The 97,882-nt window shown below is 72.0% G+C and carries 94 protein-coding genes; 54 read left to right on the plus strand and 40 right to left on the minus strand.

Annotation, left to right across the window (positions count from 1 at the left end):
- The 3 genes from AC0IW9_RS17850 to AC0IW9_RS17860 form a co-directional block, all read right to left on the minus strand.
- Positions 1-1,046 (minus strand): carbohydrate-binding domain-containing protein (locus AC0IW9_RS17850; RefSeq protein ID WP_471649634.1); only part of this gene is annotated, 1,046 nt, incomplete at its 3' end.
- A 187-nt stretch (positions 1,047-1,233) separates the two neighbouring features.
- Positions 1,234-1,854, minus strand: a complete 621-nt coding sequence (locus AC0IW9_RS17855) for a pyridoxamine 5'-phosphate oxidase family protein (protein WP_471649635.1) — start codon at positions 1,852-1,854, stop codon at positions 1,234-1,236.
- The gene (locus AC0IW9_RS17860; protein ID WP_471649725.1) at positions 1,851-3,464 is read right to left on the minus strand and encodes a thiamine pyrophosphate-binding protein; all 1,614 of its coding nucleotides are present in this window, start codon (positions 3,462-3,464) and stop codon (positions 1,851-1,853) included. Before AC0IW9_RS17860 ends, AC0IW9_RS17855 begins: the two co-directional genes overlap by 4 nt.
- A gap of 223 nt (positions 3,465-3,687) precedes the next feature.
- On the opposite strand from AC0IW9_RS17860, the gene AC0IW9_RS17865 reads away from it, so the two are divergent.
- Genes AC0IW9_RS17865 through AC0IW9_RS17905 form a run of 9 tightly spaced genes read left to right on the plus strand, consistent with a single transcriptional unit; the run spans position 3,688 to position 12,203 of the window.
- Entirely contained in the window at positions 3,688-5,238 is a 1,551-nt protein-coding gene (locus AC0IW9_RS17865) for a circularly permuted type 2 ATP-grasp protein (RefSeq protein ID WP_471649636.1), read from the plus strand.
- Complete coding sequence (locus AC0IW9_RS17870) at positions 5,238-6,179, plus strand: alpha-E domain-containing protein (RefSeq protein ID WP_471649637.1); 942 nt, start codon at positions 5,238-5,240, stop codon at positions 6,177-6,179. The genes AC0IW9_RS17865 and AC0IW9_RS17870 overlap by 1 nt, the downstream gene beginning before the upstream one ends.
- The gene (locus AC0IW9_RS17875) at positions 6,176-6,937 is read left to right on the plus strand and encodes a proteasome-type protease (protein ID WP_471649638.1); all 762 of its coding nucleotides are present in this window, start codon (positions 6,176-6,178) and stop codon (positions 6,935-6,937) included. The genes AC0IW9_RS17870 and AC0IW9_RS17875 overlap by 4 nt, the downstream gene beginning before the upstream one ends.
- 59 nt (positions 6,938-6,996) lie before the next feature.
- Entirely contained in the window at positions 6,997-7,965 is a 969-nt protein-coding gene (locus AC0IW9_RS17880) for a tripartite tricarboxylate transporter substrate binding protein (RefSeq protein ID WP_471649639.1), read from the plus strand.
- The gene (locus AC0IW9_RS17885; RefSeq protein WP_471649640.1) at positions 7,965-8,432 is read left to right on the plus strand and encodes a tripartite tricarboxylate transporter substrate-binding protein; all 468 of its coding nucleotides are present in this window, start codon (positions 7,965-7,967) and stop codon (positions 8,430-8,432) included. Before AC0IW9_RS17880 ends, AC0IW9_RS17885 begins: the two co-directional genes overlap by 1 nt.
- Entirely contained in the window at positions 8,393-8,641 is a 249-nt protein-coding gene (locus AC0IW9_RS17890) for a tripartite tricarboxylate transporter substrate-binding protein (RefSeq protein WP_471649641.1), read from the plus strand. Before AC0IW9_RS17885 ends, AC0IW9_RS17890 begins: the two co-directional genes overlap by 40 nt.
- A gap of 12 nt (positions 8,642-8,653) precedes the next feature.
- Positions 8,654-9,103, plus strand: coding sequence for a (2Fe-2S)-binding protein (locus AC0IW9_RS17895; protein ID WP_471649642.1), 450 nt, complete (start codon positions 8,654-8,656; stop codon positions 9,101-9,103).
- Positions 9,100-11,244 (plus strand): xanthine dehydrogenase family protein molybdopterin-binding subunit, encoded by a 2,145-nt coding sequence (locus AC0IW9_RS17900; RefSeq protein ID WP_471649643.1) that lies wholly within the window; start codon positions 9,100-9,102, stop codon positions 11,242-11,244. The genes AC0IW9_RS17895 and AC0IW9_RS17900 overlap by 4 nt, the downstream gene beginning before the upstream one ends.
- Positions 11,241-12,203 (plus strand): substrate-binding domain-containing protein, encoded by a 963-nt coding sequence (locus tag AC0IW9_RS17905; protein ID WP_471649644.1) that lies wholly within the window; start codon positions 11,241-11,243, stop codon positions 12,201-12,203. Before AC0IW9_RS17900 ends, AC0IW9_RS17905 begins: the two co-directional genes overlap by 4 nt.
- A 9-nt stretch (positions 12,204-12,212) precedes the next feature.
- Here AC0IW9_RS17905 and AC0IW9_RS17910 read toward each other — a convergent pair whose 3' ends face one another.
- From AC0IW9_RS17910 to AC0IW9_RS17955, 10 genes are all read right to left on the minus strand, one after another.
- Complete coding sequence (locus AC0IW9_RS17910) at positions 12,213-12,338, minus strand: hypothetical protein (protein WP_471649645.1); 126 nt, start codon at positions 12,336-12,338, stop codon at positions 12,213-12,215.
- Positions 12,339-12,405: 67 nt separating this feature from the next.
- Positions 12,406-13,575 carry an MFS transporter gene (locus AC0IW9_RS17915; protein WP_471649646.1) on the minus strand — a complete coding sequence of 390 codons (1,170 nt, stop codon included), beginning with the start codon at positions 13,573-13,575 and terminating at the stop codon, positions 12,406-12,408.
- A gap of 13 nt (positions 13,576-13,588) precedes the next feature.
- A complete protein-coding gene (thiL, locus tag AC0IW9_RS17920; RefSeq protein ID WP_471649647.1) occupies positions 13,589-14,557 on the minus strand; it encodes a thiamine-phosphate kinase in 969 nt (322 codons plus the stop codon).
- Between the two features lie 3 nt (positions 14,558-14,560).
- Positions 14,561-15,229 carry a transcription antitermination factor NusB gene (gene nusB / locus AC0IW9_RS17925; protein WP_471649648.1) on the minus strand — a complete coding sequence of 223 codons (669 nt, stop codon included), beginning with the start codon at positions 15,227-15,229 and terminating at the stop codon, positions 14,561-14,563.
- A gap of 23 nt (positions 15,230-15,252) precedes the next feature.
- Positions 15,253-15,753 carry a 6,7-dimethyl-8-ribityllumazine synthase gene (gene ribH / locus AC0IW9_RS17930; RefSeq protein ID WP_471649649.1) on the minus strand — a complete coding sequence of 167 codons (501 nt, stop codon included), beginning with the start codon at positions 15,751-15,753 and terminating at the stop codon, positions 15,253-15,255.
- A 3-nt stretch (positions 15,754-15,756) separates the two neighbouring features.
- Complete coding sequence (gene ribB, locus AC0IW9_RS17935) at positions 15,757-16,923, minus strand: 3,4-dihydroxy-2-butanone-4-phosphate synthase (protein WP_471649650.1); 1,167 nt, start codon at positions 16,921-16,923, stop codon at positions 15,757-15,759.
- An 11-nt stretch (positions 16,924-16,934) separates the two neighbouring features.
- The gene (locus AC0IW9_RS17940; RefSeq protein ID WP_471649651.1) at positions 16,935-17,579 is read right to left on the minus strand and encodes a riboflavin synthase; all 645 of its coding nucleotides are present in this window, start codon (positions 17,577-17,579) and stop codon (positions 16,935-16,937) included.
- Entirely contained in the window at positions 17,561-18,703 is a 1,143-nt protein-coding gene (ribD, locus tag AC0IW9_RS17945) for a bifunctional diaminohydroxyphosphoribosylaminopyrimidine deaminase/5-amino-6-(5-phosphoribosylamino)uracil reductase RibD (protein ID WP_471649652.1), read from the minus strand. The genes AC0IW9_RS17940 and ribD overlap by 19 nt, the downstream gene beginning before the upstream one ends.
- Positions 18,704-18,775: 72 nt before the next feature.
- Complete coding sequence (locus AC0IW9_RS17950) at positions 18,776-20,236, minus strand: sensor histidine kinase (RefSeq protein WP_471649653.1); 1,461 nt, start codon at positions 20,234-20,236, stop codon at positions 18,776-18,778.
- Positions 20,214-20,903: a winged helix-turn-helix domain-containing protein gene (locus AC0IW9_RS17955; RefSeq protein WP_471649654.1), complete on the minus strand. Its 690-nt coding sequence runs from the start codon at positions 20,901-20,903 to the stop codon at positions 20,214-20,216. The genes AC0IW9_RS17950 and AC0IW9_RS17955 overlap by 23 nt, the downstream gene beginning before the upstream one ends.
- 121 nt (positions 20,904-21,024) lie before the next feature.
- Between AC0IW9_RS17955 and AC0IW9_RS17960 the strand changes: the two genes are divergently transcribed.
- The 5 genes from AC0IW9_RS17960 to AC0IW9_RS17980 all read left to right on the plus strand — a co-directional run bounded on the left by AC0IW9_RS17960 (position 21,025) and on the right by AC0IW9_RS17980 (position 26,617).
- Entirely contained in the window at positions 21,025-22,515 is a 1,491-nt protein-coding gene (locus AC0IW9_RS17960) for a Do family serine endopeptidase (protein WP_471649655.1), read from the plus strand.
- Positions 22,516-22,663: 148 nt separating this feature from the next.
- Positions 22,664-23,725, plus strand: a complete 1,062-nt coding sequence (locus AC0IW9_RS17965) for an AbrB family transcriptional regulator (protein WP_471649656.1) — start codon at positions 22,664-22,666, stop codon at positions 23,723-23,725.
- 7 nt (positions 23,726-23,732) lie between these two features.
- Positions 23,733-25,121, plus strand: a complete 1,389-nt coding sequence (locus tag AC0IW9_RS17970) for an amidase (protein WP_471649657.1) — start codon at positions 23,733-23,735, stop codon at positions 25,119-25,121.
- Positions 25,122-25,131: 10 nt separating this feature from the next.
- On the plus strand, positions 25,132-25,317 hold the full coding sequence (locus AC0IW9_RS17975; protein WP_471649658.1) for a hypothetical protein: 186 nt from the start codon (positions 25,132-25,134) through the stop codon (positions 25,315-25,317).
- A 13-nt stretch (positions 25,318-25,330) separates the two neighbouring features.
- The gene (locus AC0IW9_RS17980) at positions 25,331-26,617 is read left to right on the plus strand and encodes an amidase (protein WP_471649659.1); all 1,287 of its coding nucleotides are present in this window, start codon (positions 25,331-25,333) and stop codon (positions 26,615-26,617) included.
- Between the two features lie 52 nt (positions 26,618-26,669).
- On the opposite strand, the gene AC0IW9_RS17985 is transcribed toward AC0IW9_RS17980, so the two are convergent.
- Genes AC0IW9_RS17985 through rutA form a run of 3 tightly spaced genes read right to left on the minus strand, consistent with a single transcriptional unit; the run spans position 26,670 to position 29,044 of the window.
- Complete coding sequence (locus AC0IW9_RS17985) at positions 26,670-27,251, minus strand: malonic semialdehyde reductase (RefSeq protein ID WP_471649660.1); 582 nt, start codon at positions 27,249-27,251, stop codon at positions 26,670-26,672.
- A gap of 27 nt (positions 27,252-27,278) precedes the next feature.
- The gene (locus tag AC0IW9_RS17990; RefSeq protein WP_471649661.1) at positions 27,279-27,965 is read right to left on the minus strand and encodes an isochorismatase family protein; all 687 of its coding nucleotides are present in this window, start codon (positions 27,963-27,965) and stop codon (positions 27,279-27,281) included.
- Positions 27,965-29,044: a pyrimidine utilization protein A gene (gene rutA / locus AC0IW9_RS17995; RefSeq protein WP_471649662.1), complete on the minus strand. Its 1,080-nt coding sequence runs from the start codon at positions 29,042-29,044 to the stop codon at positions 27,965-27,967. The genes AC0IW9_RS17990 and rutA overlap by 1 nt, the downstream gene beginning before the upstream one ends.
- A gap of 236 nt (positions 29,045-29,280) precedes the next feature.
- On the opposite strand from rutA, the gene AC0IW9_RS18000 reads away from it, so the two are divergent.
- Positions 29,281-30,447: a multidrug effflux MFS transporter gene (locus tag AC0IW9_RS18000; protein ID WP_471649663.1), complete on the plus strand. Its 1,167-nt coding sequence runs from the start codon at positions 29,281-29,283 to the stop codon at positions 30,445-30,447.
- Positions 30,448-30,451: 4 nt separating this feature from the next.
- Here AC0IW9_RS18000 and AC0IW9_RS18005 read toward each other — a convergent pair whose 3' ends face one another.
- The 3 genes from AC0IW9_RS18005 to AC0IW9_RS18015 all read right to left on the minus strand — a co-directional run bounded on the left by AC0IW9_RS18005 (position 30,452) and on the right by AC0IW9_RS18015 (position 33,360).
- Complete coding sequence (locus AC0IW9_RS18005) at positions 30,452-30,784, minus strand: hypothetical protein (protein ID WP_471649664.1); 333 nt, start codon at positions 30,782-30,784, stop codon at positions 30,452-30,454.
- Positions 30,785-30,914: 130 nt separating this feature from the next.
- Positions 30,915-32,549: an acyl-CoA synthetase gene (locus tag AC0IW9_RS18010; protein WP_471649665.1), complete on the minus strand. Its 1,635-nt coding sequence runs from the start codon at positions 32,547-32,549 to the stop codon at positions 30,915-30,917.
- Between the two features lie 10 nt (positions 32,550-32,559).
- Entirely contained in the window at positions 32,560-33,360 is an 801-nt protein-coding gene (locus AC0IW9_RS18015; protein ID WP_471649666.1) for an enoyl-CoA hydratase, read from the minus strand.
- 72 nt (positions 33,361-33,432) lie between these two features.
- Between AC0IW9_RS18015 and AC0IW9_RS18020 the strand changes: the two genes are divergently transcribed.
- Both AC0IW9_RS18020 and AC0IW9_RS18025 read left to right on the plus strand, forming a co-directional pair.
- Positions 33,433-35,025 carry a hydantoinase B/oxoprolinase family protein gene (locus AC0IW9_RS18020; protein WP_471649667.1) on the plus strand — a complete coding sequence of 531 codons (1,593 nt, stop codon included), beginning with the start codon at positions 33,433-33,435 and terminating at the stop codon, positions 35,023-35,025.
- A gap of 58 nt (positions 35,026-35,083) precedes the next feature.
- The gene (locus tag AC0IW9_RS18025) at positions 35,084-35,275 is read left to right on the plus strand and encodes a hypothetical protein (RefSeq protein ID WP_471649668.1); all 192 of its coding nucleotides are present in this window, start codon (positions 35,084-35,086) and stop codon (positions 35,273-35,275) included.
- Between the two features lie 39 nt (positions 35,276-35,314).
- Here the strand turns inward: AC0IW9_RS18025 and AC0IW9_RS18030 are convergent, their stop codons facing one another.
- The 3 genes from AC0IW9_RS18030 to AC0IW9_RS18040 form a co-directional block, all read right to left on the minus strand.
- Positions 35,315-35,713 carry a Zn-ribbon domain-containing OB-fold protein gene (locus AC0IW9_RS18030; RefSeq protein ID WP_290318619.1) on the minus strand — a complete coding sequence of 133 codons (399 nt, stop codon included), beginning with the start codon at positions 35,711-35,713 and terminating at the stop codon, positions 35,315-35,317.
- A gap of 3 nt (positions 35,714-35,716) precedes the next feature.
- A complete protein-coding gene (locus tag AC0IW9_RS18035; RefSeq protein WP_471649669.1) occupies positions 35,717-36,889 on the minus strand; it encodes a thiolase domain-containing protein in 1,173 nt (390 codons plus the stop codon).
- A gap of 87 nt (positions 36,890-36,976) precedes the next feature.
- On the minus strand, positions 36,977-37,744 hold the full coding sequence (locus AC0IW9_RS18040) for an SDR family NAD(P)-dependent oxidoreductase (RefSeq protein ID WP_471649670.1): 768 nt from the start codon (positions 37,742-37,744) through the stop codon (positions 36,977-36,979).
- A 47-nt stretch (positions 37,745-37,791) separates the two neighbouring features.
- On the opposite strand from AC0IW9_RS18040, the gene AC0IW9_RS18045 reads away from it, so the two are divergent.
- From AC0IW9_RS18045 to AC0IW9_RS18075, 7 genes are all read left to right on the plus strand, one after another.
- Positions 37,792-38,739: a 2-hydroxyacid dehydrogenase gene (locus tag AC0IW9_RS18045; protein ID WP_471649671.1), complete on the plus strand. Its 948-nt coding sequence runs from the start codon at positions 37,792-37,794 to the stop codon at positions 38,737-38,739.
- The gene (locus AC0IW9_RS18050) at positions 38,736-39,767 is read left to right on the plus strand and encodes an L-idonate 5-dehydrogenase (RefSeq protein WP_471649672.1); all 1,032 of its coding nucleotides are present in this window, start codon (positions 38,736-38,738) and stop codon (positions 39,765-39,767) included. The genes AC0IW9_RS18045 and AC0IW9_RS18050 overlap by 4 nt, the downstream gene beginning before the upstream one ends.
- Positions 39,768-39,893: 126 nt before the next feature.
- Positions 39,894-40,898 carry a zinc-binding dehydrogenase gene (locus AC0IW9_RS18055; protein WP_471649673.1) on the plus strand — a complete coding sequence of 335 codons (1,005 nt, stop codon included), beginning with the start codon at positions 39,894-39,896 and terminating at the stop codon, positions 40,896-40,898.
- Positions 40,895-41,299, plus strand: a complete 405-nt coding sequence (locus tag AC0IW9_RS18060) for a PaaI family thioesterase (protein ID WP_471649674.1) — start codon at positions 40,895-40,897, stop codon at positions 41,297-41,299. The genes AC0IW9_RS18055 and AC0IW9_RS18060 overlap by 4 nt, the downstream gene beginning before the upstream one ends.
- Positions 41,296-42,771: a class I adenylate-forming enzyme family protein gene (locus tag AC0IW9_RS18065; protein ID WP_471649675.1), complete on the plus strand. Its 1,476-nt coding sequence runs from the start codon at positions 41,296-41,298 to the stop codon at positions 42,769-42,771. Before AC0IW9_RS18060 ends, AC0IW9_RS18065 begins: the two co-directional genes overlap by 4 nt.
- Positions 42,772-42,815: 44 nt before the next feature.
- Positions 42,816-43,772 carry a tripartite tricarboxylate transporter substrate binding protein gene (locus AC0IW9_RS18070; RefSeq protein WP_471649676.1) on the plus strand — a complete coding sequence of 319 codons (957 nt, stop codon included), beginning with the start codon at positions 42,816-42,818 and terminating at the stop codon, positions 43,770-43,772.
- A 28-nt stretch (positions 43,773-43,800) separates the two neighbouring features.
- Positions 43,801-45,075: an MmgE/PrpD family protein gene (locus AC0IW9_RS18075; RefSeq protein ID WP_471649677.1), complete on the plus strand. Its 1,275-nt coding sequence runs from the start codon at positions 43,801-43,803 to the stop codon at positions 45,073-45,075.
- On the opposite strand, the gene AC0IW9_RS18080 is transcribed toward AC0IW9_RS18075, so the two are convergent.
- Entirely contained in the window at positions 45,072-46,406 is a 1,335-nt protein-coding gene (locus AC0IW9_RS18080) for a sulfotransferase family protein (RefSeq protein ID WP_471649678.1), read from the minus strand. The two genes, AC0IW9_RS18075 and AC0IW9_RS18080, sit on opposite strands and share 4 nt — an antisense overlap.
- A 16-nt stretch (positions 46,407-46,422) precedes the next feature.
- The gene (locus tag AC0IW9_RS18085) at positions 46,423-47,736 is read right to left on the minus strand and encodes an NAD(P)H-dependent oxidoreductase (RefSeq protein ID WP_471649679.1); all 1,314 of its coding nucleotides are present in this window, start codon (positions 47,734-47,736) and stop codon (positions 46,423-46,425) included.
- 53 nt (positions 47,737-47,789) lie between these two features.
- On the opposite strand from AC0IW9_RS18085, the gene AC0IW9_RS18090 reads away from it, so the two are divergent.
- The 11 genes from AC0IW9_RS18090 (at position 47,790) to AC0IW9_RS18140 (ending at position 61,069) form a co-directional block, all read left to right on the plus strand.
- Entirely contained in the window at positions 47,790-48,587 is a 798-nt protein-coding gene (locus AC0IW9_RS18090) for a sulfotransferase family protein (protein WP_471649680.1), read from the plus strand.
- Between the two features lie 53 nt (positions 48,588-48,640).
- Positions 48,641-49,537: an L-threonate dehydrogenase gene (gene ltnD / locus AC0IW9_RS18095; protein ID WP_471649681.1), complete on the plus strand. Its 897-nt coding sequence runs from the start codon at positions 48,641-48,643 to the stop codon at positions 49,535-49,537.
- A 452-nt stretch (positions 49,538-49,989) separates the two neighbouring features.
- The gene (locus tag AC0IW9_RS18100) at positions 49,990-52,047 is read left to right on the plus strand and encodes a hypothetical protein (RefSeq protein WP_471649682.1); all 2,058 of its coding nucleotides are present in this window, start codon (positions 49,990-49,992) and stop codon (positions 52,045-52,047) included.
- A gap of 88 nt (positions 52,048-52,135) precedes the next feature.
- Positions 52,136-52,741 (plus strand): hypothetical protein, encoded by a 606-nt coding sequence (locus tag AC0IW9_RS18105; RefSeq protein ID WP_471649683.1) that lies wholly within the window; start codon positions 52,136-52,138, stop codon positions 52,739-52,741.
- Positions 52,742-52,848: 107 nt separating this feature from the next.
- Positions 52,849-53,682, plus strand: a complete 834-nt coding sequence (locus AC0IW9_RS18110) for a flagellin (RefSeq protein WP_471649684.1) — start codon at positions 52,849-52,851, stop codon at positions 53,680-53,682.
- A 131-nt stretch (positions 53,683-53,813) separates the two neighbouring features.
- Positions 53,814-54,182, plus strand: a complete 369-nt coding sequence (locus tag AC0IW9_RS18115; protein ID WP_471649685.1) for a flagellar biosynthesis regulator FlaF — start codon at positions 53,814-53,816, stop codon at positions 54,180-54,182.
- Positions 54,183-54,197: 15 nt separating this feature from the next.
- Positions 54,198-55,667 (plus strand): class I SAM-dependent DNA methyltransferase, encoded by a 1,470-nt coding sequence (locus AC0IW9_RS18120; protein ID WP_471649686.1) that lies wholly within the window; start codon positions 54,198-54,200, stop codon positions 55,665-55,667.
- A 15-nt stretch (positions 55,668-55,682) separates the two neighbouring features.
- The gene (locus AC0IW9_RS18125; RefSeq protein ID WP_471649687.1) at positions 55,683-57,935 is read left to right on the plus strand and encodes a tetratricopeptide repeat protein; all 2,253 of its coding nucleotides are present in this window, start codon (positions 55,683-55,685) and stop codon (positions 57,933-57,935) included.
- 178 nt (positions 57,936-58,113) lie between these two features.
- Positions 58,114-59,337: an ergothioneine biosynthesis protein EgtB gene (gene egtB, locus AC0IW9_RS18130; RefSeq protein WP_471649688.1), complete on the plus strand. Its 1,224-nt coding sequence runs from the start codon at positions 58,114-58,116 to the stop codon at positions 59,335-59,337.
- Positions 59,334-60,290 (plus strand): L-histidine N(alpha)-methyltransferase, encoded by a 957-nt coding sequence (gene egtD / locus AC0IW9_RS18135; protein ID WP_471649689.1) that lies wholly within the window; start codon positions 59,334-59,336, stop codon positions 60,288-60,290. Before egtB ends, egtD begins: the two co-directional genes overlap by 4 nt.
- A 50-nt stretch (positions 60,291-60,340) precedes the next feature.
- The gene (locus AC0IW9_RS18140; RefSeq protein ID WP_471649690.1) at positions 60,341-61,069 is read left to right on the plus strand and encodes a glycerophosphodiester phosphodiesterase family protein; all 729 of its coding nucleotides are present in this window, start codon (positions 60,341-60,343) and stop codon (positions 61,067-61,069) included.
- Here the strand turns inward: AC0IW9_RS18140 and AC0IW9_RS18145 are convergent.
- The gene (locus AC0IW9_RS18145) at positions 61,066-61,659 is read right to left on the minus strand and encodes a TetR/AcrR family transcriptional regulator (RefSeq protein ID WP_471649691.1); all 594 of its coding nucleotides are present in this window, start codon (positions 61,657-61,659) and stop codon (positions 61,066-61,068) included. The two genes, AC0IW9_RS18140 and AC0IW9_RS18145, sit on opposite strands and share 4 nt — an antisense overlap.
- 154 nt (positions 61,660-61,813) lie before the next feature.
- Here AC0IW9_RS18145 and AC0IW9_RS18150 point away from each other — a divergent pair, with 154 nt between their 5' ends.
- From AC0IW9_RS18150 to AC0IW9_RS18200, 11 genes are read left to right on the plus strand one after another with little or no spacing between them, the layout of a single operon-like run.
- Entirely contained in the window at positions 61,814-62,623 is an 810-nt protein-coding gene (locus AC0IW9_RS18150) for an ABC transporter ATP-binding protein (RefSeq protein ID WP_471649692.1), read from the plus strand.
- Positions 62,620-64,509, plus strand: a complete 1,890-nt coding sequence (locus tag AC0IW9_RS18155) for an AMP-binding protein (protein ID WP_471649693.1) — start codon at positions 62,620-62,622, stop codon at positions 64,507-64,509. Before AC0IW9_RS18150 ends, AC0IW9_RS18155 begins: the two co-directional genes overlap by 4 nt.
- Positions 64,510-64,515: 6 nt before the next feature.
- Positions 64,516-65,409, plus strand: coding sequence for a branched-chain amino acid ABC transporter permease (locus tag AC0IW9_RS18160; protein ID WP_471649694.1), 894 nt, complete (start codon positions 64,516-64,518; stop codon positions 65,407-65,409).
- The gene (locus AC0IW9_RS18165; protein ID WP_471649695.1) at positions 65,409-66,476 is read left to right on the plus strand and encodes a branched-chain amino acid ABC transporter permease; all 1,068 of its coding nucleotides are present in this window, start codon (positions 65,409-65,411) and stop codon (positions 66,474-66,476) included. Before AC0IW9_RS18160 ends, AC0IW9_RS18165 begins: the two co-directional genes overlap by 1 nt.
- Before the next feature lie 19 nt (positions 66,477-66,495).
- The gene (locus tag AC0IW9_RS18170; protein ID WP_471649696.1) at positions 66,496-67,794 is read left to right on the plus strand and encodes an ABC transporter substrate-binding protein; all 1,299 of its coding nucleotides are present in this window, start codon (positions 66,496-66,498) and stop codon (positions 67,792-67,794) included.
- Between the two features lie 3 nt (positions 67,795-67,797).
- Positions 67,798-68,598, plus strand: a complete 801-nt coding sequence (locus tag AC0IW9_RS18175; RefSeq protein WP_471649697.1) for an ABC transporter ATP-binding protein — start codon at positions 67,798-67,800, stop codon at positions 68,596-68,598.
- Positions 68,589-69,794, plus strand: a complete 1,206-nt coding sequence (locus AC0IW9_RS18180; protein ID WP_471649698.1) for a phenylacetate--CoA ligase family protein — start codon at positions 68,589-68,591, stop codon at positions 69,792-69,794. Before AC0IW9_RS18175 ends, AC0IW9_RS18180 begins: the two co-directional genes overlap by 10 nt.
- Positions 69,794-71,380, plus strand: a complete 1,587-nt coding sequence (locus tag AC0IW9_RS18185; protein ID WP_471649699.1) for an acyl-CoA synthetase — start codon at positions 69,794-69,796, stop codon at positions 71,378-71,380. The genes AC0IW9_RS18180 and AC0IW9_RS18185 overlap by 1 nt, the downstream gene beginning before the upstream one ends.
- Entirely contained in the window at positions 71,380-72,561 is a 1,182-nt protein-coding gene (locus AC0IW9_RS18190) for an isovaleryl-CoA dehydrogenase (RefSeq protein ID WP_471649700.1), read from the plus strand. Before AC0IW9_RS18185 ends, AC0IW9_RS18190 begins: the two co-directional genes overlap by 1 nt.
- Before the next feature lie 59 nt (positions 72,562-72,620).
- On the plus strand, positions 72,621-74,159 hold the full coding sequence (locus tag AC0IW9_RS18195) for a carboxyl transferase domain-containing protein (protein WP_471649726.1): 1,539 nt from the start codon (positions 72,621-72,623) through the stop codon (positions 74,157-74,159).
- Positions 74,159-76,108 (plus strand): acetyl/propionyl/methylcrotonyl-CoA carboxylase subunit alpha, encoded by a 1,950-nt coding sequence (locus AC0IW9_RS18200; RefSeq protein ID WP_471649701.1) that lies wholly within the window; start codon positions 74,159-74,161, stop codon positions 76,106-76,108. The genes AC0IW9_RS18195 and AC0IW9_RS18200 overlap by 1 nt, the downstream gene beginning before the upstream one ends.
- Before the next feature lie 177 nt (positions 76,109-76,285).
- Here the strand turns inward: AC0IW9_RS18200 and AC0IW9_RS18205 are convergent, their stop codons facing one another.
- Positions 76,286-77,050: a DUF6065 family protein gene (locus AC0IW9_RS18205; RefSeq protein ID WP_471649702.1), complete on the minus strand. Its 765-nt coding sequence runs from the start codon at positions 77,048-77,050 to the stop codon at positions 76,286-76,288.
- 59 nt (positions 77,051-77,109) lie between these two features.
- Entirely contained in the window at positions 77,110-77,328 is a 219-nt protein-coding gene (locus tag AC0IW9_RS18210) for a hypothetical protein (protein ID WP_471649703.1), read from the minus strand.
- A 226-nt stretch (positions 77,329-77,554) separates the two neighbouring features.
- Between AC0IW9_RS18210 and AC0IW9_RS18215 the strand changes: the two genes are divergently transcribed.
- Positions 77,555-77,815 (plus strand): hypothetical protein, encoded by a 261-nt coding sequence (locus AC0IW9_RS18215; RefSeq protein ID WP_471649704.1) that lies wholly within the window; start codon positions 77,555-77,557, stop codon positions 77,813-77,815.
- 77 nt (positions 77,816-77,892) lie between these two features.
- Complete coding sequence (locus tag AC0IW9_RS18220; protein WP_471649705.1) at positions 77,893-79,968, plus strand: BTAD domain-containing putative transcriptional regulator; 2,076 nt, start codon at positions 77,893-77,895, stop codon at positions 79,966-79,968.
- A 24-nt stretch (positions 79,969-79,992) separates the two neighbouring features.
- Here AC0IW9_RS18220 and AC0IW9_RS18225 read toward each other — a convergent pair whose 3' ends face one another.
- The 3 genes from AC0IW9_RS18225 to AC0IW9_RS18235 all read right to left on the minus strand — a co-directional run bounded on the left by AC0IW9_RS18225 (position 79,993) and on the right by AC0IW9_RS18235 (position 81,797).
- Complete coding sequence (locus tag AC0IW9_RS18225; RefSeq protein ID WP_471649706.1) at positions 79,993-80,442, minus strand: hypothetical protein; 450 nt, start codon at positions 80,440-80,442, stop codon at positions 79,993-79,995.
- 105 nt (positions 80,443-80,547) lie between these two features.
- Positions 80,548-80,943 carry a DUF805 domain-containing protein gene (locus AC0IW9_RS18230; RefSeq protein ID WP_471649707.1) on the minus strand — a complete coding sequence of 132 codons (396 nt, stop codon included), beginning with the start codon at positions 80,941-80,943 and terminating at the stop codon, positions 80,548-80,550.
- An 80-nt stretch (positions 80,944-81,023) separates the two neighbouring features.
- The gene (locus AC0IW9_RS18235; protein ID WP_471649708.1) at positions 81,024-81,797 is read right to left on the minus strand and encodes an ImuA family protein; all 774 of its coding nucleotides are present in this window, start codon (positions 81,795-81,797) and stop codon (positions 81,024-81,026) included.
- Between the two features lie 237 nt (positions 81,798-82,034).
- Here AC0IW9_RS18235 and AC0IW9_RS18240 point away from each other — a divergent pair, with 237 nt between their 5' ends.
- The 3 genes from AC0IW9_RS18240 to AC0IW9_RS18250 all read left to right on the plus strand — a co-directional run bounded on the left by AC0IW9_RS18240 (position 82,035) and on the right by AC0IW9_RS18250 (position 84,331).
- A complete protein-coding gene (locus tag AC0IW9_RS18240) occupies positions 82,035-83,117 on the plus strand; it encodes a cysteine synthase A (protein WP_471649709.1) in 1,083 nt (360 codons plus the stop codon).
- An 11-nt stretch (positions 83,118-83,128) separates the two neighbouring features.
- Positions 83,129-83,827, plus strand: a complete 699-nt coding sequence (gene cysE / locus AC0IW9_RS18245) for a serine O-acetyltransferase (RefSeq protein ID WP_471649710.1) — start codon at positions 83,129-83,131, stop codon at positions 83,825-83,827.
- Between the two features lie 72 nt (positions 83,828-83,899).
- The gene (locus AC0IW9_RS18250) at positions 83,900-84,331 is read left to right on the plus strand and encodes an OsmC family protein (RefSeq protein ID WP_471649711.1); all 432 of its coding nucleotides are present in this window, start codon (positions 83,900-83,902) and stop codon (positions 84,329-84,331) included.
- A 41-nt stretch (positions 84,332-84,372) separates the two neighbouring features.
- On the opposite strand, the gene AC0IW9_RS18255 is transcribed toward AC0IW9_RS18250, so the two are convergent.
- Positions 84,373-84,807 (minus strand): PsiF family protein, encoded by a 435-nt coding sequence (locus tag AC0IW9_RS18255; protein WP_471649712.1) that lies wholly within the window; start codon positions 84,805-84,807, stop codon positions 84,373-84,375.
- A gap of 184 nt (positions 84,808-84,991) precedes the next feature.
- Here AC0IW9_RS18255 and AC0IW9_RS18260 point away from each other — a divergent pair, with 184 nt between their 5' ends.
- The gene (locus AC0IW9_RS18260; protein ID WP_471649713.1) at positions 84,992-86,593 is read left to right on the plus strand and encodes a fatty acyl-CoA synthetase; all 1,602 of its coding nucleotides are present in this window, start codon (positions 84,992-84,994) and stop codon (positions 86,591-86,593) included.
- 78 nt (positions 86,594-86,671) lie between these two features.
- A complete protein-coding gene (locus AC0IW9_RS18265; protein WP_471649714.1) occupies positions 86,672-88,438 on the plus strand; it encodes a thiamine pyrophosphate-dependent enzyme in 1,767 nt (588 codons plus the stop codon).
- A 137-nt stretch (positions 88,439-88,575) separates the two neighbouring features.
- On the opposite strand, the gene AC0IW9_RS18270 is transcribed toward AC0IW9_RS18265, so the two are convergent.
- Positions 88,576-90,357, minus strand: a complete 1,782-nt coding sequence (locus AC0IW9_RS18270) for a gamma-glutamyltransferase family protein (RefSeq protein ID WP_471649715.1) — start codon at positions 90,355-90,357, stop codon at positions 88,576-88,578.
- An 80-nt stretch (positions 90,358-90,437) separates the two neighbouring features.
- On the opposite strand from AC0IW9_RS18270, the gene phnN reads away from it, so the two are divergent.
- Positions 90,438-90,962 carry a phosphonate metabolism protein/1,5-bisphosphokinase (PRPP-forming) PhnN gene (gene phnN, locus AC0IW9_RS18275; protein ID WP_471649716.1) on the plus strand — a complete coding sequence of 175 codons (525 nt, stop codon included), beginning with the start codon at positions 90,438-90,440 and terminating at the stop codon, positions 90,960-90,962.
- A 136-nt stretch (positions 90,963-91,098) separates the two neighbouring features.
- Here phnN and AC0IW9_RS18280 read toward each other — a convergent pair whose 3' ends face one another.
- The 8 genes from AC0IW9_RS18280 to phnH all read right to left on the minus strand — a co-directional run.
- Positions 91,099-92,208: a serine hydrolase domain-containing protein gene (locus tag AC0IW9_RS18280; RefSeq protein ID WP_471649717.1), complete on the minus strand. Its 1,110-nt coding sequence runs from the start codon at positions 92,206-92,208 to the stop codon at positions 91,099-91,101.
- A 7-nt stretch (positions 92,209-92,215) separates the two neighbouring features.
- The gene (locus AC0IW9_RS18285; RefSeq protein ID WP_471649718.1) at positions 92,216-92,917 is read right to left on the minus strand and encodes a DUF1045 domain-containing protein; all 702 of its coding nucleotides are present in this window, start codon (positions 92,915-92,917) and stop codon (positions 92,216-92,218) included.
- Between the two features lie 60 nt (positions 92,918-92,977).
- A complete protein-coding gene (locus tag AC0IW9_RS18290; RefSeq protein ID WP_471649719.1) occupies positions 92,978-94,117 on the minus strand; it encodes an alpha-D-ribose 1-methylphosphonate 5-triphosphate diphosphatase in 1,140 nt (379 codons plus the stop codon).
- The gene (gene phnL, locus AC0IW9_RS18295) at positions 94,117-94,827 is read right to left on the minus strand and encodes a phosphonate C-P lyase system protein PhnL (protein WP_471649720.1); all 711 of its coding nucleotides are present in this window, start codon (positions 94,825-94,827) and stop codon (positions 94,117-94,119) included. Before phnL ends, AC0IW9_RS18290 begins: the two co-directional genes overlap by 1 nt.
- A complete protein-coding gene (gene phnK, locus AC0IW9_RS18300) occupies positions 94,824-95,600 on the minus strand; it encodes a phosphonate C-P lyase system protein PhnK (RefSeq protein ID WP_471649721.1) in 777 nt (258 codons plus the stop codon). Before phnK ends, phnL begins: the two co-directional genes overlap by 4 nt.
- The gene (locus tag AC0IW9_RS18305) at positions 95,597-96,499 is read right to left on the minus strand and encodes an alpha-D-ribose 1-methylphosphonate 5-phosphate C-P-lyase PhnJ (protein WP_471649722.1); all 903 of its coding nucleotides are present in this window, start codon (positions 96,497-96,499) and stop codon (positions 95,597-95,599) included. The genes phnK and AC0IW9_RS18305 overlap by 4 nt, the downstream gene beginning before the upstream one ends.
- The gene (locus tag AC0IW9_RS18310) at positions 96,496-97,575 is read right to left on the minus strand and encodes a carbon-phosphorus lyase complex subunit (protein WP_471649723.1); all 1,080 of its coding nucleotides are present in this window, start codon (positions 97,573-97,575) and stop codon (positions 96,496-96,498) included. The genes AC0IW9_RS18305 and AC0IW9_RS18310 overlap by 4 nt, the downstream gene beginning before the upstream one ends.
- On the minus strand, positions 97,575-97,882 hold a 308-nt coding region (gene phnH / locus AC0IW9_RS18315), incomplete at its 5' end, for a phosphonate C-P lyase system protein PhnH (RefSeq protein WP_471649724.1). The genes phnH and AC0IW9_RS18310, both read right to left, overlap by 1 nt.

Genomic DNA, 97,882 nt, shown 5'->3' on the forward strand with positions numbered 1-97,882 from the left:
GCCTCGGTGAAGGCGAAGTCGACGGGGCCGGCGCTGAGCAGGCTGGCCTTGCCGCCGGAGACGGCGGCGCCGTTGTATGTGATGCCGTCGACGTAGAGGTTGCGGTCGCCACCGCCGCCGTCCCAGGCGTCGTTGAGGAAGCTGACGGTCACCTTGTGGGCGCCGGCGGTCCAGTCGCCCTTGACGGTGATGAGGTCGTCCTGGCCGGCGGCATGGGAGGCGCCGGCGGTGAGGGTGCCGCCGATCTGCTTGCCGTCGACGCTGACGGTGTACTGGGCGCCGGCGAGATAGGCATCCTGGCTGATCTTGAGGACCAGCGTGTCGCTGCCGCTGCCGACGGTCTTGATCACCGGCGTCGTGTCAATGATAGGCGTGGGGGTGACGGGCCGGGGCGCAACGGGCTTGCCGCCGGTGAGGCCGGCCACCGTGGCCGCCATGGTCGCCGCAAGCTGGTCCGCCACCCGCATGGCATCCGCCGTGCCCATGTGGCTGCTATTGGCATAGCCGTCGCCATCCATCTGCAGCCCGTTCATCGCGGTGCTGTCGAAGGTGGCGTTGAAGCCGGCATCGGCCGAAAGCTGGTTCATGCCGTTCTGGATCTGCTGCCAGCTGTCGCCCTTGACGTAGTTGTAGGGGACATAGGTGAAGACATAGGGCGTCGTCGCGCTGCCCTGGCCGAGCGCCGCGCGCACCAGCGCCGCATCCGCCGTCACCTCGGAAACCCACTTGGCCGTGGTCACGCCCGGAGTATTGCCGTCGTATTCGTTGTGCATCCACAGGGTGACGGTCGGATTGTCCCGCACCCCGGCCGGCTCGGACCTGAGGAAATTCAGCAGCCCCTGCTGCTCGCCATCGGTGTCCCAGTCGAGAAAGGCGGTGCCGGCGTAGATGCTGCTGTCGGCCTCGTTGTAGCTCGCCAGGATGTGGATATCGACGCCGGGCAGCTGCGCCTCGATCTGGCGTTCCAGCGACGCCGCGCCGCCATCCGCGACGAACAGCAGTGCATTGCTCTGGCCGCGGATCAGCAGGTTCACATCTGTGGTCATGGCGAATCCAGTGCTGCCCCTGGGCAGGTCGGCCCGCAGGGGCCGGGGATTCCCAGGGAGGGAATGACCGGCGCGCCCCTAAGACCTCACGACACCGTGAAGTCAGGTATATCGTATATGAAAGACTTGGCAATAAGATTCTACCTGGGGTTGGAATCATTGCCCTCCCCGGGGGCTTGCCGTCGGCTCAGTACATCTGGCTGGCGATCCGCGCCTGGTATTCGGCCTCGTAGCGCGCCGGGTCGATCTGCCCGCCGGCGGTATGCGCCGCGATCATCTGGCCATTGGTCGGCAGCCCGGCCGGGCGCGGAATCTCGCTCCAGAGCCGGGAGCGCATGACCGACTTGGCGCAATGCGCGTAGATCTCCCGCACCGTCACCAGCAGCACCGTCACCGGCGCCTTGCCCTGCACCGCGAAGCGGGCGCAGAGCGTGGGATCGGCGGTGATCCGCGCCGTGCCGTTCACCCGCAGGGTCTCGCCCGCGCCGGGCACGACGAAGAGCAGGGCGACCTCGGGGTTCGCCAGGATGTCGCGGAAGGCATCCAGCCGGTTGTTGCCGCGGCGGTCGGGCAGGGCGAGGGTGCGCTCGTCGAGCGCCTCGACGAAGCCCGGCGCATCGCCGCGCGGCGTCGCATGCGCGCCCTGCGGCCCGCAGGTGGCCAGCACGCACCAGGGCGAGGCGGCGATGAAGGCGAGCGAGGTCGCCTCCAGCCGGTCCGTCACCTTGGCGAGGAAGCGCGGATGCGGCGCCTCGTACAGCGCCGCGAGCTGCGCCGGGGTGGTGACCGCATGCGGGTCGTCGCTCATCCCCGCAGCGCCTTGATCTGGGCGGGGTAGCTGCCGGGGTCGACCAGCACGTCGACCAGCGCCGGGCCGGGGGCGGCCAGCGCCTCGGCCAGCGCCGACCGGTACTCCGCCTCGTTCCGCGCCCTGAGGCCGAGCCCGCCGAGGGCGGTGAAGATCCCGGCGAAATCCGCCGCCGGCCAGCCGAGCGCGGCCGGCGGGACCTCCCCGGATTTCTTGATGTCGATGAGCGAGAGGGTGCTGTCGTCGAAGACCACGACGACCAGCTTCACCCCGAGCGCGGCCGCCGTCGCCAGTTCCCCGAGCGCCATCAGCAGCCCGCCGTCGCCGGTGAAGGCGAGCGCCCCGCGGGCCGGGTCGTGCAGCGCGGCGGCGATGCCGGCGGGCAGGGCGAAGCCCATGGTGGCGAGGCCGTTCGAGATCAGCAGGTCGCCCGGCCGGCTGGCCTGCCAGAAGGTGGTGCTGGGGAACATATGCGCGCCGGCATCGACCGAGACGCGCGGATCGGCCCCGGCCTGGCGGCAGGCGGCCTGGGCGAGCTCGACCACGGCCTGGGGCGAGATGCCGCGGTTGCCGCCGGGCGCATTGGCCAGCACCGCCAGCCAGCGGTCGCGGTGGGCGGCGATCGCCGGCGCGGTCCAGCCGCTGGCGGCGGCGCCCTCGGCGAGTGCGGCGAGAGACGGGGCGAGGGGGCCATGGATCGCCGCGGCCGGGGTGCGGTAGGCCAGCGGCCGCGGCGCGGTGCCGAGCTCGATGACCGGGGCGGCGAAGCGCCAGGGCTGGGGTACGAATTCCACCGGATCGGCGCCGGCGAGGATGATGCAATCCGCCTCGGCCATGATCGGCGCTTCCGCCTGGCCGCCGGTGAAGACGCCGCCGAACAGCGGATCGGCGTCGGGGAAGACGCCCTTGGCCTTGTAGGTGACCAGCACCGGGCAGCCGAGCTCCGCGGCCAGGGCGCGCAGCGCGTCGCAGGCGGCGGGATCGGTCGCCTCCAGCCCGGCGACGATCACCGGGCGGCGCGCCTCGGCCAGCAGGCGCCGCGCCGCGGCCAGGGCGGGACCAGCGGCGGCGGCGGGCCGGGCGGTATCGGTCGCAGGCAGGGGCTGGGCCGGGGCGCGGGCGGCGCCGGCCGACAGCTCCAGCAGCACCGGGCCGCGCGGCGCCGCCATCGCGGTCGCCAGCAGGGTGGCGGCCATGGGGCCGGCGGCGGCGCCGGCCTCGACGGCCCGGGCGGCGCCCTTGGTCACTGGCGCCAGCATGGCGACCTGGTCGAGGAACTGGTGGTTGGCATAGGCCCGCTCGGCCCCGGGGAAGCCATCGGCCAGCAGCAGCACCGGCGCGCGGTCGAGGCTCGCCTGGGCCATGCCATTGGCCGCGTTGCTCACGCCTGGGCCGCGGGTGACCAGGGCCGCGCCGGGCTTGCCGGAAAGCTCCGCCTCGGTCGCCGCCATGATGACCGCGGCGCTTTCCTGCCGGGCCAGGATGAAGGGAATGCCCTGCGCCGCCGCCGCCGTGATCAGGTCGAGGCTGGAGCCGCCGCCCGGCACGCCATAGATCCGCGCCACCCCGGCCGCCGCCAGCGCCGCCGCCACCGCATCCGCACCCGTCATCGCCACTGGTCGTATCTCCCTGGTCCCGGCCAGCATAGCGGCGGCGCCGCCGGCCGCCAAAGCGGGCGATGCCCGTCCGAGTGGCGGGCAATGGCCGGGTCCTGGGCAGGGGATGGGCAAAACGGTAGGTTGGCGGGCAATTCCCTGGCGGGCGGCGCTTGCGGCCGCATGGCCGTCCGTGCTGGTTTGCGAAGGGCTGCTTTGCTGGGGCTGGGAAATAATTATGGGGGCCGCATCGTCCGTGTCGCAGGCAAAGACCGCCGCTTTCGACGAAATGCGGGCAGAGGAGGGCGTGCGCGCCGCCTATGCCGAAATCGACCGTTGGCTCCGCGCCACCCCGCGGGAACAGCTGGACAGCAAGCGGCATGAGGCCGAGCTGCTGTTCCGGCGCATCGGCATCACCTTCGCGGTCTATGGCGAAGGCGGTGACCCCGAAAGGCTGATCCCCTTCGACATCATCCCGCGCATCATCGCGCGGTCCGAATGGGACCGGATGGCGGCCGGGCTGCGGCAGCGGGTGCGGGCGCTGAACGCCTTCCTCGGCGATGTCTACGGCAAGCAGGAGATCCTGCGGGCCGGCCGCGTCCCGACCGCGCTGGTGCTGGAGAACGAGGGCTACCGCGCCGAGATGGTGGGCATCGTCCCGCCGGGCGGCGTCTATACCCATGTCGCCGGCATCGACATGGTGCGCACCGGGCCGGACGAATTCTACGTGCTGGAAGACAATTGCCGCACGCCCTCCGGCGTTTCCTACATGCTGGAGAACCGGGAGGCGATGCTGCGGCTGTTTCCGCGGCTCTGCGCCCAGCACCGCATCGCCCCGGTGGGGCGCTACCCCGAGGAATTGCTGGAGACGCTGAAGGCGGTGGCGCCGCCGCGCGCCGGGGCGGATCCCTGCGTCGTCATCCTCACCCCCGGGCCCTACAACAGCGCCTATTACGAGCACTGCTTCCTCGCCGACGAGATGGGCATCGAGGTGGTCGAGGGCGCCGATCTCTGCGTCGAGAACAACCTGGTCTTCATGCGGACCACCGCCGGGCCGAAGCGGGTGGACGTGATCTACCGCCGCATCGACGACGAATTCCTCGACCCCACGGTCTTCCGCGCCGATAGCCTGGTCGGCGTGCCGGGGCTGATGGGCGCCTATCGCGCCGGCAACGTGGCGCTGGCCAATGCGCCCGGCGCCGGCATCGCCGACGACAAGGCGATCTATCCCTATGTGCCGGAGATGGTGCGCTTCTACCTCGGCGAGGAGCCGCTGCTGGCCAATGTGCCGACCTTCCTCTGCGAGCGGGAGGAGGACCGCAAGTATGTCCTCGGCAACCTCGACAAGCTGGTGGTGAAGCTGGCCAAGGGCTCGGGCGGCTACGGCATGATGATCGGCCCGCATGCGACCAAGGACCTGCGCGAGGAGTTCCGCGCCCGCATCCTGGCCAAGCCGGGCGACTACATCGCCCAGCCGACCCTCGCGCTCTCGACCTGCCCGACGGTGGTGGAGCAGGGGATCGCGCCGCGCCACGTCGACCTGCGCCCCTTCATCCTTTCGGGCGGCAAGGAGATCCGCATCGTGCCCGGCGGGCTGACCCGGGTCGCCATCCGGGAGGGCTCGCTGGTGGTGAACTCCTCCCAGGGCGGCGGCACCAAGGATACCTGGATCCTGGAGGACGAGGGTCCGGGCGCCGAGCCGCCGGCGGGCCAGGGCCAGTCCCAGAGCCAGGGCCAGTCCCAGAGCCAGTCCCAGAGCCAGTCCCAATCCCAGTCGGTGCTCGGCTGATGCTCAGCCGCACCGCCGACAGCCTCTTCTGGCTCGCCCGCTATACCGAGCGCGCGGGCAACGTCGCCCGCGGCCTCGGCGTCGCCTCCCGCATGGCGGCGGTCTCGGCCCGCTTCGGGGCGGAGGCGGAGGAATGGCGCTCGCTCATCACCGCCTCGGGCGGCGACGACACCTTCTACAAGAAGTACGAGGCGCCGAGCGCCGAATCGGTGGTGCACTGGCTGGTCTTCGACCCCGACAATGCTTCCGGCATCTCCGCCTGCATCGAATCGGCGCGGCGCAACGCGCGGGCGGTCCGCACCGCGCTGACGGTCGACATGTGGGAGGCGCTGAACGATACCTGGAACCAGCTCCGCGCCATGCCGCCCGAGGCGATGGAGGGCGAGAAGCTCGCCGATTTCCTCGGCTGGGTCCGGGAGCGGGTGACGCTGTTCAACGGCGCGGCGCATGACACCATGCTGCGGAACGAGGCCTGGCACTTCGTCCACCTCGGCACCATGCTGGAACGCGCGGACAATACCGCCCGGTTGCTGGACGTGAAGCACCAGCTGCTGACGGCGGAGGCGGATGGCGCGGTGGACTACGTGCAGTGGCAGTCGGTGCTGCGCTCCGTCTCCGCCCTCAGGTCCTATCAGTGGATCTACCGGGACCGGCTGCAGCCGCGGCTGATCGCCGAGCTGATGATCCTGCGGCCCGAGCTGCCGCGCAGCCTGATGGCCTGCTTCGCCGAGGTGGCGGAGACGCTGGAGGCGATCGCCACCGGCCAGGGCGGCCGCCGCGGCGAATGCCACCGCGTCGCCGGCACCATCCAGGCGCAGCTCCGCTTCGGCCGGATCGACGCCATCCTCGAGGAAGGGCTGCATGCCTTCCTGACCGCGATGATCGACCGCACCGCGGCGCTGGGGGCGGAGATCGACGCCTTCTACATCCAGCACGCATGACCTATTGCGTCGGCCTCTACCTGCGGGAGGGCCTGGTGCTGCTCTCGGATACGCGGACCAATGCCGGCGTCGACAACATCTCCGTCTTCGGCAAGATGCAGGTGGAGGAGGTGCCCGGGGAGCGGGTGCTGGTCCTGCTCTCGGCCGGCAACCTCGCCATCACCCAGGCGGTGTGGAACCGGCTGCAGGAAGGCGTCCGGCTGGACGGGGAGACGCTGACGCTGCGCAGCGTCGACAGCATGTTCCACGCCGCGCAGCTGGTGGGCCAGGCGGTGCGGGAGGTCTTCGCGGCCGATGGCCCCTCGCTCTCGGCGCAGGGGGTGCGCTTCGACATCTCGCTGATGCTCGGCGGCCAGATCGGCGGCCCCGGGGTGCACAATCCGCCGAGGCTCTTCCTGATCTACGCCGCGGGAAACTTCATCGAGGCGACCACCGACACGCCCTTCCTGCAGATCGGCGAGCACAAATACGGCAAGCCGATCCTCGACCGGGTGATCGGCTTCGACACGCCGCTGATGGATGGGGTGAAGCTGGTGCTGATCAGCATGGACAGCACGCTGCGCTCCAACCTCACGGTCGGGATGCCGATCGACCTGCTGGTCTACCGGGCGGATGACTTCGCGGTGACGCTGCGGCGGCGAATCACCGAGGAGGACCCGTATTTCCGCGCCATCTCGGAGGGCTGGTCGCAGGCGCTGCGCAATGCCTATCTGGCGCTGCCCCGGCCGGACTGGCTGGACCCGCCGCCCGCCGGCTAGCAGCCTTGCATCCGCGCCAGCCCCGGCCGATCCTTCCCCGATAAGCACGGGGAAACGCGATGCGCCGTCGGACTCTCGCCGCCACGATTGCCGCCCTCGGGGCTCCTCTCCGGGCGTCCGCCCAGTCGGGCACGCCCTGGCCGGGCCGGCCGGTCCGCATCGTGGTGCCCTTCGGCCTCGGCGGTTCCGCCGATGTCGCGGCGCGCTTCCTGGCCGATCCGCTGACCCAGGCGCTGGGCCAGCCGGTGGTGATCGAGAACCGCCCCGGGGCCGGGGCGGTCATCGGCACCGACCTCGTGGCGAAGGCGCCGCCGGATGGCCTGACCCTGCTGCTGATGTCGAATACCCATACGGCGAACGAGACGCTGCTCCCGCACCGGCCCTATGCGCTGCTGCGGGACCTGGTGCCGGTCGCCGCCATCAACATCGCCTTCCACGTGCTGGCGGTGCATCCCTCGCTCGGGGTGCGATCGGTGGCGGAGCTGATCGCCAAGGCCCGCGCCGCGCCGGGTACGCTGGACTACGCCTCCTCCGGCCCCGGCACGCCCTATCACATCGCCTCCGAGGTCTTCGCCGCGCTCGCCGGGATCAAGCTGAACCACATCCCCTTCCGCGGCTCGAACGAGGCGCGGACGGCGCTGATCGCCGGGCAGGTGCCGATCATGTTCGACGCCATCCCGACCATGCGGGAGCAGATCACCGGCGGCCGGCTGATCGGGCTCGGCACCACCGGGCCGCGGCGCAGCCCGCTGCTGCCGGAGGTGCCGACGGTGGCGGAGAGCCTGCCGGGCTTCGAGGCCTCCATCTGGCTCGGGCTGATGGCACCCGCCGGGACGCCGCCGGCCATCATCGAGCGCCTCCATGCCGAGGTCGACCGGATCCTGGCGGCGGGGCCGGCGCGGGAGGCGATGGCGCGCGGCGGGGCCGAGCCGATGCTGATGTCCGTCGCCGAATTCGGCGAGTTCCTGCGGCGCGACGTGGAGCGGCAGCGGGAGTGGATCCGCCTGGCGAAGATCGAGGCCGGCTGATGCGCCCGACCCGCCGCCTGCTGCTGGCCGCGGCCAGCAGCCTCGCCGCGCCCGGCCTGCGGGCGCAGCCCGGCCCCGGTGGCGCCCCTTGGCCGAGCCGGCCCATCCGCATCATCGTGCCCTTCGGCCTGGGCGGGGCCGCCGATGTCGCCGCGCGCTTCGTCGCCGAGCCGCTGTCCCAGGCGCTGGGCCAGCCGGTGGTGATCGAGAACCGTCCCGGCGCCGGCGGCACCATCGGCACCGACCTGGCGGCCAAGGCGGCGCCCGACGGGCATACGCTGGTGGCACTGGGCAATACCGCCTCGGCCAATGAGGTGCTGATCCCGCACCGGGGCTACGTGCTGCTGCGGGACCTGACCGCGGTGGCGCCGATCAGCATTGCCAACAACGCCCTGGCGGTGCACCCGATCTGCCGGCAGTGGCGGAGGTGCTGCCGGGATTCGAATACCCGATCTGGATCGGGTTGATGATGCCGGCGGCGACGCCCCCCGCCATCGTCGCGCGGCTGCATGCCGCGATCACCGCCATCGTCGATGCGCCCGCCGGCCGGGCGGCGATCCGGCGGATGGGGGCGGAGCCGATGGTGATGACCTTGGCCGACTACGACGCCTATCTGCGGCGCGACGGCGCCACCCTGGCGAAGCTGTTGCACGACGCGAATATCCGGCCCGATTGAGGAGACGCCGCAATGGTGCAATTCACCCTGAACGGTGCCGCGGTGGCGCTGGACGTGCCCGACGACGCCACCCTGCTGCAGGCGCTGCGCGGCCCGGGCGGGCTTTCCGGCCCGCGCTTCGGCTGCGGCAACGAGCTCTGCGGGTCCTGCATGGTGCTGGTGGATGGGGTGCCGCGGTACAGTTGCACGCTCGGTGCCGGGGCGGTCGCCGGGCAGCGGGTGGTGACGGTGGAGGGCCTCGGCACGCCGGAGGCGCCGCATCCGCTGCAGGCTGCCTTCCTGGCGGAGCAGGCGGGGCAATGTGGCTATTGCCTCTCCGGCATCCTCATCAGCGCGGCGGCGCTGCTGGAGCGGGACAAGACGCCGGGGGAGGACGCCATCCGCGCCGCGCTGGAGCCGCACCTCTGCCGCTGCGGCAGCCACAACCGGATCATCCGGGCGATCCAGGGGGCCAGCGCATGAGCCACGGATTCGGCGCCGCCCTGAAGGTGGAGGACGGCAAGCCGCGGCTGCCGGGCAACCTGCATACCAACCGCCGGCTGTCGCAATGGCTGGCGATCCACCCGGATGGCCGCGTCACCATCACCCCGGGCAAGGTGGAGCTGGGGCAGGGGATCCTGACCACCCTCAGCCAGATCGCCGCCGACGAGCTGGACGTCGCCTTCGCCCGCGTCACTGCGCAGCCGGCCTCGACGCCGGACAGCCCGGACGAGGCGGTGACCAGCGGCAGCCTCTCGACCCAGGATAGCGGCAGCGCGCTGCGCCATGTCTGCGCCGCGGCGCGGATGATCTTCCTCGGCGTGGTCGCGCAGCGGGTCGGCGTGCCGCTGGAGGCGATCCGCATCGAGGACGGCCGCTTCTTCGGCCCGGCCGGGGAGATCGGCAGCTACTGGGCGCTGGCCGACCAGGCGCTGCTGGAGTGCGAGGCGCCGGTCGCGGTGACGGCCAAGGCGCCGGGCGCGCGGACCATCGCCGGCACCTCGGTGCCGCGGATCGACCTGCCGGACAAGGTCTTCGGCGCCGCCCGCTACGTGCACGACATGCGGCTGCCGGGGATGCTGCATGCCCGGGTGGTGCGGCCGCCGGCCCGCGGCGCGACGCTGGCGGCGCTGCGCGAGGGCCCGTTGCCGGGCGATGCGCGGCTGGTGCGGGACGGCAATTTCCTCGCCGTGCTGGCCTCGACCGAATGGGATGCGGAGGCGGCGGCGGCCCGCATCGCCGCCCGCGCGGACTGGAACGCGGCGGATAGCCTGCCGGAGCAGGCGCTGCTGGCCGAGTGGCTGCGCGACGCGGCGACGCGCGGCGAGCGCAGCAGCGTGGCGAGCCGTGCCGAGCCGGCGCCGGCCGTCGCGCGGACGCTGCGCCGCAGCTTCACCCGGCCCTACCTAGCACATGCCTCCATCGCCCCGTCCTGCGCGGTGGCGCGCTGGGAGGGTGATGCCGTCGAGGTCTTCACCCATAGCCAGGGGCCCTACAACCTGCGCGCCGACCTGGCGAAGGCGCTGAAGTGCCCGCCCGAGAAGATCGTGGTGCGGCATCGCGAGGGCGCCGGCTGCTACGGCCACAACGGTGCCGACGACGTGGCGCTGGATGCCGTGCTGGTCGCCCGCGCGGTGCCCGGCGTGCCGGTGCGGCTGCTCTGGTCCCGTGCCGAGGAGCTGGGCTGGTCGCCCGTCTCCCCGGCCATGCTGGTGGACATCGAGGCCGACCTGGACGCCGCCGGCAACCTCGCCGGCTGGCGCAGCCATATCGTCAGCAACGGCCATTCCTCCCGGCCCGGGCGGGGGGCGGAGCCGACGCTGCTCTCGGCCGCGCTGCTGGCCGAGCCCTTCGCGGTGAAGCCCAGCATCAACCCGCCGATGGCCGCCGGCGGCGGCGCCCCGCGCAACGGCGTGCCCTTCTACCGCATCCCGGCGCTGACGGTGGAGACGACCCGGCTGCTGGAGATGCCGATCCGCACCTCGGCGCTGCGCGGGCTGGGCGCGACGCTGAACGTCTGGTCGATCGAGAGCGTGATGGACGAGGCGGCGGCGCTGGCCGGCGCCGATCCCGTGGACTACCGCCTGCGCCACCTGGACGACCCGCGCGCGATCGCCGTGCTGGAACGCGCCGCCGCCATGGCCGGCTGGGCCGGGCGCACCCGGCGCGAGGGCTGGGGCATGGGCGTCGGCGTCGCCCGCTACAAAAACTCCGGCGCCTGGGCCGCGGTGGTGGCCGAGGTCGAGGCGCGCGAGCGCATCTTCTGCCGCCGCCTCTGGATCGCCGGCGACGTCGGCGAGGTGGTGAACCCCGATGGCGTGATGAACCAGTACGAGGGCGGCGCCATCCACGGCACCTCGGTCGCGCTGCTGGAGCAGGTCGCCTTCGACCGCCGCACCGTCACCAGCGACACCTGGGAGAGCTACCCGATCCTGCGCTTCTCCGAGGTGCCGAAGGTGGAAGTCGTGCTCATCGACCGGCCGGACCAGCCCTTCCTCGGCTCCGGCGAGGCCAGCATGTCGCCCACCATCGCCGCCATCGCCGGCGGCATCTTCGAAGCCCTGGGGGTCCGGCCGCGCGCGCTGCCCTTCACCCCCGACACCCTGGCAAAGGCCGAGGCATGAGCCGCATTCCCCTGACCATGGCGATGGCCGCGACCGACCGCACCCGGCCGGTGCTGGACGGCCGCGTCGTCATCGCCGGCGTCGACCTCAACCCCATCATCGGCGAGCCGGAGGACATCTTCCGCCGCGCCCTGCGCGACAAGGCCTTCGAGGTCACCGAGCTCTCGATGGGCAGCCATATCGTCACCACCGCGCGGGGCGACAGCGGCTACGTCGGCATCCCCGTCTTCCTCTCGCGCGCCTTCCGTCACTCGGCCATCTATATCCGTACCGACCGTGGCATCCGCAGCGCGGCGGATCTCGCCGGGCGGACCATCGGCCTGCCGGAATACCAGCAGACCGCGGCGCTCTGGGTGCGCGGCATCCTGCGGGAGCACTACGGCGTCGATACACGCGGCATCCGCTGGCGCATCGGCACCGAGCGCATCGCCATCACCCTGCCGCCGGGCTTCGACGTGGCCCCGCTCGGTCAGGACCTGCCGACGGCCCTGGCGGAAGGCACCATCGATGCGCTGATCGCGCCGCGTCCGCCGGCCTGCCTCACGGATGGCAGCGCCCCGGTCGCCCGGCTCTATCCGGACTACAAGGCGGAGGAGATCGCCTGGCACAAGGCCAGCGGCTTCTTCCCCATCATGCATTGCATCGCCATCCGCAAGGATGTTGCCGAGCGCCACCCCTGGCTGCCGCTGGAACTCTACCGCGCCTTCGGCAAGGCCAAGGCGCTGTCCCTCGCGGAGCTGCAGCTGGTGAACGTGCTGCGGGTCTCGCTGCCCTGGATCGCCGCGGCCTATGAGGAGCAGGCAGCGATCATGGGCGGCGATCCCTGGCCCTACGGCTTCGCCCGCAACCGGGAGGAGGTGGCGGCGATGATCCGCTACGCGGTCGCCGACGGCCTCGCGGCGCAGCCCATCCCGCCCGAGGCGCTGTTTCACCCGAGCACCCTGGCGGAGATCGGCTGAGCGGGCCGTTCAGGACCCGCTATTGGTGCCGCCGGGACTGCGGCCATAGGGCGGCGGCCCGGCCGCCGGCTGCAAGGGGCCGCAGGCGGCGACGAGAGCGAGGCCGAGCAGAAGTATCAGGCGAAGCAGGGGCATCCCGGCTGAACATCCGGCATCGCCCCGGGTCGCAGCCCGGGCGCTTCAGCTTGGCGCGACCGCAGCCTCAGCCCGCCGCCGCCTGCCGGGCCCCCCGGGCGTATTGCCAGGCGATCATCGCCAGGGCCAGCGCCAGCGCCGGCAGCACCGTCAGGTTCAGCACCACCCAGCCCGCCTGGGCATGCACCGCGCCCGAGGCGAAGGCGGTGCAGGCGACGGTGCCGAAGACGATGGTGTCGTTGGCGGCCTGGGCCCGCACCCGCTCCGCCGCGCTATGGGCCGTCGCCAGCAGGTTGGTCGCGCCGACGAACATGAAGTTCCAGCCGAGCCCCAGCACGCCGAGGGCGATGCCGAAATGCGCGAAGCTTTCGCCCGTCAGCCCGATGACGACGCAGAGCGCGGTCAGCGCCGCCCCGGTGGTGATCACCGGCCGGACCCCGAAGCGGCTGATCAGCCGCCCGGTGAAGAAGCCCGGCCCGAACATGGCGATGGCATGGATCTGGATGACCGTCGCCGAGGCGCCGACGCCAAACCCACAGAGCATCATCTCGACCGGGGTCGAGGTCATCAGCAGGTTCATGGTGCCGAAGGCGACCATGCCGGTGACGACCGCGGTGATGAAGGCCGGGCGCAGCATGATCTCCCGCACCGGGGCGCCGCCGGCGTTGCGGGCGGGCGGCGGCGGCAGCTTCACGAAGGACAGCAGGGTCATGCAGACCAGCGGCAGGCAGGCCAGCGCCAGATAGGTGCCGAGGAAGAGGAAGGGCGGCATCACCTCCCGCGTCGCCTTCACCAGCTCCGGCCCGAAGATCGCCGAGAGGATGCCGCCGGTCATCACCAGGCTGATGGCGCGCGGCCGGTAGGCCGGCGTGGCGACCTCCGCGGCGGCGAAGCGGTAGTGCTGGGCGATGCCGAAGCCGAGCCCGGCCGGGACGGCGCCGAGGCAATACAGGGTGAAGTCGCCGAACCAGACCCCGGCGGCGAAGGTCAGCGACCCCGCCATGGCGCCGAGCGCGCCGAGGATGAAGCCGGGCTTCCGGCCGAGCCGGGCGAAGACCAGGCCGGCGGGGATGGAGGCGGCCATGGTCGCCGTCATCTGGATGGCGACCGGCAGGGTCGAGAGCGACTTGTCCTCGGCCAGCGAATGGCCGATCAGCGCCGCCATCACCGCCTGGCCAACGGTCGCCGCCTGCATCAGGGCCTGGCAGCAGAACAGCAACCAGACCTGCCGCTTCATGCGGCGTTCTTCGTCAGAAATGGCTCCATCCCCCCGCCGGCAGCGCCAGCGGGGCGCCGTCCGGTCCTTGAACGAGGACCTCTTCGGGTCCCTCGGTGAATTCCCCGATCCGCGTCACCGGCGTGCCGGCGGCCGCGGCCCGGGCCTCGACCATGGCAGCCGCCCCGGGCGGTGCCACGAAAAGCAATTCGTAGTCGTCGCCGCCGCTCAGCACCAGCGCGAGCAGCGCCGGGTCCGCCATGACTAGGGCGCGGGCCGCGGGGGAGAGCGGCACGGCGGCGGCCTGGATCCGGGCGCCGAGGCCACCGGCGCGGCAGAGATGGCCGAGGTCCTGCACCAGCCCGTCCGAGACATCCATCGCCGCCCGCGCCAGCCCGGTGAGCGCCGCGCCGAGGGCGAGGCGCGGCCGCGGCAGCCGGTAGCGATCGGCGAGATGGCCCGCCGCATCGCCCGGCAGCGTCCCCTGCAGCACGCGGAGGCCGAGCGCCCCGTCGCCGATGGTCCCGGAGACCCAGATCTGGTCGCCCGCCCGCGCCCCCTGGCGCCGCAGCGCCGCCCCGGGCGCGACCGTGCCGAGGATGGTCAGCGACAGGCTGATCGGGCCGGGGATGGAGACGGTATCGCCGCCCAGCACCGCCAGGCCGAACTCTCGCTGGTCGGCCGCCAGCCCGGCGACGAAGCCGGCGATCCAGGCCTCCGGCAGGTCGCGCGGGAAGGCTGTCGTCATCAGGTAGCCGAGCGGCGCCGCGCCCATGGCGGCGAGGTCGGAGAGGTTCACCCGCAGCAGCTTGCGGCCGATGGTCTCCGGCGGGTCATCCGGCAGGAAGTGGACGCCGGCGACCATGGCATCGGCCGCCAGCACGAGCTGGCGGCCGGGCGGCGGGTCCAGCAGCGCGGCGTCATCGGCCAGCCCCAGCGCGCCGGGCCCGGCCAGCGGCAGGAAATGCCGGGCGATCAGCGCGAATTCGGCCGGGGCCGCCATGGCCTATCGCCCGGTGCCGGGGAATTCCTTGGGCCGGAGGCTGCGGGCCAGGGCGTCCAGCATGCCATTGGCGAAGCGGGGTTCCTCGCCGCCGAAGAAGCCATGGGCGATGTCGAGGTATTCGTTGATCACCACCTTGGCCGGCGGCGCATTGGCATCGCTTGTGCCCTCGGGACCCCAGAGCTCGGCCGTCGCGGCGCGCAGCAGGGCGCGCAGCACCGGGTCCAGCTTGGTCAGCGGCCAATTCGCATCCAGCAGCCCGGTCAGGATGCCATCCAGCGTCTCGCCGTTCTGCGCCGCCTTGCGGACGATGGCGCCGAAGAGCGGGACATCGGCCTCGGGGATCCAGCCTTCCTCGTAGCCGCCGCGGCCGGGCAGGGAGCCGATGCGGTGCTGGAGGAACTGCTGGATGACCGCCTCGGCCGATTCGCCGGTATGGTCGCTCTGGTACAGCGCCTGCACCGCGGCGACGCGGGCGCCGGTGCGCGGCCGGCCGCGGGGCTTCGGCCCGGCCTGGGGCTTGCCACCCGGGGTCTTGCCGGCCTGTGCCTTGCCGCCTTGGGCCTTGCCACCCGGCTTGGCCTTCGCGGGCTGCGGCTTCGGCAGGGCGGCGGCCGCCTCGGCGCGCTGCTCCGCCTCCATCTCGGCGCGCAGCTTGTCCAGCTCGCTCATGCCGGTATCCTTCGTGGAACCGCTCACGACAGGCCCCAGCGCCGCCTCAGCGCCACCTGGCCGAGCAGCGCATGCGCCGCCTCCGCGCCCTTGTTGTGCCGGTCGTCGGCCGAGCGGGCTTCCGCCTGGCCGAGATTCTCCACCGTCAGCAGGCCGAAGCCGATGGCCGCGCCGCGCTCGGTCGAGACGTTCATCACGCCCTGGCAGACCGCGTTGCAGATGAAGTCGTAGTGGTCGGTCTCGCCCTTGATGACGCAGCCGAGCAGCAGGAAGCCGTCGTAGCGCATCGGCTTCGGCCCCTTGGTCGGCTGGCTGATCGCCATGCGCAGCGCCGCCGGCAGCTCATAGGCGCCGGCGACATCGACCACGTCCACGGTGCAGCCGGTCGCCTCGAAAACGCGTTCGGCGCCGCGGCGCATGCCGGTGACCACCGCTTCGTAGTAGGGCGCCTGGATCACCAGCAGGTGCGGCGCCGGCCCGGGGATCGCCTGGGCCGTGCGCTCCGGCGCATCGATCGTGCTCATGTCCTAATCCTTCTGGATGAGCGCGCGGGTTTCCACCACGCGCAGCCCATAGCCCTCGAGCCCGACGATGGGCCGGGGGTTGTTCGATAGCCGCACCATGTCGCGCACCCCGAGGTCGGCCAGGATCTGCGCGCCGATGCCGTAGTCGCGGATCTCGGGCGGGGCGACGCGGCCGGCGTTGCTCTTCACCTGCTCGCTCATGTTGGTCAGCCGCCAGTCGCGGATGATGACGACGACGCCGCGGCCGGCCTGGTCGATCATCCGCATGCTGTCGTGCAGATCGCGCGAGCCGGTGCCGACGACGGTGTCGTTCAGCAGGTTGGCGGCATGCATCCGCACCAGCACCGGGCCGGGGGCGGAGACGTCGCCCTTCACCATGGCCATGTGCTCGGCGTATTCGAGGGTGTTGGTATAGACCACCAACTTCCACTCGCCGCCGATGGCGTGGTCGATATGGCCCTCGGAGACGCGGCGAACCAGCCGCTCGGTCCGGCGCCGGTGGCCGATCAGGTCGGCGATGGTGCCGAGCTTGAGGCCGTGGTGCTGGGCGAAGGCGACCAGGTCCGGCATCCGGGCCATGGTGCCGTCGTCGTTCATGATCTCGCAGATGACGCCGGAGGGGTTGAGCCCGGCCAGCCGCGCGAGATCGACCGAGGCTTCCGTATGCCCGGCGCGGACCAGGGTGCCGCCGTCGCGGGCGACCAGCGGGAAGACATGGCCCGGCGTCACGATCTGCTCGCGGCTCATCTCCGGGTTGATGGCGACGGCGATGGTATGGGCACGGTCGGCGGCGGAGATGCCGGTGGTGACGCCGTCCTTGGCCTCGATGCTGACGGTGAAGGCGGTCGCGTGGCGGGTGCCGTTGGCCTGGGCCATCAGCGGCAGGCCGAGCTGCTCGACGCGGCGGCGGTCCATCGCCAGGCAGATCAGCCCGCGGGCGAAGCGGGCCATGAAGTTGATGGCGGCGGGGGTCGCGAATTGGCCGGGGATGACCAGGTCGCCCTCGTTCTCGCGGTCCTCGTCATCCACCAGGATGAACATGCGGCCGCTGCGGGCCTCCTCGATCAGCTCCTCGGTCGGGGAGATGAAGTCGGAGTAGTTGACGGTCTTGGTCTCGATCGCGGGGGATGGCCCGGAAAGGGATGGCCCGGAAGCCGCGGCGGCAGTCATGCTGAAATCCCCTATGCGGCGGTCCCGCGCGGCGCGGCCACGCGGGAATTCATGTCGGTCGATACCAGCCGGGCCACGTAGCGGGCCAGGGTATCGATCTCGATATTGACGAATCCGCCCGGTTGCAGCGTGGCGAAGGTGGTCACCGCCGCGGTATGCGGGATGATGTTGACCCCGAAGACGTCGCCGTCAACCTCGTTCACCGTCAGCGAGACGCCGTCGATCGCCACCGAACCCTTCTCCGCGACGAAGCGCGAGAGGCCCGGCGGCAGCCGGAAGCGCCAGCGGACGGAGCCATTCTCCGGTACCGCGGACAGCACCTCGGCGACGCCGTCGACATGGCCCGAGACCAAATGCCCGCCCAGCTCGTCGCCCATCCGCAGTGCGCGTTCGAGGTTTATGCGGCTGCCGGCGACCAACCGGCCGAGCGTCGTCTTCGACAGGCTCTCGGCCGAGGCATCGACCGCGAAGAAATCCCCGCCGAGCTGCACCGCCGTGAGGCAGCAGCCGGAACAGGCGATGGAGGCGCCGATCACCGCCGCCGGCTCCCCCAGGAAGGCCGGGGAGGTGCCGATGACGAGGCGCATATCGTTACCCTCGCCCAGCGGCTGGATGTCCCGCACGGTGCCAAGGTCGGTCACGATCCCGGTGAACATGCTGCCTCGACCTCCTCGAATTCGCTGAGCCAGTCCTCGCCCAGGGGCCGGCTGGCGACCCGGTGGAACTTGGGCATGGCGGAAAGCAGGGCAAGCGGCAAGGGCTGCACCGCGGGCAGGCCATCGCCACCCATGATCCCGGGCGCATGGAACCAGGCCAGCCGGTTGACGAAGCCGCCACGCAGCAGCCCGGCGGCCAGCCCGGCGCCACCTTCGGCCAGGACCCGCGTCACCCCGCGCTGGGCCATCGCGCCGAGCAGGGCGCCGAGGTCGAGCCCGGCCCGCGCCACGCCGGGCCGGGCGCTGGGCACCGAGAGGATCTGCACCCCGGCGGCGAGATAGGGCGCCAGGTCGCTGGGCCGGCGGTTGGTCCGGGTGGCGATCCAGGTCGGCACCTCCCGCGCGGTCGCCACCAGCTTCGAGGCCAGCGGCGTCCGCAGCCGGCTGTCGGCGACGACGCGGGCAAGCGCGACCCGGGCCATGCCGGGGATGCGGCAGGTCAGCTCCGGGTCATCCGCGAGCACGGTGCCGCTGCCGACCAGCATGGCATCGTGCCGGGCGCGCAGGGCATGCGCCTCCCGCCGGGCGGCAGGGCCGGTGATCCACTTGCTTTCGCCCGCGGCGGTGGCGATGCGGCCATCGAGGGTGGTGGCGAGCTTGAGGGTGACCAGCGGCAGGCCGCGGGTGATGCGGCGGGCGAAGCCGGCATTCACCGCCCGCGCCTCCGGCCCCAGCAGACCGAGCTCGACGGCGACCCCGGCGTCCCGCAGCCGCTGCAACCCGCGGCCATCGACGCGGGGATCGGGGTCGCCGGTGGCGACGACCACCCGGCTCACCCCGGCGCGGATCAGCGCGTCGCAGCAGGGCGGGGTGCGGCCCCAGTGGGAACAGGGCTCGAGCGTGACATAGGCGGTGGCGCCGCGGGCGCTCTCACCCGCGCGGGCCAGCGCCTCGGCCTCGGCATGCGGCCGGCCGCCGGGCTGGGTCCAGCCGCGGGCCAGCACCTGGCCATCCTTCACCAGCACGCAGCCGACCGCCGGATTGGGCCAGGTATTGCCCAGGCCGCGCCGCGCCACGGCGAGCGCCGCCGCCATGTGCTGCCGATCGCTAGCCGGGTCGCTCATGGCGCGGGATGGGGGGTGGCGAGGCCGGTCACGGCGGAGAATCATTCCTCGGGGAGAGCCGAACCACTGCCTTTAGGCCAGATCGTGCGGCGCTGGTAAGGGGGCAGCCGATGCGCTGGACGCGGGGCCGCTTCCTGGCAAAGCCAGCTCCACCCGCAACCCGGGCGCCGCATCGCCCAGGCTCAGCCGCGCCCCGTGCAACTCGGCGACCGCCGCGACCAGGGCGAGGCCCAGCCCGGCGCCCGGCCGGCTGCGCGCCGCATCCAGCCGGTGGAAGCGCCGCAGCACCGCCCCGCGCGCCTCGGCCGGGATGCCGGTGCCGTCGTCGGTGACGGTGACCAGCCCAGCGGAGGTCAGGGAGAGGGTGACCCGGCCGCCCTCCCGGCCATGCTTCACCGCATTGTCCAGCAGGTTGGCCAGCGCCTGGGTCAGCAACTCCGGGTCGCCGCAACCCGCCACGCCGGGGGCCAGGTCGCAGTCCAGCCGCTGGCCGCGCTCCTCGGCGGCGGGGGCATAGACCTCGGCGACGGTGGCCAGCAGGGCCGAGAGATCGAGCTTCGCGAAGCCGGCGCGACGGGCGCCGCTCTCGACCTGGGCGATCCGCAGCAGCGCGGCGAATATGTCCAGCAACTGCTCGCAGTCGCGGATGGCGGCCTCGGTCGCCTCCCGCCAGCCGGCGTCGTCGGGGGCCCGCAGCGCGCCCTCCAGCCGTTGCCGCAGCCGGCCGAGCGGGGTGCGGAGGTCGTGGGCGATGTCGTCGGTCACCTGCCGCAGGGTCTGCATCAGGCTCTGCACCCGGTCGAGCGCGGCATTGATCCGTCGCGCCAGCCGGTCGAACTCGTCGCCGCCGATGCGCACGGGGAGGCGGTGGCCGATCTCGCCGGCCTCCACCCGCGCCAGCGCCGCATCCATGGCGGCGGCCCGGCGGGTGACGCTGCGGCCCATCAGCAGCCCGCCGCCGAGGCCGAGCAGCATGGCCGCGCCGCCGACCCAGCCGGCGGCGCCGAGCAGCAGGGATTCGAGCTGCCGCACCGGGGCGATGTCCCGCGCCACCACCAGGAAGCCGCTGCCGGGCAGGGCGGTGCCGAAGGCCAGCAGCTCGGCCGCCTGGTCGTCCGGGCCCTCCAACCGCAGGTTCTCCCAGCCCGCGGCGCGCGGCGCCTGGGCCAGGTTGCCGGCGAGGCGCGTGCCGTCCGGCCCCGCCAGCAGGTAGTATTGCGTCCCGCTGCGATCGGCGGCCAGCCGCGCCTCCACCGAGACGGCGACCGAGCGCGGCCCGCCCAGCCGCGCCGCCTGGATCAGCACGCCCGCATCACGCTCCACCTCCTGCGCCAGCTGCCGCAGGGCGAAGCCGGTGGTGGCCAACCAGGCGACGCCCGAGAGCGCGGCGGTGCCCAGCAGGGTCAGCAGCAGGTGCAGCAGGGTGACGCGGAAGGCGGTGGTCCGCCACCAGCGCGTGCCGGGTTCGGCCAGGCGGGGCTCAGTCCGGCGGGCCTCAGTCCGGCGGGCCTCAGTCTGGGGGGCGGATGACATAGCCGGCGCCCCGCATGGTGTGGATCAGCGGCGCGGCCTCCTCGCCGCCGAGCTTGCCGCGCAGCCGGCTGACGTGGGTCTCGACCACGCTGGTCCGCGGGTCGAAGTGGAAGTCCCAGACGCCTTCCAGCAGCATGGTCCGGGTCACCACCTGGCCGGCACGGCGCATCAGGTATTCCAGCAGGCGGAATTCGCGCGGCTGCAGCTCGATCCGGCGGCCCGCCCGGGTCACCACCCGGCGCAGCAGGTCCATCTCCAGGTCGGCGACGCGGAGGATGGTCGCCTCCGTCGTCATGGGCGGGCGGCGGGCCAGGGCATTCAGCCGCGCCACCAGCTCGGCGAAGGCGAAGGGCTTGCCGAGGTAGTCGTCGGCCCCGGCCTCCAGCCCCTCCACCCGGTCGCCGACGCCGGTGCGGGCGGTCAGGAACAGCACCGGGGTCCGCAGCCCGGCGGCGCGGAGCGCCCGGACCAGCCCGAGCCCATCGAGCCGCGGCAGCATGCGGTCCACCACCAGCACGTCGTACCCCCCGCTTGGCCCCCCGCCCATCGCCAGGTGCAGCCCGTCCGGGCCATCCGCGGCATGGTCCACCACGTGCCCGGCCTCGGTCAGGCCGCGCCGGATGAAGCCGGCCGTCTCCGCATCATCCTCCACCAGCAGGATCTTCACGCAACCTCCGCCCACCATACGGATCGGTATGGTTCGGGGCAGGATGCGGGCAAACGCCGGGGTGTTCCATGGCCCTCATGCCGATCCCCGCTTCGGGGACGCCCTTGAGGAGCCAGAACCGATGCCCCGTCTCCAACCCCGCACCAAGATCTTCGCCGCCGGCGCCCTGGCGCTGGCCCTCGGCACCACCGCGCTGACCCAGTTCGCCCCCGCCGCCACCGCGCAGCCCGCCGCGAGCCCGGCAACCGCCGTCGCCCTGCCGCGCCCGGTCGGCCCGGATTTCGCCGACCTCGCCGCCCGGGTCGCCCCGGCCGTGGTCCGCATCAGCGTCATGGGCCATACCGAGGCCACCCCGGTCCAGCTTCCCCCCGAATTCCGCGGCACCCCCTTCGAGCGCTTCTTCCAGCAGCATCAGCAGGGCGGCCCCGGCGGCGCGCCCGGCGGCGGCAACGGCGGCGAGCGCCGGACCATGGGCCAGGGCAGCGGCTTCATCATCGACGGCGCCGGCTATGTCGTGACCAACAACCACGTGGTCGGCGAGGCCGATGCGGTGAAGGTCGAGCTGGCCGATGGCCGGCAGCTGCCCGCCAAGGTGGTCGGCACCGACCCGAAGACCGACCTCGCCCTGCTGAAGATCGAGGCCGGCGGCCCCCTGCCCACCGTCGCCTTCGGCAGCAGCGACAGCCTCCGGGTCGGCGAATGGGTGCTGGCCATGGGCAACCCCTTCGGTCTCGGCGGGACGGCGACGGCCGGCATCGTCTCGGCGCGTGGCCGCCAGATCGGCGCCGGCGCCTATGACGACTTCATCCAGACCGATGCCTCGATCAATCCGGGCAACTCCGGCGGCCCGCTGTTCAACACCGCCGGCGAGGTGGTCGGCGTCAATGCGGCGATCTTCTCGCCCTCGGGCGGCAACATCGGCATCGGCTTCGCGGTGCCCTCCTCCCTGGCGCAGACGGTCATCGCCCAGCTGAAGGAGACCGGCCATGTCGATCGCGGCTGGCTCGGCGTCTCGATGCAGGCGATCGACCCGACCCTGGCCAGCGCGCTCGGCGTGACGGACAGCAAGGGCGCGCTGATCGGCGGGGTCGAGGCGGAAGGCCCGGCGGCCAAGGCCGGCCTGCAGCCGGGCGACGTGGTGGTGGGCTTCAACGGCCGTGCCATCGCCGCGCCGCGCGACCTGGCGGAAGCGGTGGGCGGGGTGAAGCCGGGCACCGCGGTGACGGTCGCGGTGCTGCGGGACGGGAAGCGGCTGGAACAGCATGTGACCCTGGGCGAGACGGCGGATTCACGGGAAGCGAAGTCCTCGGGTCCGGCGACGGCGCCCTCGACCGGCCTCGGCCTGGCCCTGGCGCCGCGCGGCCGCGGCACCCCGGGCGGGGCCGGCCCCGGTGTGGTGGTGGCGGAGGTCCGGCCGGACAGCGTCGCCGCCACCCAGGGCCTGCAGCCCGGCGACGTCATCCTGCGGGCCGGGGACCGCACGGTCTCCCGCCCCGGCGACGTGGCGGAGGCGGTGAGTGCCGCCCGCCGCGACAACCGGCCGGCCATCGCGCTGCAGATCGAGCGCGACGGCGGCCGGGCCTTCGTGGCGCTGCCGCTCCGCGCGGGCTGAGCCGCGGGAGGCAAGGGGGGCCGGGGCGGGGACGGAAGTCCCGCCCCGGCCTTGCCATATGCGCTCCCCGGGATGACCCCCGGCACATGGCTTGCTAGACCCCCGCCGGCATGGGGTGGAGCAAGGCAGGCATGGCCGAGGTACAGGCGTGACCCGAACCAAGGCTGGACGCCTGCTGCTCGGCGCCGTCGCCGGCGGCCTCGGCGGCGCGGCTTTCGCCGCCCTGCACCTGCCGCTGCCCTGGCTGATCGGCTCGCTGCTCGCCGTCGCCGCCACCCGGCTCGCGGGCGCTCCGGCCGAGGCCTCCCGCCCCGCCCGGAATCTCGGTTTCGTCGTGGTCGGCGGGGCGCTCGGGCTCTATTTCACCCCCGCCACCGCCGCCGTGCTGCTGGCCAACATGCCGCTGCTGGTGGCCGCGGCGCTGGTCACCATCGGCATCGGCGGCGGGCTGGCCCTGCTGCTGGCGCGTACCGGACAGGTCGATCCCGCCACCGCCTGGTTCGCCTCCATCCCCGGCGGCGCCGCTGACATGGCGATGCTGGCCGAGGGCTATGGCGGCGCCGGCGCCCCGGTGGCGGTCGCGCAATTGCTCCGCGTCGTCTCCGTGGTGGTGCTGGTGCCCAATATCATGGCGGCGACGGGGCTGCATGGCGACCATCCGCAGATCGCCGCCAGCCTGCCCTTCTACGTCCCCGGCTATGCCGTGCTCTTCCTCGCCGGGCTGGCCGCCGCCGGGGTGCTGCTGCGCTGCGGGCTGCGGGCCGGCTGGATGCTGGGGCCGCTGGCCGCCAGCGCCGCCATCACCGCCTGCGGCATCACCCTGTCCGGCGTGCCGCTCTGGCTGACCGCCACCGCCCAGGTGGCGCTGGGCGCCAACCTCGGCGCCGGCTTCGACCGGCCGATGCTGGCCCGCACCCGCCGCTTCATCCTCCCCGCGCTGCTGCATGTCTGGCTGCTGATGGCCGGCTGCGCCGCCGCCGCCATCGGCCTGGCGCTGCTGACCGGCAAGCCGATGGGCGCGCTGCTGCTGGGCACCGCGCCGGGCGGCATCGCCGAGATGAGCCTGACCGCCAAGACCCTGGGCCTCGAGGTGGCGCTGGTCGTCACCATGCAGGTGACGCGGATTTTCCTGGTGGCGGCGCTGACCCCGCCGGTATTCCGGCTGGTGCACCGGCGGCACCTCGCCGCAGCGCCGGCGGCGGGGGATTGACCGAAGCATGACCGAGGACCCCTGCCTGCTCTCGGCCGCCGAGGCCGGCCGCCGCATCGCCGCCCGCCGCCTGTCGCCGGTCGCCTATGTCGAGGCGCTGCTGGCCCGCATCGCCGCGGTCGAGGACCAGGTGCAGGCCTATATCACCGTGCTGGCCGAACCCGCCCTGGCCGCGGCGCGGCGCGCCGAGGCCGAGATCGCCGCCGGCCGCTGGCGCGGGCCGCTGCATGGCGTGCCCTTCGCGGTGAAGGACAACTACTTCACCGCCGGGGTACGGACCACCGCCGGGTCCCGGCTGATGCTGGATTTCGTGCCGGACAGTACGGCGCATATCATCACCCGGCTGGAGGCGGCCGGCGCCATCCTGCTCGGCAAGCTCAATACCTGGGAATACGGCACCGGCAATGGCGGGGTCTACTTCGACCTGCCCTTCGCACCCGCCCGCAATCCCTGGGACCTCGACCGCTTCACCGGCGGCTCCTCGACCGGGGCCGGGGCCTCGGTCGCCGCCGGCATCGCGCCCTTCGCCCTGGGCTCGGATACCGGCGGCTCGATCCGCCTGCCGGCCGCCGCCTGCGGCCTGGCCGGGCTGAAGGCGACCTATGGAAGGGTCAGCCGGGCCGGGGTGCTGCCGAATTGCTGGTCGCTCGACGTCACCGGCGCGCTCTGCTGGACCGCCGAGGACAGCGCCCTGGTCCTCAACGTCATCGCCGGGCATGACCCGGCGGACCCCGGCAGCGCGGCGGAGCCGGTGCCGGACTACCGTGCCGGGCTGCACGCCGGCGTCGCCGGGCTGACCATCGGGCTCGTCGCGGCGGAGGGCGTCACGCCGGAGATCGCCGCCGGCATCGCGGCGACGGCGGCGGTGCTGGAACGGCTCGGCGCCCGGCTGGTCGAGGCAGCGCTTCCGGCGCCGCTGGCGGATTACCGCCGCGCCGCCAGCCTCATCAACTGGTCCGAGTCGCTGTCGATCCACGAGCAGGATTTCCGCGAGCGCGCGTCCCTGATGGGCCAAGCGCTGCGGGACAAGATGACCTCGGGCAGCCTGGTCCGTGCCGCCGACTACCTCGCGGCGCAGCGGCTGCGGCGGCAGCTGGCGCGGGCCACCGATGCGATTTTTGGCGGCTGCGACCTGCTGCTGCTGCCCGGCGCCTTCCGCGTCGCGCCGCGCTTCGAGGATGCGGCCGGGACCATGGCCTTCACCCGGGAAAGCGCGATGAACGTCGCCAACCTTTCGGGCCATCCCGCCATGTCGGTACTCACCGGCTTCGATGCCGCCGGGCTGCCGCTGAACGCCCAGCTCATGGGCCGGCATTTCGACGAGGCGACGGTGCTGCGCGCCGCCGCCGCGCTGGAAGCCGCCACCCCGCACCGCGCCCGCCGCCCGGCGCTTTGAGGCCCTAGCGATGACCGAACCAGGCCCCGAGGAAATCGCCGCCTTCGCCGCCCGGCACGGCCTTGCCGGATTGACGCCGGCGCAACTGGCGCGCATGGCGGAACTCGCCCGGACCGTCGCCGAGACCGCCGCCGGCCTGCCCCGTGTCACCGATAAATTCGTCGAGCCGATGCCCGTCTTCCGGGTGCGGAGCTGAGAGGAGGACCGCCATGGAACCCTGGCAACTCACCGCCACCGCCGCCATCGCCCTGCTGCGGGAGGGGCGGCTGACCGCCGAGGCCCTGACGCGCTCCTGCCTCGAGCGCATCGCCGAGCGCGAGCCGGTGACCAAGGCCTGGTCCTGGCTCGACCCGATGCTGGCGGTCCGCAACGCGCGGGAGGTGGACAAGGCCTACGTCCGCGGCGCGCTGCATGGCCTGCCGCTCGGCGTGAAGGACATGATCGACACCGCCGACATGCCGACCACCCACAACTCGCCGATCTACCAGGGGCTGCAGCAGGGGCGCGACGCCGCCTGCGTCGGCATCGCCCGGGGCGAGGGTGCGGTCATCCTCGGCAAGACGGATACGGTGGAATTCGCCTCCGGTGGCAGGCGCGCGCTGACCCGCAACCCGCATGACGCGGCGCGTACGCCGGGCGGCTCCTCCTCCGGCTCGGCGGCGGCCGTGGCGGATGGCATGGTGCCGCTGGCCTTCGGCACCCAGACCGGCGGCAGCACCATCCGCCCGGGCTCCTTCTGCGGCGTCTATGCGATGAAGCCGACGCATGGCGTGGTGAATTCGGAAGGCGCCAAGCGCTATTCCCATACGCTGGACACCATCGGCTGGTACGGCCGCGCGCCGGGCGACCTGCGGCTGGTGGCCGAGGCCTTCCGGCTCTTCGATATCGAGACCCCCACCGGCAAGACGGTGCAGCAGATGCGGATCGGCATCTGCCAGGGACCGAACTGGCACCTGGCGGAACAGGATTCGCAGAATGCCCTGCTGCTTGCGGCCAAGCGGCTGGAAGCCGCCGGGGCCCAGGTCGAGGAACTCTCGCTGCCGCAGGCCTTCGAGGGCATCACCGAGGCGCAGCGCGTGGTGCTGCTCGGCGAGGGCCGCGGCGCCTTCCTGCAGGAATACGTCCAGGCGCATGGCAAGCTGCATGCCGACTTCCGCGACCGGGTCGAGAATTTCGCCGATATCAGCGCGGCGCAACTGGTCGGCGCCTATAACCTCGCGGCCGATTGCCGCAAGCTGTTCGACGCGCTGTTCCCGCGCTTCGATGCGGTGCTGACGCCGGCCGCGGTGGGCGAGGCGCCGCTGGGCCGGCAGGATACCGGCAACCCGGTCTTCAACAGCATGTGGACCCTGATGCATGTGCCCTGCATCGGCATCCCCTGCACGAAGGGGTCGCATGGCATGCCGGTCGGCGTGCAGATCGTCGGGCCGCGCTTCGGCGATGCGGCGCTGCTAGATGTGGCCGCGGCGGTCGGGCCGGTGATCGATACCGAATAGGACAGGGCCGGGGAGGTGGCGTGGCCATCGCCTCCCCGGATCGCAGCGCGCCTCAGGCGATGCTGCAGGCTTCCTCGAAGCTCAGCCGCGGCAGGCGGCCGAAGACGCCGCTCGGGTCGCCATGGCCGAGGTTCACCAGCCAGTTCGACTTGATCTTGGTGCCGGCGAAGAAGGCCTCGTCCACCTTGGCCTTGTCGAAGCCGGACATGGAGCCGACGTCGAGCCCGACCAGCTTCGCCGCCATGGTCAGGTAGGCGCCCTGCAGGGTGCCGTTGCGGAAGGCGGTCTCCTCGGCCAGCGCCGGGCTGGAGGTGAACCAGGACCGCGCATCGGCATGCGGAAACAGCTGCGGCAGCTTCTCGTAGAATTCCATGTCGGTGGCGACGATGACGCAGACCGGCGCGGCCATGGTCTTCTCGAGGTTGCCGGAGGAGAGCGCCGGCGCCAGCTTCTCCTTGCCTTCCTTGCTGGTCACGAAGACGAAGCGCGCCGGCGAGCAATTGGCCGAGGTCGAGCCGAACTTCAGGATGTCGTAGATCTGCCGGAGCTGGTCCTCGGTGACCGGCTCGTCCTTCCACTTGTTCTGGGTGCGGGCCTTCAGGAACAGGGTATCGATGGCGGCCTGGTCGATCATGGGAAAGCTCCGTCGTTCCGCTGGTTCTTAGCCCCTGGCCATGGATGCGTCACCCGGCATTCCGCCGAGGCCCGCCAGCACCTCGGCCACCGGCAGGACATCGGCATACTTCACCGCCATGTCGTAGAGGTTGGCGAAATGCGGGCTTTCGTGCCGGTCGGCCACGGCTTCCTCCGGCACGATCATCCGGAAGCCGCAGGACAGCCCATCCACCACCGTCGCCCGGACGCAGCCGGAGGTGGAGCCGCCGGTGACCACCACCGTATCCACCCGGTGGAAGGTCAGCAGGGAGCGCAGGTTGGTCTCGAAGAAGGCGGAGGCCATGCGCTTGTTGAACACGATGTCTCCCGGCGCCCGCTCCACCCGCGGGTCCAGCATGGCGCGCGGCGAGCCCTCCCGGATGTTCTGCAGGCTGTCCGGCGTATCCGAGCGGGTGCCCCAGACGCCGCAATCCTCGCCGCCCGGGAGATAGGCGACATAGGTCCAGACCACGGGGAAGCCGCGGCTGCGGCAGAGCGCGGCCAACCGGTTCATGTGGCCGATCTGGTCGGGGTCGGTCTCATAGGCGGTCGGGTAGGTCGCCGGCTGGGTATAGGCGCATTGCACGTCGACATTCACCAGGGCGGCGCGACGGCCGAAGCCGAAGCGCCGCCGCGGCGGGGCCGCCTTCAACGCGGCATAGAGCTGCCGCGCGGTCAGTCCCTCCTCGATCATCAGGCCGCCGCCTGGGCGATATGCTTGCGGCACTGCATCAGCGGCTGGATGCGGGTACCGAACTGGTCCATGCCGATCAGGAAGTCGTCGAAGGTCAGCATCACCCCCTGCAGCCCCGGCGTCTCCGCCAGCGCGTCGAGCTGCTTCGCTATCGTCTCATACGATCCGATGAGCCGCAGCATGTTGGTCGGCACCCGGTCGGAGCGGACCATGCGGCCGACCGTGCTATGCGCCTCCGCCTTGGTGTCGGCGGCCGCCTGGCTGTCCCGCCAGGCCAGCGCCTCGAGGTCGGTGCCGGCGACGTAGTGGTGCCACTTGGCCATCGCCGCCTCATCCGTTTCGTCGGCGATCACCATCATCAGCAGCATGGCCCCGCATGTGCGGCCCGAGGCCCGGGTCGCCGCCACCAGCCGTTCCGTATGCTGCGCAACCTGGGAGATGTCGTTGATGCCGCCGGCGCTGATGAAATTGTAGTCGGCGTATTCGGCGGCGAATTGCATCCCGCGGTTCGACTGGCCGGCCGAGATGATCTCGATCTTCTTCGTCGGCAGCGGGCTCACCCGGCAATCCGTCATCTGGAAGAAGTCGCCCTTGAGGTCGGAGCGGCCGGTCGCCCAGAGGTCCTGCATCACCTGGACGTACTCGGAACAGTATTCGTAGCGCCGGGCGAAATGCGCCTCGCCGGGCCAGATCCCCATCTGCTCGTATTCCGCCTTCTGCCAGCCGGAGACGATGTTCACCCCGAAGCGGCCATGGCTGATGCTGTCGATCGTCACCGCCATGCGCGCCAGGACCGCCGGCGGGATGGTCAGCACCGCGACCGAGGCAAACAGCTTGATCCGCGTGGTCACCGCCGCCAGCCCGGCCATCAGGCTGAAGCTTTCGAGGTTGTGGTCCCAGTATTCGGAAGGCCCGCCGAAGCCGCGCAGCTTGATCATCGAGAGGGCGAATTCGAAGCCATAGGCCTCCGCCTTCTCGGTCACCGCGCGGTTGAGGTCGAAGCTCGGCATGAACTGCGGGGAGGTGCTGGAGATCAGCCAGCCGTTGTTGCCGATGGGCAGGAAGATGCCGATGTCCATGAGGCCCGCTCCATGTCCGGAAGACGGCAGGATACCGGCGGCGCGCGGCCGGGGGAGGGGCGGGACCGCGGCGAAATCGGCCGCGCCGCCCGGTTTCGCGCAGCCGCTGGGCAGCCGGAGGCGGCGCCGCCCAGCAATGCGGCACAGCCGTCGCCCGGCGCCGCTCCTCGCCGCCTGACCCATGGTGCGGTGCGGTATGGGGTGGTAACCGGACCGGCCATCGCCGGAGCCATGATATGCCTCGCGTCACCGCCCTGCTGGTGCTGGTCCTGGCCGCCATGTCGGCCTTCGGGCCGCTTGCGACGGACATGTACCTGCCGGCCTTCCCGGCCATCGCCGCCGGCCTCGCCGCCGATCCCGCGGCGGTGCAGAAGACCCTGGCGACCTTCTTCGCCGGCATGGCCATCGCCCAGCTCGTCTTCGGCCCGCTGGCGGACCGCTTCGGCCGCCGCCCGCCGCTGCTGGTCGGGCTCGGCATCTTCGTCACCGGCTCCATCGGCTGCGCGCTGACCGCCGACATCGGCTGGCTCACCATCTGGCGCTTCGTCCAGGGCCTCGGCGGCTGCGCCGGGATGGTGATGGCGCGGGCCATCGTCCGCGACGTCACGGAAGGCCCGGCGACCATCCGGCTGATGTCGCGGCTCATGCTGGTGGTGACCCTGGCGCCGATCCTGGCGCCCTCCATCGGCAGCCTGCTGCTGGGCCTCGGCGGCTGGCGGGCTATCTTCTGGGCGCTGGTCGCCTATGGCACGGGGCTGGCCGTGGTGGTCTCCCTGGTCCTGCCGGAGACCCTGGCGCCGGAGCGGCGGCGGCGGGACAGCCTGGGCGGCATCCTGATGGTCTATCTGCGGATGCTGTCGAACCGCCGCTTCATGGGGCTGACCCTGTCGGGCGTGCTGCCGATGGCCGGGATGTTCGCCTATATCGCCGGCTCGCCTTTCGTCTTCATGGAACTGCATCAGGTCGCGCCGGCGCATTACGGCCTTTTCTTCGGCGGCAATGCGGTGGGCATCATGGCCGTCTCCCAGCTCAATGCCTGGCTTTCCAGCCGGCAGCCGCCGGAGCGGGTGCTGCTGTTCGGACTGCTCTCCATGGCCGGCGCCGGCATCGCCCTGGTGCTCTTTGCCCATGGCGGCAGCTTCCTCGGCGTGGTGGTGCCGCTGTTCGTCTATGTCGCCAGCATCGGCATGGTGATGCCGGTCGCCTCGGCCCTCGCCATGGCCTCCCAGGGGCGGACGGCGGGCAGCGCCAGCGCGCTGATCGGCACCCTGCAGTTCACCGGCGGCGCGCTGGCGGGCGGCGTCGTCGGCGCCCTGCACGACGGGACGGCGATGCCCATGGCGGTGGTCATCGCCGTCGCCGGGACGGCGGGGTTGCTGTCCCGGCTGATCCTGGTGCGCTGAGGCCTTACGCCTCCGGGTTGCGCTCGGAGGCCATGCCGTTGAGCGCCTCGCCCAGGGCCTTCACCTGCTCGGCATTCTTGGACTCGGCCTTGCCGGCGAGGGTGACGGTTTCCTTGCCCAGCTTGCCGACCAGCTTCATCACCGCATCGCCGTCGATCGGCTCGGCATGCAGCTGCTTCTTCAGGGCGCCGAGGTCGCGCAGGATGCCCTTGGTGCCGGGAGTATCCATCTTGCCCAGGGTATCCTCCCAGCCCTCGATGTTCTTCACGGCGGCGCTGACGGTGAAGCCCTTCACGCCTTCCTGGATGTGCTTGATGGTCGCGGCGAACTGCGGCATGTCGCTGTCTCCTCCCGGCACAGGCTGCGCCGATACGGGAAGAACCGATGCCGCGCGTCCAGGTTGCGCGGCGAAAATATATAGCAAAGGACGGTCTTGCCGGGCTTCCGGGCCGCCTAATTGCTAAGAGTTACTCGGGCCGCACTTGCCGCCGCAGCATATGCTTCTGGATCTTGCCGGTGCTGGTCCGTGGCACTTCCGTGAATATCACCTGCTTCGGTGCCTTGTAGCCGGCGAGCTGCGTCCGGACGAAGGCGATCAGCTCCGCCTCGGTGGCCTCCGACCCCGGCTTCAGCTCGATGAAGGCGCAGGGCACCTCGCCCCATTTGTCGTCCGGCTTGGCCACGACGGCGGCCAGCATCACCGCCGGGTGCTTGTAGAGCGCATCCTCCACCTCGATGGAGCTGATGTTCTCGCCGCCGGAGATGATGATGTCCTTGGAGCGGTCGCGGAGCTGCACATAGCCATCGGGGTACTTCACCGCGAGGTCGCCGGTATGGAACCAGCCGCCGGCGAAGGCGGCCTCGGTGGCGGCGGGGTCCTTGAAATAGCCCTTCATGACGACGTTGCCCTGCATCATCACCTCGCCCATCGTCGTGCCATCGGCGGGCACCGGCGCCATGGTGACGGGGTCACGCACGTCGAGGGCTTCCAGCGCGAGATACCGCACGCCCTGCCGCGCCATCAGCCGCGCCTGCTCGCCGGCCGGCAGCGCATCCCAGGCGATATTCCATTCGTTCACCACCGCCGGGCCGTAGCATTCGGTCAGGCCATAGACATGCAGCACGGCGAAGCCCGCCGCCTTCATCCGGCCCAGCACGGCTTCCGGCGGCGGCGCCCCGGCGACGACGAATTGCACCTGGTGCGCCAGCGGCTTCTGCTCGGCCGCCGGGGTGTCCAGCAGGGTCGCCATGATGATCGGCGCGCCGCACATATGGGTCACGCCATGCTCGGCCATCAGCGACCAGAGCGTGGCGCCGCGCACCGCCCGCAGGCAGACATGGGTGCCGGCCACGGCGCAGACCGTCCAGGGGAAGCACCAGCCGTTGCAGTGGAACATCGGCAGGGTCCAGAGATAGACCGGATGCCGCGCCATGCTGGCCGAGAGCACGTTGCCCGTCGCCAGCAGCTGCGCCCCGCGGTGGTGGTAGACCACGCCCTTCGGCCGGCCAGTGGTGCCGGAGGTATAGTTCAGCGCGATCGCATCCCATTCGTCCCGCGGCAGCGCCCAGGGATGGGCGGGATCGCCCTCGGCCAGCAGCGCCTCGTAGCCCAGCGCGCCCATGGTCTGGGCCCGGGCCGCCTCCGCCGCCACCGGGTCGTCCACCTCGATCACCAGGGGCGTGGCGCCGCTGACCGCCAGCGCGGCGCGGGCGACGGGGATGAACTCGCGGTCCACGATCAGGACCTTCGCCTCGCCGTGGGTCAGGATATAGCCGATGGTATCGGCATCCAGCCGGGTGTTGATGGTGTTCAGCACGGCGCCGGCCATGGGCACGCCGTAGTGGCATTCCAGCATCTCCGGGATGTTCGGCAGCAGCGCCGCCACCGTGTCGCCGCGGCCGATGCCGCGCGCCGCCAGCGCCGAGGCCAGCCGCACGCAGCGGTCCCGCAACTCCCGGTACGGCCGGCGCAGCGCGCCATGCACCACGGCGACGTGGTCCGGGAAGGTCGCCGCCGCGCGTTCGAGAAACAGCAGCGGCGTCAGCGGCTGGTGATTGGCCGCGACGCGGTCCAGCCCGGTCTCGTAGTCCTGCGCCGCCATGTCCCGCTCCCTACCGATGCCGCCATTCCGGCTTTCGCTTGGCCACGAAGGCGCCGATCCCCTCGGCGGCATCCTCGGCCATCAGGTTCTCTACCATCACCGCCCCGGCCGCGGCATAGGCTTCCCGCAGCGGCATCGCCTGCTGCGCGTTGAAGCCGCGCTTGCCGAGCTGCACCGCGACGGCCGAGCGCGAGGCGATCTGCTGCGCCAGCGCCAGCGCGGTCGGCAGCACCGCCTCGGGCGGCACCACCCGGTTTACCAGCCCCATCCGCTGCGCCTCCTCGGCCGGGATCATCTCGCCGAGCAGCAGCATCTCCATCGCCGACTTGCGCGGCACGGCACGGGCCAGGGCCACCCCCGGCGTCGAGCAGAAAAGCCCGATATCGACGCCCGGCGTGCAGAACCTGGCCACCTCAGAGGCCACCACCAGGTCGCAGCTCGCGGCGAGCTGGCAGCCGGCGGCGGTGGCGATGCCCTGCACCGCGGCGACGACCGGCTGCGGCAGCGCGACCACCGCCTGCATCACCGTGCCGCAGGCCGCCATGATTCCGGCGAAGAAGGCCTCGCCGCCATCGGCATCGGCGCGATGCGCGGTGACCTCCTTCAGGTCATGCCCGGCGGAGAAGGCGGGGCCCTCGGCCGCCAGCACCACGGCGCGGATGCCGGCATCGGCGGCGACCTCGTCCAGCGCGGCCTGCAGCGCCGCCAGCATCCCGGTCGAGAGGCTGTTGCGCGACGCCGGGCGGTTCAGGGTGAGGATGGCGACCGCGCCCTCGTCCCGGCGCAGCACCGGGGGTGCATTCTCGTGCATTGCTTGGCTCTCCATATGGCGCAGTATCCGCCGGCGGTTGACCCGGCGGCAAGGGCAGGGGAGCCTGCCGCGATGCAGCACCCGGATCCTATCACGGTCGAAGTCATCGGCTCGGCGCTGGCCTCCATCACCGAGGAGATGGGCGAGGCCCTGGTCCGCGCCAGCTTCTCGACCAACATCAAGGAACGCCGGGACTGCTCGACGGCGCTGTTCGACCGGGAGGGCCGCACCCTCTGCCAGGCCGAGCATATCCCGATCCACCTCGGCAGCTTCCTCGATGCGCTGCCCTCGATCCTGGCCCGGCATCCGGAGGCCGGCATCGCCCCCGGCGATGTCTTCGTCTTCAATGATGCCTACGCCGGCGGCGGCACCCACCTGCCGGACATCGTCCTGGCCGAGCCGATCTTCGTCGATGGCGCGATCCAGGCCTGGGCGATGAACCTGGCGCACCACGCCGACTTCGCCGATCGCGGCCATGCCCATATCTTCCAGGAGGGACTGCGGATCCCGCCCGTCCGGCTCTACCGGGCCGGCGAGTTGCAGCCGGATATCCAGGCGCTGATCCTGCTGAACTGCCAGGTCCCGCGCGAGCGCCTGTCCGACCTCCGGGCGCAGATGGCGGCCAACCGGCTCGGCGTGCTGCGCTTCCAGGGGCTCTGTGCCCGCTACGGCACGCCGGTGGTGCTGGCCGCATCCGAGGCGCTGCTGGACTATGCCGAGCGCCGCATGCGTGCCGGGATCGCCGCCATCCCCGATGGGACCTACCGCTTCACCGACCGGCACGACGGCCCGGAGATCGACGGTGAGCTGGAACTGTCGCTGACGCTCACCATTGCCGGCGACGCCATGACGCTCGACTTCACCGCCCCGCCGCAGCTCCGCGCCGGGATCAACATGACGATGACGGCGCTGCTGGCCACCGTCTACTACGCCGCCCGCGCCGTGGTGGACCCGGAGGTGCTGCCGAATGCCGGCCTCGCCCGGCCGCTGCGGGTGACGGCGACGCCGGGCAGCGTGCTGAATTGCACGGCGCCGGCCGCGGTGCATTCCCGGCTCTCGACCTGCCAGCGGGTCGTGGACCTGGTCTTCGGCGCCCTGGCCCAGGCGGTGCCGTCGCGGGTCACCGCCGCGCATAACGGCGCCTGCACCATGCTGGCCTTCGCCGGCACCCAGCCTGGCAGCGGCGCGCCCTGGGTCTACCTCGAGACCGTCGGCGGCGGCTTCGGGGCGCGGGCGACCAAGGACGGGCTGGATGGCGTGCATGTCCATACCACCAATACCTCCAACCTGCCGGTCGAGGCGCTGGAGCCGGAATACCCGCTGACCCTGGTGGACTATGCCCTGGTCGATGGCTCTGGCGGCGCCGGCACCTGGCGCGGCGGGATGGCGCTGCGCCGCACCTACCGGGCCGAGGCGCCCTGCCGGATGGAGATCGACATCGCCCGCACCCTCTCGGCGCCCTGGGGCTTGGCGGGCGGCCAGCCGGGCGGCCGCGGCCGGATCGACTACGGCCCCGGCGTCACGCCCTTCGTGAAGGGGCAGGGGAGCCTGGAGGCGGGCCAATGGATCGCCATCATCACCCCCGGCGCCGGCGGCCATGGCCCGCCTTCGGGGCGCGACCCGGCCCTGCTGGCGCGGGACCGGCGGGAGGGCCGGCTGGGCTAACGGAACCTTCGGCCCGGCAGGGCGCTCGGTCCCGTATTATTCCGCGGAAGGACGCGTCATGGCCGAGGACAAGACCCAGGATGCCGCCAAGCCGGCCGGGGCAGGGAATGACTTCGCCCAGGGCGGCAAACCCGAGGGTGCCAGGGCCCCGAAGCCGGTGCTGGACCAGGCCGAGGGCGAGGCCATGCGGCAGGCCCGGCAGGATTCGAAGCTCCATACCCCCACGGATACGGCGCCGAAGAAGAGCTGACGCAAGGCGGGCGCCCCTTCGACGGGGCGCCCGTCCGGTTCAGGCCGGGGTGAACATGGTCGCCGGCGGGCTGTCGCCGGTGGTCGGCTTGAACACCACCTTCACCTTCTGGCCGATCTTCAGCGCATCCATGTCGCAGTCGACGATGTTGGTGAAGATGCGCACGCCCTCGTCGAGCTCGACATAGGCGACGCAGTAAGGCTCCTTCGTCCGCATCACCGTGTAGGTGTAGATCGTCCCGGTGCCCTTGGCCGGCACCATCTCGACGTTGTTCGAGAGGGTGAAGGGCGAGCACCCCCGCGGATACCAGAAATGCTTGTTGGTATCCTTGCAGAGCCCGATGAGCAGCTTGCCCTCACGCGCCGCATCGAAATACGGCTTGTTGGTCGGGTCCACCTGGATGGCGGGCAGCGCCCGGTTGGATGCCATCGTCGCCATGATTCAGACCCTTTCCAGAACGACGGTTGCGCTGCCGTGCCGGGTGCCGAGCAGCCCGCCGGTGCCATGCGCCAGCGCCAGGGTGCAGCCGGGCACCTGGACCTTGGGATGGGCCTCGCCACGGAGCTGCCGCACCGCCTCGATCACCTTGGTCATGCCGCCGCGATTGGCCGGGTGGTTGTTGCAGAGCCCGCCGCCATCGGTGTTGAAGGGCAGCTTGCCGACGCCGCTGATCAGGTTGCCGTCGGAGACGAACTTGCCGCCCTGGCCCTTCTCGCAGAAGCCGAGGTCCTCGAGCTGCATCAGCACGGTGATGGTGAAGCTGTCGTAGATCGAGGCGTACTGGATGTCGCTCGGCTTCACGCCGGCTTCCTCGAAGGCGCGTGGGCCGGAGTAGCGGGCACCGGAGAAGGTCAGGTCGGTATAGCCGGCATTCTGGTTCTTGGTCGCCTCGCCGGCGCCCTTCACCTTCACCAGCGGCCGCTTCAGCGACTTGGCGATTTCCGGCGTGGTGACGATCAGCGCGCCGCCGCCGTCCGAGATGACGCAGCAGTCGAGGCGGTGCAGCGGGTCGGAGACCATCGGGGAGTTGATGACGTCCTCGACGGTGACGACCTTGCGCAGCATCGCATGCTCGTTCCACTGGGCATGGTGGCTGGCGGCCACCTTGATCCAGGCGAGCTGCTCGCTGGTGGTGCCGTATTCGTACATGTGCCGCATGGCGCACATCGCATAGGCATTGGCGACGGTGCGGCCATAAGCCATCTCGAAGGGGTCGTCGGGCACATTGGCGCCCCAGGTGCGCGGCGCGGTCCCGGTGGCCATCGCCTCGGCCCGCGGCCGGCCGGCGAGCGTGATCAGCGCGATGCTGCACTTGCCGAGCGCGATCGCCTCGGCGGCGTGGCCCACGTGCATGACATAGCTGCTGCCGCCGACATCGGAGCTGTCGATGTGCTTCAGCTTGGTGAAGCCCAGGTAGTCCGCCATGTTCAGCGGGCCGAGGCCGGGGGCGGCGCCGGTGCAGAAATAGCCGTCGATGTCGTCGTGGCTCAGCCCGGCATCCTGCAGCGCGCCATAGGCGACCTCGGCATGCAACTGGGCGACGGAGGCGTTGTCGGCCTTGCGCGTCGGGTGCTCATAGGCCCCGACGATATAGGCCTTGCCGTTGATGCTCATGGGGCTGGGCGCCCTCCCTCTCGATTAGATAGCTAGCTTAAGGTTCCCTTCCGGGCCGGTTTCGTCAAGTCTCGGACCACGCCGGCCTTAAACCACGCTGGTCAGCCCGCCATCCACATAGAGCAGGTGGCCGTTGACATAGGTCGAGGCCTCGGAGGCGAGGAAGATCGCGGCGCCGACCAGCTCCGGCAGCTCCCCCCAGCGCCCGGCCGGGGTGCGCTTGCAGAGCCAGCCGTTGAAGACCGGGTCGGCCTGCAGCGGCGCGGTCAGCTCGGTGCTGAAATAGCCCGGCGCGATGCCATTGGCCTGGATGCCATGCTGCGCCCAGTCGGCGCACATGGCCTTGGTCAGCATCCCGAGCGCGCCCTTGGTCGCGGTATAGGGGCCGGTGCCGGGGCGGCCGAGCATGCTCATCACCGAGCAGGTATTGATGATCTTGCCGCGGCCGCGCGGGATCATCCGCTGCGCCACGGCGCGGGCGCAGAAGAAGGCGCTATGGAGGTTGGTGGCGATCACCGTGTTCCAGGTCTCGGTCGGCATCTGGTCCAGCGGGCCGCGCAGGTTCACCCCGGCATTGTTGAACAGGATGTCGATCGGGCCGATCTCCGCCTCGATCCGGGCGACGCCGGCCTCGACCGCCGCCGGGTCGGTGACGTCGAAGGGGGCGATATCGACCGTGAGGCCAGAAGCCCTGAGGCCGGCCGCCGCCGCCTCCAGCTTGGCCGCGTCGCGCCCGTTCAGCACCACCGCCGCCCCGGCCTCCGCCACCCCGCGGGCGAGCGCCAGCCCGATCCCCTGGCTGGAGCCGGTGACGAGGGCGCGGCGGCCGGTGAGGTCGAATAGCTTGAGCGACATGGTTCCATCCCCTAACAGCAGCCGGGAAACTCGCAGGGGAGGCGCGCTTGGACAAGCCGAAGGTTCTGGTCATGGGCGTCCTGCCGGATTGGGACCTGGGCCCCATGGCCGAGGATTTCGAGCTCTGCCTGCTCTACGAGGCCGCCGATGCGGAAGCCTTCCTGGCCGGGCACGCCGCCGATATCCGCGCCATCGTCACCAAGGGCGAGATCGGCGCCGCCGCGGCGCTGATGGACCGGCTGCCGAAGCTGGAGATCGTCGCCTGCTACGGCGTCGGCGTCGATGCCATCGACCGGCCCTATTGCGCGGCGCGCGGCCTGCCCGTCACCAATACCCCGGACGTGCTGACCGAGGATGTCGCCGACCTCGGCTTCGCCCTGCTGCTGGCCGCGGCGCGACGCATCCCGGCGGCCGATGCCTGGGTGCGGGACGGCTCCTGGGTGGCGCAGGGCTCGATGCCGCTGACCGCCCGCGTCTGGGGCAAGCGCCTCGGCATCGTCGGCCTCGGCCGCATCGGCCGGGCGGTGGCGAAGCGGGCGGAGGGCTTCGGCATGGCCATCGCCTATAGCGGCCGCAATCCGCAGGACGACGTGCCCTATGCCTATCATGCGACCCCGGCCTTGCTGGCGGCCAATGTCGATATCCTGGTCTGCTGCGCCATGGGCGGGCCGACCACGGTCGGGCTGATCGACCGCGCCGCCATCGAGGCCTTGCCCAAGGGCGCCATCTTCGTGAACGTCAGCCGCGGCTCGGTGGTGGACGAGGAAGCGCTGCTCGATGCCCTGCGCTCCCGCCGCATCGCCGCCGCCGGCCTCGATGTCTTCTGGAACGAGCCGGCGATCGACCCGGAATTCGCAACCTTCCCCCATGTCGTGCTCGCCCCCCATGCCGCCAGCGGCACGGAGGACACCCGGCGCGCCATGGGCCTGTTGATGCGGGACAACCTGGCGGCGCATTTCGCCGGCCGAGCCTTGCCGACGGAGATCAAGCCATGAAGTCGGTCGTCATCCATGCCCCGAAGGACCTGCGCGTCGAGGACCATCCGGAAGCCAGCCCCGGCCCCGGCCAGATCCGCATCCGCATCAAGGCCGGCGGCATCTGCGGCTCGGACCTGCACTACTACCTGCACGGCGGCTTCGGCGCGGTCCGGCTGCGGGAGCCGATGGTGCTGGGGCACGAGATCGCGGGCCTGGTGGATGCGCTGGGGGAGGGGGTCTCGGGCTTGGCGCTGGGCCAGCCCGTCGCGGTCAATCCCAGCCTGCCCTGCGGCGCCTGCAAGCAGTGCCTGGCCGGGCGGCCCAACCATTGCCTCGACATGCGCTTCTACGGCAGCGCGATGCGGCTGCCGCATGTCCAGGGCGGCTTCTCCGAGAGCCTGGTCTGCGAGGCGGCCCGCGCCGTGCCGCTGCCCGAGGGCATGACGCCCGAACTCGCTGCCTTCGCCGAGCCGCTGTCGGTCTGCCTGCATGCTGCTCGCCAGGCCGGGCCGCTGCTCGGCGCCCGGGTGCTGGTGACCGGCGCCGGGCCGATCGGCAACCTTGCCATCGCCGTCGCCCGCCATGCCGGGGCGCGGGAGATCGTGGTGACGGACCTGCACTCCACCCCGCTGCTGACCGCCCGGCGGATGGGCGCCGACCGCACCCACTCCCTCAGTGAGGACCCGGACGCGCTGCTGCCCTACGGGCTCGACAAGGGGCATTTCGACGTGGTCTTCGAAGCCTCCGGCAGCGGCCAGGCGCTGGGCGCCGCCATCCATGCGGCGCGGCCCCAGGCCACCATCGTCCAGCTCGGCCTCGGCGGCGACGTCAGCCTGCCGTTGTCCTCGCTCGTGGCGAAGGAGATCACCCTGCGCGGCACCTTCCGCTTCCACGAGGAATTCGCCCTGGCGGTGGAGGTCCTGTCCCGCGGCGGGATCGACCCGGCCCCGCTGCTGACCGCCACCATGCCGGCGGCCGAGGCGGTCGCCGCCTTCGAGCTGGCCGCCGACCGCGGCCGGGCGATGAAGGTGCAGCTGGCGTTCTGAACCCAGCCGATGGCCGAAGCGCCGCAGGGCGCGGCGGGCTGAATCGGCGGGGCCGATCATCCCCACCTTGATCCTGGCGGCCGGCTGCCGCAGGCTGCCGGCAACAGACAAAGGACTGCCGGCGATATGCGTGCCCTCGTACTCCGCCAGCACGGCGACCTCGACGTGCTGGCGCTGGAGACCGACTACCCGACCCCGACCGCGGTCGCGGGCCATGTCGTCATCCGCGTCCGCGCCTCCTCCTTCAACTACCACGACGTCTTCACCGTGAAGGGCATGCCCGGCATCAAGGTGCCGATGCCGGTGGTCATCGGCCTCGACATGGCCGGCGAGATCGCCGAGGTGGGTGAGGGCGTCTCCGGCTGGACCAAGGGCGACCGCGTCCTGGTCAATCCCATCAACCAGGCCAAGGGCCTGATGGGAGAGATGCTGGACGGCGGCATGGCGGAGTATTGCCTGGTCGATGCCCACCAGCTCATCCGCCTGCCGGAGGGCGTGAGCTTCGAGCAGGCCGCGGCGCTGCCGGTCGCTTACGGCACCGCGCACCGCATGATCGTCACCCACAAAACCATCAAGGCCGGCGACAACGTGCTGATCCTCGGCGCCTCGGGCGGCGTCGGCACCGGCTGCGTGCTGCTGGCGAAGCAACTCGGCGCCTATGTGGTCGCCGCCGCCGGCGGGCCGGAGAAGTGCCAGCGCATGCTGGAGATCGGCGCCGACGAGGCGATCGACTACAAGGAAGTCAACTTCTCCAAATGGGCGGTCGAGCGCTTCGGCAAGCCGCAGCGCCGCAGCCATGAGGGCGGCGTCGACGTCCTCATCAACTACACCGGCGGCGATACCTGGGCGCAGGGGCTGCGCTGCGTGAAGCGCGGCGGCAAGATCCTGGTCTGCGGCGCGACCGCGGGCTTCGACCCGAAGGAGGACCTGCGCTTCATCTGGACCTTCGAGCTGCAGGTCATCGGCTCCAACAGCTTCTACAACGAGGATTTCTCCTCGTTGATGGGCATGATCCAGGCCGGGCAGATGAAGCCTGTTATTGATACCGTCTTGCCGCTGGAGAAGGCCGCCGAAGGGCTGGCGCTGATCCGCGACCGCAAGGTGATGGGCAAGGTGATCGTCACGCCATGACACTCGAGGAACTGCAGGCGCTGGTCACCCGTGCGCCCTACCACCAATGGCTCGGCCTGAACGTCATCTCCTTCGGCGAGGGCGAGATCGAGATCCGCGCCACCTGGCGCGAGGAATGGGTCGTCAACATCGAGCGCCGCTACACGCATGGCGGGATCCTCGCCGCGCTGGTCGACCTCGCGGCCGACTGGGCGCTGGGCGCGGCGCTGGGACGGGGCATCCCGACCATCGACATGCGCGTCGACTACCATCGCCCCGCCATGCCGGGCGACCTGATCTGCAAGGGCAAGATCGTGCGCCAGGGCGGGATGTTCTCGGTGGCCGAGGCCTCGATCTTCGACCTCGACGGCAAGCTCTGCGCCTCCGGCCGCGGCGTGTATCTGACCGCGCCGCCGAAGTGACCGCCTTCCGCAACCTCGGCGCGCTGATCGACCCCGCCGCGGATGCGGAGAAGACGGCGCTGGTCGACCTGTCGGGCGGCGTCGCCCGTCCTGTCAGCTATGGCGCGCTGGATGCGCTGTGCAATGCCGTGGCGCGCGGGCTGCTGCGGCGTGGCCTGCGGCGCGGCGACCGGGTCGGCGTGCTGGCCGCCAATTCCACCGAATTCCTCGCCGCGCTGAACGGCGCCATGCGCGCCGGCCTCGTCGCCGTCCCGGTGAACTACCGCTTCCCCGCCGCCACGGTGGACTACGTGCTGGGCAATAGCGGCGCGGCCCTGGTCTTCGCCGATGCCGCCCGCATGGCGGCGGTGCCGGCCGGCCTCGCCGCCATCGAGCTCGGCGGCGCCGCGTGGGATGCGCTGCTCGACCCCGGTCCCTTCGAGGCCGTCGCGCCCGAGCCGGCCGAGCCCGCGCTGTTCCTCTATACCTCCGGCTCCACCGGCAAGCCCAAGGGCGTGGTGCTCTCGCATCAGTCGCATCTCTGGGTGGTGGAACAGCGCCTGGCGGGGGCCGACATGCGGCAGGAAAGGGCGCTGATCGCCGCACCCCTCTATCACATGAACGGCCTCGCCCTGGCCCAGCTCGCCTCCGCCGCGCATATCACCGTCGTGCTGCTGCCGGCCTTCGAGGCGCGGGCCTATATCCGCGCCATCGGCGACCACCGCGTCACCTGGATCACCGGCGTGCCGCCGATGATGGCCATGCTGCTGCAGGAACGCGATCTGCTGGGGGCGACCGATACCTCCAGCGTCCGCCACGTCCGCTGCGGCTCGGCGCCGACCTCGCCGGCGCTGCTCGCCGCGATTAAGGAGGCCTTTCCCCAAGCCAGGTTCGTCAACGGCTACGGCACCACCGAGGCCGGCCCCGTCGTCTTCGGCCCGCATCCCGATGGCATCCCGACCCCACCGCTCTCGGTCGGCTATCCGCACCCCGCCGTGCAGCTTCGCCTGAACGCGCAGAACGTGCTGGAGCAGAAATGCCCAGGCCAGATGAACGGCTACTGGAGGCGCCCCGACCTGAAGCCGCCGCTGACGCCGGATGGCTTCTACATCACCGGTGATGTCTTCGACCGCGACGCGAACGGCTTCTTCACCGTGGTCGGCCGCATCGACGACATGTTCATCTCCGGCGGCGAGAACATCTTCCCGAGCGAGGTCGAGAAGGTGCTGGAGACGCACCCCGGCGTCGAGCAATCCGCCGTCATCCCGGTGCCGGACGACATCAAGGGCACCAAGCCCGTCGCCTTCGTGGTCAGGCGCAACGGCGCCGCGGTGGATGAGGCCGCCTTGAAGGCCCATTCCCTCGCCCATGCGCCGGCCTATATGCATCCGCGCCGGATCTGGTTCCTCGATGCCCTGCCATTGATGGGCACCAACAAGATCGACAAGGCGCAACTCGCCACCTGGGCGCGAGACCACCTGACCCAGGACTGAGGGAAGGAACGGCCGTCACTCCGACTTCGGGAGAATGACGACCGATGCACCGACGTTCCCTGCTCGCGCTTGCCGCGCTGCCCACGGCCGCCCGTGCTCAGGCCTTCCCCGATCGGCCGGTGACGATGATCGTCCCCTATGCGCCGGGCGGCTCGGCCGATGTGCTGGGCCGGGTCGTGGCGCCTGCCATGGCGGAAGCCCTTGGCCAGTCCGTGGTGGTGGAGCTGCGCCCCGGCGCCGGCGGCAACATCGGCGCCGCGCATGTCGCCACCGGCGCCCGGGCGGATGGCTATACCGTCCTGCTCGGCTCCCTCTCGCTGGCCTCCGCCCCGGCGCTGCAGACCATCCCCTTCGACCCGACGCAGGACCTCGTCGCCATCGGCGGGCTTGGTGCCGTCGCGAGCCTGATGGTGGTGGCGCCCGACAGCCCCTTCCGCAGCCTGGCGGATGTGCTGGCCGCCGCCCGCGCCCGGCCGGGAGCGATCACCTACGGCTCCTCCGGCCCCGCCACCGGCAGCCACCTCGCCGGCGCGCTGCTGGCGGCCCGGACGGGCGTGGAGCTGACGCATGTGCCCTATCGCGGCTCCGGCGCCGTCTATCCCGACCTGATCGCCGGGCGCATCGCCTTCCTGCTGGACGGCATGGGCAGCTCCGCCGGGCAGGTGAGCAGCGGCGCGGTCCGCGCCCTCGGCATCACCTCGCTGCAACGCTCCGCCCAGTTCCCCGAGGTGCCGACCCTGGCGGAGCAGGGTGTCCTCGGCTTCGAATTCCTCATCTGGCTCGGCTTCTTCGCCCGCAGCGGCACGCCGGAGCCGGCGCGGGCGAAGCTGGAGGCGGCGCTGGTGCATGCCATGGCCCAGCCCGGCGTGCAGGAGAAGCTGCGCCAGACCAGCACCCAGCCGCTGCCGCCGGACGGCGCGGCATTCGGCCGCTTCTACGCGGCGGATGTCGCGCGCTGGCAGGCGCTGGTGGGGCAGGGGAAGCTGGCGCGGCTGGACTAGGGCGCGGGCATTTGCGTACAGAAGCGGGATGGCCATTCCCCCCGACGTCCGCGCCCATGCCGGGCTGATCCTCGCCGATACCATCGGCGCCATCATCGCCGGCCATGCCCAGCCGGAGGTCCAGGCCATCACCGCGCGCCACGCGACCGGCGGCGTGCCGCTGCTCGGCAGCCGCCGCGCCGCGCCGCCGCCGATGGCCGCCTTCCTCACCGGCCTCGCCGGCACCGCCTGCGAACTCGATGAGGGCAATTACCCCGCCGGCGGCCATCCGGCGATCCATGCCATCGCCCCGGCGCTGGCCGAGGCCGCCGCCGCCGATGCGACCGGCGAGGCGCTGCTCACCGCGGTCATCGCCGGCTACGAGGCCGGCGCGCGCGTCGGCCATGCCACGGCGCTGCGCCCGGCGGCGCATCCGCATGGCACCTGGGGCGTCATCGGCGCCGCCGCCGCCGTCGCCAGCCTGCGCGGCCACGATCCCGCCCGGACGCTCGGCGCGCTGGAACTCGCCGCCAGCCTCGGCCTCGCCACCAGCGCCACCGCCTCGCTGCGCGGCGGCTCGGTCCGCAACGTCTATGCCGGCGCCGCGGCGCAGAACGGGCTGCTCGCGGTGGATCTCGCCGAAGCCGGCATCACCGGCGAGCCCGGCGGCATCGCCGTGGTCTTCGGCCAGGTCATCGGCAGCGCCTTCGATGCCGCGCGCTACGAAGCCTCCGCCGGCCGCTGGTTCATCCTCGAGAGCTTCCTGAAGCAGGCGAGCTGCTGCCGCGAGACCCAGGGCGCGCTGGAGGCGATCGAGCTGCTGCTGGCCGAGGCCCCGGTCGACCCGGCGGCCGTCGCCGGCATCGAGGTCGCCACCTTCGCCTCCGCCGCGACCCTGGCGGAGCGCGCGCCCGTCGCCCCCATCGCCGGCCGCTTCTCCATCCCCTTCACCGTGGCGACCCGCATCCTCAAGGGCCATGCCTGGATCGAGGCCTTCAGCCCCGAGGCCATCGCCGACCCCGCCATCCGGGCCCTGGCCGCCAAGGTCACGGTGGTCGAGGACCCCGGCTATACCGCCCGCCTGCCGGCCGAACGCCTCTGCCGCCTGACCCTCTACCTCGCCGACGGCAGCCGGCGCGAGCGGATCGTCCGCGGCACACCCGGCGACCCCGACCGGCCGCTGCCCGAAGCCGCCCTGCGAGAGAAATTCCGCCGCAGCACCGCGCCCATCCTGGGCGAGCGCTGGGCCGGGCTCTGGGAGATGGCCCGCCACCCGGACCGTCTCGGCCGCACCGCCGAGCTTCTGGCCGCCTCCCGGCCCTAGGCGCTCAGCCTCGGGTTCAGCAGGGTCACCCCGCCCAGCCCGTTGTGCGGCGCCTCCGGCAGCAGCTCCAGCTCCAGGGTGAAGGTGCCGCCGCGGCAGCCCGGCAGGTCCCAGCGGAGGCTGGCCCCGGTCCCCGGCGGCAGCGCCATCGCGGCGGTGGCCAGCGTCCTGCCCGCCGCATCCTCCAGCCGGCCCTGCAGCCGCATCGGCGGGGCCTCGGCAAAGGTTGCCACTCGGGCCTCGAGGCGCATTCCCGCGGGCCCGTCGGGCAGGCCTGAAAAACCCAGCCGCGGCGGCGGCTGCCCGGGCGGATTGGCATGCAGCATGAAGCCGCCCTCGATCGGCCGGCAGTAGTCGTTGCCTGCGGCCAGCCGCACCCGCAGGCCGCTGCCGGACCGCAGCGGCGCGCCCTCCGGCCCGGCCAGCCCGGCCGGCAGGGCCAGCCGCAGCCCGGCGGCCTCCGGTCCGTCGTGATCCAGCGCATGCTCCAGCCAGCCGGGCGAGCCATCCAGCGCCGCCACCAGCGTGGCGAATTCCGCCAGCAGCGGTGCCGCGGCGGCGGCGATCACCCAGGGCTCCCCGGCCGAGGCGAGCAGCGCATGCAGCCGGCCGGCCAGCGCGATGACCGGCGGCAGGTCCTGCTCCCGCTGGTGCCGCAGCGAGTCCCGCACCAGGTCGGCCGCCTGGGCGGCATCCGGCACGGGCAGGTCCAGCACCGCGGCCAGCCGCGCCAGCTCCGCGCGGGGCGCCGCCAGGAAGGCCTCGTAGCTGCCGATGTAGTCCAGCTCCGGCCCCGCCTCGGCCAGCAGCTCGGCATGGTGCCGCAGCCAGAGCGCCTCCCCCAGCGCCCGCGGCACGCCGTTGCGCGCGGCCAGGGACCCGGCGACGGCGCGCGGGTCGCGCAGCATCAGCAGCCAGCGCGGCCTTGCCCCCAGCCGCCCCAGCACCTGGCGCCACAAGGGCAGGAACAGCGCGCTGCGCGGGTCCTTGAAGCAGAAGGCGCCGCCGCCCTCGGCCAGGCGCTCCGCCAGGATGGCCTCCAGCGCGGCCCCTGCGGCGCGGGTGGCGGCATGCTCCAGCCAGCCCGGCGGCAGGCCGCGCACCACCGCCGGGGCCAGCATGCTGCCGAACAGCGCCTGCATCAGCGCTTCCTGCACCGCGACGACCGGGGCGCTCTCCCAGTAGCCGAGCGCATTGTCCGCCGCCGGCGCATCCAGCAGCGGCCCGCCGAAGCCGATCCCCGGCCGCCCGGCGCCCAGCGTGCCGATGCTGCGCGCCAGCATGGAGGTGCCGCTGCGATGCATCCCGAGGATGAAGGTGACCTGCGGCATCGCGCCAGCCTGGCCGCTAGACGCCGCCCGCCTCCATCTCCCGCCGGATGCGCACCGGCTCGCTCGTGGCATCGATCGCCACATCGGCCCAGCCGACCGTCTCGCCGCGCTTCACCGCGCGGGTCAGCCGCACCCCATGCGCCAGGCCGATCGGCAGCGCGCCGAGGGCCAGGGACCGGGCCGCCGGGATGCACTTGCCCCAGACCATGGCGCCGCCCTCGCCATCCAGCACCTCGCCCTCGGCCAGGTCGCGCTTGGCGGTGCTGGCCACGTCGCCGCGCCAGGCCTCCGGCGCGCCGGTCGGCTCTCCCCTGAGGGCCACGCTGGCGACCGAGACGCCGAGCTCCAGCCCGATGAGGTGATAGGGCCGCCAGAGCGCGGCATAGCGGCCGGAGGGATCGGTATGCACGCCGTATTCGGCGAAGCACCGGCGGATATAGTCGGTCTCGCCCTCGAAGACCGCGTAGACCCCCCAGCGCAGGTCGCCGACGACCTGGCGGCCGTCCCGCTCCAGCGAGGAGATCACCTCCACCACGCCGCCGGCGCCCCCAAAGACCCGCGGCAGGTCATGCGTCGCGCAGGGCGGGAAGGCGAGGCCATCCTCCGGCGGCGCCAGGCCGGTGGCATTGGCGATCGCCGCCATCTCGATCCCCGACTTGGTGCCGTCGAGGAAGCTGTTGAACATCTGCGGATTCATGCCGCCGAGCCGGGCCTGCTCCTCGGTCAGCCCGTAGTGGCCCCAGACGGTGGCCGGCGTGCTTTCATGATAGGTGGGGAGGTATTTGGTGCCCTTGCCGGCGGCGGTGATCGGCAGGCCCATGGCGCGGATGGTATCGACCAGCTCGCAGACCAGCGCCGGCTGGTCGCCATAGGCCAGCGAATAGACCACCCCCGCCGCCCGCGCCCTGGCCGCCAGCAGCGGCCCGGCCAGCACGTCGGCCTCCACGTTGACCATGACGACGTGCTTGCCGTGGCGGATCGCCGCCAGCGCATGGTGGATGCCCGCCGCCGGATGCCCGGTGCATTCGACGATCACCTCGATCCGCGGCTCCGCCATCAGCGCCATGGCGTCCTCGGTCAAGTGGGTGCCGCCGCCGGACAGCGCGGCCTCCAGCGAGCCTGCGGCATGGCGCTCCGCCGCCCAGCCCACCCGCGCCAGCGCCTCCCGCGCCCGCGGCACCGAGAGATCGGCGATGCCCGCCACCTGGATCCCCGGCGTGCGCGCCGCCATGGCGAGGAACATGGAGCCGAACTTGCCGGCGCCGATGACCCCGACGGTGACCGGCCTTCCCTCGGCGGCGCGGCGTTGCAGCATCCGGTGCAGGTTCATCGGCGTCCTCCAGGCGTGGTATGGGCCCCAGGCTAACCCTGCGGAGAGGCGGCGTGCCAGCAGCGACCGACGACCGGCTCGGGCTCATCATCGGCGGCGTCCAGAAATCCGGCACCACCACCCTGCACCGGCTGCTGGCGGAAACGCCCGGCTTCGCCGCGCCGCAGGGCCTCAAGGAGCTGCATTTCTTCGACGACGAGACGCAGGACTGGTCCGCCCCGGATATCGCCGGCTACCACGCCCATTTCCCGCTGCCATCCCCCGGCGACTGCCGCTTCGAGACCACCCCCATCTACCTGTTCTGGCCGCCCGCCCTGGCCCGCATCCGCGCCTATCACCCCGGCATCCGCCTGGTCTTCCTGGTGCGGGACCCGGTGGAGCGCGCCTTCTCCCAGTGGTGCATGGAATGGGCGCGGGGGGCGGAGACGCTGGACTTCGCCGCCGCCATCGCCGCCGAACCGGCCCGGCTGGCCGCCGCCCCGCCGCTGGGGGCCGAGCGGCGCGCCTGGAGCTACGCCGAGCGGGGACTCTACGGCGCCCAGGCCGCCCGGCTGCTGACGTTGTTCCCACGCGGGCAGATCCTGTTCGAGCGCTTCGAGGCGCTGCGCGACGAGCCCGGCCAGGTCCTCGCCCGGATCGCCGGGCTGCTCGGCCACCCGGCGCCGCCGGCCCTGGCCGCGCCACTGCATGAGAATCGCCGCGCACCCGCCCGCTACCCGAGCGCGGCCCCGGATGCCGCGACCCGCGCCGCGCTGCTCGCCCGCTTCGGCCCGGACCTGCGCCGCTTGGCCGCGCTCACCGGCCTCGATATCCGCGACTGGCCCAGCTGGCGCGCCACCGATCCGGCTTGACGCCACCCCACGCCCGGCCGAAGCCTGGAGCGAGACAGGCAGGGAGGGACGCCATGCGCGTCGGGGTTATCGGGTTGGGCAGCATGGGCATGGGCGCCGCGCTGAACCTGCTGAAGGCCGAGGGCATGGAGGTCGCCGGCGTCGACCCGCGCGAAAGCGCCCGGGCCGAATTCGCCGCCGCCGGCGGCACCGGTGCCGCCCGCGCCGCCGACCTGCCGGCGGGGACCGAGGCCGTGCTGGTGCTGGTGGTCAATGCCCAGCAGGCGCATGCCGCGCTCTTCGGCCCGGAGGGTGCCGCCCCGCGCCTCGCGCCCGGCGCGGTGATCGTCGTCTCCTCGACCATGGCGCCGGAGGATGCCCGCAAGCTGGCGGCGACGGCCGAGGCGCATGGCTTCCTCTATGTCGATGCGCCGGTCTCGGGCGGCGCCGTCGGGGCCCGGGCCGGGGCGATGACGGTGATGGGCTCCGGCTCCGCCGCCGCCATGCAGAAGGCCGCGCCGCTGCTCGGCGCCATTGCCAAGAAGGTCTGGAACCTGGGCGAGGCGCCGGGCCTCGGCAGCACCATGAAGGTGGTCCACCAGCTGCTGGCCGGCGTGCATATCGCCGTGGCGGCGGAGGCGATGGCGCTCGGCATCAAGTCCGGCGTCGATCCGCAGACCCTGTTCGAGATCGTCACCGGGGCGGCCGGCAACTCCTGGATGTTCGAGAACCGCATGCCGCATGTGCTGGAGGGCGACGAGACGCCGCGCTCGGCCGTCGACATCTTCGTCAAGGACCTCGGGCTGGTCGGCGACCTCGCCCGCAGCGTCGCCTTCCCGGCGCCGCTCGCCGCCCAGGCGCATCAACTGTTCGTCTCTGCGCGTGCCCAGGGGCATGGCGGCAAGGATGACGCCTTCGTGATCCGCGCCTATCAGGCGTTGAGCGGGATTGCCCTGCCCAAGGACGGTTGAAGCCGGGCCGCGCCGATGGGAACAAGGGATGAACATTAACCCTTGATTCAAGGTTCAGTCTTTGTTCTCATCGGCGCCATGGCGAAGACCTCCGCAGCGTTCGATCCGCACCACATCCCCCCGATGCCGCGCCCGGCCCGGTCCGGCCCGGCAACGCCTCCCTGGGGCCGGAAGCCGGCCTTAGGGCTTCGAATCACCGTCATCGGCCTGGGTCCGCTGCAGGAGGCCTGCCTTGCCGGCATGCTGGCCCTGGCGCTGTCCTGGGGCTCGGCGGAACTGCTGTTCCGATTGGCCCAGGCACCCGAGCCGGGACCAAGGGCGATTGTCTCGGCCGCCATGCAACCGTGAATTGTTCACGGGGTCGCGTGTAGGCTCAGGCAGTGTATTCATTCATCACGGTTTGGCGCGTGCCCGATAACGCCGCGCATCAAATGTAACCGTGAGGTTTTCCATTGGAATTGAATATCCTGCTCCGCGGCCAGTCCAATGCCTTTCTTCTGGGCGAGTACAATGGCGGCGCCCAGGCGATGGCAGCAAAGGTCGAATCGCTGCTTGGTTTCGATGGCGTTAACGACAAGGTGAGCCTTGAGTATTCGAGCAGGAGCGACTCCGCCAATACGGTCTTCTCCGGTACCTCCTTCCTGAAGGACTGGCTGGATGCCAAGGGCGGCGACTGGCAGGGCGGCTGGACCGTCGGCGAGCTCGAGCAGAGCCTGCTGAATTTCGTCGCCGACCTGTCCGCCGCGGAGAAGGCCGAGCCCACCGCGGTCGTCTGGCTGCACAGCGAATACGACAGCGGCGATTCCGGCCTGACCCCGGCCGAGTTCGAGAGCGCCGTCCGCTTCGATGCCGGCCTGGTCCGCCAGGCCTTCGGCCAGTCCGCCGCCAGCCTGCCCTATCTGTTCGTCAGCGCCATTCCCTATTCCCAGGGCACGGACGAGGGCCACCAGGCGATCCGCACCGCCATGGAGGGGCTCGCCGCCGACCCCGCCTTCAATGCCCGCATCGCCGCCCGCGCCCTCGATACCGACATGAACTTCCAGGACATCAGCGGCGACGGCCTCGTCGACTACGGCGGGCCGCACCAGTCGAACGAGGATGGGCAGCAGACCGCCGGTCGCATCGCCGCCTCCCTGGCGCAGACCTGGGCGCAATACGCCAAGCCCGGCTCCCCGGTGGCCCTGGCGGGCGGCCTCGTCGACGACCTCGGCCCGCAGGTGATCGCGGCGACCGCGGTCGCCGGCAACCAGCTCGCCGTCAAGGTCGGCTTCGATGCCGCGCATCACCTCCTCCCGCTCGATGCCACGGCCGCGGCCGGCGTCGGCTGGAGCGTCACCGGCAGCGATGGCGCGGCGCTGGAGGCGACGGGCGCGACGGTGACCGGCCTGGATACGCTGCTCCTCACCTTCGGCGCACCGCTGCCGGCCGGCAGCCTGCTCAACTACGGCCATGGCTATGGCCGCCTCGAGGCCAGCGATGGCACCGGCCGGGGTCACGCGGTCTATGACGACCACGGCATGCCCGTCTGGGTGCAGGCGCAGGGCCTCGCGGTCGGCGGCGTGGCGACGCCGCCGGCGGCCGCGCCGGTGGTCATGCCGGCTCCCGCCGCCGTCCCGAGCCCGGCCGCCGCCGGGACCGTCGTGCCGCCGGCCCGGTTCGGCAGCGCCGCCGATGGCTGGAGCCATGCCGCGCAGGTCTGGACCGGCACCCTCGACTATGCCCAGTCGTCCTACCAGACCTTCGGCAGCCGGGCGGACTGGGGCGATGTGCCGGGCGTGCAATTCACGCCCACCACCTGGGACGCGGGCTGGTCCACCCATCTCGCCTTCGACAACCTGCCCCATGCGGTGCTGGACTTGCAGGCGGCCGGGGCGCTGCCGCTCGACGTGCTGCTGGTCTCGGCCCGGGGCGGCGCCGTCAACCTCGGCAATGGCGCCGACCGCTTCACCTGGGTCGCGCAGACCGACACGGCCGGGGAGGGCAATACGCTGTGGGTGCAGGCCAATGGCGGCGGCGATGTCATCCACCTCACCGCGACGGGCCTTTCCGGCCTCGCCAGCCATGACCTGACGGACAACGGCAGCCGCTTCGTCGCGGGCTACGACGGCCACAACTCGGTGGCCGAGGTGCATCTCGGCAGCGGCCCGGACCAGGTGACCACGGATGGCGCGGTGACGCTGGTGACCTATGGCGGCACCGGCGTGGCCACGGTGCAGGGCGGCAGCCAGGGCGACGTCTTCCTGGTGGCCAGCGGCGGCGGCACCTACAGCGGCGGGGCAGGGGCCGATAATTGGCGCTTCGTCACCGGCTCCGGCCATACCACCATCACCGACTTCGCCACCGGGACGGACTGGATCACCTTCACCGGCATCCCGGCCAGCCAGCTCTCGGTCCGGGCGGCGGTCGAGGGCGGCGTCGCCGGCCTCTCCATCACCTTCGATGCGGCGGGCGACAGCGTCTTCCTCGCCGGGGTCGCGGCCCTCGGGGCGAACGACCTGCATCTCGTGTGAGGCCCGCGCCACATTGAACCGAAGGCTCTTCGCGCTTCGGTAACCCGCCACGGCGCAGGCTGTCCGTTCCTTATCCGGACGCCGCGCCGTGGACCTTCCGCTGCCCATTTCCCGAACTCCCGCGCTCGTCCCGGCCATGACCGGGGCGGAGCAGGCCCTGCTGCGCGCCGCCGCCGCCGGCCGCCAGGCGGGGCTCGAATTCGGCTGCGGCGGCAGCACCGGCCTCTTGCTCCAGGCCGGGCTGCCCCGGCTGCTCTCGGCCGACAGCGACCTCGCCTGGCTGGCCCAGGTCCAGGCGGACCCGCCCTGCGCCGCGGCCGAGGGCCGGCTGCGGCTGTTGCATATCGATATCGGCCCGACCGGCCCCTGGGGCTGGCCGACCGAGGCCGCCGCCATGCCGCGCTGGCCCGCCTATTGGCGAGACCCCTGGGAGGCCGCGGGGCCGGTCGACTTCGTGCTGGTGGATGGGCGCTTCCGCGTCGCCTGCGCCCTGGCCGGGCTGCCCCGGCTGGCGGCGGGGGCGGTGCTGCTGGTGCATGACTTCTGGCACCGCGCCAGCTACCGCGTCCCGCTGCTGCGGCACTTCGAGATGCTGGGCAGCGCCGGCACGCTGGTGCTGCTCGCGCCCCGCCGGCCGGCCGATGCCACGGCGCTGGCCGTCGACCTCGCCGCGCATGCCTTCGATCCCGCGTAAGTCCCGCCGAATAATCCCCGCGGGCTTAACCCCGTTTTCATCCCGCCGGCGGAGATTGGCCGCATGGTCCCGGACGACCCGGGCCTGCGATCAGAGGGAAAACCCGAATGCCGCTGAACTCGGTCATCACCAATGTCGGCGCCCAGGTGGCGCTGGCATCCTTCAACAAGACGGTCGACGACCTTTCCGCCACCCAGAAGCGCATCTCCACCGGCTATCGCGTGGCCGATGCCAAGGACGACGGTGCCGCCTATGCCGTCGCCGAGCGCGTCCGCGGCGAGGTCTCGGCCAATACCTCCGCCAACGAGCAACTCGGCGGCGCCAAGGGGCTGCTGGATGTCACCTCGGCCAGCCTGCAGAACGTCTCGGATTCGCTGCAGAAGCTGCAATCCGTCACGGTGAAGCTGGCGGATGGCACCATCACCTCGGAACAGCGCACCCAGTACCAGGCCCAGGCCGGCGAGCTGACCAAGAACATCCAGTCCTTCATCAACGATGCCAACTACAACGGCAACAACGTGCTGAAGGACCCGACCACCCTAGCCAACCAGGTGGTCCGCAACGGCGCCGGGGACACCTATACCTTCAGCGGGTACAAGGCGATCACCAACATCTTCAACACCGTCTCGGCGGCCAATACCTGGACCCGCGGCGATGCCTCCTCCGCCCTGACGAAAACCGGGGCGATCGGCAAGGCCATCACCAATACGCTGACGCAGCTCAACAACTTCGGCAGCTACTCGAACTACGTCGATACCCAGGTGAACTACAACAAGGCCAAGATCGATGCGCAGCAGACCGGCCTTGGCGCGCTGATCGATGCCGACCTCGCCAAGGAATCGGCCAAGCTGCAGTCGCTGCAGATCCGCCAGCAGCTCGGCACCCAGGCGCTGAGCATCGCCAACCAGGCGCCGCAGACCCTGCTGAGCCTCTTCCGCTAAGCCGCTGAGCGTCGCTTCGCCACCCCCCACCAAGGTTACGTCCCCTAGGCGGGTCGCGGTGAGGCCGGCAGGACGCCGGCCGGCGCCGCAGTCTTCTCCCCCGCGCACCCCTCCAGGAAGGACCGCTGCGCATGAGCTTCGAGCCAGAGACCACCGCCACCGCCCCGATGCCGACCGCCGCCCAGGGCGCCGCCGCCTATCGCCGCCGGCTCTCGACCAAGCAGATGGAAGCCGAGGTCTTCGCCCGCGCCAATCGCGCCATCCGCGACAGCGCCACCGGCGGCCCGCTGGCCCATGCCCGCGCCGTGGCGGACAATCGCCGGCTCTGGGATGCGGTGCAGGCCGCGGTGCTGGACCCGACGAATGGCCTGCCCAAGGAATTGCGCGCCCAGATCGCCGGCGTCGCCATGGCCGTGATGCGCGAATGCGCCGCCGAACAGCCCGACCTCGAATTCATCGCCGAGATGAACGACCACTTCGCCGCCGCGCTGTGGCGCTGAGAGGGAGGCCGCACGATGTCCGACCTCCTCCCGGCCCCCGTCCGGCAGCCCGGGCCCGACGCCTCGCTCGGTCCCCGCCTGCATGCCAATGCCCGCCAGCTGGTCCGTGACCACCGGCCGGAGGAAGCCCTGCCGATGCTGGACCGGCTCGCCCGGCTGCCGGGGCTCGATGCCGCCGCCGCCATCCTCCGCGCCGAGGCCCTGGCCGCGCTGGACCGGCTGCCGGAGGCCGAGGCCGCGGCCGACCTCGCCCTGGCCAAGGATCCCGCCTGGTCCGCCGCGCTGCAGCTTCGCGCCCGCATCCGGCTCGCCCGCGGCCATCGTCCCGCCGCCATCGACGATGCCGCCGCCGCCGTGATGGCCACGCCCTGGGACCCCGGCGCCAAGGCGCTGCTGGGCACCGCGCTGCTCGAGGAACGCTGCTTCGACGAGGCCATCTGGTTCCTCGGCGAGGCGATGCGGACGGAGCCCGGCAATGCCGCCGTCCAGACCCGGCTCGGCCAGGCCTTCATGCTTGCCGGCCGGCATGAGGCGGCGGCCGAGCTGCTCGCGCATTGCGCGGCCACCAGCGGCGGCCGCCCGGGGCTGGTCGCGCTGCAGGCGCAGAATGCCTTGCTCGCGGGGGATGCCGCCGGGGCGGAGGCCATGCTGCGCGCCGCCATGGCCGCCGGCACCGCCGATGCCGGGGTGCATAGCGTGCTGGCGCATGTGCTGCTGGTGCATGGCAGGATGGAGGATGCCGCGCCGCATTTCACCGCCGCCGCCCGGCTCGCCCCGGGCAATGGCTATCTTGCGCATCTCGCCGCCGCGGCCAGCGGCCTCGGCACGGACCGCGCCACGGACAGCTATGTCGCGACCCTCTTCGACGGCTATGCCCCGCGCTTCGAGCATTCGCTGCTCTCGCTCGGCTACCGCGTCCCCGGCCTGATCCGCCGCGCGGTCGAGCGGGCGCTGCCGGAGGTCGCCGCCCGCCGCGCCCGGCTCGGCCCGGTGCTGGACCTCGGCTGCGGCACCGGCCTGGTCGGCGTCGCCCTGGCGGATTACCTCGGCGGCCCGCTGAGCGGCGTGGACCTCTCGCCGGGCATGCTGGAACAGGCCGCGGCGAAGCGGCTCTATGCCGGTCTCCAGCAGGCCGAGATCGGTGCCGCCCTCGGCCAGGATTGGCCGCCCCAGGCGCTCATCACCCTCGCCGATGTCTTCATCTACTTCGGCCGGCTGGAGCCGGTGATCACCCGCTGCCGCGAGGTCCTGGCGCCTGACGGCCTGCTGGTCTTCAGCGCCGAAAGCTTCGACCGCAGGGACCCGGCCGAGGCCGGCTGGCGCCTGCTGCCCTCCGGCCGCTATGCCCATGCGCCGGACTACCTGCGGCACTGCCTCGATGCCGCCGGCCTCGCCGTGCTCGAGTGGCGGGAGGAGGACCTGCGGCTGGAAGCCGATGGCCCGGTCGCCGGGCTGGTCGTCGTCGCCCGGCCCCGGGGCCACTGATGGGGGGCTACTGACATGGGGGCCGAGGCCTTCCGCGCCGGCCTTGCCGCGCTGGCCGCCGGCACCCCGGTGCTGGCGGTGCCGCTGCTGTCCCGCGCCCTGGGGGACCCGGCGCATGCCGCCCATGCCGCGCTGAACCTCGGCATGGCCCTGCAGGCGCTGGGCCGGCTGGCCGAGGCGGTGCCGCATCTCGAAGCCGCCCAGACCGCGCTGCCGGCGCTGGCGGAGCCGCCCTTCCGCCTCGGCACCATCGCCGGGCTGCGCGGCGATGGCCCGGCCGCCACCGCGCTGTTCCGCGCCGCCCTGGCGCGCGACCCCGGCCATGTCCCGGCCCTGGCTGCCCTGGCGGCCCTGGCCGAGGAAGCCGGGGAGGCGGCCGAGGCCCGGGCGCTGCTCGGCCGCGCCCGCCGGCTCGACCCGGCCGAGCCGGAGCTGGACCTCGCCCTGGCCCGCCTCGCCCTGGCCGATGGCGATCCCGCCGCCGCGGCGGCCGCCGCGGCGGCCGTGCTGGAACGCCGCCCCGCCCATGCCGCCGCCGCCCGGCTTTTCGCCGAAGCCAGCATTGCCGAGGCCGGCCCCGGGGCCGCGCTGGCCCGCGTCGCCGCCCATGCCACCGCCGCCCCCTTCGCCGCCGGCTGGCCGCTCGCCGCCGCCTGGCTGCAGGAGGCCGCCGGCCAGCCCGCCGCCGCCCTGGCCGAGCTGCGCCTCGCCGCCCTGCTGGCCCCCGGCCAGCCCGATATCCTGGCCGCGCTGGGCCATGCCCTGGCCGCGGCCGAGCGCAGCGCCGAGGCGGAAGCCACCCTCCGCGAGGCCATCGCCGCCCGCCCCGGCGATCTCGACCTGCGGAACCGGCTGGCCACGGTGCTGTGGAAAGCCAATCGCCTCGGCGCCATGCTGGAATTGCTCGGGGCCGCCATCGCCGACTTCGGCCCGCATCCGACCCTGCTGCTGAACCAGGCCCTGGCGCTGAACACCATCGGGGAGCAGGAGGCCGGGCTTGCCGCCGCCGAGGCCGCCATCCCCGGCGGCGGCCTCGCCGCCCTGGTCAACCGCCTCGCCGTGCTGCCCTACCACCCCAGCGCCGGCACCGCGGCCGGGCTGCGCCGCGCGGCGGAAGCCATCGGCGCCGCGCTGCCCGAGGTGCCGCCGCTCGCCCCTCGGCGCCGGCCGCATCCGGGCCCGCTGCGCCTCGGCCTGCTCTCCGGCGGGCTCGGCCAGCACCCGGTCGGCTGGCTCACCCTGGTCGGGCTGGAAGCCCTGCCGGAGGCGGAATTCAGCCTCACCGCCTATAGCCTGCGGCCGCGCAGCGACCCGCTGGCCCAGCGCTTCCGCGCCCGCTGCACCGCCTGGCATGAGGTCGGTGCGCTGGACGATGCCGCCATCGCCGCCCGCATCGCCGCCGATGGGATCGACATCCTGCTGGAGCTCGGCGGCCATGGCGAAGGCGGCCGGCCCTTCGTGCTGCAGCACCGGCCCGCCCCGGTCCAGGTGAAGTGGGTCGGCGCCCAATTCGGCACCCTCGGCCTTTCGGCCTGCGACTGGATGCTGACCGACCGCTGGGAAACGCCGCCGGGCTTCGAGCCCTTCTATACCGAGAGGCTGCTGCGCCTGCCGGATGGCTATCTCTGCTACCTGCCACCGCCCTATGCGCCGCCGGTCGCCGCGCTGCCGGCCTTGGCCAATCCGGGCGTCACCTTCGGCTGCTTCAACAACCTGGCCAAGCTGACCGCCCCGGTCCTCGCCGCCTGGGCCCGGATCCTCGCCGCCCTGCCGGAGGCGCGGCTGGTGCTTCGCACCCATGCCCTGGGGGAGGCCGAGACGCGCGACCGCACCGCCCGGCGCCTCGCCGCCGCCGGCCTGCCGCTGGACCGCGTCGCGCTGGAAGGCGGCCTGCCGCATCGCCAGCTCATCGCGGCCTATGGCGACATCGACATCGCGCTCGATCCCTTTCCCTATGCCGGTGGGCTCACGGTCTGCGAATCGCTCTGGATGGGCGTGCCGGTCGTGGCCCTGGCCGGGGACAGCTTCTGCGCCCGGCATGCGCTGAGCCATCTCAGCAACGCGGGGCTGGCGGATTGGGTCGCCACCGACGTGGATGGCTATGCCGCCCAGGCCATCGCCCGCGCCCGGGATATCCCGGCGCTGGACCGGCTGCGCCGGGGGCTGCGCGCCCAGGTCGCGGCCTCGCCCCTGGTCGATGCCCCGCGCTTCGGCCGCAACCTGGCCGAGGCGCTGCGTCAGGCCTGGCGGGCCGCACCCGGCCCCTGACCTGCTCCTCCAGACCGGGTTTCGTCACGAAGCGTCCTGGCCAGCCGGTCGCGTTGCGGTAACGTTCTCCTCACCACGGGCGAAGCTGACCCCATCTGGACGGAACCGGCAGCGTCCCTTCGCTGTTCGGCATCCGACCGTGGCCGCCCGCCCGGCGGGAGACGAACCAGGAGCGCGCATGACCCTACTCGATACCCGCTCGGCGGCGGCCCTGGCTGAGCCATCGCTGGCCAAGCCCTCCTTGGCAGAGCGCTTCGCCAGCGTCCGTGCGCGAACCGAAGGCCTTGCCGCCCCGCTCTCGCCGGAAGACCAGACCATCCAGTCCATGCCGGATGCCAGCCCGACCAAATGGCATCGCGCCCATATGACCTGGTTCTTCGAGACCTTCCTGCTGCTGCCCTACCAGCCCGGCTACCGCCGCTTCCGCGAGGAATTCGGCTTCCTCTTCAACTCTTATTACGAGGCCGCCGGCCCGCGCCATGCCCGGCCCAAGCGCGGCATGCTGACGCGGCCCTCGGCGGCCGAGGTCGGCGCCTACCGCGCCCATGTCGATGCCGCCATGGCCCGGCTGCTGCGCGACCCGCCGGCCGAGGCGCTGCCGCTGGTCGAGCTCGGCCTGCAGCACGAGCAGCAGCACCAGGAGCTGCTGCTGACCGATATCCTGCATGGCCTGGCGCAGAACCCGCTGCTGCCGGCCTATGATCCCGGCTGGCGCGACCCGGTCGCGGCACCCGGCCTCGCCCGCCTCATCCCCGGGCCGGAAGGCGTCCAGCAGATCGGCAGCGCGGGCGAGGAATTCGCCTTCGACAACGAGACGCCGCGCCACAAGGTCTGGCTCGACCCCTACCGCATCGCCGACCGGCTGGTGACCAATGGCGAATGGCTCGAGTTCATCGCTGATGGCGGCTACCGCAGCCCGATGCTCTGGATGAGCGAGGGCTGGACGACCTGCCAGGCCGAGGACTGGCAATCGCCGATGCATTGGCACCGGCGCGAGGGCGCCTGGTTCCAGTACGGCCTCGCCGGGTTGCAGCCGCTCGATCCCGATGCGCCGGTCCGCCACGTCTCCTGGTACGAGGCCGAGGCCTTCGCGCGTTGGGCCGACCGCCGCCTGCCGACCGAGGCCGAATGGGAGGCCGCCAGCAGCCTGCCCGGCTTCCGCGACGCGGAGGGCATCGGCTGGCAATGGACCGGCAGCGCCTATCGCCCCTATCCCGGCTTCCGCCCCTGGGAGGGCGCGGTCGGCGAGTACAACGGCAAGTTCATGATCAACCAGATGATCCTGCGCGGCGGCTCGCTTGCCACCCCGCCTGGCCATACCCGCGCCACCTACCGCAACTTCTTCCCGCCCACGGCCCGCTGGCAATTCACCGGGCTTCGCCTGGCGGCGGATGCGGCATGAGCCAGGCCCTGGTCCGCGACGCCGTCGCCCAGCAGCGCGAAGCGCTGGTCGCCGATGCCCTGGCGGGACTTTCCGCCGCCCGCAAGACGCTGCCCTGCAAATGGCTCTACGATGCCGAGGGCTGCGCGCTGTTCGAGGCCATCACCCGGCTGCCGGAATACTATCCGACCCGGACCGAGGTGAAGATCCTCACCGACCAGGCACCGGCCATCGCCGCGGCCATCGGCCCCGGCCGGGCGGTGGTCGAATTCGGTCCCGGCGACGGGGCCAAGGCGGCGCTGCTGCTGGGTGGGCTGGACGCGCCCTCGGCCTATGTGCCGGTGGATATCGCGCCGGAATGGCTGGATGGCGCCGCCAGCCGCGTCACCGCCGCGCATCCCGGCCTGCCGGTGCTGCCGGTCGTCGCCGACTTCACCCATCCCTTCGCCCTGCCGAAGCGGCTGGGCACGGCGCCGCGCCTGGGCTTCTTCCCCGGCTCGACCATCGGCAATTTCGAGCCGGAGGGCGCCGTCGCCTTCCTCCGCCGCGCCCATGCGACGCTGGGTGCCGGGTCCCGCATGCTGCTCGGCGCCGATCTGGTGAAGGATGCGGCGGTGCTGGAGGCCGCCTATGACGATGCCGCCGGCGTCACCGCCGCCTTCGACCTCAATCTGCTGCACCGGCTGAACCGCGAGGCCGGGGCGGATTTCGACGTCGCCGGCTTCCGCCATCGCGCCATCTGGAACACCACCCTGGAACGGGTGGAGATGCACCTCGTCTCCGAACGCGCCCAGGTGGTGCGGCTCGCCGGCCGCAGCATCCGCTTCGCCGCGGGCGAGACCATCCATACCGAGAGCAGCCACAAGTACCGCCCGGAACGGCTGGCGGAACTGGCGGCGGCGGCCGGCTGGCGCGTGGTGCAGCGCTGGACCGATCCGCAGGCGCTGTTCTCCGTCTGGCTGCTGGACGGTTAGTCGTCACGCGGGGGTAGGCAGGGCAGGGGCTCCCGGCGCAAACTGGCGGCATGACCGATATCGCCAGCCACCGCGGCGGGGCCATCCTCTGGCCGGAGAATAGCCTGCCCGCCTTCCGCCAGGCGCTGGCCCTCCCGGCCGAGCAGCTCGAGCTCGACGTGCATCTCAGCGCCGAGGGCGCCGTCGTCGTCATCCATGACGCGACCCTCGACCGCACCACCGATGCGACTGGCCTGGTGCGCGCCCGCAGCCTGGCCGCCTTGCGAGCGGTGCGGCTGAAGGGCACGGCCGGAAGCGGCCTTCCCACCTTGGCCGAGGTCGCCGCCCTGACGCGCGAGGCCGGCAAGGTCCTGCGCCTGGAACTCAAGGCCGATGCCGAGGGCCGCCCCTATCCGGGGATCGTCCCGGCCTGCCTTGCCGTATTGGATGGCGCCGGCATGCGCGGCCGCACCGTGCTGATGAGCTTCGAATCCCGCACCGTGGCCGAGGCCGCCGCCGCCGGCGGTCTGCTGCGTCTTGTCTTCCTGCTGGAATCGCGCGCCTGGCGCGGCATGGGTGCCGAGGGTGCCATCGCGCTCGGCCGCGCCTGCCGCGCCGATGAGCTCGGCCTGCCGATCGGCGAGCTGGACGCCGTCTCCGTCGCCACCCTGCGCGCCGCCGGTCTCGGGGTCAGCGCCTGGGGCTGCAACGATGAGGCGACCATCCGCCAGGGGCTGAAGCTCGGCCTCGATGCCATCGCCACCGACGACCCGCCGCTGGCCCTGCACCTGCGTGGCTAGCGCATGACTCCATCGAGAGCCAGCTCGGTGTGCAGCGCGACGATCGCCGCCCGGTCGAGCCGGCCAGAGGGCTTGTACCAGGTGCAGACGCCGGTCAGCATCGCCAGCATGGCATAGGCCGAAACTCGCACGTCGCGCATCGCCAACAGGCCGGCGGCGGCGCCTTCCTGCAGCAGGCCGATCAGCCGCGCCTCGTAGTCGTGCCGCATCGCCAGGATGCGCGCGGCATTGCCCGGCTCCAGCGCCCGCAACTCGAAGTTGGCGATATAGACCTCGCGCTTGCGCTCGAGGTGATAGAGCACGTGATGCGCGATGAAGCCGCGCAGCCGGTCGAGCGGGGCAGGGCCGGCGGCCGCCAGCGCCGCATCCGTCTCCGCCAGCAGCGCGGTCATGTGGTCCTGCATCAGGTCGAAGAGCAGGCCCTGCTTGGTGGTGATGTGGTTGTAGAGCGACCCCGGGCGGATCCCGACCTCGGCGGCCAGGTCGCGCAGGCTCATCGCGGCGAAGCCGTGCCGGTGGATCAGGCGCAGCGCCGCCTGGCGGATGGCCGCCGCGGTGCGCTCCCCGTTCGATCCCGCGATGCGCGCCATGGCCTCCCACCCTTTGCGCGCAGCCTTGGCGTTCAAGCCGCTTGCGGTCAATCCAAAAACAAACGTATGTTCGTTTAGAAGCGGGCGCCCAGACGCCGGCCGTGGGAGGGATGCAGCGTGGCACCGTGGCAGCGCGCAAGTCGAGTCATCGGCCGTGGCTGAGCCGATCCTGGCCGCCGAGGGGGTCAGCCTGCGCTTCGGCGGCGTGCGCGCCCTGACCGATGTCTCCTTCCAGGTGAATGCCGGCGAGATCTTCTCGATCATCGGCCCGAACGGCGCCGGCAAGACCTCCATGGTCAATTGCATCTCCGGCCGCTACCGCCCGACCGAGGGCCGCATCCGCTTCGACGGCGCCGACATCACCCGCACCCCCACGCGCCGCCGCGCCGGCATCGGCATCGGCCGCACCTTCCAGAACCTGGCGCTATTCGGCCACATGAGCGTGCTCGACAACATCATGGTCGGCCGCCACCACCTGCTGCACCGCGGCTTCCTCCCCGGCATGCTCTACTGGCTCGGCGGTGCCCAGCAGGAGGAGATCGCGCATCGCCGCGAGGTCGAGGAGATCATCGATTTCCTCGAGATCCAGCATGTGCGGAAGGCGACCGCCGGCACCCTGTCCTACGGGCTGCGCAAGCGGGTCGAGCTGGCCCGCGCCATCGCCCTCAGGCCCAAGCTGATCCTGCTGGACGAGCCCATGGCCGGCATGAACCTCGAGGAGAAGGAGGACATGGCCCGCTACATCCTCGACCTCAACGAGGAATGGGGCATGACCGTGCTGATGATCGAGCACGACATGGGCGTGGTGATGGATATCTCCCACCGCGTCATGGTGCTCGACTTCGGCCGCAAGATCGCCGAGGGCACGCCGGAGGCGGTGCTCGCCGACCCGCATGTCCGCCGCGCCTATCTCGGCGAGGCCGACGAGGTGGTGAGCGACCCGGCGGAGGCGCTGGCGCCGTGACCGACACGCTTCCCAAGCTGCTGGCGCGCAACGCGCGGGACCACGGCGGCGACGTCGCGCTGCGCGAGAAGCAGTATGGCATCTGGCGCGCCTTCACCTGGGCGGACTACGAAGCCCGCACCCGCGCCTTCGCCCTCGGCCTGCAGAGCCTCGGCCTCGGCACCGGCGACGTGGTCGGGCTGATCGGCGACAACCGCCCGGACTGGGTGATGGGCGAGATCGCGGCGCATGCCATCGGCGCCCGCAGCCTCGGCATCTACCGCGATGCGCTGGACGACGAGGTCGCCTTCCTGCTGGAGCACAGCGGTGCCAAGGCGGTCATCGCCGAGGATGAGGAGCAGGTCGACAAGCTGCTCGGCATGGGCGACCGCGCGCCGGGCCTGAAGCACATCATCTACTCCGACCCGCGCGGCATGCGGAAGCACGTCGACCCGCGCCTGTTGCCGGCCAGCGAGCTGGTCCGCCTCGGCGAGGCCGCGCATGCCGCCGATGCCGGCGCCTATGCCCGGCTGGTCGAGGCGACGGATGGCGATTCCATCGCCATACTCTGCACCACCTCCGGCACCACGGCGCGGCCGAAGCTCGCCATGCTGCGGGGCGGTGCGCTGATCCGCCACTGCGAGAGCTACCTCAAGGCCGATCCCAAGGGCCCGCGCGACGAATACGTCTCGGTGCTGCCGCTGCCCTGGATCATGGAGCAGATCTACGTCCTCGGCTGGGGCCTCATCGCCCGGATGAAGGTGAACTTCGTCGAGGAGCCCGAGACGATGATGGCCGATTTCCGCGAGATCGGCCCGAGCTTCGTGCTCTTTGCCCCCCGCCTTTGGGAACAGATCGCCGCCGAGGTCCGGGCCAAGGTGATGGACGCCTCGCCGCTGAAGCGCCGCATGTTCGAGGCCGGGATGGCGCGCGGCCTGGCGGCGCTCGACCGGGGAGGGCGTTCGGGCCTGGCCGACCAGCTGCTGTTCCGCGCGCTGCGCGACCGGCTCGGCTTCACCAACCTCACCTCCGCCGCGACCGGCGGCGCCGCGCTCGGCCCGGATACCTTCCGCTTCTTCCTGGCCATGGGCGTGCCGCTGCGGCAGCTCTATGGCCAGACCGAGCTGCTCGGCGCCTATACCGTCCACCGGCCCGACGACGTCAACTTCGATACCGTCGGCGTCCGCTTCGACGAGACGATCGAGATGGTGGTGGACCAGCCCGACCAGAACGGCGTGGGCGAGATCGTCACGCGCCACCCCAACATGTTCTCCGGCTACCTCGGCCTGGCCGAGGCCGCCGACCTCCGCGAAGGCTGGCTGCATACCGGCGATGCCGGCTACTTCGACAAATCCGGCCACCTCGTCGTCATCGACCGCATCAAGGACATCGCCACCACCTCCGGCGGTTCCCGCTTCAGCCCGCAGTACATCGAGAACAAGCTGAAGTTCAGCCCCTATGTCGCCGAAGCGGTGGTGCTGGGCGACGGCCGCCCGCATCTGGCGGCGATGATCTGCATCCGCTTCCCCATCGTCTCCAAATGGGCCGAGCGCAACCGCATCGCCTTCACCACCTATACCGACCTCGCCGCGCGGGAGCAGGTGCTGGACCTGCTGCGCGCCGAGGTCGCCAAGGTCAACGCCACCCTGCCAGAGCCGCAGCGCATCCGCGACTTCATCCTGCTCTACAAGGAGCTCGACGCGGATGACGAGGAGCTGACCCGCACCCGCAAGGTCCGCCGCGGCGTCATCAACACGAAATACGGCGAGATCATCGACGCCATCTACCGCGGCGACCCGGCGATCCCGGTGGATACCACCATCGCCTTCCAGGACGGCACCAAGCAGCGCATCCGCACCACGCTCCGCGTCGTGCCGATGGCCCCAACCCAGCTGGCAGCGGAGTAAACCCGGATGGATTGGTCGCTGCTGCTGCAGCTCACCCTCAACGGCCTCATCGTCGGCGCGCTCTACGGCGTCGTGGCGATGAGCTTCGTGCTGATCTACAAGGCCTCCCAGGTCGTCAACTTCGCCCAGGGCGAGTTCCTGCTGGTCGGCGCCTGGGTCTGCTGGTGGATGCTGACGGAATGGCAGCTGCCCTTCTGGATGGGCTTCCTGCTGACGCTCGCCTTCATGACCGCCTTCGGCCTGATCCTGCAGGTGGTGGTGCTGCGGCCCTTGATCGGGGAGCCGGTGATCAGCGTCATCATGGCGACGATCGGCCTCGGCATCTTCTTCCAGGCGTTGATGAAGTGGATCTTCGGCGTCTTCGCCAAGCCCTTCCCGCCCATCTTCACCACCGAACGCATCAACCTGCTGGGGCTGGAGGTGCAGACGGTCTACCTGCTCAGCCTCGGCATCTCGCTCGTCATCATGGCCGGCTTCGCCTGGTTCTTCACGGCGTCGAAGCACGGCCTCGCCATGCGGGCCACGGCCTTCGACCAGCAGGTGGCGCAGTCGCTCGGCATCTCGGTGCCCAAGGTCTTCGCCATGTCCTGGGCGATCTCGGCAGTGGTCTCGTCGGTCGCCGGCATCGTAGTCGGGGTGGTGAACGGCGTCTCCTCGGCGCTGTCCTTCTACGGCATCAAGGTCTTCCCCGCCGTCATCCTCGGCGGGCTCGACAGCATCATCGGCGCAGTGCTCGGCGGCCTCATCGTCGGGGTGCTGGAGAACTGGGCGCAGTACATCGACAGCGCCTGGCTCAACTGGGGCAACATGTACACCATCGCGCCCTTCTACGCGCTCATCCTCATCCTGCTGATCAAGCCCTATGGCTTGTTCGGCACCAAGAACATCGAGCGCGTGTAATGGCCGATCTGGCCCCCGCCGGCGACTACCGCAGCAGCTACCGGGAAGACATGACCATCTTCCCGACCCGCAACAGCCGCCTTGCGGTGCTGGCGGGCCTCGTCCTGCTTTGCGCCTCGCCGCTGCTGCTCGGCCGCTACGAGCTCGGCATCCTCATCAACATCGGCACCCTTGGCATCGCCGCGTTGGGGCTGAATATCCTGGTCGGCTTCACCGGCCAGATCAGCATCGGCCATGCCGCCTTCTTCGGCTTCGGCGCCTTCGCCAGCGCCTGGCTGCATGAGCGCTGGCATATCCCGGTCGCGCTCTGCATCCCGCTCGCCGGCATCATGACGGCCTTCGTCGGGCTGATCTTCGGCGCGCCCGCGGGCCGACTGAAGGGCCTCTACCTGGCGATTGCCACGCTCGCGGCGCAGTTCATCCTCGAGGACTTCTTCGCCCGGGCGCAGTGGTTCACCGGCGGCGTCGCCGGCCGCATCACCGAGCCTTTCTCGCTGGGCTCCTGGGTGGCGGACCGGGAGGAGAGCTACTTCTACGTCGTCCTCGCCTATGTCGTGGTGATGTACCTCGGCGCCGCCAACCTGATCCGCACCCGGGACGGCCGCGCCCTGGTCGCGGTACGGGACCACTACCTCTCGGCCGAGGTCATGGGCATCAACCTCGCCTATTATCGCACGCTCTCCTTCGGCATAGCCAGCCTCTACGCCGGGATCGGCGGCGCGCTCTATGCCCACTACCTGCTGTTCGTGTCCGTCGAGGCCTTCAACATCCTCTTCTCCATCCAATTCCTCGGGATGGTCATCATCGGCGGCCTCGGCAGCGTGATGGGCAGCCTGATGGGCGCCGCCTTCATGGTGGTGCTGCCGGAGGTGGTGCAGGCCGGGGCCGATGCGCTGGCCGGCAGCGCCATCGACCGGGCGCTGAAGCTCGGCGCCTCCATCAGCTTCCTGCGGGAGATGGCGGTGGGCGCCGCCATCATCCTGTTCCTGATCTTCGAGCCCGATGGGCTGGCCAGGCGCTGGCGCCTGATCAAATCCTATTGGAAGCTCTATCCGTACTCGCATTGAACAAAGGGGGGACAAGACAATGACAACAAGAACCGCTCTGCTCGGCCTCGCCGCCGCCGCCGTAACCGCCGTTTCCTGGGCACTGCCCGCCACGGCGCAGCGCATCCCGGTCGGGCACCTGATGGACAACTCGGGCGCCACCTCGGATGTCGGCGTGCCCTATGGCCAGGGCGTCGCGGATACCCTCGCCTGGGTGAATGCCAGCCGCAACGGCATCGGCGGCAAGCCGCTCAACGTGCTCGGCTTCGACTACGGCTACCAGGCGCCGCGCGCCGTGAGCCAGTACCAAGCCTGGTCGCGCGAGCGCGTCGTCGCCATCCAGGGCTGGGGCACCGCCGATACCGAGGCCCTCGTGCGCTTCGTGACCCGCGACCGCGTCCCCTTCGTTTCCGGCTCCTACTCCGCCGCGCTGACCGATGCCGGCGGCAAGTCCGGCCGCCAGGGCGTCGAGCCGGCGCCCTACAACTTTTTCTACGGCCCCTCCTACTCGGATGGCCTTCGCGCCATGCTCCGCTGGGCGGCCGAGGACTGGAAGGCCAAGGGCAACACGGGCAAGCCGAAATACGTCCACATGGGCGGCAACCACCCCTATCCGAACTCGCCGAAGGCGGCCGGTGAGGCGCTGGCCGCCGAGCTTGGCTTCGAGGTGCTGCCCGCCATCGTCTTCGCCCTGACGCCGGGCGACTACACCGCGCAATGCCTGACGCTGAAAAGCCAGGGCGCCAACTACGCCTATCTCGGCAATACCGCAGGCTCCAACATCTCCGTGCTGCGGGCCTGCCAGACCGCCGGCGTGCAGGTCCAGTTCATGGGCAATGTCTGGGGCATGGACGAGAATGCGATGAAGGCCGCCGGCGCCGCCGCCAACGGTGTCGTCTTCCCGGTCCGCACCGCGGTCGTCTGGGGCCAGCAGGCGCCGGGCATGGCGACGATCCAGCAGATCAGCCGGATCTCCGATCCCAGCGGCAATGCCTATCGCCCGGTGCACTACCTGGCCGGCGCCTGCGCCGCGATGCTGATGGTCGAAGCCATGGATACCGCCGCGGCCAATGGCGGCGAGATCACCGGCGAGCGCATCCGCAACGGCTTCTATGCGAGGCAGAACTGGGTGCCGAATGGCTTCGCCGGCGTCTGCAATCCCTCGACCTTCACCGCCGAGGATCATCGCGGCACCTTGCGCGTCGGCCTCTACCGCGCCGTCGTCGCCGGCGATACCAGCGCCGGCAGCGTCGGCGAGCTGATGGCCGCCGGCACCATGAGGCTGGAGCCGGTGACGGTGGTCGAGCTGCCGCGCACCCGCGAAACCCTCGGCTGGTAGCCGATGAGCGAGGCCGCGCCGCTCCTCGAGGTCAACAACATCGAGGTCGTCTACAACGACGTCATCCTGGTGCTGCGCGGCCTCTCGCTGAAGGTGCCGCAGGGCAAGATCGTCGCCCTGCTCGGCGCCAATGGCGCCGGGAAATCCACCACGCTGAAGGCGATCTCGGGCCTGCTCAAGACCGAGGAGGGCGAGGTCACCCGCGGCGAGATCCTGCTCAAGGGCGAGCGCATCAACGGCATCGACCCGCACATGATCGTCCGGCGCGGCATCTTCCAGGTGATGGAAGGCCGCCGCATCATCTCCGACATGACCTGCCTCGAGAACCTCCGTCTCGGCGCCTTCACCCGCTCCGATGATCAGGTGAAGCCGGATATCGAACGGGTCTACGGCTACTTTCCGCGCCTCCGCGAACGTACCGGCCTCGCCGGCTACCTCTCGGGCGGCGAGCAGCAGATGCTGGCGATCGGCCGCGCGCTGATGGCCCGGCCGAAGCTGATCCTGATGGACGAGCCCTCCATGGGCCTCTCGCCCTTGCTGGTGAAGGAGGTCTTCGCCATCATCAAGCGGCTGAACGAGGAGCTCGGCATCACCATCCTGCTGGTGGAACAGAATGCCCGCATGGCGCTCTCCGTCGCCAGCTACGCCTATGTGATGGAGCAGGGCAAGGTGGTGCTGGACGGCACCGCGGAGGCCCTGTCCTCCAATGAGGACGTCAAGGAATTCTACCTCGGCGGCCACGGCGCCGAGCGGAAGAGCTTCAAGAACCTCAAGAGCTACAAGCGGAGGAAGCGGTGGCTCTGACCGAGTATTTCGACGACCTTGAGACCCGCAGCGCCGATGCGCGGGAGGCCGCGCAGGCCGCCGCCCTGGCGGCGCAACTCACCCATGCCCGCACCCATGCGCCGCATTACGCGACCCTGCCGGGGGGCCCGCTGGCCGGCCTGCCGGTCACCCGCAAATCCGCCTTGATCGAGCAGCAATCCGATGCCCCGCCCTTCGGCGGCGTCGTCGCCACGCCCTTCGCCGGGCTGGCCCGCGTCTTCGCCTCGCCGGGGCCGATCTATGAGCCGGAAGCGGCCGCGCCCGACTACTGGCGTTATGCCCGCGCCCTGCACGCCACCGGCCTCCGCGCCGGCGGGTTGCTGCACAACTGCTTCGCCTATCACTTCACCCCGGCCGGCAGCATGCTGGAAGGTGGCGCCCGCGCCCTAGGCTGCCCGGTCTTCCCCGCCGGCACCGGCAATACCGCGATGCAGGCTGAGGCCGCGGCGCATCTCCGCCCGCGCTGCTACAGCGGCACGCCGGACTTTCTCAAGACCATCCTGGAGAAGGGTGACGAGCTCGGCCTCGACCTCACCTCGCTGCGGCTCGGCCATGTCACCGGCGGCGCCTACCTGCCGGGCCTGCGCGCCTGGTACGCGGACCGGGGCATGACCGTCCTGCAGAGCTACGGCACCGCCGACCTCGGCCTCATCGCCTATGAGAGCACGGCGCGCGAAGGGCTGATCCTCGACGAGGGCATCATCCTCGAGATCGTCCGCCCCGGCACCGGCGACGTGCTGCCGGATGGCGAGGTCGGCGAGGTTCTCGTCACCACGCTCAACCCGCATCATCCGCTGATCCGCTTCGCCACCGGCGACCTTTCCGCCATCCTCCCGGGCAGCTCGCCCTGCGGCCGCACCAACCGCCGCATCCGCGGCTGGATGGGCCGCGCCGACCAAGCTGCCAAGGTGCGCGGCATGTTCGTCCGGCCGGAGCAGGTCGCCGCCGTGCTGCGCGCCGTCCCCGGCGTCAGCAAGGCCCGCCTCGTCGTCGGCCTCGACGGCGACCGTGACACCATGCTGCTGCGCGCCGAAGCGCCGCCCGAGGCAGCCGCGGCGCTGGCCGCCGCGCTGCAATCCGCCACCAAGCTGCGCGGCCAGGTGGAGTGCGTCGCCCCCGCCAGCCTGCCGAACGACGGCAAGGTCATCGACGACACCCGGCCGGTCCCCGGCTGATGCCGAGTTATGAGGACCTGCGCGCCGCCTTCCGCTGGCAGGTGCCGGAGCGTTTCAACATCGGCGTCGCCTGCTGCGACCGCTGGGCCGATGGCAGCGGCCGCCTCGCCCTGCTGCATCTGCATGACGATGGCCGCGCCGAGCGCATCAGCTTCGATGCGCTGAAGGCGGCCAGCAACCGCCTCGCCAATGCGCTGGCCGCGCAGGGCATCGGCCGCGGCGACCGGGTCGGCGTGCTGCTGCCGCAGGTGCCGGAAGCCGCCATCGCGCATCTCGCCGCTTATAAGCTCGGCGCCATCGCGGTGCCGTTGTTCCAGCTCTTCCAGGAACAGGCACTGGAGTACCGGTTGCGCGACAGCGGCGCCGCCGCCCTCGTCACCGATGCGGTCGGCCTCGCCAAGCTCTCAGGCATCGAGCTGCCTTCGCTGCGGCTGGTGCTGGCCGGGGAGGGGCTGCGCGATGCCATGGCCCGCGCCAGCGACCGCTTCACCCCGGTCGATACGCTCGCCGAGGATCCGGCCGTCATCATCTATACCTCCGGCACGACAGGCTCGCCGAAGGGCGCATTGCATGCGCATCGCGTGCTGCTCGGCCATCTGCCCGGCGTCGAGATGCCGCAGGATCTCTTCCCGCAGCCCGGTGACCTGTTCTGGACCCCGGCCGACTGGGCCTGGATCGGCGGGTTGCTCGACGTGCTGCTGCCGAGCCTGTTCCACGGCGTCCCGGTCCTCGCCCACCGCATGGCGAAATTCGATCCGGACTACGCCTTCCGCCTGATGGCCGAGCATGGCGTGCGCAACGCCTTCCTGCCGCCCACCGCCCTGAAGATGCTGCGGGCCGTGCCCAACCCGACGCGTTTTGGCGCCCGCCCGCGCAGCATCGGCAGCGGCGGCGAAACCCTCGGCGCCGAGCTGCTGGACTGGGGCCACGCGACCTTCGGCTGCACTATCAACGAGTTCTACGGCCAGACCGAATGCAACCTGGTCGTCGCCTCCTCAGCCGCCGTCATGCCGCCGCGCCCCGGCTGGATGGGCCGCGCCGTCTTCGGCCATGACGTCGCCATCGTCGATGCCGCCGGCACCGTGCTGCCACCCGGCACGCCGGGCACCATCGCCATCCGACGGCCGGACCCGGTGATGTTCCTCGGCTACTGGAACAACCCGGAGGCGACCGCCGCGAAGTTCGCCGGCGACTGGCTGCTGACCGGCGACCAGGGCGAGCAGGACGAGGACGGCTGGTTCCGTTTCATCGGCCGCGACGACGACGTCATCACCTCCGCCGGCTACCGCATCGGCCCGGGCGAGATCGAGGATTGCCTGGCGGCTCATCCCGCCGTCACCCTGGCCGCGGTCATCGGGCTTCCCGATCCGCTGCGCACCGAGGCCGTCACCGCCGTCGTCGTGCCTGCACCGGGCATCGCTGCCGACGATGCGCTCGCCCGCGTCCTGCAGGACCACGTCAAATCCCGCCTTGCCGGCCACGTCTATCCGCGCCAGGTGATCTTCGCCGAGAGCCTGCCGCTGACGGCGACCGGCAAGGTCATGCGCGGCAGCCTCCGCCGCCAGTATTCGAAGGAGCCCGGCTGATGCCTGAGTTTCCCAGACTTTCTTCCATTGGGCTCGACCACGGCCTCGGCGAGGAGATCGATGCGCTGCGCGACAGCGTCCGCGCCTTTTCCGCCGCCCGCATCGCCCCGATCGCCACCGAGATCGACCGCACGGATGAATTCCCCCGCCACCTCTGGCCGGAGATGGGGGCGCTCGGTCTGCACGGCATCACCGTGCCGGAGCAGTGGGGCGGCGCCGACATGGGCTACCTCGCCCATTGCGTGGCGATGGAGGAAGTGAGCCGCGCCAGCGCCTCGGTCGGCCTGTCCTATGGCGCGCATTCCAACCTCTGCGTCAACCAGATCGCCCGCAACGGCACCGAGGAGCAGAAGCGCCGCTACCTGCCGAAGCTCATCACCGGCGAGCATCTCGGCGCGCTGGCGATGAGCGAGCCCGGCGCCGGCAGCGACGTGGTCTCCATGCGCCTGCGCGCCGACCGCCGCGGCGACCGCTACGTGCTGAACGGCACCAAGATGTGGATCACCAACGCGCATTATGCCGAGACGCTGGTGGTCTATGCCAAGACCGAGCCCGACGCCGGCCCGCGCGGCATCACCGCCTTCCTGATCGAGCGCGGCTTCAAGGGCTTCCGCCCGGCGCAGAAGCTGGACAAGCTCGGCATGCGCGGCAGCCCGACGAGCGAGCTGGTCTTCGAGGATTGCGAGGTCCCCGCCGAGAACATCCTCGGCAGGCTGAACGAGGGCGTGCGGGTGCTGATGTCGGGCCTCGACTACGAGCGCGCGGTGCTGGCGGCGGGGCCGATCGGCATCATGCAGGCGGCGCTCGACATCGTCGTGCCCTATATCCATGAGCGGCGCCAGTTCGGCCAGGCGATCGGCGAGTTCCAGCTCATCCAGGGCAAACTCGCCGATATGTATGCCGCGACCAGCGCCTGCCGCGCCTATGTCTATGCCGTCGCGCGCTCCTGCGACCGCGGCCAGACCACCCGCAAGGATGCCGCCGGCGCCATCCTCTTCGCCGCGGAAGCCGCGACGAAGATCGCGCTCGATGCCATCCAGATCCTCGGCGGCATGGGCTACATCAATGAGACGCCGACCGGGCGGCTGCTGCGCGACGCCAAGCTCTATGAGATCGGCGCCGGCACCAGCGAGATCCGCCGCATGCTGATCGGCCGCGAATTGTTCCGGGAGACCGCGTGAGCATCCTCGAATCCGCGGTCCAGCCGCGCAGTGCCGAATTCAAATCCAACGCCGCGGCGATGCAGGCGCTGCTGGGGCAGCTCTCCGAGCACAGCACCCGCACCGCGCTCGGCGGCCCCGAGGCCTCGCGCCAGCGCCACCTTTCGCGCGGCAAGCTGCTGCCGCGTGAGAGGGTGGAGCGGCTGCTCGACCCCGGCGCGCCCTTCCTCGAATTCTCCGCCCTCGCCGCACAGGGCATGTATGGCGGCGACGTGCCCGCCGGCGGGATGATCACCGGCATCGGCCGCGTCTCGGGCCGCGAATGCGTCATCGTCGCCAACGACGCCACGGTGAAGGGCGGCACCTACTACCCCGTCACGGTGAAGAAGCACCTCCGCGCGCAGGAGATCGCGCTGCAGAACCGGCTGCCTTGCCTTTACCTGGTCGATAGCGGCGGCGCCAACCTGCCGATGCAGGACGAAATCTTCCCCGACCGCGACCACTTCGGCCGCATCTTCTACAACCAGGCGAACATGTCGGCCGCCGGCATCCCGCAGGTCGCCGTCGTGATGGGAAGCTGCACCGCCGGCGGCGCCTATGTCCCGGCCATGTGCGACGAAGCGATCATCGTGCGCGAGCAGGGCACCATCTTCCTCGCCGGCCCGCCGCTGGTGAAGGCGGCGACCGGCGAGATCGTCAGCGCCGAGGATCTCGGCGGCGCCGATGTCCATACCCGCCTCTCCGGCGTCGCCGATCATTTCGCGCAGGACGACATGCATGCGCTCGGCATCGCCCGGCGCATCGTTGGCCGCCTCGGCAAGGGCCGCGCCGCGCCGCCGCATGCGCCCGTCCCGCCGCGCTACGACCCGGCCGAGCTGCATGGCATCGTCCCGCCCGAGACGCGCCAGCCCTATGACGTGCGGGAGGTGATCGCCCGCATCGTCGATGGCTCCGACTTCGATGAGTTCAAGGCGCGCTATGGCGCGACGCTGGTCTGCGGCTTCGCCCGCATCTGGGGTCATGACGTCGGCATCGTCGCCAACAACGGGATCCTGTTCTCCGAATCCGCCCAGAAGGGCGCGCATTTCGTCGAGCTCTGCAGCCAGCGCAACATCCCGCTGCTGTTCCTGCAGAACATCGCCGGCTTCATGGTCGGGCGGAAGTACGAGACCGGCGGCATCGCCAAGGATGGCGCCAAGCTGGTCACCGCCGTCGCCACGACGAAGGTGCCGAAATTCACCGTCATCATCGGCGGCAGCTTCGGCGCCGGCAACTACGGCATGTGCGGCCGCGCCTATTCGCCGCGGCTGCTCTTCACCTGGCCGAACAGCCGCATCAGCGTGATGGGCGGCGAGCAGGCCGCCAGCGTGCTGGCGACGGTGCGGCGGGACAACCTCGAAGCCGCCGGCAAGACCTGGCCGCCCGAGGAGGAGGCCGCCTTCAAGGCGCCGATCCGCGCGCAGTACGAGCTCCAGGGCGACCCCTACTACGCCACGGCGCGGCTCTGGGACGACGGCATCATCGATCCCGCCGCCACCCGCGACGTGCTCGGCCTCGGCCTTGCCGCCGCGGCCAATGCCCCGGTTGAGGAGACGCGCTTCGGCGTGTTCCGCATGTGATGATCCGTACCCTGCTGATTGCCAATCGCGGCGAGATCGCCTGCCGCATCATCCGCACCGCGCGCCGCATGGGCATCCGCAGCGTCGCGGTCTTCTCCGAGGCCGATGCCGGATCGCAGCAGGTGCTGCTGGCGGATGAGGCGCATCCGATCGGCGGATCGCGCGCCGCCGACAGCTACCTGCGCACCGACCGCATCCTCGCCGCCGCGAAGGCGTCCGGCGCCGAGGCGATCCATCCGGGCTACGGCTTCCTCTCGGAGAATGCCGATTTCGCCTCAGGCTGCGCGGATGCGGGCATCCTGTTCGTCGGCCCGCCGCCGGCGGCGATCCGCGCCATGGGCAGCAAGGCGGAATCGAAGCGCCTGATGGAACTGGCCGGGGTGCCCATCGTGCCGGGCTACCATGGCGAGGCGCAGGACGAGGCGACCCTGGTCGCGGCCGCCGCGCGCATCGGCTTTCCCATCCTCATCAAGGCCAGCGCGGGCGGCGGCGGCAAGGGCATGCGGCCGGTGCTGCGGGCGGAGGAATTCGTCGCGCAGCTTGCCGGAGCGCGGCGGGAATCCAAGGCCGCCTTCGGCGACGACCGGGTGCTGCTGGAGCGCTACCTGCAGAAGCCGCGCCATGTGGAGGTGCAGGTCTTCGCCGATACCCAGGGCAACACCATCCACCTGCACACCCGGGACTGCTCGGTGCAGCGCCGCCACCAGAAGGTGCTGGAGGAGGCGCCGGCGCCCGACCTGCCGCCCGCCTTGCGCGCCCGGCTGCACGAGGCGGCGACCGCGGCGGCCAGGGCGGTCGGCTATGTCTCGGCCGGCACCGTCGAATTCATCGTCGAGGGCGACGACGCCTTCTTCATGGAGATGAACACCCGCCTCCAGGTCGAACACCCGGTGACCGAGATGGTGACCGGCCTCGACCTGGTCGAATGGCAGCTCCGCGTCGCCGCCGGCGAGCCGCTGCCCCTGCCGGAAGCCCCCGCGCCGCATGGCCACAGCGTCGAGGTGCGGCTCTATGCCGAGGATCCGGCGCAGGATTTCCGCCCCTCCACCGGCCCGCTGCGGCGGTTCCACCTGCCGGCGCCGGCGGCCGACCTGCGGATCGAGAGCGGCGTGGTGCAGGGCGATGCCATCACGCCCTTCTACGACCCGATGATCGCCAAGCTGGTCGCCTGGGGCCCGGACCGGCCGGCGGCGCTGGCGCGGCTGGGCGCGGCGCTGGCGGAATGCCGGATCGCCGGGATCACCAGCAACCTCGGCTTCCTCGGCCGGCTGGTCGGGCACCCGGCGATGCTGGCGGCGGCACTCGATACCGGCTTCGCCCTGCGCCACGCCGCGGTGCTGCAACCGCCGCGCGGCCCGGCCCCACCACTGGCGCTGGCCGCCGCGGCGCTGGAAGCGCTCCTGCCGCATGGGAGTGACGCGCCCGACCCCTGGGACCGCCAGGATGGCTGGCGCTTGCAGGGCGCCGGCAGCCGGCTGGTGGTGCTGGCGGATGGCGAGGCCTTGCACCGGCTGCGGCTGGTGCGGGACGGCGCCGGCTGGACCGGCGACCTTGAGCTGGCAGGGCGCCGGCTGGGGGAGGGCGCCCTGCTGGTGGTGCTGGGTGGCATCGCCCACCGCATCCCCGTGCTGCGGGATGGCGAGGCCCTGCACGTCACCCTGCCCGAGGGCGGCTGGAGCCTGAAGCTGGTCGATCCCTATGCCCCCGTCGGCGGCGAGGCGGCGGGGCAGGGGCGGCTGGCCGCGCCCATCCCCGGCCGGGTGGTGCAGGTGCTGGTCGCGATCGGCGAGACCGTCTCCCGCGGCCAGGTGCTGGCGGTGCTGGAGGCGATGAAGACCGAGCTGCGGATCACCGCCCCGGCCGATGGCGTGGTGACGCATCTCGGCTGCGCCGCCGGCGACAGCGTGGAGGAAGGCGCCGAATTGGTGACGCTCGGCCCGGCCGGTTGAGTGGAAAGCGTAGTTTGTCAGGGTGTTGACCATGCCGGACTCCCCGGTTGGGATCGAATTGGGCCGATAAATTCTGCTAAAATCGGCTCAATTCGCCTCAACTCCGCTAAATTCCGCACAATTCGCTAAAATTCCTTCCAATTCCGTAAAATTCGCGGCGGATATTGCATCCGATCCTCACGCCGTCGCGCCCGCGAAGGGACAGCGGCGCCGGCGGCGGGCCTCGGCGGCATAGCGGCCGGGGGTGGTTCCGGGGTCGCGGTTGGGGGCGACGATGGCGGCCTCGTAGTCGGCCCAGTCGGCGGCGGTCAGCCCGGCCAGGTCCCCGACCAGCGCGGTGCCGTTCAGCAGGGCATCGGCATAGGCCGCCTGCGGGATGGGTTGTACCTGGAGGAAGGGCTGGCCGGCGTGGAAGGCGATGGGCCTATCCGTCCGGGTCAGCCGCAGGTTGGTGAAGAGCGGGCCGAACCAGCGGTCGGTCTCGACGATGCCCTCATAGGACTCGTAGCCGGGATGGCGCGGCAGGTTGGCGAGGTCGCGGACCAGCAGGCTCCAGCCCGGGGCGGTGCGGGCGGCGAGGCCGGTCCAGACCTGGACCACCCCGGGCTCCTGCAGGGCGGTGAGGAAGGGCGGCGAATAATCGCCGATGCCCGCCGGCGCGGCGGCGGCGAAGCGGGCGGCGTAATGCGGGTATTGCGCGGCGGAAAGCGCCATCCACTCCGGCAGCCCCGCGCAGCGCCACCAGACCTGGCCGCCGTCCCAGAGCAGCTCGAAGTCGAGCGGCGGGCAGAGATGCCAGCCGAAGCCGGCAGCCGAGGTCACCGCGTCGCAATGGCGGAAGGCGCGGGTCGGCAGGCTGCCGAGGCCCGAGCGATCCGCCCGGCGCGGCGGCACCGCTTCCTCGATGAGGCGGTAGAAGGTGACGCGGGGGGCGGTGTCCATGACGGGCCTCGGCCTGGCTGGGGTTGCGGCGGGATGGGGCTTCCCCGCGCCCTGGGGCCTCAGGCCCGGCGGATGCCGGCGCCGAGGCGGACCCGGCCGGCATCGGCGACGGCGGCCGGCACGGCGGCGACCGGCGGGGCCTTGGCGGCAGGGCGCGCCGGCAGGGAACCGGCGGGGCGCGACGCCAGCGGCAGCGGGAAGGGGCGCGGTGCCCGGATGCCGGCGCCGAGGCGGACCAGGCCGGCATCGGCGACAGCGGCGGGGGAGAGGTGGCGCATGGGGGGAGGATCCTTCGTGGTGGAGTTCCGGCGGACCGGCGGCGGAAACGCCTTGCCGGCCAGGGCATCTAGCCATGAGAACAAATACGGAACAAGATAAAATTGCGAGAACGCATCGAATTGTTCCGCAGGGATTTAACGCCGGTTTCACGCTGGCCCGGCCGAACTCACGCCCCCTGCCGCGGCGGCGCCGGCAGGCTGCGGGTCTGGACGAGGGAGGCCGGCGATGCGGGATGAGGCGACCCGGGTATTGGAACTGGCCCGGCGGCTGGTGGGCTACCGGGACCGGGCGGCGGCGATGGCGGAGGGGCGCATCCCGCCGCCGCGCAGCCTCGCCGAGGCGATCGACCGCGACTTCCTCGCCTTCGACATCCGCCGCACCGAAAGGGCGCTGCGCGCCGCGGTGATCGCCGCCGAGCCGGACCGGGCGCCGCTGCATCTGGCGGATCCGGCGGCCCGGGCGCGGCATGCCCAGGAGATGGCCTAGCGCCACCGGGGGCGGCGCGCCGCCCCGGGCCAGCGAGATTGTTTCGACATCGGTGATATTCGGCTAGGCTTCCGGCCATGGCCGGTTCCCTCCTGACGCGCCCGACGATCCCGGACCCCGAAGTGCCGCCGCCACCGGGCCCGCTGCTGCGGCTGGTGCTGCTGGGACGGATGGAGGCCTGGAGCCTGGCGAGCACCGCGGTGCTGCCGCGCGGGCGGAAGGCACGCGCCCTGCTGGCGGTGCTGGGCCTGGCCGGGGGCGAGCCGGTGGCGCGGGCGAAGCTCGGCGCCCTGCTGTGGTCCAGGCGGGGCCTGGAACAGCAGCGGCTGTCGCTGCGCCAGGCCCTGCATGAGCTGCAGGTGGCCCTTGCGGAGGCCGGGGCGCCGCTGCTGCAGGCGGGGCGGGATGCGCTGGTGCTGCCGGCCGGGCAGATCTGGGTGGATGCGCTGGAGGTGGCGCGGGCCGATCCGGCGCGGCCGGAAGCCCTCGACCTGCTGGGGGCCGAGCTGCTGGCCGACCTGGATGGGCTGGACCCGGCCTTCGACGCCTGGCTGGCGGAGCGGCGGCGGGCGCTGAAGGCGAGCACGGCGGCGGTGGCGGCGGCGCTGCTCGGCCGGGCGCAGGGGCCGGAGGCGACGGCGCTGGCGGCGCGGCGGCTGCTGGCGATCGACCCGGCGCAGGAGGCCGCCTGGCGCGGGCTGATGCGGGCCGAGGCGGCGCGGGGCGATCGCGTGGCGGCGCTGGCGGCCTATCGGGACTGCTGCGCGGCGCTGTCGGCGCAGCTCGGCGCCCGGCCGGGGGCGGAGACCGAGGCGCTGGCGGCGGCGTTGCGTGCGGATGGCGCCCCTGGCGGCCATCCTGCCGGGGCCAGGCCGGGTGAGGGCCAGCCGGGCGGGGCCCCGGCGGCGCCGCGGCGGCTGGCGGCGCGCGGGGCGCGGATCGGCGTGCTGCCGCTGGCCACGCCCGGGATGGCGGCCGCGGGACCGGGTTCGGCGGAGGACCTCTCGGTCGGGCTGGCCGAGGAGATCACCGCGGCGCTGGCCTGCCTGCGCTGGATCTTCGTGGTGGACAGCAGCTCGCTCGCCGCGGCGGCGGCGCGGGAGGGGACGGAGGCGGCGGCGCGCGGCCTGGGGCTCGATTTCCTGCTGGCCGGGACGGTGCGGCGAAGCGGTCCTGCCGAGGCGCCGCGCATCCGCATCTCGCTGCGGCTGACCGACCTGCGGCCGCCGGCGGAGGTGGTCTGGACCCAGCGCTTCGACTGCGAGGCGGCGGATCTGCTGGCGCTGCAGGACGAGGTCGCCGCCGCGGTGGTGGCGCGGATCGACCCGGAGATCCTGCTGATCGAGGCGAGCCGGCTCGGCGTCCAGGCGGGGGCGGCGATCGGCGCCTCGGGCTATGCGCTGCTGCTGCGGGCGATCCCGGCGCTCCACCGGCTGGACCGGGACGGCTTCCTGGCGGCGGGGGACTGGCTGCGGCAGGCGACGGCGCTGGAGCCGGACTATGCCCCGGCGCTGGCCTGGCACGCCTATTGGCATGTCCTCCTGCTCGGCCAGGGCTGGGCGGCGCCGGGGGAGGCGGCGCGGGCGATGGCCGAGGCCGAGCGGCTGGCGAGCCGGGCCATCGCGCTCGATCCGCTGGATGCCCAGGCGCTGACCATCCTCGGCCATGTGCATGGCTTCGTGCATCACCGGGTGGAGGAGGCGGCGGCGCTGCACCGGCGGGCGCTGGCGCTGAACCCGAACCTGGCGATGGCCTGGGTCTTCCTCGGCATGGCGGAAAGCTACCTCGGCGAGCACGAGGCGGCGCTGAGGCGGCTGGACCGCTACCAGGCACTGGCGCCCTGCCACCCGCATGCCTTCTTCTTCGACGCGGCGCGGGCAGTGCCGCTGCTGCTGCTGGGCCGGCATGGGGAGGCGGCGGCGGTCTGCCGCGGGGCCATCGCGCTGCAGCCGGGCTTCAGTTTCCCGCAGAAGGTGCTGCTGGCGGCGCTGGGGCATCTCGGGGACACCGAGGCGGCGGCGGCGGTGAAGCGCCGGCTGCTGGCGATCGAGCCGGAATTCACCCTGGCGCAGGCCCTGCAGCGGACGCCGCTGCGCCGGGCGGGGGATCGGGCGCATTACCGCGGCGGGTTGCGCCTGGGCGGGCTGGGCTAGGCCGGGGGCCGCGAGGCGCGGGGGTCAGCGGGTCCGCAGCGGGTTGCAGAGCAGCAGCCCGGCGGCGCGCAGCCTGCTGCCGAGGTCCAGCGCCTGGATCAGCGCGGGGCCGGCGGCGGCGAGCGGCAGGTGGCGCAACAGCATCCCCAGCGCCTGGGCGCGCCAGCCGCGCTGGGCCAGGGCGGCGGCGAGCAGCAGGTCGGCCTCGCCCGGGGTGACGCAGGGGCAGAGCAGGCAGCCGATCGGCGGCAGGCCGGTGGTGGCGACCGCATGCAGCAGGGCATCGAGCGGGGCGGCGGCGGCGGCGGCATCCTCGGCGATCAAGGGCAGGCGGCTGGCGGCCAGCGGCGCGGCGCCGCTGGCGGCGGCGCCGGACCAGCGGCGGATGGCTTCCAGCAGCAGGGACTCGGCGGGGGGCAGGGTGGCGGTGGCGGTGCCGGCCCAGGGCCAGGCGGGAAGGCCATGTGTTGCCATTGCGCGATCTCCGGATACCGGATCAGGCTATCGCAACTGAGAAGCGTTCGCAAATGCCACGGGCGCCGCCGGTGGCTTCCGCCGGGCCGTATCAGCTAGGTCGTGTCAGCCGGGCGGCTGCGGCGCGGCGGCGAAGCGGCTGGCCAGGGATTCCGCGCCGAAGCGGTTCGCGCCGGGGGTGCCGGGCGCGCAGAGCCAGACCAGCATGATGATCCAGCCGACCAGCGGCACCAGCCCGATCAGCATCCACCAGCCGCTGCGGTCGGTGTCGTGCAGCCGGCGGGCGGCGGCGGCCAGGCTCGGCAGCAGCAGCAGGATGGAGGCGATGCTGTTGAGCGGGCCGGCCAGGTCGCCGGGGAACATGGCCGCATCGAGCGTCGCGGTGACGATGCCGACCAGGATGGTGAAGAGGGCGAAGTACCAGTACTCCGGCCGGCGGGCGCGGCCGGTGAAGGTGGCGTAGCGGTTGAGGCAGGCATTGACGGCTTGGACGAAATGCATCGGCGCGGTCCTGGCGGCAGGGAACCGGCAGCAAAGCCGGGCGGCGGCGGGAAGGCCAGCGCTCTTTGCGCCAGCGCTTCTTATCGGCGGCGGCTCGGGCGCGGGGCGGGCTCGGCCGTGGGCTCGGGCGCATCGGCGGCGTCGAGGGTGAGGGATTCGGCGGCCGGGCGCCAGGTGACGGGCCAGGTACCGGGCTGGCCGCCGCGGCAGCGCAGCAGGTCGAGCTGCCAGCGCGGATCCTCCAGCGGGGCGGCGCTGTCGGAGAGGGCGGTGACGCGCCAGCGGGTGAGGGCGGCCTCGGTGGCCGCCGGGGTCTCGTCGGGGCCGAGCAGCAGGCCGAGGCCGCCGCCGGTCTCGGCCGCCTGCTGCAGCCGGCTGGCCCAGCCGGGCGGGGGCGGGGCCTCCGTCAGCAGCAGGGCGGCGGCGATGCCGGGGCAGCGCAGCGCTTCCTCCATCGCCCAGAGCGCATCCTCCGGCGCCGGGGCGCGGACCAGGATGAGCGCGGCCGGGGAAAGGCCGAAGCGGGCGAGGTAGGGCGGGCGGCTCTCGGGGGCGGCGGCGATCCAGAGCACGGCGCCATGGCCGGCGGCGGCCCGGGCCAGGACCAGGGCGCCGAAGCCGGCCGCGGCGGCGGGATCGGCGGCCAAGATCTCGTGCAGCCCGGCGCGGGCGAGGCCGCCCGCGGGCAAGGCCGCATCGATGGCGGGGCAGAGCGGCACCGGGCCGCGCGGCGGCGCCGGCAGGGCGCGGTCCTGCCGGGCCCGGAGCGCGGCGGCGAGGGCGCGGCGGTCGAGTCGCCAGGCGGCCGGCCGCCGGAAGGCCTCGTCCGACGGGGGCATCACGGGCTTGGGCATCGGTGGCGGCTGCGAGGCGTTGAGGGCATGGGGCATGATCGTTCGTATTATGTTCCGGGAGGGGCCGCCCCGGTCAAGCACCATCGGTGCCCGTATCGGTGCCCGATCGGGCGCAGCCAGGGGCGGGATGCGCGGCAGCCCTGCGCCGGGCAGGCTGGCAAAGGGGTGGGGGGGCCTTGAATATCCGTCGGCCCCGGCCGCAGATCAGTGGAAACGGACCAGGATGACCAGAGCGCCATGCAGACAGAGCCGCTGACACCGCCACCGGGTTCCCCATCAGGGTCCCCTGGCGCCAAGGCCGATTCGGCCACCATCGTCCGCGGCTTCGCCGGGGCGATCGGCAATACCCCGCTGATCCGGCTGGCGCGGGCCAGCGCGGCGACGGGCTGCGAGATCCTCGGCAAGGCGGAATTCATGCAGCCCGGCGGCAGCGTGAAGGACCGCGCCGGGCTCGGCATCATCGAGGACGCCGAGCGGCATGGGCGGCTGGTGCCGGGCCAGCCCGGGATCGTGGTCGAGGGCACCGCGGGGAATACCGGCATCGGCCTGACGCTGGTGGCCAATGCCCGGGGCTACAGGACGATCATCGCCATCCCGAAGACCCAGAGCCGGGAGAAGATCGACTTCCTGCGGATGATCGGCGCCGATTTGCGCATGACGGACGCCAAGCCCTTCAGCGACCCGGGCAATTACGTCCATGTCTCCCGCCGCATCGCCGAGGAGCTGGCCGCCGCCGGGGAGCGGGTGATCTGGGCCAACCAGTTCGACAACCTCGCCAATGGCGCAGCGCATGAGGCGACCACCGGGGCCGAGATCTGGGACCAGACGGCGGGGCGGATCGATGCCTTCACCTGCGCCGCCGGGACCGGCGGGACGCTGGCCGGCGTGGCGCGGGCCCTGAAGGCGCGCAAGCCCGGCGTGCGGATCGTCCTCGCCGACCCGATGGGCAGCGCGCTGCATGCCTGGATCAAGACCGGGGTGCTGAAGGCCGAGGGCAATTCCATCACCGAGGGCATCGGCCAGGCGGCCCGGGTGCCAGGCAACCTCGAGATCGCCCGCGACGTCATCGACGATGCGGTGCAGATCGCCGATCCGGAGGCGCTGGAGCAGGTCTTCGACCTGCAGATCCATGAGGGGATCTCGGTCGGCGGCTCGGCCGGGATCAACGTGGCGGCGGCGATCCGCGTCGCACGCGCGATGGGGCCGGGGCATACCATCGTCACCATCCTCTGCGACGGCGGCGCCCGCTACCAGAGCAAGCTGTTCAACCCGGAATTCCTGCGCGAGAAGGGGCTGCCGGTGCCGCCCTGGCTGGCCTGAGGGGGGCGGTGATGGAGCTGATCGAGCTCGCCCGCAGCATCCGCGCGCGGGACCCGGCGCGGCCGGGCTGGATCGAGGCCTTCACCTGCTACGCCGGGCTGCAGGCGGTGCTGATGCACCGCCTCGCGCATGCGCTGTACCGGGCCGGGCTGAAGGCGCCGGCGCGGATGATCTCCCATACCAACCGCTTCATCACCGGGATCGAGATCCATCCCGGGGCGAAGCTGGGACGCCGGCTCTTCATCGACCACGGCATGGGGGTGGTGATCGGCGAGACCGCCGAGGTCGGCGACGACGTGCTGATCTACCACGGCGTCACGCTCGGCGGGCTGTCCGGCCAGCCGGGCAAGCGGCACCCGACCATCGGCAGCGGCGTGGCGATCGGCGCCGGGGCGCAGGTGCTGGGGCCGATCCGGGTCGGCGACAATGCGCGGATCGGCGCCAATGCGGTGGTGGTCGCGGCGGTGCCGGCGGGGGAGACGGTGGTCGGCATCCCGGCCCGGCCGCCGCAGGAGCAGCGGCCGCCGCCGGGCCAGTCGGGGCAGGCGCCTACCCCGCTGCGGGCGCCGAGCCCCGGCTATGGGCTGCTGGATCCCCCCTGCGACCCGGTGGGCGAGGAATTGGCCGGGCTGCGGGCCGAGGTGGCGGCGCTGCGGACGGAGATGACCGCGCTGCGCCGGATGGCATCGCGCGCCCCGGCGGCGGAATAGCGCCGGCGCGGGCGGAACATCCGGGGCCCCGACCCGTTCTGCGGCACGAGTGAAACCACAGGAGACCAATCCATGGCCAGCATCCATCGTTCCGCCAGCGCCCATTGGACCGGCACCGGCAAGGAGGGCAAGGGCAGCCTCACCACCCAGTCCGGCGTGCTGAAGGACAGCCAGTACGGCTTCAACACCCGCTTCGAGAATGGCCCGGGGACCAATCCGGAGGAGCTGATCGCCGCCGCCCATGCCGGCTGCTTCACCATGGCGCTGGCCTTCCAGCTCTCGGGCGCCGGCCATGCGCCGGAGAGCCTGGACACCGAGGCGAAGGTCTCGCTGGAGCAGGAAGGCGGCGGCTGGAAGATCGCCGCCGTGGCGCTGGTGCTGAAGGCGAAGGTGGCCGGCCTGTCGCAGGAGGAGTTCACCAAGCTCGCCGAGACGGCCAAGGCGAATTGCCCGGTCTCCAAGGTGCTGAACGCTAGCATCACGCTGGAGGCGACGCTGGGCTGAGACCGGCGGGGGGCCTATCGCCCCCCATCCTTGGCCGGGACCTAGCCGCGCCGGCCACCCGCCGCCGCCGGGCCGGAAGGCGATTTGCCGGCGAGGCAGTCCTTCATGAAGTCGCGCCGGGCATCGGCGGCCAGGCCGCGGGTGCCGGCATCGGCATTGCACCGGGTCATCCTCTCCCGCTGGGCGGCCTGAGCAGCAGTGGGCGTGCCGGCCGGGGCGGGCGGCATCCGCCCGGCCAGGCATTCGCTCATGAAGGGACGGCGGGCATCGCCGGTCAGGCTGCGCTTGCCGGCCTCGGCATTGCATTGGGTCATCCGCTCCCGCTGGGTGGCCTGGGCGGCACTGGGCGCCGGGCTGGTCTCGGCAGGGGCCGGGGTGCCCTGGGCCAGGCCGGCGGAAGCCCCGGCCAGCAGGATGGCGGCGGTGAGCAGCGGGGCGCCGAGGGCGCCGCGCCGGAATGGGATCTTGATGCGCATGGCAACCTCGCTCAGGCGCGGGTCAGAATAGCGGCGCCGCAGCCGAGCGAAGCCGATGCGCTCCGCAACGGTCCATCGAAACCGGCCCGATGACGCAGACGTGGCCGCGGCCCGTCCCACCCAGCAAGGCTGTGGCGCATTTCCCGGCGGGCCCTAAGCTGGCCCCAAAACGGGGAGGCAAGGCATGTCGCAATCCATCGCGCGGGCGCGGCGCAACACCATCGGCGATGCGCTGCGGCGCGCCGCGGCCCGCTTCGGCGACCGGCCGGCACTGCGCTTCGGGGTGCGGGACTGGTCCTATGCCGGGCTGGACCGGGCGGCCGGGCGGGTCGGCCGCTGGCTGCTGGACCAGGGGCTTTCGGCCGGTGACCGGGTGGTGGCCTATGGCCGGAATTCGGATGCCTATCTGCTGCTCTGGCTCGGCTGCGCCCGGGCCGGGCTGGTGCATGTCCCGGTCAATTTCGCGCTGACCGCGACGGAGCTGGACTATGTGCTGCGCCAGTCGGGCGCGGCGCGGCTGTTCCACCAGCCGGGGCTGGCGGGGCCGGCCGAGGCGGCGCTGGCGCTGGTGCCGGGCGTGCGGGGCGGCACCATCGATACCGGCGCAGGCGCCGCCGATGTGCTGGCCGCGGCACTCGATGCGCGGTGGGACGGCGGACCCCAAGGGGAGGCGTTGGGGGAGGAGGTGGGCGAGGAGGATCTCGTCCAGATCATGTATACCTCCGGCACCACCGGGGCGCCGAAGGGCGCGATGATGTCGCATCGCGGGCTGCTGGCCGAATACGCGAGCTGCATCATCGAGCTGGAGATGCTGCGGGGCGACCGCGGGCTGGCGGCGCTGCCGCTGTACCACACCGCGCAGATGCATGCCTTCACCATGCCGCAGTTGCTGAACGGCGCCTTCACCCTGCTGATCGACGCGCCGCAGCCGGCGCTGGTGCTGGAGCTGATCGAGCGCGAGCGCATCACCACCTTCTTCGCCCCGCCGACGGTCTGGATCAGCCTGCTGCAGCACCCGGACTTCGCCAGGCGCGACCTGAGCAGCCTGGAGAAGGTGCAGTACGGCGCCTCCATCATGCCGGTGCCGGTGCTGCAGGAGCTGCGCGCCCGGCTGCCGCGGGCGCGGCCCTTCAACTGCTACGGCCAGACCGAGATCGCGCCGCTGGCGACGGTGCTGCGGCCGGAGGAGCACGAAGCGCGGCCGGGCTCGATCGGCCGGGCGGCGATGAACGTCGAGACCCGCGTGGTGGATGCCGAGATGCGCGACGTGGGCCCGGGCGCGCGCGGCGAGGTGGTGCATCGCTCGCCGCAATTGCTGATGGGCTACTGGAACATGCCGGAGGAGACGGCGCGGGCCTTCGAGGGCGGCTGGTTCCACAGCGGCGACGTGGCGACCATCGATGCCGAGGGCTATCTCTCGATCGTCGACCGGACCAAGGACCTGATCAATACCGGCGGCGTGCTGGTGGCGAGCCGGGAGGTGGAGGAGGCGCTGTTCACCCATCCGGAAGTGGCCGAGGTGGCGGTGATCGCGGTGCCCGATCCGAAATGGATCGAGGCCGTCGCGGCGGTGGTGGTGCTGCGGGGTGCGGCGGCCGAGGGGCCGGCCGAGGGGATCGAGGCGGCGCTGCTGGCGCATGCGCGGGAACGCCTGGCGCCCTACAAGCTGCCGAAGCGGATCATCATCGCCGAGGCGCTGCCGAAGAATACCGCGGGCAAGCTGCTGAAGCGGGATCTGCGGCTGCTGTACGCCGGGACGGAAAGCGGGGCCCTGGGCGGCGGGTAATGGGGGCGGGGTGACGCGCCGCCGCCGCCCCGGTATGGTCCGGCCGCACTTCTTCTGACCACGGGACGGGAACACAGCATGACGCAGCCACGGCGCACCGAGGCACGGCTCGGCGGGCATATCCTGGCGGATGCGCTGGTGGCGCAGGGCGTCAGCCATGCCTTCTGCGTGCCTGGGGAAAGCTACCTCGACCTGCTCGACGGGCTTTACGCGCAGCGCAACCGCATCCAGCTGGTGACCTGCCGCTTCGAGGCGGGCGCGGTCCACATGGCCGAGGCTTACGGGAAGCTGACCGGCAAGGCCGGCGTCGCCATCGTGACGCGCGGCCCCGGCGCCTGCCATGCCGCGATCGGCGTGCACGTCGCCTTCCAGGACAGCACCCCGCTGGTGCTCATCATCGGCCAGATCCCCTTCGAGGAGACCGACCGGGAGAGCTTCCAGGAGGTCGACTACCGCAAGATGTTCGCCCCGCTGGCCAAGTGGGTGACGCAGATCGACGATGCCGCGCGCATCCCCGAGCTGATGGCGCATGCCTTCGACGTGGCGACCAGCGGCCGGCCCGGCCCGGTGGTGGTCGCCATCTCCGAGGAGATGCAGAAGCACATGGCCTCGGTGCCCGACATCGGCCCGGCGGCGGTGCTGCCGCCGCATCCGGCGCCGGAGGCGATGGACCGGCTGATGGGGCTGCTGGCCAAGGCCCAGAAGCCGCTGGCGGTGCTCGGCGGCGGCGCCTGCTGGACCGAGCAGGGGCGCAACGATATCCGCGACTTCCTCGTCGCCAACGACATCCCCGTGGCGGTCAGCTTCCGCCGGCAGGGGCTGTTCGACGGGACCTCGCCGAATTTCGTCGGCGACCTCGGCGTCGGCGCGGATGCGACGCTGGTCGCCAAGGCGAAGGAGAGCGACCTGTTCCTCGCGATCGGCACCCGCATGGGCGAGCCGATCAGCCAGGGCTATACGCTGTTCGACATGGCAGGCAGCACGCCCATCGTGCAGGTCTATCCGGAGCAGGCGGAGATCGGCCGGGTCTACCGGCCGGCGCTCGGCATCACGTCCGACATGAACGCCTTCGCGGCCGCCGCCAAGGCGACCACGCCCATCGCCAACCCGGCCTGGGCCGGCTGGCGGGCGGAGCTGCGCGCGGCGCGCGAGGCGCAGGCCAGGCCGGCGCAGTACGAGGGGCCGCTGAACCTGGCGGTCGCGCTGCAGGAGCTGGAACAGGTGCTGCCGGCCGATACCATCTTCACCACCGATGCCGGCAACTTCGCCACCTGGCCGAACCGCTTCATGCATATCAGCGAGAAGCAGGACTTCCTCGGCCCGACCAACGGCGCCATGGGCTACGGCGTGCCGGCGGCGATCGGGGCGAAGATCACCTTCCCCGGCCGCACCGTGATCTGCTTCGTCGGCGACGGCGGCTTCATGATGACGGGCCAGGAGATCGCCACCGCCTTCCACCACTCGGTCAACCCGATCATCCTGGTCTTCAACAACCAGATGTACGGCACCATCCGCATGCACCAGGAGCGGACCTATCCGGGCCGCGTCTCGGCCACGGCGCTGACCAACCCGGATTTCTCGAAGTTCATCGAGAGCTTCGGCGGGCATGGCGAGATCGTCGAGACGACGGAGCAGCTGGTGCCGGCGGTGCAGCGGGCGATCGCCAGCGGCAAGCCGGCGCTGGTCGAGGTGCGGACCAACCCGGAACAGGTGACCAACCGCAGCACCATCGCGCAGCTGCGCGAGCAGGCGCGGAAGGCGGGCGAGGGCGCGGCGGAGAAGGAGCCGGCGGCGAAGGCCGGGCCGGCGCCGGCGCCGCGGCGGGTCGGGCCGCGGACGCGCTGAAGGGAGAAGCAGGGGCGCTGCCCCTGCACCCCGCCAAAGGCCGAAGGGCCCTTGGAACCCTTGAGTTTAACTATTGGTGTCCAGAGGCCCTTCGGCCTTTGGTGGGGTAGTCTGAAGGGGCAAAGCCCCTTCAGTCTTTACCGCCCTACGGCATACCCCTGCATCCCCCGCGGATTGGCCCCCGCGAAGATCTGCCCATCCGCCTCCAGCCGCGCCCCGGTCAGCCGGCCCTCGGACCATTCGCCGCCCATCTCCGCGACATGGCCGCGCGCCGTCAGCTCGGCCAGCACCTCCGGCGCGTAGCGGCCTTCCAGCACCAGCTTGCCTGGCTTGGCACCGCGCGGCCAGAAGCTGCTGATCCAGTGTTCGCTGTGGAAGCTCGGCAGGTCGATGGCCTGCTGGATGCCGAAGCGGTGGTCGATCATCCGCGTCAGCATGATGGGCTGCCACTGGTCCTGCTGCTCGCCGCCCGGGGTGCCGAAGCTCATCCAGGGCTTGCCGTCGCGCAGCACCATGCTGGGGGAAAGCGTCGTGCGCGGCCGCTTGCCGGGCTTGAGGCCGTTGGGCAGGCTCTCGTCCAGCCAGAACATCTGGCAGCGGGAGCCAAGGCAGAAGCCGAGGCCCGGGATGGCCGGCGAGGACTGCAGCCAGCCGGCCGAGGGCGTGGCCGAGACGAAATTGCCCCAGCGGTCGATGACGTCGATGTGGCAGGTATCGCCGCCCGAGGCGCCGAGGCGGGAGACGGTGGGCTCGCCGGTGCCGGCGGCCATGGCGAGCGCGCCGGAACGGGCGATGGCGGCGGCATAGTCGGTGCGGGGCGTGAGGCCGTCCGGGCTGCCGGGGCGGAAGTCGTTGTTGGCCTCCCGGCCGATCAGGGCGCGGCGGGCCTCGGTGTAGGCGGCCGAGAGCAGCGTCGCCATGGGCACGTCGGTGAAGTCGGGGTCGCCGTAGAAGGCCTCGCGGTCGGCGAAGGCGAGCTTCATCGCCTCGGCCACGGTATGGGCGTAGTCGGCGCCGACGGGGTCCATGCTCGCCAGGTCGAAGCCCTCGAGCAGCGCCAGGGTCTGCAGCATGGCGGGGCCCTGGCTCCAGGGGCCGCATTTCAGGACGGTGTGGCCGCGGTAGTCGTGGGTCAGCGGCGCCTCGACGCCGGCACGCCAGCCGGCCATGTCCTGGCCGGTCAGCAGGCTGGTGTGCTTGCGGCCGGAGGTGTCGAGCGCCGCGAATTCGCGGCCGAATTTGTCGATCGCCTCGGCGACGAAGCCGCCGTACCAGATGTTCCGGGCGGCCTCGATCTGGCCGTCGCGGTCGTCGGAGGCAGCCTCGGCCTCGCGCACGACGCGGGCGTAGGTCTCGGCCAGCTCGGGGTTGGTGTAGAGGGCGCCGGGGGTGATGCCGCGCAGCCAGAGGGCGGCGGAGGTCGGCCAATAGGTCTCGAACAGCGGGCGGACCGTCTCGATCGTGGCGGCGACCCGGCCGACGACATGGGCGCCGCGGCTGGCATAGCCGATGGCGTAGTCCAGGATGTCGCGCAGGCGCCAGGTGCCGTGGTCGCGCAGCATCAGCGCCCAGGCATCGAAGGCGCCGGGGATGGGGGCGCAGAGGAAGCCGGTGCCGGGGACGATGTCGAGGCCGAGCTCGCCCTTCAGCTTGGCGACGGTCAGCGCGGCGGGGGCGGGGCCCTGGCCGCAGATCACGCTCTGGGCGCCGGTCTTCGCGCTGTGCAGGATGATGGGGCAGTCGCCGCCCGGGCCGTTCAGGTGCGGCTCGACGATCTGCAGGGTGAAGCCCGCGGCGGCCGCCGCATCGAAGGCGTTGCCGCCGCGCTCGAGCACGGACATGCCGACCTGGGAGGCGATCCAGTGGGTGGTGGCGACGGCGCCGAAGGTGCCGGCGATTTCTGGGCGGGTCGTGAACATTGGGTGCCGGTCTCCGTGGGGCGTTGCCTGCGCTGATAGGGGCAGGCAGAGAGGCCCCGGTCAATCCGGAAGAGCGCTCGATGCTGGTGGCGGTGGTGGGGCCCTCCGGGGCGGGGAAGGATACGCTGATGGCGGGGGCGCGGGCGGCACTCGCCGATGACCCGCGCTTCCGCTTCGTGCGGCGCGCCATCACCCGGCCGGCCGAGGCGGGCGGCGAGGACCACCGGCCGCTGGACCGCGCCGGCTTCGAGGCCACGCGGGCGGCGGGCGGCTTCGCCCTGTGGTGGGAGGCGCATGGGCTGCTCTACGGCATCCCGGCCGATCTCGACCCGCGCCAGGTGAGCATCGCCAACCTGTCCCGCGGCGTCCTGGCCGAGGCGGCGGCGCGCTTCCCCCTGCGGGTGCTGGAGATCACCGCCCCGCCCGAGGTGCTGGCGGCGCGGCTGGCGGCGCGGGGGCGGGAGGCTGCGGCGGATGTCGCGGCGCGGCTGGCGCGGCAGGTGGGGCTGCCGCCGGGGCTGCGGGTGATGCGGGTGCTGAACGACGGGCCGGTGGAGCAGGGCGTGGCGCGGGTGGTGGCGGCGTTGCGGGAGGCAGCAGAGTAAAGGCCGGGGAGAAAGTATTCTCCCCGGACCCCTCATCTATTTCTGTGAGTCCGCACCTGCCGCGCGGCGGGTGTCAGACTCCCAGAAAACAAAGGTGGGGCTTGGGGAGGAAATGCTTTCCTCCCCAACCTTCCTGCTACTGCACCGCCGCCAGCACAGCAGCGCGAAAGGCCAGCCGCTCCGCCTTGCGGTCCACGGCATCCGTCACATGCGGCGGCTGCGGCCAGCAGGACAGGGTCACGATCACCAGCTCCGCCGCGCGGTTGACGTAGAGCGATTGCCCGGCGAAGCCGACGGCGACCATCGCGCCATCGGGGTCCAGCCACCAGCTGTAGCCGTAGTGGGTGGCGCCGTAGGAATTCGTCGCCGGGTCCAGGGCGAAGGCGGGGCGGGCGGCGTCTTCGACCCAACGCTCGGGCAGGATATCGCCGCCGCCGGAGAGGATGAACTGGCCGAAGCGGCCGAAGTCGCGCAGCGCGACGCCGGCGCGGCTGCCGCCGATCTCCTGCCCGCCTTCCTGGTCCAGGGTGTAATAGGCGTCGAACTCCATGCCCCAGCGGGACCAGATGCGCTCGGTCATGTACTCGGCCAGCGGGCGGCCGGTGGCGGCGGTCAGCAGGCAGCCGAGCAGGTAGGTGTCGCCGGTGTTGTAGTTGAAGCGGCGGCCCGGCGGGGCGGCGCGGCCGAGGCTGCGCAGCAGCGCGATGACCCCGCCCGGCTGCCGGTCGCCCAGCGCCTTGCTGTAGCGGTTCACGTGCGAGCCGCGGTCGGTATAGGTCTCGTCCCAGGCGGTGCCGGAGGACATGGTGAGCAGGTGGCGAACCAAGACGCCGTCATAGGCCGAGCCGCGCAGCGCCGGCAGGTAGTGGGCCACCTCGTCGTCCAGGCTGCCGATGCTGCCGTCGCGGAGGGCGGCGCCGACCAGCGTCGAGGTCATCGACTTCACCGTGGACATGGTGGACCAGCGGGTCGTCTCGGTGAGGCCGAGGGCGTAGTGCTCCAGCCGGATCTCGCCGCGGTGCAGCACCAGCAGGCCGGCGATATTGGTGCGCTCGACATGGGCGGCGACGTCGCCGGGGGTGAGCTCGGGGCCATAGGGCAGCGGCAGGACATGCGTGCCGCGGCGGATGGCGCGGGTCGCGAACATCCGGTCGACATTGGCATAGGCCTGCGGCTGCCGGGTCGGCGGCAGCAGCAGGAAGTCCTCGCCGCGGGGGAAGAGGTGGCGGGGGGAGGCCAGGGTCATGGGATGGTCATGCGGTGCCGCGGAGGGGCAGCCGCTCGGCGATCAGGAAGGGCGCGCCGGCCCTGGCCTGGGTGAAGAGGGTCAGCTCGGTGACGCGGCGCGGCCGGGCCGGGGCCTCGCCAAGGAAACCGGTGACGGCGGGCAGCACAACGGCCTTTTCCACTGCGGTGAGGCGGCGGGTCAGGGTGACGTGGAAGCGCCATTGCTCCAGCACATGCGGGTAGCCGAAGCGGCGGAGGAGCTCGTCCTGCCGGGGGGTCAGGCCATGGCGACGGCGGCGGGCCAGCTCGGCCTCGCCGGGCGGGGCGCGGCAGCCGTCCAGCGCCTCGACGCAGGCATCGGCCAGGGCGTGCAGGGCCGGGCAGGGCTCGGTCTCGCGCAGCGCCAGGAAGCCGTCGAGATCGGCGACGGCCAGCGGCGGCAGGTCGAAGGGCGCGGTGCGGGCCGCCAGGGCCTCGGCGGCGGCGACGGCCTCGACCCAGCTCACCGCCAGGCGGAAGGGCGGCTTCAGGGTCGCGTGCAGGCCGTAGCCGCGCGGGTCGGCGGTCAGCGCGGCGATATCCAGGCCGGGCAATTCGGGCTGGCGCATCGGCGCACCGCTCTCGGCATCGCGGCCGAGCCAGGTGGAGCCGAGGCGGTGCAGCGGATCGTCGAAGGCGGGGGCCCAGTAGAGCGCGAGCCGGGCCTCGGGAGCGGGGGCGCCGATCATCGGGGCGCCGGGGTGGGGTGCATGCGAAGTATCCTGGGCACGGGTCGGGCCCGCCGGGGATTATGCCACGCGCGCCCCGCCGCGCCAGACCTCGCGCACCACGGGAATGGACCCGAAAGCGGCAAGCCTGACGAGATCGGCCCGCAGCCCGGCCTCGAGCCGGCCGCGATCGGCCAGCCGGGCCATGCGGGCGGGGCGGTCGGTGATCATGGCGACTGAGGCCGGCAGGCCGATGCCGGTGGAGGTCGCGGCGATGAAGGCGGCCTCGATCAGCGCGGCGGGGACGTAGTCGCTGGCGAGCGCATCGATCGTGCCCGCGGCGATCAGGTCGGTGACCGCGACATTGCCGGAATGGCTGCCGCCGCGGACGATGTTGGGGGCGCCGGCGATGATCTCGACGCCGATCTCCCGCGCCGCCTGGGCGGCGGCGAGCGTCACCGGGAATTCGCTGATGCGGATGCCGTCGGCGGCGTTGCGGGCGACCTCGGCGATCTCGTCGTCGTCGTGGCTGGCCAGCGGCAGGTCGCGGTAGGCTAGGCGGTCCAGCAGCCAGCGGCGCTGCGGCTCGCGCAGCCGGGCGCGGCGTTCGAGCAGCTCGGCGATGCGCTGGTCGACCTCGGCTTCGTTCATCTGCTGCTGCCTCTGCCGCAGCACGCGGTAGCGGGCCATGTCGCGGTATTGGCCGATGCCGGGCGAGTGGTCCATCAGGCTGACCATGCGGACCAGCGGGTGGTCGGCGACCGATTCGACCGAGGCGACCATGTCCACCGCCGGCAGCTCGCAGCGGAGGTGGAGGAAATGGTCGGATTTCAGCAGCCCGGTCGGGGCGAGCGCGGTGAGGTCGGCGACGCCCTCGCGGAAGGTCTGCACCCGGCCGGGATCGAAGCCGAGGTCGCCGAGGCAGAGCGCGTCGAAGACGGTGGTGACGCCGGCCGCGGCGCATTGCGCGTCATGCGCCAGCAGGGCGGAACGGCTGGGCCAGCGGGCATTGGCGCGGGGCTGGACTTGGCGTTCCAGGTTGTCGGTATGGACATCGACCACGCCGGGGATGAGGTGGTCGCCGCCGCAGTCGACGGCGCCGGGCAGGCTGCTGCGGCCGGGCTGGACCTCGGCGATCAGCCCGTCGCGCAGCACCAGGGTGCCGGCCATGACGGCATCGGGCAGGACCAGGGTGGCGTTGGTGAGGACGGTCTCGGTCATCAGGCGGGGATCGGCATGGGCAGGACCTCGAAGAGGCGGTCGGCGACGCGGTCGCGGACCTCGGTATCGTGGAAGATGCCGATGATGGCGGTACCGGCGGCCTTGGCGGCATCGATCAGGCCGATGACGACCGCGCGGTTGGCGGCATCGAGGCTGGCGGTGGGTTCGTCCAGCAGCAGGATGGGATAGCCGGGGGCGAAGCCGCGGGCAAGGTTCACCCGCTGCTGCTCGCCGCCGGAGAAGGTGGCCGGCGGCAGGCCATGCAGCTTGGCGGGCAGGTTGAGGCGCAGCAGCAGCGCCGTGGCACGGGCCAGGGCCTCCTCGCGCGGGGTGCCGCGGGCGATCAGCGGCTCGGCCACGATCTCGCGCGTCGGCACCCGGGGGATGACGCGGAGGAACTGGGAGACATAGCCCAGGGTCTCCCGCCTGATCTCCCGCACGGTGCGGGCATCGGCGGTGGCGAGGTCGATCGCCTCGCCCTGGTGGCGCAGCAGGATGCGGCCCTCGCCGGCGCCGTAATTGCCGTAGAGGCAGCGCATGAGGGTGGACTTGCCGGCGCCGGAGGGGCCGGCGAGCGCCACGCATTCGCCGGGGGCGACGCTGAGGTCGACGCTGTCCAGCACCGGGATGCGGGTGCCGCCTTGCAGATGCAGGGTGAAGGCCTTGCCGAGGCCCTCGGTGCGGATGGACCAACCTGTGCCCCTGGTCATGCGGCCAGCACCGAGGCGACGAGGAGCTGGGTGTATTCGTGCTGCGGGTCGTCCAGCACGCGGTCGGTCAGCCCCTGTTCCACCACGCGCCCATGCCGCATGACCAGCAGCCGGTGCGCCAGCAGCCGGGCGGCGGCGATGTCGTGGGTCACGATCAGCACGGCGAGGCCGAGGTCGGCGACCAGGGCGCGGATCAGGTCGAGCAGCTTGGCCTGCACCGAGACATCGAGCCCGCCGGTGGGTTCGTCCATGAAGACCAGCCGCGGGCGGGTGACCAGGGTGCGGGCGATCTGCAGCCGCTGCTGCATGCCGCCGGAGAACAGCGCGGGCATGGCATCGATGCGGCCGGCATCGATCTCGACCTTGCGGAGCCAGTCGGCGGCCTCGGCGCGGATATTGCCGTAGTGGCGGGCGCCGACGGCCATCAGGCGCTCGCCGATGTTGCCGCCGGCGGAGACCCGCATGCGGAGGCCGTCGCGCGGGTTCTGGTGGACGAAGCCCCAGTCGCTGCGGTGCAGCCGGCGCATGGCGGATTCCTCCATGTCGTGGACCGCATGCAGCGTGCCGGCCGGGTCGCGGTAGTGGACGGTGCCGGCCTCGGGGCGGATCAGGCCGGAGAGGACGCGGAGCAATGTGGTCTTGCCGGAGCCGGACTCGCCGACGATGGCGACGACCTCGCCGGGGAAGATCTCGAGCCCGACGTCGTCGAGCGCGGGGATGGCGCCGAAATGCAGCGAGAGGCCGCTGGCCTGCAGCAACGGGGCGGCGCTCATTCCGCGGCCTCCCGGTCAGGGATCTGGGCGGCCGATTCACGGCCTTGGCCTTCGGCCTCGGCCGATCGGACGCCTTGGCGCGTGTTGCAGTAGTCCGTGTCGGAGCAGACGAACATCCGGCCGCCCTGGTCGTCGGTGACGACCTCGTCGAGGTAGCTCTCGCGGCTGTTGCAGAGCGAGCAGGCGGCGTCGGCGCGGATGGGCTGGAAGGGGTGGTCCTCGAAGTCCAGGCTGCGGACGCTGGTGAAGGGCGGAACGGCGTAGATGCGTTTCTCCCGCCCGGCGCCGAACAACTGGAGGGCGGGCATGCGGTCCATCTTCGGGTTGTCGAAGGCGGGGATGGGCGAGGGCGACATCAGGTAGCGGCCGCCGACCAGCACGGGATAGCCGTAGCTGATGGCGACATGGCCGTATTGGGCGATGTCCTCATACAGCTTGACGTGCATGAGGCCGTAGTCGGCCAGGGCGTGCATGCGCTTGGTTTCCGCCACGCGGGGTTCCAGGCGGAACAGCGGCTCCGGCATCGGCACCTGGTAGACCAGGATCTGGCCGTCGCGCAGCGGCGTCTCCGGGATGCGGTGGCGGGTCTGGATGATGCTCGCCTCGGTGGTGCGCTCCGTGGTGGCGACGCCGGCGACCTTGGCGAAAAAGCTGCGGATCGAGACGGCGTTGGTGGTGTCGTCGGCGCCCTGGTCGATGACCTTCAGCCTATCCGTCGTGCCGATGATGCTGGCGGTGACGGCGATGCCGCCAGTGCCCCAGCCGTAGGGCAGCGGCATCTCCCGCGCGCCGAAGGGCACCTGGTGGCCGGGGACGGCGATCGCCTTGAGGATGGCGCGGCGGATCATCCGCTTGGTGTTCTCGTCGAGGTAGCCGAAGTTGTAGCCGAGCGCGGTCATTCTGCGGCCTCCCGGACGGTGGTGGCACGGAGTTCGCGGATCTTCTCCAGCTCGGACTGGAAATCGACGTAGTGCGGCAGCTTGAGATGCTCGACGAAGCCGGTGGCCTCGACGTTGTCGCAGTGGGAGAGGACGAATTCCTGGGTCTGGGCGGGGGCATCGATGGCCTCGCCCAGCTCCTCGGCGCGCAGCGAGCGGTCGACCAGGGCCATCGACATCGCCTTGCGCTCGCCATGGCCGAAGACCAGGCCGTAGCCGCGGGTGAACTGGGCCGGCTCGGTCTTCGATCCGGCGAACTGGTTCACCATCTGGCATTCGGTGACGGTGATCTCGCCGAGCTCGATCGGGAAGCCAAGCTCGGGCGGGGTGAATTCCAGGGTGACGGCGCCCATGCGAATCTCGCCGACGAAGGGATGTGCGTTGCCGTAGCCGCGTTGGGTGGAATAGCCCAGCGCCAGCAGGAAGCCCTCGTCGCCGCGGGCCAGCGCCTGGAGGCGGAGCGGGCGGTCGGCGGGGAAGGCGAGCGGCTCGCGCGTCAGGTCGCCGGGCTCGGCCTCGGAGATGGGCTCGGGCGCCATCAGCCCTTCCTGCGCCAGGATGCCGGTGACGCGGGGCATGCGGTCCGCCTCGGCGGTGCCGCGCGGGGCGGGCGGCGGCGGCGCGTTCTCGGCGGCGAGGGCGAAGTCGAGCAGGCGGTGGGTATAGTCGGTAGTCGGGCCGAGCACCTGGCCGCCGGGCAGCTCCTTGTAGGTGGCGCTGATGCGGCGGCGGATGCGCATGGCGCCGGTCTCGATCGGGGCGCTGGCGCCGAAGCGGGACAGGGTGGTGCGATAGGCGCGCAGCAGGAAGGCGGCCTCGATCAGGTCGCCGCGGGACTGCTTGATGGCGAGCGCGGCGAGGCCGCGGTCGTGGCAGGCGCCCTCGGCCATGACGCGGTCGACGGCGAGGCCGAGCTGGGCCTCGATCTGGGCGAGCGAGAGCTCGGGCAGCGCGGGGTCGCCGCGGCGTTCCTCGGCGAGCCAGGCATGGGCGGCCTCGATGGCGCGTTCCCCGCCCTTGACGGCGACGTAGGCCACTAGCGCGCCTCCTCGATGCTTGTGGTGCGCGGCAGGCCGGCGAGGCGGGGGCCGGCGCAGAGGATCAGGTCGATGCCGCGGGGGAAGCGGGCGGCATTGGCGGCCCAGGCGGCGGGGAAGCCGGGCGGGGCGCCGGAGACGTGCAGGGTGTGGCGGGTCTCGATCCCCGGGCCGGTCAGGGTCCAGCCGGGGGCGGCTTCCAGCGATGCGACCTGGAGGATGAGGGTGGCGGAGCGGTGCGGCTCCTCCTCAGTGCCGGCATCCAGCGTGGCGAAGTCGGGTGGGGTGGCGGTGGCGAGGAGGAAGG

This window comes from Belnapia sp. AC561 (assembly GCF_979252845.1).

Bases quoted from the DNA above. Each gene is read 5' to 3' on its own strand.
- AC0IW9_RS18005 (WP_471649664.1), bottom strand. From the start codon at position 30,784: ATGCCGCAGTTCGCCGCGACCATCAAGCACATCCAGGAAGGCGTGAAG.
- AC0IW9_RS18015 (WP_471649666.1), bottom strand. From the start codon at position 33,360: ATGCACGAGAATGCACCCCCGGTGCTGCGCCGGGACGAGGGCGCGGTC.
- AC0IW9_RS18255 (WP_471649712.1), bottom strand. From the start codon at position 84,807: ATGCGCATCAAGATCCCATTCCGGCGCGGCGCCCTCGGCGCCCCGCTG.
- egtD (WP_471649689.1), top strand. From the start codon at position 59,334: ATGAGCCAGGCCCTGGTCCGCGACGCCGTCGCCCAGCAGCGCGAAGCG.
- AC0IW9_RS18200 (WP_471649701.1), top strand. From the start codon at position 74,159: ATGATCCGTACCCTGCTGATTGCCAATCGCGGCGAGATCGCCTGCCGC.
- AC0IW9_RS17870 (WP_471649637.1), top strand. From the start codon at position 5,238: ATGCTCAGCCGCACCGCCGACAGCCTCTTCTGGCTCGCCCGCTATACC.
- AC0IW9_RS17900 (WP_471649643.1), top strand. From the start codon at position 9,100: ATGAGCCACGGATTCGGCGCCGCCCTGAAGGTGGAGGACGGCAAGCCG.
- AC0IW9_RS17915 (WP_471649646.1), bottom strand. From the start codon at position 13,575: ATGAAGCGGCAGGTCTGGTTGCTGTTCTGCTGCCAGGCCCTGATGCAG.
- phnL (WP_471649720.1), bottom strand. From the start codon at position 94,827: ATGACCAGGGGCACAGGTTGGTCCATCCGCACCGAGGGCCTCGGCAAG.
- AC0IW9_RS18240 (WP_471649709.1), top strand. From the start codon at position 82,035: ATGCAGACAGAGCCGCTGACACCGCCACCGGGTTCCCCATCAGGGTCC.
- rutA (WP_471649662.1), bottom strand. From the start codon at position 29,044: ATGGACATCGGCATCTTCCTGCCCATCGGCAACAACGGCTGGCTGATC.
- ltnD (WP_471649681.1), top strand. From the start codon at position 48,641: ATGCGCGTCGGGGTTATCGGGTTGGGCAGCATGGGCATGGGCGCCGCG.
- AC0IW9_RS17940 (WP_471649651.1), bottom strand. From the start codon at position 17,579: ATGTTCACCGGGATCGTGACCGACCTTGGCACCGTGCGGGACATCCAG.
- ribD (WP_471649652.1), bottom strand. From the start codon at position 18,703: ATGAGCGACCCGGCTAGCGATCGGCAGCACATGGCGGCGGCGCTCGCC.
- AC0IW9_RS18210 (WP_471649703.1), bottom strand. From the start codon at position 77,328: ATGCGCCACCTCTCCCCCGCCGCTGTCGCCGATGCCGGCCTGGTCCGC.
- AC0IW9_RS18000 (WP_471649663.1), top strand. From the start codon at position 29,281: ATGCCTCGCGTCACCGCCCTGCTGGTGCTGGTCCTGGCCGCCATGTCG.
- AC0IW9_RS18020 (WP_471649667.1), top strand. From the start codon at position 33,433: ATGCAGCACCCGGATCCTATCACGGTCGAAGTCATCGGCTCGGCGCTG.
- AC0IW9_RS18225 (WP_471649706.1), bottom strand. From the start codon at position 80,442: ATGGCAACACATGGCCTTCCCGCCTGGCCCTGGGCCGGCACCGCCACC.
- AC0IW9_RS17855 (WP_471649635.1), bottom strand. From the start codon at position 1,854: ATGAGCGACGACCCGCATGCGGTCACCACCCCGGCGCAGCTCGCGGCG.
- AC0IW9_RS18165 (WP_471649695.1), top strand. From the start codon at position 65,409: ATGGCCGATCTGGCCCCCGCCGGCGACTACCGCAGCAGCTACCGGGAA.
- AC0IW9_RS17980 (WP_471649659.1), top strand. From the start codon at position 25,331: ATGGAACCCTGGCAACTCACCGCCACCGCCGCCATCGCCCTGCTGCGG.
- AC0IW9_RS17905 (WP_471649644.1), top strand. From the start codon at position 11,241: ATGAGCCGCATTCCCCTGACCATGGCGATGGCCGCGACCGACCGCACC.
- AC0IW9_RS18215 (WP_471649704.1), top strand. From the start codon at position 77,555: ATGCGGGATGAGGCGACCCGGGTATTGGAACTGGCCCGGCGGCTGGTG.
- AC0IW9_RS18285 (WP_471649718.1), bottom strand. From the start codon at position 92,917: ATGATCGGCGCCCCCGCTCCCGAGGCCCGGCTCGCGCTCTACTGGGCC.
- AC0IW9_RS18190 (WP_471649700.1), top strand. From the start codon at position 71,380: ATGCCTGAGTTTCCCAGACTTTCTTCCATTGGGCTCGACCACGGCCTC.
- AC0IW9_RS18025 (WP_471649668.1), top strand. From the start codon at position 35,084: ATGGCCGAGGACAAGACCCAGGATGCCGCCAAGCCGGCCGGGGCAGGG.
- AC0IW9_RS18185 (WP_471649699.1), top strand. From the start codon at position 69,794: ATGCCGAGTTATGAGGACCTGCGCGCCGCCTTCCGCTGGCAGGTGCCG.
- AC0IW9_RS18110 (WP_471649684.1), top strand. From the start codon at position 52,849: ATGCCGCTGAACTCGGTCATCACCAATGTCGGCGCCCAGGTGGCGCTG.
- AC0IW9_RS17865 (WP_471649636.1), top strand. From the start codon at position 3,688: ATGGGGGCCGCATCGTCCGTGTCGCAGGCAAAGACCGCCGCTTTCGAC.
- AC0IW9_RS18080 (WP_471649678.1), bottom strand. From the start codon at position 46,406: ATGCCGCAGGTCACCTTCATCCTCGGGATGCATCGCAGCGGCACCTCC.
- phnN (WP_471649716.1), top strand. From the start codon at position 90,438: ATGCTGGTGGCGGTGGTGGGGCCCTCCGGGGCGGGGAAGGATACGCTG.
- AC0IW9_RS18060 (WP_471649674.1), top strand. From the start codon at position 40,895: ATGACACTCGAGGAACTGCAGGCGCTGGTCACCCGTGCGCCCTACCAC.
- AC0IW9_RS17990 (WP_471649661.1), bottom strand. From the start codon at position 27,965: ATGATCGAGGAGGGACTGACCGCGCGGCAGCTCTATGCCGCGTTGAAG.
- AC0IW9_RS18265 (WP_471649714.1), top strand. From the start codon at position 86,672: ATGACGCAGCCACGGCGCACCGAGGCACGGCTCGGCGGGCATATCCTG.
- AC0IW9_RS18070 (WP_471649676.1), top strand. From the start codon at position 42,816: ATGCACCGACGTTCCCTGCTCGCGCTTGCCGCGCTGCCCACGGCCGCC.
- AC0IW9_RS18280 (WP_471649717.1), bottom strand. From the start codon at position 92,208: ATGACCCTGGCCTCCCCCCGCCACCTCTTCCCCCGCGGCGAGGACTTC.
- AC0IW9_RS18160 (WP_471649694.1), top strand. From the start codon at position 64,516: ATGGATTGGTCGCTGCTGCTGCAGCTCACCCTCAACGGCCTCATCGTC.
- AC0IW9_RS18305 (WP_471649722.1), bottom strand. From the start codon at position 96,499: ATGACCGCGCTCGGCTACAACTTCGGCTACCTCGACGAGAACACCAAG.
- AC0IW9_RS17970 (WP_471649657.1), top strand. From the start codon at position 23,733: ATGACCGAGGACCCCTGCCTGCTCTCGGCCGCCGAGGCCGGCCGCCGC.
- AC0IW9_RS17885 (WP_471649640.1), top strand. From the start codon at position 7,965: ATGCGCCCGACCCGCCGCCTGCTGCTGGCCGCGGCCAGCAGCCTCGCC.
- AC0IW9_RS18175 (WP_471649697.1), top strand. From the start codon at position 67,798: ATGAGCGAGGCCGCGCCGCTCCTCGAGGTCAACAACATCGAGGTCGTC.
- AC0IW9_RS18115 (WP_471649685.1), top strand. From the start codon at position 53,814: ATGAGCTTCGAGCCAGAGACCACCGCCACCGCCCCGATGCCGACCGCC.
- AC0IW9_RS17950 (WP_471649653.1), bottom strand. From the start codon at position 20,236: ATGTCATCCGCCCCCCAGACTGAGGCCCGCCGGACTGAGGCCCGCCGG.
- AC0IW9_RS18235 (WP_471649708.1), bottom strand. From the start codon at position 81,797: ATGCCCAAGCCCGTGATGCCCCCGTCGGACGAGGCCTTCCGGCGGCCG.
- AC0IW9_RS18145 (WP_471649691.1), bottom strand. From the start codon at position 61,659: ATGGCGCGCATCGCGGGATCGAACGGGGAGCGCACCGCGGCGGCCATC.
- AC0IW9_RS18125 (WP_471649687.1), top strand. From the start codon at position 55,683: ATGGGGGCCGAGGCCTTCCGCGCCGGCCTTGCCGCGCTGGCCGCCGGC.
- AC0IW9_RS17895 (WP_471649642.1), top strand. From the start codon at position 8,654: ATGGTGCAATTCACCCTGAACGGTGCCGCGGTGGCGCTGGACGTGCCC.
- AC0IW9_RS18010 (WP_471649665.1), bottom strand. From the start codon at position 32,549: ATGGCGGCGCAGGACTACGAGACCGGGCTGGACCGCGTCGCGGCCAAT.
- AC0IW9_RS18055 (WP_471649673.1), top strand. From the start codon at position 39,894: ATGCGTGCCCTCGTACTCCGCCAGCACGGCGACCTCGACGTGCTGGCG.
- AC0IW9_RS18270 (WP_471649715.1), bottom strand. From the start codon at position 90,357: ATGTTCACGACCCGCCCAGAAATCGCCGGCACCTTCGGCGCCGTCGCC.
- AC0IW9_RS17975 (WP_471649658.1), top strand. From the start codon at position 25,132: ATGACCGAACCAGGCCCCGAGGAAATCGCCGCCTTCGCCGCCCGGCAC.
- AC0IW9_RS18205 (WP_471649702.1), bottom strand. From the start codon at position 77,050: ATGGACACCGCCCCCCGCGTCACCTTCTACCGCCTCATCGAGGAAGCG.
- AC0IW9_RS17860 (WP_471649725.1), bottom strand. From the start codon at position 3,464: ATGACGGGTGCGGATGCGGTGGCGGCGGCGCTGGCGGCGGCCGGGGTG.
- AC0IW9_RS17985 (WP_471649660.1), bottom strand. From the start codon at position 27,251: ATGATCGACCAGGCCGCCATCGATACCCTGTTCCTGAAGGCCCGCACC.
- AC0IW9_RS18040 (WP_471649670.1), bottom strand. From the start codon at position 37,744: ATGTCGCTCAAGCTATTCGACCTCACCGGCCGCCGCGCCCTCGTCACC.
- AC0IW9_RS18220 (WP_471649705.1), top strand. From the start codon at position 77,893: ATGGCCGGTTCCCTCCTGACGCGCCCGACGATCCCGGACCCCGAAGTG.
- AC0IW9_RS18195 (WP_471649726.1), top strand. From the start codon at position 72,621: ATGCAGGCGCTGCTGGGGCAGCTCTCCGAGCACAGCACCCGCACCGCG.
- AC0IW9_RS17880 (WP_471649639.1), top strand. From the start codon at position 6,997: ATGCGCCGTCGGACTCTCGCCGCCACGATTGCCGCCCTCGGGGCTCCT.
- phnK (WP_471649721.1), bottom strand. From the start codon at position 95,600: ATGAGCGCCGCCCCGTTGCTGCAGGCCAGCGGCCTCTCGCTGCATTTC.
- AC0IW9_RS18050 (WP_471649672.1), top strand. From the start codon at position 38,736: ATGAAGTCGGTCGTCATCCATGCCCCGAAGGACCTGCGCGTCGAGGAC.
- AC0IW9_RS18085 (WP_471649679.1), bottom strand. From the start codon at position 47,736: ATGAACCTGCACCGGATGCTGCAACGCCGCGCCGCCGAGGGAAGGCCG.
- AC0IW9_RS18140 (WP_471649690.1), top strand. From the start codon at position 60,341: ATGACCGATATCGCCAGCCACCGCGGCGGGGCCATCCTCTGGCCGGAG.
- AC0IW9_RS18075 (WP_471649677.1), top strand. From the start codon at position 43,801: ATGGCCATTCCCCCCGACGTCCGCGCCCATGCCGGGCTGATCCTCGCC.
- AC0IW9_RS18170 (WP_471649696.1), top strand. From the start codon at position 66,496: ATGACAACAAGAACCGCTCTGCTCGGCCTCGCCGCCGCCGCCGTAACC.
- AC0IW9_RS18250 (WP_471649711.1), top strand. From the start codon at position 83,900: ATGGCCAGCATCCATCGTTCCGCCAGCGCCCATTGGACCGGCACCGGC.
- AC0IW9_RS18030 (WP_290318619.1), bottom strand. From the start codon at position 35,713: ATGGCGACGATGGCATCCAACCGGGCGCTGCCCGCCATCCAGGTGGAC.
- cysE (WP_471649710.1), top strand. From the start codon at position 83,129: ATGGAGCTGATCGAGCTCGCCCGCAGCATCCGCGCGCGGGACCCGGCG.
- AC0IW9_RS17875 (WP_471649638.1), top strand. From the start codon at position 6,176: ATGACCTATTGCGTCGGCCTCTACCTGCGGGAGGGCCTGGTGCTGCTC.
- AC0IW9_RS17910 (WP_471649645.1), bottom strand. From the start codon at position 12,338: ATGCCCCTGCTTCGCCTGATACTTCTGCTCGGCCTCGCTCTCGTCGCC.
- thiL (WP_471649647.1), bottom strand. From the start codon at position 14,557: ATGGCGGCCCCGGCCGAATTCGCGCTGATCGCCCGGCATTTCCTGCCG.
- AC0IW9_RS18120 (WP_471649686.1), top strand. From the start codon at position 54,198: ATGTCCGACCTCCTCCCGGCCCCCGTCCGGCAGCCCGGGCCCGACGCC.
- AC0IW9_RS18290 (WP_471649719.1), bottom strand. From the start codon at position 94,117: ATGACCGAGACCGTCCTCACCAACGCCACCCTGGTCCTGCCCGATGCC.
- AC0IW9_RS18035 (WP_471649669.1), bottom strand. From the start codon at position 36,889: ATGAGCATCAACGGCAAGGCCTATATCGTCGGGGCCTATGAGCACCCG.
- ribB (WP_471649650.1), bottom strand. From the start codon at position 16,923: ATGACTGCCGCCGCGGCTTCCGGGCCATCCCTTTCCGGGCCATCCCCC.
- nusB (WP_471649648.1), bottom strand. From the start codon at position 15,229: ATGAGCGAGCTGGACAAGCTGCGCGCCGAGATGGAGGCGGAGCAGCGC.
- AC0IW9_RS17960 (WP_471649655.1), top strand. From the start codon at position 21,025: ATGCCCCGTCTCCAACCCCGCACCAAGATCTTCGCCGCCGGCGCCCTG.
- AC0IW9_RS18260 (WP_471649713.1), top strand. From the start codon at position 84,992: ATGTCGCAATCCATCGCGCGGGCGCGGCGCAACACCATCGGCGATGCG.
- AC0IW9_RS18230 (WP_471649707.1), bottom strand. From the start codon at position 80,943: ATGCATTTCGTCCAAGCCGTCAATGCCTGCCTCAACCGCTACGCCACC.
- egtB (WP_471649688.1), top strand. From the start codon at position 58,114: ATGACCCTACTCGATACCCGCTCGGCGGCGGCCCTGGCTGAGCCATCG.
- ribH (WP_471649649.1), bottom strand. From the start codon at position 15,753: ATGAGCACGATCGATGCGCCGGAGCGCACGGCCCAGGCGATCCCCGGG.